106 protein-coding genes, 2 tRNA genes and 1 pseudogene (1 of these 109 running past the window's edge) are annotated in these 112,019 nt (G+C 72.1%); 37 read left to right on the plus strand and 72 right to left on the minus strand.

Annotated features, from left to right (window positions below):
* Positions 1-124: 124 nt before the first annotated feature.
* The 6 genes from ACXR8F_RS00005 to smc all read right to left on the minus strand — a co-directional run bounded on the left by ACXR8F_RS00005 (position 125) and on the right by smc (position 9,815).
* A complete protein-coding gene (locus ACXR8F_RS00005) occupies positions 125-2,488 on the minus strand; it encodes a [protein-PII] uridylyltransferase (RefSeq protein ID WP_045191662.1) in 2,364 nt (787 codons plus the stop codon).
* Between the two features lie 98 nt (positions 2,489-2,586).
* Positions 2,587-2,925, minus strand: a complete 339-nt coding sequence (locus ACXR8F_RS00010) for a P-II family nitrogen regulator (RefSeq protein ID WP_030146673.1) — start codon at positions 2,923-2,925, stop codon at positions 2,587-2,589.
* The gene (locus ACXR8F_RS00015; protein ID WP_045191661.1) at positions 2,922-4,334 is read right to left on the minus strand and encodes an ammonium transporter; all 1,413 of its coding nucleotides are present in this window, start codon (positions 4,332-4,334) and stop codon (positions 2,922-2,924) included. Before ACXR8F_RS00015 ends, ACXR8F_RS00010 begins: the two co-directional genes overlap by 4 nt.
* A 198-nt stretch (positions 4,335-4,532) precedes the next feature.
* Positions 4,533-5,756: a signal recognition particle-docking protein FtsY gene (gene ftsY, locus ACXR8F_RS00020; RefSeq protein WP_458798271.1), complete on the minus strand. Its 1,224-nt coding sequence runs from the start codon at positions 5,754-5,756 to the stop codon at positions 4,533-4,535.
* A gap of 156 nt (positions 5,757-5,912) precedes the next feature.
* The gene (locus tag ACXR8F_RS00025; protein WP_458798272.1) at positions 5,913-6,098 is read right to left on the minus strand and encodes a hypothetical protein; all 186 of its coding nucleotides are present in this window, start codon (positions 6,096-6,098) and stop codon (positions 5,913-5,915) included.
* Between the two features lie 138 nt (positions 6,099-6,236).
* A complete protein-coding gene (smc, locus tag ACXR8F_RS00030; protein ID WP_458798273.1) occupies positions 6,237-9,815 on the minus strand; it encodes a chromosome segregation protein SMC in 3,579 nt (1,192 codons plus the stop codon).
* 118 nt (positions 9,816-9,933) lie between these two features.
* On the opposite strand from smc, the gene ACXR8F_RS00035 reads away from it, so the two are divergent.
* Positions 9,934-10,581 carry an MSMEG_1061 family FMN-dependent PPOX-type flavoprotein gene (locus ACXR8F_RS00035; protein WP_458798274.1) on the plus strand — a complete coding sequence of 216 codons (648 nt, stop codon included), beginning with the start codon at positions 9,934-9,936 and terminating at the stop codon, positions 10,579-10,581.
* Positions 10,582-10,599: 18 nt separating this feature from the next.
* On the opposite strand, the gene ACXR8F_RS00040 is transcribed toward ACXR8F_RS00035, so the two are convergent.
* The gene (locus ACXR8F_RS00040) at positions 10,600-10,902 is read right to left on the minus strand and encodes a chorismate mutase (RefSeq protein WP_045191656.1); all 303 of its coding nucleotides are present in this window, start codon (positions 10,900-10,902) and stop codon (positions 10,600-10,602) included.
* Positions 10,903-10,921: 19 nt separating this feature from the next.
* Entirely contained in the window at positions 10,922-11,299 is a 378-nt protein-coding gene (locus tag ACXR8F_RS00045; RefSeq protein ID WP_458798275.1) for an acylphosphatase, read from the minus strand.
* 13 nt (positions 11,300-11,312) lie between these two features.
* Between ACXR8F_RS00045 and ACXR8F_RS00050 the strand changes: the two genes are divergently transcribed.
* Complete coding sequence (locus ACXR8F_RS00050) at positions 11,313-13,385, plus strand: acyltransferase family protein (protein ID WP_458798276.1); 2,073 nt, start codon at positions 11,313-11,315, stop codon at positions 13,383-13,385.
* Positions 13,386-13,421: 36 nt separating this feature from the next.
* Here ACXR8F_RS00050 and ACXR8F_RS00055 read toward each other — a convergent pair whose 3' ends face one another.
* The 5 genes from ACXR8F_RS00055 to ACXR8F_RS00075 all read right to left on the minus strand — a co-directional run bounded on the left by ACXR8F_RS00055 (position 13,422) and on the right by ACXR8F_RS00075 (position 19,793).
* The gene (locus ACXR8F_RS00055; protein WP_458798277.1) at positions 13,422-15,131 is read right to left on the minus strand and encodes a DUF5671 domain-containing protein; all 1,710 of its coding nucleotides are present in this window, start codon (positions 15,129-15,131) and stop codon (positions 13,422-13,424) included.
* 1 nt (position 15,132) lies between these two features.
* Complete coding sequence (locus ACXR8F_RS00060; protein WP_458798278.1) at positions 15,133-15,588, minus strand: hypothetical protein; 456 nt, start codon at positions 15,586-15,588, stop codon at positions 15,133-15,135.
* Positions 15,589-15,652: 64 nt separating this feature from the next.
* Positions 15,653-16,543 (minus strand): MOSC domain-containing protein, encoded by an 891-nt coding sequence (locus ACXR8F_RS00065; protein ID WP_458798279.1) that lies wholly within the window; start codon positions 16,541-16,543, stop codon positions 15,653-15,655.
* Positions 16,521-18,446: a M3 family metallopeptidase gene (locus tag ACXR8F_RS00070; RefSeq protein ID WP_458798280.1), complete on the minus strand. Its 1,926-nt coding sequence runs from the start codon at positions 18,444-18,446 to the stop codon at positions 16,521-16,523. The genes ACXR8F_RS00065 and ACXR8F_RS00070 overlap by 23 nt, the downstream gene beginning before the upstream one ends.
* 42 nt (positions 18,447-18,488) lie before the next feature.
* The gene (locus ACXR8F_RS00075; protein ID WP_458798281.1) at positions 18,489-19,793 is read right to left on the minus strand and encodes a hydroxyacid-oxoacid transhydrogenase; all 1,305 of its coding nucleotides are present in this window, start codon (positions 19,791-19,793) and stop codon (positions 18,489-18,491) included.
* Positions 19,794-19,816: 23 nt separating this feature from the next.
* On the opposite strand from ACXR8F_RS00075, the gene ACXR8F_RS00080 reads away from it, so the two are divergent.
* Genes ACXR8F_RS00080 through ACXR8F_RS00090 form a run of 3 tightly spaced genes read left to right on the plus strand, consistent with a single transcriptional unit; the run spans position 19,817 to position 23,240 of the window.
* Positions 19,817-21,079, plus strand: a complete 1,263-nt coding sequence (locus ACXR8F_RS00080; RefSeq protein ID WP_458798282.1) for an NAD(P)/FAD-dependent oxidoreductase — start codon at positions 19,817-19,819, stop codon at positions 21,077-21,079.
* 60 nt (positions 21,080-21,139) lie between these two features.
* Positions 21,140-22,897, plus strand: coding sequence for a sodium:solute symporter family protein (locus ACXR8F_RS00085; protein ID WP_458798283.1), 1,758 nt, complete (start codon positions 21,140-21,142; stop codon positions 22,895-22,897).
* A 13-nt stretch (positions 22,898-22,910) separates the two neighbouring features.
* Complete coding sequence (locus ACXR8F_RS00090) at positions 22,911-23,240, plus strand: hypothetical protein (protein ID WP_458798284.1); 330 nt, start codon at positions 22,911-22,913, stop codon at positions 23,238-23,240.
* 76 nt (positions 23,241-23,316) lie between these two features.
* Here ACXR8F_RS00090 and mutM read toward each other — a convergent pair whose 3' ends face one another.
* From mutM to ACXR8F_RS00130, 8 genes are all read right to left on the minus strand, one after another.
* The gene (gene mutM, locus ACXR8F_RS00095) at positions 23,317-24,177 is read right to left on the minus strand and encodes a bifunctional DNA-formamidopyrimidine glycosylase/DNA-(apurinic or apyrimidinic site) lyase (RefSeq protein WP_045191647.1); all 861 of its coding nucleotides are present in this window, start codon (positions 24,175-24,177) and stop codon (positions 23,317-23,319) included.
* Between the two features lie 7 nt (positions 24,178-24,184).
* Positions 24,185-24,955 carry a ribonuclease III gene (gene rnc / locus ACXR8F_RS00100; protein ID WP_045191646.1) on the minus strand — a complete coding sequence of 257 codons (771 nt, stop codon included), beginning with the start codon at positions 24,953-24,955 and terminating at the stop codon, positions 24,185-24,187.
* Positions 24,956-25,004: 49 nt separating this feature from the next.
* On the minus strand, positions 25,005-25,199 hold the full coding sequence (gene rpmF, locus ACXR8F_RS00105) for a 50S ribosomal protein L32 (protein ID WP_045191645.1): 195 nt from the start codon (positions 25,197-25,199) through the stop codon (positions 25,005-25,007).
* A 1-nt stretch (position 25,200) separates the two neighbouring features.
* On the minus strand, positions 25,201-25,776 hold the full coding sequence (locus ACXR8F_RS00110; RefSeq protein WP_458798285.1) for a YceD family protein: 576 nt from the start codon (positions 25,774-25,776) through the stop codon (positions 25,201-25,203).
* A gap of 89 nt (positions 25,777-25,865) precedes the next feature.
* Complete coding sequence (gene coaD / locus ACXR8F_RS00115) at positions 25,866-26,354, minus strand: pantetheine-phosphate adenylyltransferase (RefSeq protein ID WP_458798286.1); 489 nt, start codon at positions 26,352-26,354, stop codon at positions 25,866-25,868.
* Between the two features lie 37 nt (positions 26,355-26,391).
* On the minus strand, positions 26,392-26,973 hold the full coding sequence (gene rsmD / locus ACXR8F_RS00120; protein WP_045191642.1) for a 16S rRNA (guanine(966)-N(2))-methyltransferase RsmD: 582 nt from the start codon (positions 26,971-26,973) through the stop codon (positions 26,392-26,394).
* Position 26,974: 1 nt separating this feature from the next.
* The gene (locus ACXR8F_RS00125) at positions 26,975-29,221 is read right to left on the minus strand and encodes an ATP-dependent DNA helicase RecG (RefSeq protein ID WP_458798287.1); all 2,247 of its coding nucleotides are present in this window, start codon (positions 29,219-29,221) and stop codon (positions 26,975-26,977) included.
* Positions 29,222-29,225: 4 nt separating this feature from the next.
* Positions 29,226-30,995 (minus strand): DAK2 domain-containing protein, encoded by a 1,770-nt coding sequence (locus tag ACXR8F_RS00130; protein WP_458798288.1) that lies wholly within the window; start codon positions 30,993-30,995, stop codon positions 29,226-29,228.
* Between the two features lie 84 nt (positions 30,996-31,079).
* On the opposite strand from ACXR8F_RS00130, the gene ACXR8F_RS00135 reads away from it, so the two are divergent.
* Both ACXR8F_RS00135 and rpmB read left to right on the plus strand, forming a co-directional pair.
* The gene (locus tag ACXR8F_RS00135) at positions 31,080-31,865 is read left to right on the plus strand and encodes a fructosamine kinase family protein (protein ID WP_458798289.1); all 786 of its coding nucleotides are present in this window, start codon (positions 31,080-31,082) and stop codon (positions 31,863-31,865) included.
* 154 nt (positions 31,866-32,019) lie between these two features.
* Positions 32,020-32,208, plus strand: a complete 189-nt coding sequence (gene rpmB / locus ACXR8F_RS00140; RefSeq protein WP_020142801.1) for a 50S ribosomal protein L28 — start codon at positions 32,020-32,022, stop codon at positions 32,206-32,208.
* A gap of 205 nt (positions 32,209-32,413) precedes the next feature.
* Here rpmB and thiL read toward each other — a convergent pair whose 3' ends face one another.
* A complete protein-coding gene (thiL, locus tag ACXR8F_RS00145; RefSeq protein ID WP_458798816.1) occupies positions 32,414-33,382 on the minus strand; it encodes a thiamine-phosphate kinase in 969 nt (322 codons plus the stop codon).
* Between the two features lie 216 nt (positions 33,383-33,598).
* Between thiL and ACXR8F_RS00150 the strand changes: the two genes are divergently transcribed.
* Positions 33,599-33,832 (plus strand): Lrp/AsnC family transcriptional regulator, encoded by a 234-nt coding sequence (locus tag ACXR8F_RS00150; RefSeq protein ID WP_030146698.1) that lies wholly within the window; start codon positions 33,599-33,601, stop codon positions 33,830-33,832.
* Between the two features lie 58 nt (positions 33,833-33,890).
* Complete coding sequence (locus ACXR8F_RS00155) at positions 33,891-34,286, plus strand: DUF3515 family protein (RefSeq protein WP_458798290.1); 396 nt, start codon at positions 33,891-33,893, stop codon at positions 34,284-34,286.
* 141 nt (positions 34,287-34,427) lie between these two features.
* Here the strand turns inward: ACXR8F_RS00155 and ACXR8F_RS00160 are convergent, their stop codons facing one another.
* Positions 34,428-35,564, minus strand: coding sequence for a D-alanine--D-alanine ligase family protein (locus ACXR8F_RS00160; RefSeq protein WP_045191638.1), 1,137 nt, complete (start codon positions 35,562-35,564; stop codon positions 34,428-34,430).
* 49 nt (positions 35,565-35,613) lie between these two features.
* Here ACXR8F_RS00160 and ACXR8F_RS00165 point away from each other — a divergent pair, with 49 nt between their 5' ends.
* Complete coding sequence (locus ACXR8F_RS00165; RefSeq protein ID WP_458798291.1) at positions 35,614-36,699, plus strand: trans-sulfuration enzyme family protein; 1,086 nt, start codon at positions 35,614-35,616, stop codon at positions 36,697-36,699.
* 29 nt (positions 36,700-36,728) lie between these two features.
* A complete protein-coding gene (locus ACXR8F_RS00170; RefSeq protein ID WP_458798292.1) occupies positions 36,729-37,082 on the plus strand; it encodes a VOC family protein in 354 nt (117 codons plus the stop codon).
* Positions 37,083-37,123: 41 nt separating this feature from the next.
* On the opposite strand, the gene ACXR8F_RS00175 is transcribed toward ACXR8F_RS00170, so the two are convergent.
* Complete coding sequence (locus ACXR8F_RS00175) at positions 37,124-38,122, minus strand: NAD(P)H-dependent glycerol-3-phosphate dehydrogenase (protein ID WP_045191634.1); 999 nt, start codon at positions 38,120-38,122, stop codon at positions 37,124-37,126.
* The gene (locus ACXR8F_RS00180) at positions 38,119-38,925 is read right to left on the minus strand and encodes a lysophospholipid acyltransferase family protein (protein WP_458798293.1); all 807 of its coding nucleotides are present in this window, start codon (positions 38,923-38,925) and stop codon (positions 38,119-38,121) included. The genes ACXR8F_RS00175 and ACXR8F_RS00180 overlap by 4 nt, the downstream gene beginning before the upstream one ends.
* A gap of 114 nt (positions 38,926-39,039) precedes the next feature.
* Here ACXR8F_RS00180 and cofC point away from each other — a divergent pair, with 114 nt between their 5' ends.
* Positions 39,040-39,930 (plus strand): 2-phospho-L-lactate guanylyltransferase, encoded by an 891-nt coding sequence (gene cofC, locus ACXR8F_RS00185; RefSeq protein ID WP_458798294.1) that lies wholly within the window; start codon positions 39,040-39,042, stop codon positions 39,928-39,930.
* 7 nt (positions 39,931-39,937) lie between these two features.
* Here the strand turns inward: cofC and ACXR8F_RS00190 are convergent, their stop codons facing one another.
* From ACXR8F_RS00190 to leuC, 5 genes are all read right to left on the minus strand, one after another.
* On the minus strand, positions 39,938-40,381 hold the full coding sequence (locus ACXR8F_RS00190) for a DUF4082 domain-containing protein (protein WP_458798295.1): 444 nt from the start codon (positions 40,379-40,381) through the stop codon (positions 39,938-39,940).
* A gap of 31 nt (positions 40,382-40,412) precedes the next feature.
* Positions 40,413-40,610 (minus strand): N,N-dimethylformamidase beta subunit family domain-containing protein, encoded by a 198-nt coding sequence (locus ACXR8F_RS00195; RefSeq protein WP_458798296.1) that lies wholly within the window; start codon positions 40,608-40,610, stop codon positions 40,413-40,415.
* A gap of 331 nt (positions 40,611-40,941) precedes the next feature.
* Positions 40,942-41,703, minus strand: coding sequence for an HU family DNA-binding protein (locus ACXR8F_RS00200; RefSeq protein WP_458798297.1), 762 nt, complete (start codon positions 41,701-41,703; stop codon positions 40,942-40,944).
* 287 nt (positions 41,704-41,990) lie between these two features.
* Positions 41,991-42,584 (minus strand): 3-isopropylmalate dehydratase small subunit, encoded by a 594-nt coding sequence (leuD, locus tag ACXR8F_RS00205; RefSeq protein ID WP_045191630.1) that lies wholly within the window; start codon positions 42,582-42,584, stop codon positions 41,991-41,993.
* 3 nt (positions 42,585-42,587) lie between these two features.
* On the minus strand, positions 42,588-44,030 hold the full coding sequence (gene leuC / locus ACXR8F_RS00210) for a 3-isopropylmalate dehydratase large subunit (protein WP_458798298.1): 1,443 nt from the start codon (positions 44,028-44,030) through the stop codon (positions 42,588-42,590).
* Positions 44,031-44,184: 154 nt separating this feature from the next.
* Between leuC and ACXR8F_RS00215 the strand changes: the two genes are divergently transcribed.
* From ACXR8F_RS00215 to fgd, 3 genes are all read left to right on the plus strand, one after another.
* Positions 44,185-44,937, plus strand: a complete 753-nt coding sequence (locus ACXR8F_RS00215) for an IclR family transcriptional regulator (protein WP_045191628.1) — start codon at positions 44,185-44,187, stop codon at positions 44,935-44,937.
* 222 nt (positions 44,938-45,159) lie between these two features.
* A complete protein-coding gene (locus tag ACXR8F_RS00220) occupies positions 45,160-46,149 on the plus strand; it encodes a L,D-transpeptidase family protein (protein ID WP_458798299.1) in 990 nt (329 codons plus the stop codon).
* Between the two features lie 78 nt (positions 46,150-46,227).
* Positions 46,228-47,235, plus strand: a complete 1,008-nt coding sequence (gene fgd / locus ACXR8F_RS00225; protein ID WP_045191627.1) for a glucose-6-phosphate dehydrogenase (coenzyme-F420) — start codon at positions 46,228-46,230, stop codon at positions 47,233-47,235.
* Between the two features lie 4 nt (positions 47,236-47,239).
* Here fgd and ACXR8F_RS00230 read toward each other — a convergent pair whose 3' ends face one another.
* Entirely contained in the window at positions 47,240-47,746 is a 507-nt protein-coding gene (locus ACXR8F_RS00230) for a DUF4188 domain-containing protein (protein WP_458798300.1), read from the minus strand.
* Between the two features lie 72 nt (positions 47,747-47,818).
* On the opposite strand from ACXR8F_RS00230, the gene ACXR8F_RS00235 reads away from it, so the two are divergent.
* Positions 47,819-48,448 (plus strand): MerR family transcriptional regulator, encoded by a 630-nt coding sequence (locus tag ACXR8F_RS00235; protein ID WP_458798301.1) that lies wholly within the window; start codon positions 47,819-47,821, stop codon positions 48,446-48,448.
* 71 nt (positions 48,449-48,519) lie between these two features.
* Here the strand turns inward: ACXR8F_RS00235 and ACXR8F_RS00240 are convergent.
* From ACXR8F_RS00240 to ACXR8F_RS00275, 8 genes are all read right to left on the minus strand, one after another.
* A tRNA-Glu gene (locus ACXR8F_RS00240) sits at positions 48,520-48,592 on the minus strand.
* Positions 48,593-48,683: 91 nt separating this feature from the next.
* A tRNA-Gln gene (locus tag ACXR8F_RS00245) sits at positions 48,684-48,755 on the minus strand.
* Positions 48,756-48,812: 57 nt separating this feature from the next.
* The gene (locus ACXR8F_RS00250) at positions 48,813-49,565 is read right to left on the minus strand and encodes an HAD family hydrolase (protein WP_458798302.1); all 753 of its coding nucleotides are present in this window, start codon (positions 49,563-49,565) and stop codon (positions 48,813-48,815) included.
* A complete protein-coding gene (locus ACXR8F_RS00255) occupies positions 49,562-50,221 on the minus strand; it encodes a GNAT family N-acetyltransferase (RefSeq protein ID WP_052677362.1) in 660 nt (219 codons plus the stop codon). Before ACXR8F_RS00255 ends, ACXR8F_RS00250 begins: the two co-directional genes overlap by 4 nt.
* A 20-nt stretch (positions 50,222-50,241) precedes the next feature.
* Complete coding sequence (gene gltX, locus ACXR8F_RS00260; RefSeq protein ID WP_458798817.1) at positions 50,242-51,681, minus strand: glutamate--tRNA ligase; 1,440 nt, start codon at positions 51,679-51,681, stop codon at positions 50,242-50,244.
* A 235-nt stretch (positions 51,682-51,916) separates the two neighbouring features.
* Positions 51,917-52,696 carry a fumarylacetoacetate hydrolase family protein gene (locus tag ACXR8F_RS00265; RefSeq protein WP_045191760.1) on the minus strand — a complete coding sequence of 260 codons (780 nt, stop codon included), beginning with the start codon at positions 52,694-52,696 and terminating at the stop codon, positions 51,917-51,919.
* A gap of 67 nt (positions 52,697-52,763) precedes the next feature.
* Positions 52,764-54,308: a phospholipase D family protein gene (locus ACXR8F_RS00270; protein WP_458798303.1), complete on the minus strand. Its 1,545-nt coding sequence runs from the start codon at positions 54,306-54,308 to the stop codon at positions 52,764-52,766.
* A gap of 36 nt (positions 54,309-54,344) precedes the next feature.
* Positions 54,345-55,820 carry a SagB/ThcOx family dehydrogenase gene (locus ACXR8F_RS00275; protein WP_458798304.1) on the minus strand — a complete coding sequence of 492 codons (1,476 nt, stop codon included), beginning with the start codon at positions 55,818-55,820 and terminating at the stop codon, positions 54,345-54,347.
* Between the two features lie 67 nt (positions 55,821-55,887).
* On the opposite strand from ACXR8F_RS00275, the gene ACXR8F_RS00280 reads away from it, so the two are divergent.
* Positions 55,888-56,772 carry a 3-methyladenine DNA glycosylase gene (locus tag ACXR8F_RS00280; protein WP_458798305.1) on the plus strand — a complete coding sequence of 295 codons (885 nt, stop codon included), beginning with the start codon at positions 55,888-55,890 and terminating at the stop codon, positions 56,770-56,772.
* A gap of 237 nt (positions 56,773-57,009) precedes the next feature.
* Here ACXR8F_RS00280 and ACXR8F_RS00285 read toward each other — a convergent pair whose 3' ends face one another.
* Positions 57,010-57,564, minus strand: a complete 555-nt coding sequence (locus ACXR8F_RS00285; RefSeq protein ID WP_458798306.1) for a TetR family transcriptional regulator — start codon at positions 57,562-57,564, stop codon at positions 57,010-57,012.
* A 123-nt stretch (positions 57,565-57,687) separates the two neighbouring features.
* Between ACXR8F_RS00285 and bioB the strand changes: the two genes are divergently transcribed.
* The 4 genes and pseudogenes from bioB to bioD all read left to right on the plus strand — a co-directional run bounded on the left by bioB (position 57,688) and on the right by bioD (position 62,101).
* Complete coding sequence (bioB, locus tag ACXR8F_RS00290) at positions 57,688-58,755, plus strand: biotin synthase BioB (protein ID WP_458798307.1); 1,068 nt, start codon at positions 57,688-57,690, stop codon at positions 58,753-58,755.
* A pseudogene (bioA, locus tag ACXR8F_RS00295) lies at positions 58,748-60,085 on the plus strand (adenosylmethionine--8-amino-7-oxononanoate transaminase); the annotation flags it as partial. The gene bioB and the pseudogene bioA, both read left to right, overlap by 8 nt.
* Entirely contained in the window at positions 60,085-61,386 is a 1,302-nt protein-coding gene (locus tag ACXR8F_RS00300; protein WP_458798308.1) for an 8-amino-7-oxononanoate synthase, read from the plus strand. The pseudogene bioA and the gene ACXR8F_RS00300, both read left to right, overlap by 1 nt.
* Complete coding sequence (gene bioD, locus ACXR8F_RS00305; protein ID WP_045191616.1) at positions 61,379-62,101, plus strand: dethiobiotin synthase; 723 nt, start codon at positions 61,379-61,381, stop codon at positions 62,099-62,101. Before ACXR8F_RS00300 ends, bioD begins: the two co-directional genes overlap by 8 nt.
* Here bioD and cimA read toward each other — a convergent pair.
* The 12 genes from cimA to ACXR8F_RS00365 form a co-directional block, all read right to left on the minus strand.
* Positions 62,080-63,660: a citramalate synthase gene (cimA, locus tag ACXR8F_RS00310; RefSeq protein WP_458798309.1), complete on the minus strand. Its 1,581-nt coding sequence runs from the start codon at positions 63,658-63,660 to the stop codon at positions 62,080-62,082. The genes bioD and cimA overlap by 22 nt on opposite strands.
* A gap of 322 nt (positions 63,661-63,982) precedes the next feature.
* Positions 63,983-64,723: a gamma-glutamyl-gamma-aminobutyrate hydrolase family protein gene (locus ACXR8F_RS00315; RefSeq protein WP_458798310.1), complete on the minus strand. Its 741-nt coding sequence runs from the start codon at positions 64,721-64,723 to the stop codon at positions 63,983-63,985.
* A 10-nt stretch (positions 64,724-64,733) separates the two neighbouring features.
* Positions 64,734-65,501 (minus strand): 3-oxoacyl-ACP reductase, encoded by a 768-nt coding sequence (locus tag ACXR8F_RS00320; RefSeq protein ID WP_045191614.1) that lies wholly within the window; start codon positions 65,499-65,501, stop codon positions 64,734-64,736.
* 49 nt (positions 65,502-65,550) lie between these two features.
* Positions 65,551-66,924, minus strand: coding sequence for an aldehyde dehydrogenase family protein (locus ACXR8F_RS00325; RefSeq protein WP_458798311.1), 1,374 nt, complete (start codon positions 66,922-66,924; stop codon positions 65,551-65,553).
* Positions 66,921-68,288, minus strand: a complete 1,368-nt coding sequence (locus ACXR8F_RS00330) for a glutamine synthetase family protein (RefSeq protein WP_458798312.1) — start codon at positions 68,286-68,288, stop codon at positions 66,921-66,923. Before ACXR8F_RS00330 ends, ACXR8F_RS00325 begins: the two co-directional genes overlap by 4 nt.
* Positions 68,289-68,355: 67 nt before the next feature.
* The gene (locus ACXR8F_RS00335) at positions 68,356-69,099 is read right to left on the minus strand and encodes a FadR/GntR family transcriptional regulator (RefSeq protein WP_458798313.1); all 744 of its coding nucleotides are present in this window, start codon (positions 69,097-69,099) and stop codon (positions 68,356-68,358) included.
* Between the two features lies 1 nt (position 69,100).
* The gene (locus tag ACXR8F_RS00340) at positions 69,101-70,615 is read right to left on the minus strand and encodes an amino acid permease (protein WP_458798314.1); all 1,515 of its coding nucleotides are present in this window, start codon (positions 70,613-70,615) and stop codon (positions 69,101-69,103) included.
* Between the two features lie 138 nt (positions 70,616-70,753).
* Positions 70,754-70,978: an HAD family hydrolase gene (locus tag ACXR8F_RS00345; protein WP_458798818.1), complete on the minus strand. Its 225-nt coding sequence runs from the start codon at positions 70,976-70,978 to the stop codon at positions 70,754-70,756.
* Positions 70,891-71,583: an HAD family hydrolase gene (locus ACXR8F_RS00350; protein WP_458798315.1), complete on the minus strand. Its 693-nt coding sequence runs from the start codon at positions 71,581-71,583 to the stop codon at positions 70,891-70,893. Before ACXR8F_RS00350 ends, ACXR8F_RS00345 begins: the two co-directional genes overlap by 88 nt.
* A gap of 4 nt (positions 71,584-71,587) precedes the next feature.
* On the minus strand, positions 71,588-72,685 hold the full coding sequence (locus ACXR8F_RS00355; RefSeq protein ID WP_458798316.1) for a branched-chain amino acid aminotransferase: 1,098 nt from the start codon (positions 72,683-72,685) through the stop codon (positions 71,588-71,590).
* A gap of 268 nt (positions 72,686-72,953) precedes the next feature.
* On the minus strand, positions 72,954-74,018 hold the full coding sequence (locus tag ACXR8F_RS00360; protein WP_045191607.1) for a 3-isopropylmalate dehydrogenase: 1,065 nt from the start codon (positions 74,016-74,018) through the stop codon (positions 72,954-72,956).
* Positions 74,019-74,136: 118 nt separating this feature from the next.
* Positions 74,137-74,217 carry a 3-isopropylmalate dehydrogenase gene (locus ACXR8F_RS00365; RefSeq protein ID WP_081633825.1) on the minus strand — a complete coding sequence of 27 codons (81 nt, stop codon included), beginning with the start codon at positions 74,215-74,217 and terminating at the stop codon, positions 74,137-74,139.
* Between the two features lie 334 nt (positions 74,218-74,551).
* On the opposite strand from ACXR8F_RS00365, the gene ACXR8F_RS00370 reads away from it, so the two are divergent.
* Positions 74,552-75,907, plus strand: coding sequence for an AI-2E family transporter (locus ACXR8F_RS00370; protein WP_458798317.1), 1,356 nt, complete (start codon positions 74,552-74,554; stop codon positions 75,905-75,907).
* 13 nt (positions 75,908-75,920) lie between these two features.
* Here ACXR8F_RS00370 and ACXR8F_RS00375 read toward each other — a convergent pair whose 3' ends face one another.
* The 3 genes from ACXR8F_RS00375 to serA form a co-directional block, all read right to left on the minus strand.
* The gene (locus ACXR8F_RS00375) at positions 75,921-76,721 is read right to left on the minus strand and encodes an ABC transporter permease subunit (protein WP_045191606.1); all 801 of its coding nucleotides are present in this window, start codon (positions 76,719-76,721) and stop codon (positions 75,921-75,923) included.
* Positions 76,711-77,622, minus strand: coding sequence for an ABC transporter ATP-binding protein (locus tag ACXR8F_RS00380; RefSeq protein WP_458798318.1), 912 nt, complete (start codon positions 77,620-77,622; stop codon positions 76,711-76,713). The genes ACXR8F_RS00375 and ACXR8F_RS00380 overlap by 11 nt, the downstream gene beginning before the upstream one ends.
* Positions 77,623-77,709: 87 nt before the next feature.
* Positions 77,710-79,293, minus strand: coding sequence for a phosphoglycerate dehydrogenase (gene serA, locus ACXR8F_RS00385; protein WP_458798319.1), 1,584 nt, complete (start codon positions 79,291-79,293; stop codon positions 77,710-77,712).
* A 258-nt stretch (positions 79,294-79,551) separates the two neighbouring features.
* Here serA and ACXR8F_RS00390 point away from each other — a divergent pair, with 258 nt between their 5' ends.
* Positions 79,552-80,316, plus strand: a complete 765-nt coding sequence (locus ACXR8F_RS00390; RefSeq protein WP_458798320.1) for an SDR family oxidoreductase — start codon at positions 79,552-79,554, stop codon at positions 80,314-80,316.
* Positions 80,317-80,397: 81 nt separating this feature from the next.
* Here the strand turns inward: ACXR8F_RS00390 and ilvC are convergent, their stop codons facing one another.
* From ilvC to ACXR8F_RS00405, 3 genes are read right to left on the minus strand one after another with little or no spacing between them, the layout of a single operon-like run.
* Positions 80,398-81,426 carry a ketol-acid reductoisomerase gene (ilvC, locus tag ACXR8F_RS00395; RefSeq protein WP_045191602.1) on the minus strand — a complete coding sequence of 343 codons (1,029 nt, stop codon included), beginning with the start codon at positions 81,424-81,426 and terminating at the stop codon, positions 80,398-80,400.
* Positions 81,427-81,482: 56 nt separating this feature from the next.
* Positions 81,483-81,995 (minus strand): acetolactate synthase small subunit, encoded by a 513-nt coding sequence (gene ilvN, locus ACXR8F_RS00400; protein WP_458798321.1) that lies wholly within the window; start codon positions 81,993-81,995, stop codon positions 81,483-81,485.
* A gap of 2 nt (positions 81,996-81,997) precedes the next feature.
* Entirely contained in the window at positions 81,998-83,860 is a 1,863-nt protein-coding gene (locus ACXR8F_RS00405) for an acetolactate synthase large subunit (protein ID WP_458798322.1), read from the minus strand.
* A 345-nt stretch (positions 83,861-84,205) separates the two neighbouring features.
* Between ACXR8F_RS00405 and ACXR8F_RS00410 the strand changes: the two genes are divergently transcribed.
* The 3 genes from ACXR8F_RS00410 to ACXR8F_RS00420 are packed head-to-tail and all read left to right on the plus strand — an operon-like array spanning position 84,206 to position 86,307.
* A complete protein-coding gene (locus ACXR8F_RS00410; RefSeq protein WP_458798323.1) occupies positions 84,206-84,880 on the plus strand; it encodes a GNAT family N-acetyltransferase in 675 nt (224 codons plus the stop codon).
* Entirely contained in the window at positions 84,877-85,854 is a 978-nt protein-coding gene (locus ACXR8F_RS00415) for a GNAT family N-acetyltransferase (RefSeq protein WP_458798324.1), read from the plus strand. Before ACXR8F_RS00410 ends, ACXR8F_RS00415 begins: the two co-directional genes overlap by 4 nt.
* A 12-nt stretch (positions 85,855-85,866) precedes the next feature.
* Positions 85,867-86,307 carry an SRPBCC family protein gene (locus tag ACXR8F_RS00420; RefSeq protein ID WP_045191597.1) on the plus strand — a complete coding sequence of 147 codons (441 nt, stop codon included), beginning with the start codon at positions 85,867-85,869 and terminating at the stop codon, positions 86,305-86,307.
* Here ACXR8F_RS00420 and ACXR8F_RS00425 read toward each other — a convergent pair.
* Complete coding sequence (locus ACXR8F_RS00425; RefSeq protein ID WP_045191596.1) at positions 86,304-87,128, minus strand: phytanoyl-CoA dioxygenase family protein; 825 nt, start codon at positions 87,126-87,128, stop codon at positions 86,304-86,306. The two genes, ACXR8F_RS00420 and ACXR8F_RS00425, sit on opposite strands and share 4 nt — an antisense overlap.
* Positions 87,129-87,254: 126 nt before the next feature.
* On the opposite strand from ACXR8F_RS00425, the gene ACXR8F_RS00430 reads away from it, so the two are divergent.
* Positions 87,255-88,163: a helix-turn-helix transcriptional regulator gene (locus tag ACXR8F_RS00430; protein ID WP_458798325.1), complete on the plus strand. Its 909-nt coding sequence runs from the start codon at positions 87,255-87,257 to the stop codon at positions 88,161-88,163.
* A gap of 85 nt (positions 88,164-88,248) precedes the next feature.
* Here the strand turns inward: ACXR8F_RS00430 and ilvD are convergent, their stop codons facing one another.
* From ilvD to ACXR8F_RS00450, 4 genes are all read right to left on the minus strand, one after another.
* Positions 88,249-89,949 (minus strand): dihydroxy-acid dehydratase, encoded by a 1,701-nt coding sequence (gene ilvD, locus ACXR8F_RS00435; RefSeq protein WP_458798326.1) that lies wholly within the window; start codon positions 89,947-89,949, stop codon positions 88,249-88,251.
* Positions 89,950-90,019: 70 nt separating this feature from the next.
* Complete coding sequence (locus tag ACXR8F_RS00440; RefSeq protein ID WP_045191594.1) at positions 90,020-90,553, minus strand: SixA phosphatase family protein; 534 nt, start codon at positions 90,551-90,553, stop codon at positions 90,020-90,022.
* A gap of 95 nt (positions 90,554-90,648) precedes the next feature.
* Positions 90,649-92,712, minus strand: a complete 2,064-nt coding sequence (locus tag ACXR8F_RS00445; RefSeq protein ID WP_458798327.1) for a YhgE/Pip family protein — start codon at positions 92,710-92,712, stop codon at positions 90,649-90,651.
* 47 nt (positions 92,713-92,759) lie between these two features.
* Positions 92,760-93,434: a hypothetical protein gene (locus ACXR8F_RS00450; RefSeq protein ID WP_458798328.1), complete on the minus strand. Its 675-nt coding sequence runs from the start codon at positions 93,432-93,434 to the stop codon at positions 92,760-92,762.
* 92 nt (positions 93,435-93,526) lie between these two features.
* Between ACXR8F_RS00450 and ACXR8F_RS00455 the strand changes: the two genes are divergently transcribed.
* From ACXR8F_RS00455 to lepB, 4 genes are all read left to right on the plus strand, one after another.
* Complete coding sequence (locus tag ACXR8F_RS00455) at positions 93,527-94,156, plus strand: TetR/AcrR family transcriptional regulator (protein WP_458798329.1); 630 nt, start codon at positions 93,527-93,529, stop codon at positions 94,154-94,156.
* 357 nt (positions 94,157-94,513) lie between these two features.
* Positions 94,514-96,088, plus strand: coding sequence for a multicopper oxidase family protein (locus ACXR8F_RS00460; protein WP_458798330.1), 1,575 nt, complete (start codon positions 94,514-94,516; stop codon positions 96,086-96,088).
* An 11-nt stretch (positions 96,089-96,099) separates the two neighbouring features.
* On the plus strand, positions 96,100-96,717 hold the full coding sequence (locus ACXR8F_RS00465) for a hypothetical protein (protein WP_458798331.1): 618 nt from the start codon (positions 96,100-96,102) through the stop codon (positions 96,715-96,717).
* Positions 96,718-96,851: 134 nt separating this feature from the next.
* The gene (lepB, locus tag ACXR8F_RS00470; RefSeq protein ID WP_458798819.1) at positions 96,852-97,376 is read left to right on the plus strand and encodes a signal peptidase I; all 525 of its coding nucleotides are present in this window, start codon (positions 96,852-96,854) and stop codon (positions 97,374-97,376) included.
* A gap of 54 nt (positions 97,377-97,430) precedes the next feature.
* Here the strand turns inward: lepB and ACXR8F_RS00475 are convergent, their stop codons facing one another.
* Positions 97,431-98,543 (minus strand): AfsR/SARP family transcriptional regulator, encoded by a 1,113-nt coding sequence (locus ACXR8F_RS00475; RefSeq protein WP_458798332.1) that lies wholly within the window; start codon positions 98,541-98,543, stop codon positions 97,431-97,433.
* 204 nt (positions 98,544-98,747) lie between these two features.
* On the opposite strand from ACXR8F_RS00475, the gene ACXR8F_RS00480 reads away from it, so the two are divergent.
* Both ACXR8F_RS00480 and ACXR8F_RS00485 read left to right on the plus strand, forming a co-directional pair.
* Positions 98,748-99,401, plus strand: coding sequence for a response regulator (locus ACXR8F_RS00480; RefSeq protein ID WP_045188537.1), 654 nt, complete (start codon positions 98,748-98,750; stop codon positions 99,399-99,401).
* A 3-nt stretch (positions 99,402-99,404) separates the two neighbouring features.
* Positions 99,405-100,853 (plus strand): sensor histidine kinase, encoded by a 1,449-nt coding sequence (locus ACXR8F_RS00485; RefSeq protein ID WP_458798333.1) that lies wholly within the window; start codon positions 99,405-99,407, stop codon positions 100,851-100,853.
* 12 nt (positions 100,854-100,865) lie between these two features.
* Here the strand turns inward: ACXR8F_RS00485 and ACXR8F_RS00490 are convergent, their stop codons facing one another.
* From ACXR8F_RS00490 to ACXR8F_RS00500, 3 genes are all read right to left on the minus strand, one after another.
* Entirely contained in the window at positions 100,866-101,162 is a 297-nt protein-coding gene (locus ACXR8F_RS00490; RefSeq protein WP_045188536.1) for a MoaD/ThiS family protein, read from the minus strand.
* A 17-nt stretch (positions 101,163-101,179) separates the two neighbouring features.
* Positions 101,180-102,262, minus strand: a complete 1,083-nt coding sequence (locus ACXR8F_RS00495; protein WP_458798334.1) for a WD40/YVTN/BNR-like repeat-containing protein — start codon at positions 102,260-102,262, stop codon at positions 101,180-101,182.
* 67 nt (positions 102,263-102,329) lie between these two features.
* Positions 102,330-103,283, minus strand: coding sequence for a 2-hydroxyacid dehydrogenase (locus ACXR8F_RS00500; protein WP_458798335.1), 954 nt, complete (start codon positions 103,281-103,283; stop codon positions 102,330-102,332).
* A gap of 112 nt (positions 103,284-103,395) precedes the next feature.
* Between ACXR8F_RS00500 and ACXR8F_RS00505 the strand changes: the two genes are divergently transcribed.
* The 3 genes from ACXR8F_RS00505 (at position 103,396) to ACXR8F_RS00515 (ending at position 106,138) form a co-directional block, all read left to right on the plus strand.
* Positions 103,396-104,055 carry an MOSC domain-containing protein gene (locus ACXR8F_RS00505; RefSeq protein ID WP_458798336.1) on the plus strand — a complete coding sequence of 220 codons (660 nt, stop codon included), beginning with the start codon at positions 103,396-103,398 and terminating at the stop codon, positions 104,053-104,055.
* Positions 104,056-104,094: 39 nt separating this feature from the next.
* Positions 104,095-105,327: a PQQ-dependent sugar dehydrogenase gene (locus ACXR8F_RS00510; RefSeq protein ID WP_458798337.1), complete on the plus strand. Its 1,233-nt coding sequence runs from the start codon at positions 104,095-104,097 to the stop codon at positions 105,325-105,327.
* Positions 105,328-105,433: 106 nt separating this feature from the next.
* Complete coding sequence (locus ACXR8F_RS00515) at positions 105,434-106,138, plus strand: DUF937 domain-containing protein (protein ID WP_458798338.1); 705 nt, start codon at positions 105,434-105,436, stop codon at positions 106,136-106,138.
* Positions 106,139-106,200: 62 nt separating this feature from the next.
* Here ACXR8F_RS00515 and gatB read toward each other — a convergent pair whose 3' ends face one another.
* The 3 genes from gatB to gatC all read right to left on the minus strand — a co-directional run bounded on the left by gatB (position 106,201) and on the right by gatC (position 109,703).
* Complete coding sequence (gene gatB / locus ACXR8F_RS00520) at positions 106,201-107,748, minus strand: Asp-tRNA(Asn)/Glu-tRNA(Gln) amidotransferase subunit GatB (RefSeq protein WP_458798339.1); 1,548 nt, start codon at positions 107,746-107,748, stop codon at positions 106,201-106,203.
* Between the two features lies 1 nt (position 107,749).
* On the minus strand, positions 107,750-109,279 hold the full coding sequence (gatA, locus tag ACXR8F_RS00525) for an Asp-tRNA(Asn)/Glu-tRNA(Gln) amidotransferase subunit GatA (protein ID WP_458798820.1): 1,530 nt from the start codon (positions 109,277-109,279) through the stop codon (positions 107,750-107,752).
* A gap of 127 nt (positions 109,280-109,406) precedes the next feature.
* A complete protein-coding gene (gene gatC / locus ACXR8F_RS00530) occupies positions 109,407-109,703 on the minus strand; it encodes an Asp-tRNA(Asn)/Glu-tRNA(Gln) amidotransferase subunit GatC (protein ID WP_045188526.1) in 297 nt (98 codons plus the stop codon).
* A gap of 146 nt (positions 109,704-109,849) precedes the next feature.
* Here gatC and ACXR8F_RS00535 point away from each other — a divergent pair, with 146 nt between their 5' ends.
* Positions 109,850-110,458 carry a hypothetical protein gene (locus ACXR8F_RS00535; protein WP_458798340.1) on the plus strand — a complete coding sequence of 203 codons (609 nt, stop codon included), beginning with the start codon at positions 109,850-109,852 and terminating at the stop codon, positions 110,456-110,458.
* 56 nt (positions 110,459-110,514) lie between these two features.
* Here the strand turns inward: ACXR8F_RS00535 and ACXR8F_RS00540 are convergent, their stop codons facing one another.
* Positions 110,515-111,534 (minus strand): branched-chain amino acid ABC transporter permease, encoded by a 1,020-nt coding sequence (locus ACXR8F_RS00540; RefSeq protein ID WP_458798341.1) that lies wholly within the window; start codon positions 111,532-111,534, stop codon positions 110,515-110,517.
* Positions 111,531-112,019 carry the 3' portion of a branched-chain amino acid ABC transporter permease gene (locus ACXR8F_RS00545; protein ID WP_458798342.1) on the minus strand. Its footprint extends 381 nt past the window's final position, so 489 of the gene's 870 nt are visible here — the last part of the coding sequence; the start codon falls outside the window, past its right edge — the gene reads right to left on this strand; it ends in the stop codon at positions 111,531-111,533. Before ACXR8F_RS00545 ends, ACXR8F_RS00540 begins: the two co-directional genes overlap by 4 nt.

Raw genomic sequence — 112,019 nt, forward strand, 5'->3', positions numbered from 1 at the left:
GCGACTCTCAGTCAGGCCGTCCCCGAAAGCAGGGCGGCTCGCTCAGCCCGGCAGTGACTCGACGACACCGGTAGTGCGACAAGAACTCTGCCCTTGTCACACCCCACGGTCCACCAGTGAGAGCTCAGGCGCCGTCGCAGGTGTCGATGATCATCGCGACCGCCTGCGCGGCCCGGGCCGGGGCGAGCTGCCCGCCCCCGAACTCTGTGACGTAGAAGGTGTCGAGCGTCTGGCCGGCATACGTCGCGATGTGCGCCGACCGCACCGACAGCGAGGCCCTGGCGAGCGTGATGCCGATGTCCTGCAGCAGGCCCGTGCGGTCGGTGGCTCGCACCTCGATGACGGTGGCGGTGTCGGACGCGCTGCTGATCACCATCGCCCGTGTCGAGTCGACCGACCCCGACCCGGGGCTGCGGACCCCGGCAGACCGGCGCCGCTGCAGCTTGCCGAGCGGCGAGCGGTCACCGCTCGCGACGCGGGTCAGGTCGCGTGAGATGACGGTCGGCAGCGGCGTCTCGCCACCCGGCGAGTCGACCCACCACTCGTTGACGGCGAGACCGTCGACGGTTCGGACGATGGCCGAGCGCACGACGAAGCCGTGCGCGGCGAGCAGGCCCGCGGTGTCGGCGAACAGGCCGGCGCGGTCGCGGTCGATGATGTCGATGCGGTGGGCCCCGCCGAGCGAGGTCACCGTCACGTAGGGCTCTCCCGACGCGACCCGGTCGAGCGCGTCGTCGGAGAGCTGCAAGGTCTCGATCGGTTCCACGACGAGGGGTCCCTCCGTCTCTGCCTGGGCGGTGAGCGCCGTCCGGCAGGCCTCGTAGAGACGCTGGACGAGCCCGGCCCGCCAGTCGCTCCAGGCCTTCGGGCCGGCTGCTGACGCGTCCGCCTCGGTGAGGGCGCGAAGGAGGTCGAGCGTCGTCGCCGACCCGTCGACGGCGGCCGAGAGGGCGGCGATGGTCGCCGGGTCCTCGGGGTCGCGGCGGGTGGCCAGCTCGACGAGGGTCAGGTGCTCGCGCACGAGCCGGACCACGGTGCGGCGGTCGGCCTCGGCGACGCCGATGCGCTGCAGCACGTCGTCGGCCAGGTCGGCACCGGTGGCGGAGTGGTCCTGCGCGCCGGGCACCTTGCCGATGTCGTGGAGCACCGCGGCGAGCATGAGCAGGTCGGGCCTCGAGACGTCGCGCACCATGCCGCTCGCGGCGACGACGGTCTCGATGAGGTGGCGGTCGACCGTGTGCCGGTGGACGGCGTTGCGCTGAGGGCGGCTTCGCACCGCCTTCCATTCGGGGATCCACCGCTCGACGACGCCCGCGAGGTCGAGCCCCTCCCAGACGGTGACGAGGCCGGGGCCGGCGGCGAGGAGGTCGGCGAAGAGGTTGCGCGCGACCTCGGGCCACGGCTCGGGCATCGGGGGCGCCTGTGCCGCCAGGTTCTTCAGCGTGGTCGGCGACAGCGGTATGCCGCCCCGGGCCGCGACGACGGCGGCGCGCAGCGGGATGATCGGGTCCGACGCGAGGTCGGCCGACGGCCCGAGCACCGCCTCTCCGTCGTGCCGGTAGAGGCCGTAGCCGAGCGGGGCCAGCTGCGGGCGCCGGGGACCGACCCGCAGCGTCCTGGCGCGCTGGGACTGCATGGCCCGGCGGAGGGTGCCGTCGACGGCATACGCAATGGTGCGGGCGGACGTCGAGAGATCGGTGAGCAGGTCGTCGGCGTCGGTGTAGCCGAGCAGGGCGGCACACGCGTCCTGGTCGTCGCGGGTCAGCCGGTCGCGGCCGCGGCCCGTGACGACGTGGATCGCGTCGCGCACGTCGAGGATGCGTTCGTACGCCTCGTCGACCTCGCCGTGCGGACGGTCGGTCAGCCACGCCGCGGTCAGCGCGCGGAGCACCGACATGTCGCGCAGGCCGCCGTGCGCCTCCTTGAGGTCGGGCTCGATGAGGTGGGCGAGGTCGCCCTGGCGCGCGTGCCGCTGGATGACCGACTCCTGCATCTCGCCGAGCCGGGTGCGGGCGTTGGCCCGCCAGTCGTGCGCGACGGTGGAGCGGGCGGCGTTCACGACGTCGGCGTCACCCGCGACGTGCGTGAGGTCGAGCAGACCGACCGCGGCGGAGAGGTCGTCGGAGGCGACGGCACGGCAGTCGGCCACGGTGCGGACGCTGTGGTCCAGCCGGACCCCGGCGTCCCAGATCGGGTACCAGAGCTTGTCGGCGAAGGCACCGACCTCCTTGCCCGACAGGCCCCGCGGGTGGTGCACGAGGACGAGGTCGTAGTCGCTGAGCGGCCCCCCGTCGCCGCGCGCGAGCGAGCCGACGGCAGCGAGGGCCACGCCCTCGTGCCGTCGGCCGGCGCACGCCTCGCGCCACAGCTCCTGGAGCCAGCCGAAGCCGAACTCGGCGAGCGCCCGGCGCCGGGTCTGGCCGGCGCCGGGCGTCGCGAAGGTGCGGGTGCCGGCGAGGTCCAGACGTCGGGTGGTCACATCCGTCATGTCAGGTCTCGCCGTCCCCTCGAGTTGCGTGTGTACGTGTCGTGCTGGTCGTGCAGGTGGCGCGCGGTGGTGCAGGTGGTGCGCGGTGGCCCGACACCTCAGAGGGCGTCGACACCACGCTCGCCGGTGCGGACCCGCACCACCTCGTCGACCGGGACGGCCCAGATCTTGCCGTCGCCGATGCGGCCGGTCTGGGCCGCCTTGAGGATGACTTCCAGGACGTCGGACGAGTCGACGTCGTCGACCAGGACCTCGAGGCGCACCTTCGGCACGAAGTCGACGGTGTACTCGGCGCCGCGGTAGACCTCGCTGTGGCCGCGCTGGCGGCCGTAGCCGCTGGCCTCGCTGATGGTCATGCCGGCCACCCCGAAGGCCTCGAGGGCCTCCTTCACCTCGTCGAGCTGGTGGGGCTTGATGATGGCGGTGATGAGCTTCATGCGTTGGCTCCTTCGACCTGCGAAGCGGTGCTGATGGCGGGACGGGTGGTGCGGCCCCCGGAGGCGGGGAAGCCACCGATCTCGTACCCGGACTCGGCGTGGACGGCCTGGTCGATGCCCTCGGACTCGGCGTCGTCGGAGATCCTCCAGCCGAGCGTGGCCTTCAGGGCCACCGCGATGACGTAGGTCAGCACGAACGAGAGGACGAGGGAGATGACGGCGATGAGGACCTGCAGCACGGTCTGCTGCCAGCCGCCGCCGTAGAAGAGGCCGGTCTTCGTGGCGAGCAGGCCGGCACCGACGGTGCCCCAGAGGCCGGCGACGAGGTGGACGCCGACGACGTCGAGCGAGTCGTCGTAGCCGAACTTGTACTTGAGGCCGACGGCCAGGGCCGAGAGGCCACCGGCGACGACACCGAGGATGATCGAGCCGACGGGCGACAGGGCGCCACAGGCCGGGGTGATGGCGACGAGACCGGCGACGACACCGGACGCCGCGCCCAGCGAGGTCGCGTGGCCGTCACGGATCTTCTCCACGACGAGCCAGCCGATGGCCGCGGCGCAGGTGGCGACGGTCGTGTTGAGCCACACGGACGAGGCGACGCCGTCGGCCGCGAGCTCCGAGCCGGCGTTGAAGCCGAACCAGCCGAACCACAGCAGGCCGGCACCGATCATGACGAGCGGCAGGTTGTGCGGACGCATCGCGACCTTGCCGAAGCCGAGGCGCTTGCCGACGACGAGCGCGAGGGCCAGGCCCGCCGCACCGGCGTTGATGTGCACGACCGTGCCACCGGCGAAGTCGATCGGCAGGACGCTCGCGAGACCGTCGGTGACGCCGAAGAGCTTGGCCGACAGGCCACCCTCGGCACCCGAGAGCAGGCCGCCGCCCCACACCATGTGGGCGATCGGGAAGTAGACGACGGTGACCCAGATGACGGCGAAGGTGATCCAGGTGCCGAACTTGACGCGGTCGGCGATGGCGCCGCTGATGAGGGCGACGGTGATGACCGCGAACGTGAGCTGGAAGCCCGCGTAGATGTACTCGGGGATGAAGACTCCGACTCCGAACGGGTCGATGAGCCTCGCGCCGTCCTCACCGGCCAGCTGGCTGAGCCCGAAGAGGTGGAACGGGTTCGCGAAGATGCCCGCGATGTCGCTGCCGCCGTCCTGCAGGTTGCCGAACGACATCGAGTAGCCCCACAGCACGTAGACGATGCCGACGACGGCCATGGCGCCGAAGCTCATCATCATCATGTTGAGGACGGACTTGCTCCGGGTCATGCCGCCGTAGAAGAGGGCGAGTCCGGGCGTCATCAGGAGGACCATCGAGGACGCGATGAGCATGAATGCGGTCGCGGCCTCGTTGATCACTGGTGGTTCTGCCGCGAAGGGCATCAGTGCTGTTGTCATGCGAGGAGTCTGGAGACGGGCCGTTTCACGGGCGCGCTCCGTTTGTTACAGCCGTGTCAACAACACCCGAGCGGTGTTAGCGGATGGTTTCCCGCCACACGGGCGTCCACATCGTGGATGGCATGACCGACCAGCGGACATGCCAAGAGCACGTAGGCCGCCGGGTCGGCCTACGTGCTCTGGCTGGGCGTGCTCCCGCTACATGACGATGGCGTCGACGAAGGCCTCAGGGTCGAAGGGGGCGAGGTCGTCGGGGCCCTCCCCCAGGCCGACCAGCTTGACCGGCACGCCGAGCTGGCGCTGGACCGCGATGACGATGCCGCCCTTCGCGGTGCCGTCGAGCTTGGTGAGCACGATGCCCGTGACGTCGACGGCCTCGGAGAAGACCTTGGCCTGCTGCAGGCCGTTCTGGCCGGTCGTCGCGTCGAGGACGAGCAGCACCTCGTCGATCTCGCTCTGCTTCTCGATGACGCGTTTGACCTTGCCGAGCTCGTCCATCAGGCCGACCTTGTTGTGGAGGCGACCGGCCGTGTCGATGATGACGACGTCGACCTCCTCCTCGATGCCGGCCTTGACGGCGTCGAAGGCGACGGCGGCGGGGTCGGCGCCGTCCTTGTCGGACCGGACGGTGGGCACGCCCACCCGGGCGCCCCAGGTCTCGAGCTGGTCGGCGGCCGCGGCCCGGAAGGTGTCGGCCGCGCCGAGGATCACCTCGCGGTCCTCCGCCACGAGCACGCGCGCGAGCTTGCCCACCGTCGTCGTCTTGCCGGTGCCGTTGACACCGACGACGAGGATCACGGCCGGCCGGTCGCCGACCCGGCTGCTGGCGATGCGGCGGTCCATGTCGGGCTGGACGAGGGCGAGGAGCTCGTCGCGCAGCCAGCCGCGGACCGTGGCCTCGTCGGTGGTGCCGTCGACCTTGACCTTGGTGCGCAGGGAGTCGACGAGCTGGGTCGTGGCCTCGACCCCGAGGTCGGAGCCGATGAGGGTGTCCTCGACCTCTTCCCACGTCTCCTCGTCGAGGCGGCCGCGCGACAGCAGGGCGAGCAGTCCCTGCCCGATCGAGGAGTTGGAGCGGGCGAGGCGAGCCCGGAGCCGCTGCAACCGGCCGCGCGCGGACTCGGGCCGCTCGACGGCCGGCTCGGGCGGCGCCGGGGGCGCGGTCGGCGCCTCCGGAGCCACCGTCTCGGGAGCCGGGGCCGGGGCGCCTGCCGACGCAGGTGGCGCGACGGTGTCGGTCGAGTCGGTGGGTGGTCTGCGGTCGAGGTCCTCGGCAGGCAGGCCCGGCGCAGCAGGTGGCGCCTCCCGCTCGACGGTGCGGCCGGCGCGACCCCGCACGAGGTTGACGCCGTAGGCGACCGCTCCCGCGAGGATGACGACGCCGATGATGACGAAGATCAAGACTGTGTCCACGTCAGCCATCCAACCATCAGGGACGAGCGGGCTGCTCCGGCGAGCGCGGGCGCGCGGCCTGTCGGACGCGCCCCGCCGGACGGAGGCTGTGCGTCACCGCTGACCGGACGCCGACCGCGGCGAGCTGAGCGAGCGGGCGCGGGGCCCTCCCTCGAGGGTCCGTCGCTACGGCATACGGGCGTCGGTGCGGCGGACCACGCCGCCTGCGCGCCGGCGGGCGTCCTCGGCGATGGCCTCTCCCTTGGCGGTGAGGACGTCGCGACCGCCCCGATGGGCCGGCACCGCGACGACGCCGACGACGGCCACGGCCAGCACGGTGACGACGAGCATCGAGATGACCAGGAAGACCATGTGACAAGAGTGACGCATGAGGCCCGTGTGATGCAAATAGCACAGTGTGACGATTTGGCAACCCGAAACGCGCTGGGTCGGGGCGCGGGCGATGGCCGACCCGCCCCGTTGCGGTCGGCCCTGCCGTATGCCGCCGGGTCAGGCCGGCCGGTCGGCCACGTCGCGCAGGCGCTGCGAGACGACCGTCGTGACGCCGTCGCCGCGCATGCTGACGCCGTAGAGGGCGTCGGCGATCTCCATCGTCTTCTTCTGGTGCGTGATGACGATGAGCTGGGAGCTGTCGCGCAGCTCCTCGAAGAGCGTGATGAGGCGGCCCAGGTTGGCATCGTCGAGGGCGGCCTCGACCTCGTCCATGATGTAGAAGGGCGAGGGGCGCGCCTTGAAGATCGACACGAGCAGGGCCACCGCGACGAGCGAGCGCTCTCCACCCGAGAGCAGCGAGAGCCGCTTGATCTTCTTGCCCGGCGGGCGGGCCTCGACCTCGAGACCGGTGGTCAGCATGTTCGACGGGTCGGTGAGGACGAGACGCCCCTCACCGCCGGGGAAGAGCCGCTGGAAGACGCGCTCGAACTGCACCGCGGTGTCCTCGAACGCCTCGGCGAAGACGCGCTCGACGCGCTCGTCGACCTCCTTGACGATGTCGAGCAGGTCGCGCTTGGAGTTCTTGAGGTCCTCGAGCTGCTCGGTGAGGAACTTGTGTCGCTCCTCGAGGGCCGAGAACTCCTCCAGCGCAAGGGGGTTGATCCGGCCCAGGGCATTGAGCTTGCGCTCGGCCTGCCGCAGCCGCTTCTCCTGCGCATCGCGCACGAACGGGACGGGGTCGGGCTGCGGCGCGTCGGGGTCGGCATCGGGATCGGGCACGATCGGCACGAGCTGGTGCGGCCCGAACTCCTCGACGAGGTCGGACGGTGCGATGCCGAGCTCCTCGACCGCCTTGGTCTGCAGCTGCTCGATGCGCAGGCGCTGCTGCGTGCGGGCGACCTCGTCGCGGTGCACGGTGTCGGTCAGCTCGCGCAGCTCGGCCTGCAGCACGCCGATGTCGCGGCGGACCACGGCGAGCTCGGCGTCGCGCTCGGTGCGCTCGGCCTCGCCTGCGGCGCGGGCGCGGCCGGCCTCGTCGGCCGACTCGGCGAGGAGCCTATGGGCCCACTCGGCGGCGGTGCGCACGGCTCCGGCGACGGCCGCCTCGCGCTGGCGCCGGGCGCGCTTCTCGGCGAGGCGCTCCCGGGCCTGCTCCTCGTGCAGGGCGCCGCGCTCGAGCGCGTCGGCGCGGTCCTTGAGCGCGCGAGCACGCTCCTCGCGGGTGCGCAGCGCGAGCCGCAGCTCGGTCTCGGCGGCGCGGGACTCGCGGGCGACGGCCTCGAGCCGGTCGCGCTCGTCGGTGGACGGCTCGTCGACGAAGTCGCCCTCGCCGCTCGCCGCCTCGAGACGCTCGGTCAGCTCTGCGTGCTCGGCCTGGTCGGCCTCGAGCGCCGCGGTCGCGTCGGCGATGGCCTTCTCGGTGCGCTCGACCTCGGCTCGCGCTGCTCGCAGGGTCTGCCCCAGCGAGCCGAGCTTCTCGGCGATGGCCGCCATGCGGGCGTCGCTCTCGTTGAGCCGCTCCAGCGCGGCCTCCACGGCATCGGCCAGCTCGGCACGGGTCGACTCGGCGCCGGCAACCCGGAACCGGGCCTCCTCGCCCTCGCGCGTGGCGCGGGCCATGGCGTCCTTGGCCTCGTCGAGGGCGGCCTGCAGCTCGATGAGGCTCGGCGCGGCGTTGCTGCCACCGCGCACGGCCCCGGGGGCATAGACGTCGCCGACGCGGGTGACGGCGGTGACGCCGCGGTGGGTGCGCACGACCTCGCGGGCGGTGGCGCCGTCGGGCACGAGGGCGACGCGCTCGAGCACCTGGTCGAGGGCGGGACGCACGGAGGCGGGGCACTCGACGACGTCGCGAGCCCACCGGGAGCCGCCGGGGAGCGTCGGCCAGCCGGAGTGGTCGACTGCACCGGCCGACTCGGCGACGAGCAGGCTCGCCCGGCCGTGGTCGCCCTCGCGCAGCGACTCGAGCGCAGCGGCAGCCGCGCCGAGGGAGCCGACGGCGAGCGCCTCGGCGGCCGAGCCGAGGGCAGCGGCGACGGCGTTCTCGAGGCCGGCCTCGACGGTGACGAGCGAGGCGACGGAGCCGAGGATCTCGTGGCCGTCGTCGGCAGCTGCGAGCAGGGCGGCCGCGCCGTCCTTGCGGCTGAGGCTGAGGCCGAGGGCCTCGACCCGCGCGGCAGCGGTGGTGCGGGCCCGCTCGGCGGTGGCCTCGGCCTCCTTCCAGCGGGCCAGCTCGGCCTCGGCCGCATCGAGGCGCGCGGCGGCCTCCTCGTAGGCGGTGTCGAGACCCTCCTCGCCCTCCTCGTCCTGGGCGACACCGGCCTCGAGGCGCGAGAACTCGCGCTCGGCCTCGGCGGCCCGGGCCTGGGCCGCCTCGATGGTGCTGCGCAGGCGACCGACCTCGGCCTCGCGGGCCTCGATGCGGGACGCCTTGGCGCCCACCTGACCGCCCAGCTTGGCGAGTCCCTCGCGGCGGTCGGCCGCGGCCCGGGCCTCACGCTGCAGTCGCGTGGTCTCCTCGGCGTAGCCGCGCTCGGCGTCCGCCCGACTGGCGACGGCGTCCTCGAGTGCGGCCTGGGCCTCGGCGATCTCCTCGAGCAGGAACGCCTCCTGCTCGCGCACCTCGGCGGCCTGGGCTCGCAGCTGCTCCGGGTCGCGGCTCTGGCCGGACTGCTCGGGCTCGTCGTCCTCGCTGAGCAGGCGTACGCGTTCGGCCGCGAGCGAGCGCGTGGAGGCCATCCGCTCCACCAGGCGCCCGAGGGCGACGTACTCGTCCTGCGCCCGGGTGAGCGCGGGACGGGCCGCCTCGGCCGCCTCCTCGAGCGAGCCGAGGCGCGTGGCGAGCTCTGCGATCGACTCCTCGACCTCTGCACGCCGCTCGATGAGGGCGGACTCGTCGGCGACCTCCTGCTCGAGGGTCGAGGTGAGCTGGACGAGGTCGTCGGCGAGCAGGCGCAGGCGGGCGTCGCGGGCGTCGGTCTGGATGACGGCGGCCTTGCGGGCCGTCTCGGCCTGGCGGCCGAGCGGACCGAGCTGGCGCCGGATCTCACCCGTGAGGTCGTGCACGCGGGTGAGGTTGGCCTCCATCGTCTCGAGCTTGCGGAGGGCGCGCTCCTTGCGCTTGCGGTGCTTGAGCACACCGGCGGCCTCCTCGATGAAGCCGCGGCGCTCCTCGGGGGTGGCCCGCAGCACCGTGTCGAGCTGGCCCTGGCCGACGATGACGTGCATCTCGCGGCCGATGCCGCTGTCGGAGAGCAGCTCCTGCACGTCGAGCAGGCGGCAGGGGGTGCCGTTGATGGCGTACTCGGACCCGCCGTTGCGGAACATCGTGCGGGCGATCGTCACCTCGGTGTAGTCGATCGGCAGCGCACCGTCGGTGTTGTCGATGGTGAGCGCGACCTCGGCGCGGCCGAGCGGGGCCCGGCCCGACGTGCCGGCGAAGATGACGTCCTCCATCTTGCCGCCGCGCAGCGACTTGGCGCCCTGCTCCCCCATCACCCACGCGAGCGCGTCGACGACGTTGCTCTTGCCGGAGCCGTTCGGGCCGACGATGCACGTGATGCCGGGCTCGAGGCGCAGGTGGGTCGCCGATGCGAAGGACTTGAAGCCCTTCAGGGTGAGGCTCTTGACGTACACGAACGTGGGGTTCCTTCGGTGTCCTGCGGCGACGATCCCGGTCAGCGTACTAGCCGGGACGCCCGACCCCCGGGAGGCGAGCGGCGTGAGGAGGGGTCGGGCGGCATACCGTGGGCGGGTGAACGAGCACCAGGCCCCTGCCGACCCGCACACCGTGACCACGGCCGAGCGGCTGCTCGAGCTCTACCCGACTCCCCCTGCGCCGAACTCGCTCGCCAAGGAGTCCCCGGTGCTCACGCCCAGCCACGCCCGGATCATCGCGGCCTCGCCGTTCGTCGTCGTCTCGACGGTGGGCGACGGTGGCCTGGACCAGTCGCCACGCGGCGACCAGCCCGGGTTCGTCGTCGTGCGCGACGAGCACACCATCGTCATCCCCGACCGACGCGGCAACAACCGGCTCGACACCCTGCGCAACGTCGTCGTCGACCCTCGCGTGGGACTGCTGTTCCTCGTCCCGGGGCTGGGCGAGGAGCTGCGCGTCCGCGGCACCGCTGTGATCTCGACCGACCCCGTCGAGCTGGCCCGCCACGAGGTGAGGGGCCGACTCCCGGCGTCGGTCCTCGTCGTCACCGTGGAGCGCGTCTACTTCCAGTGCGCCCGGGCGGTCAAGCGAAGCCGTTTGTGGGACAACGAGTCCCGCGTCGACCCGAAGACGTTGCCCACGGCGGGCGACATGACCCGCGAGGCGGGCGGCTTCGCCTCCGACGAGGAGGCGGCGGCGTACGACAGAGCCCTCGACGCGCGGCAGGACGCGACGCTCTACTAGGTCGGCCCGCGCCCGGGATCACTCGTCGCCATTGGCGATGCGCTCGTGGTGGTGGATGACCTCGGCGATGATGAAGTTCAGGAACGACTCGGCGAAGACCGGGTCGAGCCCGGCGTCCTTGGCGAGCGCCCGGAGCCGCGCGATCTGCCGCTCCTCGCGGGCCGGGTCGGCCGCGGGCAGGTGGTGCTCCGCCTTGAGCTGGCCGACCTGCTGCGTGCACTTGAAGCGCTCGGCTAGCAGGTGGACGAGCGCAGCGTCGATGTTGTCGATGCTGCTGCGCAGCCGGGCGAGCTCGGCTGGGACCTCTGGCACGTCGCTCACGCCGGCCAGCCTAGGCGGGTCAACGCTCGACGAACCCGGAGGTTCCGTCCCTCGGAACGCCCTGCTGCACGACGACGGAGTCGACCCGGCCCGGGCGGCGTGTCGTCGAGGGGTCCTCGCGCAGCAGCGCCTCCAGTCGCTCGACCGCGGCGACGCTGCCCTGCGCGACCACCTCCACCCGCCCGTCGGCGGTGTTGCGGGCGTGACCGACGAGCCCGAGCTCGAGCGCGCGGGCGCGGGTCCACCATCGGAAGCCCACCCCCTGGACGCTCCCCCGCACGAACATCGTCACCCGCACCGTCTCGCTGCCCACGCAGACACGGTATGCCGCCTGCAGCGCGCTCGTGGACGTGCCGCGTGGCGCCGCGACGTCAGCCCCGTGCGTCACTATGCTCACGGCAGGCACGAAGGTGAGTCAGCTCACCGGGGCCCACGGAAGGAGCGACGTGACGGCGTCGGCGATTTCTCGGGCGGCTGGCACGAGTCAGACCGCCGACACGGCCAAGGGGGCGACCCCTTCCTCCGGGCGTGGCCGTCCCGCTCGTATCGAGGGCCTCGACGGCCTCCGCGCGCTCGCGATCGCAGGGGTGCTCGTCTACCACCTCAACGCCTCGTGGCTGCCGGGCGGCTTCCTCGGCGTCGACGTCTTCTTCGTCGTGTCGGGCTTCCTCATCACCACGCTCCTCGTGCGCGAGCACCACCGCACCGGCCGCATAGCGCTGGGGCAGTTCTGGGTGCGTCGCGCCCGGCGGCTGCTGCCGGCCCTGCTCCTCTGCGTCCTGACGAGCGTGCTCATCGCTCGGCTCGTCAGCCAGGACCTCCTCGTCGACGTCGGGCGGCAGATGGTCGGGGCGCTCACCTTCTCGACGAACTGGCTGGAGGTCACCGCAGGCACCAGCTACTTCGACCAGACCGCCCCCCAGCTGTTCATGAACTTCTGGTCCCTCGCCGTCGAGGAGCAGTTCTACCTCGCCTGGCCGCTGCTGACGCTGGGCCTGCTGGCGGTGTCGAGCCGCATCCGGGTGGGCGTGGCCCTCACCATCGGCGCGGCCTCGACCGTGCTCATGGCGTTGCTCTTCACGCCGGGCACCGACGCGACCCGCGTCTACTACGGCACCGACACGCACGTCATGGGCCTCATGGCCGGGGCCGCGCTCGCCTTCGCGTGGGCGAGCCCGCAGCTGGCGATGTGGGTGGCACCGTCGCGCTGGGGCCGCCCGGGCCGGTATGCCGTCCCGCTGGCCGGCGTCGTGCTGCTCGCGGAGATGGCCCTGCTCGACGAGCAGTCGTCGCTCGCCTTCCGCGGTGGCATCGCCGTCGCGACGGTGGCCACGGCCGTGGTCATGATGGGCGTCCTCGAGCGTCGGCCCGAAGGGGTCACCGCGCTCCAGCGGGTGGTGCGCCACCCGGTGGCGGGCTGGGTCGGGGCGCGGTCCTACTCCATCTACCTCTGGCACTGGCCGGTCATCCTCCTCGTCGCGCTCGACAACCCCTCGGCGCCCGGCACGATGTCGCACCTGCTGACGCGCGTCTGGTGCGTGCTCGTCACCCTGGCCCTCGCCGACCTCACCTACCGCTTCGTCGAGGCGCCCTTCCGAACGCTCGGCTTCCGCGGCGTCGCCTCCAGCCTGCGCGCGAGCGCGACCTCGCTGACGCGGCGCGGCAAGCAGGTCGTCGCCGGCGTCGCGGCAGGCGTGGCCGTGGTCACCGCCGTCGTCGTCATCACCGCTCCCGACATGAGCGAGACGGCACGGATGCTCGCGGCCAACGAGGCAGCCGCCGAGTCGGACGCCCAGTCGGACGCCCAGTCGGATGCCCGCTCGGGCACGCCGTCAGGTGCTCCCACCGGCTCCGACGGCGCGAAGGGTGTCGCTGCGAACCCGTCGGGCGCTGCCTCGGCCCCGGCACCGACGACGACCGGGTCGGCAGGTGCGGCGGGCGCCGTCACGGCGTCGTTCACGATGCCCACCGGACCCGAGATCGACGCGTACGGCGACTCCATCATGGTCGGCAGCCTGCAGGCGCTGCGCTACTACTTCCCGGGCATCCGCATCGACGCGAAGTCCAACCGCCGCTGGTCCGACGGCCTCACCGAGGTCACGGCCCGGGGGGACGGCAACCGTCGGGCCGTCATCCTCGCCTTCGGCACCAACGCCGGCGTCGACGCCGACGCCGTGAACAAGGTGCTCGACGCGCTGGGGCCCCGTCGGATGGTCGTCCTCGTCAACGTCATGGGGCCCTTCGCCCGCATCGACTCCGACAACGCCACTCTCGGGCTCGTCGCCCGCGGCCGCCCCAACGTCGTCGTCGCCGACTGGGCCGACGCGATCCGGGCGCATCCGGAGCAGGTCCAGTCCGACCGGGTGCACCCCACCATCAAGGGAGCCCACCTGTTCTCGAAGACGGTGCGGCAGGCGCTGGCCGACCTGTCGCAGCGCAGCACGGGCAAGAAGGTCGTGCTCCAGGAGCTCCCGATCCCCTGACGCGCACGAGCACCCGTCCGCGGGTGCCGTTGCGCGTCAGGGCAGCGAGACCGGGATCGTGTGCAGGTCACCGCGTTCGTCCGCGACGACGACCACGGCGGCATCCGGCAGGTCGTGCAGCGCCGCGTCCAGGGCCTCGACGGACCACGGCGCCGCCGCCATGTCGGTGCGCGCCATGAGGGTCGCGGTGCCGCCCGTGCGCTCGCGCAGGGCTCGCACCACGTCGGGATCGGCCGGCCCCACGAGGACGACCCGCCGAGGACCGTGCCGGCGCTCGGCGCGCACCACGCGGTCGTCGCGGTAGACCGTCCAGTGGTAGGCCGCCAGCAGCCCTGCCGTCACGAGCAGGGCGATCGGGTAGCGCACCGCCTGGAGGGTCTGCGGGCCGAGGGTGCCGGCGAACCCGTCCTGCAGGGCGCCGGCGACGCCGGCGAGCAGCGCACCGACCGCCACCACGCCGGCGACGCCGAAGAGCAGCAGGACGTAGACGCGACGGCTGCTCGACCGGCGCTCCCCCACCGGGTCGCTCACCACCGCGCGCTGCACACGGTGCCAGAACACCCACCAGACCGGGCCGCCCACCGCGAGAAGGGTGGCGGCCGCGATGACGGTGTCGAGCGGCCTGCCGCCGCCCACGAGCGGCACGTCGGCGCCGGCGAGGCCCTCGATGCCGGCGACGACCATCACCACGAGCCCGACGGAGGCGGCGAGGAGCCCCACTCCGGCGAGCAGGTAGTCGTAGGCGCGGCGCACCTCGGTGCGTCCCGTCTGGCCGCTGACGCGTACGACGCCGCGGTGGTGGACCCAGACCAGCCCGCCGACGACGACGGCCCCGAGCCCGACGGGCAGCGCAGCGAGCTCACCCGGCGCCGAGGCCGCGTCCGCTCCCCGGACCAGCCACACGACGAGCCGGTCGAGAGCCACGCTCGCGCCGACGACTGCAGTGAGCAGGCCGCCCGCGACACCGACGAGCAGCACGTAGGCGTGCCACAGGGTCAGCCGCTGGAGGCCACGCACCCGCAGCACCCAGCACACGAGCCACACGGGCAGGCCTGCCACCAGCGTCGCGGCACCGGCCTGCAGCAGCGACGGCTGCCCGGGGTCGGCCACCTCGGAGATCTGGAGGGCCCGGGAGAGGAGGCCGCCGAGGAGCATGACCGCGCCGGCCGCCGAGACCGCGAGCCCGATGGTCGCGCCGAGGAATCCGGCCCGTGTGAGCACACCCGCCCCGACGAGGCGGCGTTCGACCCACTGGTGGGTGAGCCACACGGTGCCCCAGACGAGGATCTCCGCGAAGTGCGAGCCGCTGTCGAACGGGACGTCCAACGCCCACGCGACCGTGGACTGCAGCGCCGTCACCGTCAGCACGAGGGGCACGACCGAGGCAGCGGTCAGGTACAGGGCGAGCCCCCGCGACGTGGCCTCGGCGTCGTCACCTCTGACGCGGCTCCTCGTCCACGCGGCCAGCACCACGAACAGCGGCACTCCGACGACGGCGAACGCCGTCTGCTGCGCCAACAGGTCGTCGAGGAAGTCCGTCTCCGTCCTGACGTCGACGACGCGGGAGAGCAGCCCCGCGACGCCGTCCCCCGCCACCATGAGCAGCCCGAAGAGCACCACGTAGGTGAAGAAGCGGCGGATCGACGAGCCTTCCGTGATGCGGGGTGCGTCGTGGGACAGCGCCCGTCGACCGCCCAGCACAGCGACGACGAGGACGATGATCGCGATGGCGAGCGGGACGAGCATGTCAGCCTCCTGAGGTGCAGTTGACGAGCGGCCACGGCATGCCGGTGAGACGCCAGACACCGCCCACGGTGCGAAGCTCGAAGAGCCGACGGCCGCCGTCAGGCGACCCGAAGGGGTCGAGCGCGCCTCCCCCGAACGAGAGGTCGACCTCCACGGTCGCCGTGGAGCCGGCGGTGCTGGCGCTGACGAGGTCGGCCCGGACGTCGACGTCGCCGCCGCCGAAGCCGAGGTTCTCCGGCACGAGGTCCGACGGCGCGCACTCTCCGTCCGGGTCGATCCAGCGCCCGGCCTCCGCGAGGCGACCGTCCACGACGGCCCGCAGGTACGTCTGCACCGCGGCGACCGGTCCACCGGCGGTCACGGACGAGGCCTCCCGACGCGACGCGACGACTCCCGAGGTCGTCGCCAAGGCCACGATCAGGACGACGGCACCACCAAGGACTCGGTCAGTCCTCATACCTCCAGTCTCAGGGGGTGCGGGGCGGCGCGCCGGCCGTTGGGGTGTGAGTTGCGACTCCCCCTCATCGGCCCGGGACGACCTCGTCGCCGACGCTGATCGTCGCGTCGCGCGCCAGCGGCAGCACGGGCGCGAGTCGGATGCCGAACCACGTCGCGCCCTCCCACCTGCGGTGCCGGGCGAGGGTCCGGATCGGCTCCTTGGAGGTGCGCAGGTCAGCGCGGTCGATCGTCGTCATGACGCACCGGTCGCACACCATCGTCGCCCGGAACGGCACGTCACCGATGCGCACCGAGCGCCAGCCGTCCTCGGCGAACGGCTCGCCGCCCGCGACGACGACGTTGGGCCGCCACCGGTCCTGACCGAGCGCCGCGGCCGGCTCCTCGCCACGTTCCAGCGCGGTCTCGAGCAGCCAGTCGTTGAGACGCGCCAGGGACGGCTCGGTGGTCACGTGCAGCGGCGCCGCGTCCGAGAGCGAGTTGCGGTCGCCGACTTGGCCGCCCATGTCGGGCCGGACCGGCCGGTGAGTCCCGTCGTCCTGCCAGACGAGGCGCAGCGGCCGGCCGACGCGCTCGGACAGCCACGCGTCCGCCTCGGCGCCGGCCGGGCGTGCCCGGTCCTGCCCCGTGAAGGACACCGCCACCGGCGTGGCGTCACGGGGCGGCTCGACGTCGAGCGTCGCAGCGCCCGCAGCGTCCCCGGTGCGCCCGGCGCCCGGGTCCAGCAGCCGTATGCCGCCGCCGTCCCTCGGCTCCGCGCGCAGCCCGAGCAGGGCGTGCTCCTCCCGGGCCGTCACCTTCGTCCCGGCCGGGTCGACGACGGCCCAGCGCCGGTCTCCGCGCAGCCCGACCTCCTCCACGCGCGCCTCGGCGACGTCGACGCCGGCCAGCGACTTGACGGGGTAGGTCGTCAGGGCCGCGACGGTCAGGCGGTCACTCGGCGAGCCAGGCGGCATACGCGTCGAAGGTGTAGGGGCGCCCGAGGAAGTCCTCGACGAGGTCGGCGGCGTCACGCCGGCCACCCTGCGCGAGCACCTTGTCGCGGTAGGCGCCGGCGACCTCGGGGTCGAAGAGGTCACCCCGGTCGAAGGCGGAGAACATGTCCTTGGCGATGACGAGCGACCACATGTACGTGTAGTACGCGGAGCTGTAGCCGTCGAGGTGCCCGAAGTGGCACTGCATGTGCGTGCCCGGCAGGTACGGGAAGACGGAGTAGCGGGCCATCAGCTCGCGCAGCCGCGCCGTGAGGTCGTCGGTCTGGTTGACGTGGAAGTCGTAGGACAGGGCGGCGTAGAACATCTGGGTGCGCGCGTCGTAGCCCTTGCCGAAGTCGTCGGCCCGGCGCATCGCCTCGACGAGGTCGGCGGGGATGGTCTCGCCCTCGGCGTTGCGCGCGAAGGTCGCGAGCACGTCGGCGTCCCAGGCCCACTCCTCGAGCATCTGGCTCGGGGCCTCGACGAAGTCCCACTCCGTGGCCACCCCGGAGAAGCGCACCCAGTCCGTGCGCCCCGCCAGCACGTGGTGGACGAGGTGGCCGAACTCGTGGAAGAGGGTAACGACCTCGTCGTGCTCCATCAGGCCGCGGTTGAAGTTGCAGACGAGCACGCCCTCGGCCAGCTGGGTGCCGTTGACGCCGCGAGCGAGGTCGAACTGTGCCGCGTGCTTGTACTTGCCGTCGCGCGGGTGCAGGTCGAGGTGGATGCGCCCGATGCGCTCGCCCCGGAAGGAGACGTCGTAGGTCGCGACCTCCTCGTGCCAGGTGCGGGCGTCCTCGCGGGACACGGGGGTCCAGTCGAGGCCGAAGAGGCGACCGGTGACGTCGAGCAGGCCCTGGCGCACGGCCTCGAAGGAGAAGTACGTGCGCACCCGCTGCGCGTCGACGGCCAGCTGCTCCTTGCGCACGAGCTCGGCGTAGTAGGCGGTGTCGGCGCCGTCGATGTCGGTGGCCCCGGGCCGGTCCTGCCGCAGGCGCTCCAGGAGCACGGCCTTGTCGCGCTCGGCGCTGGCCGTCGACAGCTCGGTGATGCGGTCGATGAACTCGCCGATCGCCTTGCCGTTGCCGATCATCTTGACCTCGGCGTCGTAGTCGGCCCACGACTCGTAGCCGAGCAGCCCGGCGTGCTCGCGACGCACCGCGAAGAGGTCCTGGAGCACGCGGTCGTTGTCGGGCCACGCGATCGTCAGGAACTCGGTGACGAGCTCACGGCGTGCGTCGGCGTCGTGCGCAAAGGTGCGGAAGGGCACGACGTCGGGGTAGTCGGTGGTGACGGTGACGAGGCCGTCCTCGCCCGCCGGGTGCGCCTCGACCCAGTCGGCCGGCATGCCGGCGAGGCGGTCGGGCGTCACCGTGATGCTGCGGACGTTCTCGCGGATGTTCTTGCTGAACTCCTGGCTCAGCAGGATGGCGCGCTCGCTCAGCTCGCGCAGGCGGTCACGCGTCGCCTCGTCGCGATCGACGCCCGAGCGGCGGAAGTCGCGCAGGGTGCGCTCGAGCACCCGCGAGGCGTCGGCGTCGAGGCCGCTGCCGTCGAGCCCGGCGAAGACCGCATACAGCTCGGTGTCGAGGCCGAGGTCGGTGTCGAGCTTCTGCACCTGCTGCGCCACGGACTCGGCACGGTCGCGCACCTGCTTGTCGGGGTGCACCTCGGAGAAGAGCGAACCCACCGAGCCGGCGTTGGAGAGGGCCGTCTGTGCGTCGTTCCAGACACGGAGCACCTCGAGCGGCTCCTTCGGCGGCGCGGTGCGCAGCCCGTCCACCAGGGATCGGGCCAGCGCGAGCTGTTGCTCGCCGCGGGCGCCGACCCAGTCCAGCCAGTCGGACTCGAGGGGCAGTGGCAGGTGCGTGGGCTCGGTCGTCACAGACGGCACTGTATGCCGCCGCGACCTGCCCGTGCCGCAAGCTCAGTCCCAGAGCTGCAGCGACCTGCCGATGATGCCGCCGAGCGCGTCCGCGTCGACGTCGCGGGGCGCCGTCGCGAGCAGGCGCTGCTGGCGCAGCGCACCCTCCACGAGGTCGGAGACGTCAGCCTCGCCGTAGCCCACGGCCGACAGCCCGTTGGGCATGCCGATGTCGCGCATCAGGTCGGCGAGCACGCCCGGCAGCACGTCACGCGGCTCCGCCGTTCGCCGGCTCGACCCCGCGGCGCCCTCCGGGTCGAGCAGCCGCGCGGCCGCGAGGTGCCGCTCAGGGTCGGCCTCGAACGTCCAGCGGAACGCCTCGGGAGCGGTGAGCGCGACGGCCATTCCGTGCGGGACCATCGGCTCGTCGGTCGGGTAGCCCTCGGGATGGAAGTCGCGCACGCGGCCGGCCACGGGGTACGCGTTGGCGTGCGGCACGTGCACGCCGGCGTTGCCGAAGCCGAGCCCGGCGAACGTCGCCGCGAGCGCCATGTCCCCGCGCGCGGCCTCGTCGGAACCGTCGCGCACGGCGCGACGGAACGCCTTGGCCAGCAACGACATCGAGCGTTCGGCCCAGAGGTCCGAGATGGGGTTGCTGCCGCAGTAGGGCACCCGCTCCGCTGGCTGCTTGCGCTCGTAGCTCGTGTAGGGCCGGGCGGTCCAGCTCTCGAGGGCGTGGCAGAGGATGTCCATCCCCGCGCTGGCCGTCACCCCGGCCGGCTGGCTCGCGGTGAGCCTCGGGTCGACGACGGCGAGCACCGGGCGCAGGCGCACGTGGCTGATGCCGGTCTTCACCTTGAGGTCGAGCACGTCGAGGACGCAGATGGTGGTGCTCTCGGCGCCAGTGCCCGTGGTCGTCGGCACGGCGACCAGCGGAGCGAGCGGACGGCTCGGCGCCCGTCCGGCCCCGACCGGCACATTGACATAGTCCATGAGGTCACCGCCGTTGGTCAGCAGCAGGTCGACGGCCTTCGCCGTGTCGATCGACGACCCGCCCCCGACGGCGACGAAACCGTCGAACGGGCCGTCGGCCCGGGCCCGCTCGATCGCGCTCGCCAGGCTGGCGTCGGTGGGCTCGACGTGCGCGGAGTCGTGCACGACGGCCTCGAGCCCGCTCGCGCGGATCCCCTCGGCGACGCGGTCCGGCCAGCCCGTCGCCAGCACCCCGACGTCGGTGACGACCAGCACGCGGGTCGCCCCGAGCGCGCCCAGGTCGTGGCCGATCTCGTCGGCGGCGCCCGGTCCGAACTTGAGCTGCGGGGCGCCGTAGGTGAAGACGGTCTCGGGGTGCTCTGGCGACCAGGTCATGCGTGCCACCCTAGGCTGGCGCCATGGCAGCCGGCCCCGTCCTCGTCGTCGGCGCAGGTCAGGCCGGCATCTCGCTCGTCATCGCCCTGCGCGAGCTGGGCGACACCTCCCCCGTCGTGCTCGTCGGTGACGAGCCGGAGACGCCGTACGAGCGGCCCCCGCTCTCGAAGGGCTACCTACGCGGCGAGCACGACCGCGCCTCGCTCCACTTCCGCGACCCCGCCTGGTTCGCCGAGCAGGGCATCGACCTCGTGACCGGCGACGCGGTCGCCACCATCGAGCGGGACGCCTCCGGGGGCCACGCCGTGACGGCCTCCGGTCGTCGCCTCGACTTCTCCCGGCTGGCGCTGACCACCGGTGCCACGAATCGTCGACTGCCGGTCGACGGTGCGGACCTCGACGGCGTCCACTCGGTGCGCACGCTCGCCGACGCCGACCGCCTGGCGCCGGAGCTGCGCGGCGCCGAGCGCCTCGTCGTCGTGGGCGGCGGCTTCATCGGCCTCGAGGTCGCAGCCGGCGCACGAGCCCTCGGCGCATCCGTGGCCGTCGTCGAGGCCACCGAACGGCTGCTCGGCCGTGCCGCCACGACGGTCCTGTCGGACTTCGTCCGCGAGGCCCACGAGCGGCGCGGAACCCGGATCCTCCTCGACGCCACGGTGACCCGCCTGACCGGACGACACCGCGTCACCGGGGTGGAGCTGGCCGACGGCTCGAAGCTCCCTGCCGACGTCGTCGTGGTCGGCATCGGCGCACTGCCACGCACCGACCTGGCCGACCAGCTGGGCCTCGACGTCGGACCGCTCGGCATCGTCGTCGACGAGCACGCACGCACCTCCGACGGGTTGTCTGTGGCGGCCGGCGACTGCGCCGTCGGTCCGAACCCCTACGGCAGAGGCGCCCCCGGACCCACGCGGCTCGAGAGCGTCCCCCACGCGACGGACCAGGCGCGCGCCGCGGCCGCGACGCTGGCAGGCCACCCGGCGGCATACGCCACCGTGCCGTGGTTCTGGAGCGACCAGGCGGACCTGCGCCTGCAGATGGCCGGGCTCCCCCACGGCGCCGACCACGTCGTCGTGCGCGGCGACGTTGCGGCAGAACGGTTCTCGGTGCTCAGCTATCGCCACGGCCTGCTGCTCGCAGTCGAGTCGGTCGGGAGCAGCGGTGACTATCTGGCCGTGAAGCGGGCGCTCGAGAAGGGTATGACCATCGAGGCAGCCGCGGCTGCGGACCTCGCTGTGCCGCTCAAACGGCTCATCACGCCTGCGCAGGACACCCCACCGTCGTGACACGCCGGGGCCGACGGCCTGCGATAGCGTGAAATGTCGCCCAACGAAGGGACTGATCGCATGCAAGCAATGGCCGGTGCGCCCGCCGCGGACACCCTCATCAGCGCCAACGCCGTCGACTACCTGATCATCGCTCTCTACTTCGTCTTCGTCCTGGGCATCGGGGTGATGGCCAGGCGGGCGGTGTCCGACTCGATCGACTTCTTCCTCTCCGGCCGCTCGCTGCCGGCCTGGGTCACCGGCCTCGCCTTCATCTCGGCGAACCTCGGCGCCGTGGAGATCATGGGCATGTCGGCCAACGGCGCCGAGCTCGGCATCTCCACCGTGCACTACTTCTGGGTCGGCGCCATCCCCGCCATGCTCTTCCTCGGCGTGGTGATGATGCCCTTCTACTACGGCTCGAAGGTGCGCTCGGTCCCCGAGTTCATGTTCCGGCGCTTCGGCACCGGGGCGCACCTCGTCAACGCGCTCAGCTTCGCGCTCGCGCAGCTGCTCATCGCCGGCGTCAACCTCTACCTGCTCGGTTCGATCGTGCACGCGCTGCTCGGCTGGCCGCTCTGGGTGGCGCTGCTCGTCGCCGCCGCGATCGTCCTGTCGTACATCACGCTCGGCGGGCTGTCGGCCGCGATCTACAACGAGGTGCTTCAGTTCTTCGTCATCGTCGCCGCGCTGCTGCCGCTCACCCTGATCGGCCTGCACCGCGTCGGCGGCTACCAGGGCCTCAAGGACAAGATCACCGAGTTCGCCGGCTCCGCACCGGCCTCGGCCGCCGTCCCGCCGGCCGACCAGCAGCTGCAGTCCTGGCCGGGCGAGGCCCTCTCGGGCTTCACCTCGCCGTTCTGGTCGGTCGTCGGCATCGTCTTCGGCCTCGGCTTCGTCCTGTCCTTCGGCTACTGGACGACGAACTTCGTCGAGGTCCAGCGCGCCATGGCCTCGAACTCGATCTCCGCGGCGCGCAAGACCCCGATCATCGGCTCGTTCCCGAAGATGTTCGTGCCCTTCATCGTCATCCTCCCGGGCATGATCGCCGCGGTGCTCGTCAAGGAGATCGGCGAGCTCAAGGCGGGTGGCACGCCACCGGGCGGGGCGTCCGGCGAGGGCGTCAAGTACAACGACTCGCTGCTGCTGCTCATGCGTGACGTGCTGCCGAACGGACTGCTCGGCGTGGCGATCGCCGGCCTGCTCGCCGCCTTCATGGCCGGCATGGCCGCGAACATCTCCGCGTTCAACACCGTCTTCAGCTACGACCTGTGGCAGCGCTACATCCGCAAGGACCACAGCGACGACTACTACCTGCGCATCGGCCGCCTGGCCACCGTGGGTGCCACGGTCATCGCGATCTTCACCGCCATCGTCGCGAGCTCGTTCAGCAACGTCATGGACTACCTCCAGACGCTCTTCGGCTTCTTCAACGCGCCTCTCTTCGCCACGTTCATCCTCGGCATGTTCTGGAAGCGCATGACGCCGACCGCCGGCTGGGTCGGCCTCTCGGCCGGCACGCTGTCCGCGGTGGTCGTCGCGTTCCTCAGCAAGGACGCTTTCGGCAGCGTCAGCCGCGGCGTCATCCCGCTCGAGGGCCAGGGGGCCGCGTTCGTGGCGGCCTCCGCGGCCTTCGTCGTCGACATCGTGCTGAGCGTGGTCGTGTCCCTCGTGACACAGCCCAAGCCGGTGTCGGAGCTGCGCGGCCTCGTGTACTCCGAGACGCCCAGGAAGGACCTCGTCGACCCGATGGAGCACCGTCTGCCGTGGTACCGGCGCACGCTCCCCCTGGCCGGCATCTCGCTGGTCCTCGTCACCATCCTCAACTTCTTGTTCTGACAGGAGCAGCGACATGAGCCAGCACGAGATCGACGCGCCTGCCCCCGACGCCGCAAGAAGCGGGCGGCACACCGCAGGAGCCTTCGACATCCGCAACTTCATCGGCGCCCTGCTCGGCCTCTACGGGGTGATCCTCACCCTGATGGGCCTGCTCGGCGACAAGGCGCTGGACAAGACGGGCGGGGTGAACGCCAACCTGTATGCCGGCATCGGCCTGCTCGTCGTCAGCGCCGTGTTCATCGTGTGGGCGCGCCTCAAGCCCATCGTCGTCCCGGACGACGTCGAGCCGGTGCAGGACGACCCCACCCGCCCCGCACCCAAGCGCCGTCCCGGGGGTCACTGAGCGGCCACTGCGCGGCCTGCGCCGCGCGAGCCACCATCACGCCGAGACCCGTCGGGCCCGTCCGCCGCACCTGCCGTCAGGACGGGCTTCGGCGTCTCGGGCGTGGCTGGCAGACCGGGCACGAGAACGACGAGCGGTTCATGAACTGCTCGCGCCGCATGATCGTGCCGCACCGGTCGCAGGGCGTGCCCGCCCGGCCGTACGCGTGCAGCGACCGGTCGAAGTAGCCGCTCGCCCCGTTGACGTTGACGTAGAGCGAGTCGAAGCTCGTGCCGCCCTGCCCGAGCGCCTCGGACATGACCTCGCGGGCGTGGTCGAGCACCCGCGAGAGCGTGGGTTTCGTCAGCGCGGAGCAGAGACGCTCGCCGTGCACCTTGGCCCGCCACAGCGCCTCGTCGGCGTAGATGTTGCCGATGCCGGAGACGAGGGACTGGTCGAGCAGCGCCCGCTTGACGGCGCTGTCGCGCTGCTTCATCCGGCGCACGACGGCGGCCTGGTCGTAGGCGGCCTCGAAGGGGTCGGGCGCGATGTGCGCCACCGACTCGGGGATGCCGTCGGGGAGCAGCGGCGAGAGCGCGAGCCCGCCGAAGGTGCGCTGGTCGACGAAGCGCAGCTGGGGACCGTCGTCGGCGAAGTCGAACCGGGCGTGGCAGTGCTTCTCGAGCGGAGCGTCAGCCGGCTCCACGAGCATCTGCCCGCTCATGCCGAGGTGGACGATGAGCGCGTCCTCGCCGTCGAGGGCGAGCCAGAGGTACTTGCCGCGGCGCGAGGCCGCCGTGACCGTCACGTCGTGGAGGCGGGCGGCGAGGTCGTCGGGGCCGGCGTCGTGGCGCCGCGCCACCCGGACCCCGGTGATGCGGGCACGCGTGACGTGGCGTCCGACGACGTGGTCCTCGAGGCCGCGCCGGACGACCTCGACCTCGGGGAGCTCGGGCACGCGCGGCTCAGGACGCGGTCGGGCCCGTGGCCTGCGACGCCGGAGCGGACGACTGCGCGCCGCCGTCGAGGGCGGTGCGCCGGCCGTCGAGCGTGTGCCAGGCCTGCTTGGCGGCCTTCTGCTCGGCCTCCTTCTTGGAGCGGCCGCGGCCCTCACCGAGAACCTCCTCGCCGACGACGACGCGGGCGTGGAACTCCTTCTCGTGGTCGGGTCCCTGCTCGCCGACGCGGTACTCGGGTGACCCGAGCGCGGCGCCGGCCGCCATCTCCTGCAGGCTCGTCTTCCAGTCGAGGCCCGCACCGAGGGTCGCGGCCTCCTCGATGAGCGGGTCGAAGTGGTGGTGCACGAAGCGCGCTGCGTCGTCGATGTCGGTCGACAGGAAGACCGTGCCGATAAGGGCCTCGAGCGTGTCGGCCAGGATCGAGGCCTTGTCGCGACCGCCGGTCGCCTCCTCACCCTTGCCGAGCATGACGTACTCGCCGAGGTGGAAGGTGCGGGCGACGTCCGCGAGGGCGCGCATGTTGACGACCGCCGCGCGCAGCTTGGCCAGCTGGCCCTCGGCGAGGTCGGGGTGCTCGCGGTAGAGGGTCTCGGTGACGACGACGCCGAGCACCGAGTCGCCGAGAAACTCGAGGCGCTCGTTGTTCGGCAGGCCGCCGTTCTCGTACGCGTACGAGCGGTGCGTCAGGGCACGCAGCAGCAGCGGCTCGTCGATGTCCTGTCCGACCACCTCTCGGAGGTGGGCGATCAGAGCATCGACGGGCCGCTGCGGCACCATCGGAACATCCCCAGACCCAAGGCCGTTCACGGGGCTGCTCACGGGGTGCTCAGGCCTGGTGCTCGGTGCGCTCGGCGACGGCGTAGTGACGGCCCTTGTAGGTGCCGCACGAGGGGCACGCGATGTGCGGCTGGGCAGCCGCACCGCACTGGGGGCACGTGGTCAGCGTGGTCGGCGTTGCCTTCCAGTTCGCGCGACGCGAACGGGTGTTGGAGCGCGACATCTTCCGCTTCGGGACAGCCACGTCAGTTCCTCTTCTCTTGCGGGTCGTCCGCCAGCAGTCCGCTGAGGGACGACCACCTCGGGTCGATCACTTCATGATGATGGTCCGGGTCCTCCGCAAGGTGCATCCCACACTCGGGACACAACCCCGGGCAGTCCTGCCGGCACACCGGTTGGAACGGCAGCGTCGGCACGACAGCGTCCCGGAGCACGGGCTCGAGGTCGATGAGGTCACCGACCAGCTCGTGCACCTCGTCCTCGTCCGAGTCGGCTCCCACCTCGTGGTGGTGTGCCGCCCGGTCGGCGTAGGCGAACAGCTCCTGGAAGGTCCCGTCGACATCGAGCTCGACAGGATCCAGGCACCGCACGCAGGCGCCGGTCGCCGTGGCGTCGACCGAACCCGTGACGAGGACCCCTTCGACGACGGACTCCAGCCGCACCTCGACCCGGACCGGCTCGCCGGCCTTGATCGAGATGACGTCGGTTCCGAGGTCTTCGGGCAACGTCACCGTGCGCGAGAGCTCCTGCATCGTTCCCGGTCGCCTGTTGAGCTCCCTGGTGTCGAGCACCAGAGGAGAACGGGGATCGGGACGGTCCATGGCTCCTGCGCACAGTAGTGGGTTCGGCCCGCGCCAAGACGGACGTGGACCGACCTCCAAGGCTACTAGAGCGGCGGCGTGCGCCCAAATCAGCCCAGACGCTCCCGCAGGGCGGCCAGCACGGGGTCGGGCACCATGCCGGTCACGTCGCCGCCGTAGCGCACGACCTCCTTGATGAGCGAGCTGGAGACGTGCTGGAGCGTGGGGTCGGCGGCGATGAAGAGGGTCTCGACGCCCGTCAGGTGGTGGTTCATGTGGGCCATCGGCAGCTCGTAGGCGAAGTCCGTGCCGCCGCGTAGGCCCTTGACCATGCTGGCGGCGCCCACCTCGCGGCAGACGTCGACGACGAGGGTGCCCGCCCACGCCCCCACCTGCACGTTGGGCAGGTGGCCGAGCGACTGCTCGATGAGGACCGTGCGCTCTCCGACGCTGAAGGTGCCCTGCTTGCTCGGGTTGTGCAGGATCGCGACGACGACCTCGTCGAAGAGCCGGCTGGCTCGCGTCACCACGTCGACGTGGCCGTTGGTGATGGGGTCGTAGGACCCGGGGCAGACACAGCGGCGCGCTTCGCTCGTCACGCACCCAACCTACCGTCGCCGTACGCCGTGGGTGGCGTCATGCCACGACATCGGCGGGCGGCGGCTCGGCGAACCACACGGCCGTCTCGCCGTAGCGCTTCTCGCCCGAGAGCTCGAGACCCTCGGGCCAGCTGGGCTGGGGCGACCGCGACGACCGCTCGACGACGACGAAGGCGTCGGGAGCCAGCCACTGCCGCTCGACGAGGGCCTCGAGCACGGCCGCGAGCGCCTCCTCCGTCACGTCGTAGGGCGGGTCGAGCAGCACGAGGTCCATGCGCACGCCGCCCGGCGGCCCGGCGGCGAGGGCGCGCTCGACGGTCTCGGCGAGCAGCCGCACCCCCTCGTGGCCGACGACCCCGATGTTGGCCCTGATGACCTTCGCGGCCGCCTTGTGCGACTCGACGAGCAGCACGAGCCGCGCCCCGCGGCTGGCGGCCTCGAGCCCGAGCGCACCCGAGCCGGCGTAGAGGTCGAGCACGTTCGTGCCCTCGAGCAGGCCGCGGTGCTCGAGGCGGCTGAAGAGCGCCTCGCGCACGCGGTCGGAGGTGGGGCGGGTCGACGAGCCCGGAGGAGTCTGCAGGCGCCGACCCCCGGCGGCGCCGCTGATGATGCGCGTCACGTCAGCCTCGCTCGAGCCATGCGGCCTGCTCCTCGTCGAGGCGCATGGCGACGGCCGCCGCGAGCGCCGGGTGGGCCCGCAGGCCGGGATCGTCGGCGACGAGGGCGAAGGCGTCCTCGCGGGCGTCGGCGATGATCTGCTCGTCCTCCAGGCGTCCGAGGCGGAGGTGGCGCACCGAGCTGCCGCGGCCGCTCTGCCGTGCGCCGAGCACGTCGCCCTCGCGGCGCAGCAGCAGGTCGGCACGGGCGAGCTCGAAGCCGTCGGTGGTCGCGGCCACCTGGTCGAGACGCTCGACGGCTCGCTCCCCCGGATCGCGGGTCATCAGCAGGCACAGGCCGGGCACCGCGCCTCGGCCGACGCGGCCGCGCAGCTGGTGCAGCTGCGAGATGCCGAACCGGTCGGCGTCGACGACGACCATGACCGACGCGTTGGGCACGTCGACACCGACCTCGATGACGGTGGTCGCGACGAGCACGTCGATGTCGCCGGCCGCGAAGGCGCGCATCGTGGCGTCCTTGGCATCGGGGTCGAGCCGCCCGTGCAGCACCCCGAGCCGCACGCCCGCGAGCGCCGGGGTGGCCTGCAGGGTGCTGAGCATCGCGTAGACGCCGGTGAGCTCGCGCTCGGGCGCTCCGCCCTCGTCGTCGCCGCTCTCGTCGGTGTCCCAGTCGTCCCAGCCGGCGTCCTCGTCGGAGGTGTCGGTGCCACCCGTCGTGCCGGCCTCGTCGTCGACGTCGCCGATGCGCGGGCAGACGACGTACGCCTGGTGTCCCTGCGCGACCTCCTCGGCCACTCGCTGCCACGTGCGGTCGACCCAGCCCGGCTTGTCGGCGTCGACGACGTGCGTCGTGATCGGCGACCTGCCCTTCGGCAGCTCGCGCAGCGTCGAGGTCTCCATGTCGCCGAAGACGGTCATCGCGACGGTGCGCGGGATCGGGGTCGCCGTCATGACGAGCACGTGCGGGGGTCGCAGGCCCTTCTCGCGCAGGGCGTCGCGCTGCTCGACGCCGAAGCGGTGCTGCTCGTCGACGACGACCAGCGCGAGGTCGGCGAACTGGACGTGCTTCTGGATGAGCGCGTGGGTGCCGACGACGATGCCGGCCTCGCCGGACGCGGCGGCCAACAGGGCCTTGCGGCGGGCTGCAGCGCCCTGGCTGCCCGTGAGCAGGGCGACGGTCGTGCCGTGCTCCGCACCGCCGAGCATCCCGCCGAGGGCGAGCTCGCCCAGCATCGACGTGATGGACCGGTGGTGCTGGGCGGCGAGCACCTCGGTGGGCGCGAGCAGGGCAGCCTGGCCGCCCGCGTCGATCGCCGCCAGCATCGCCCGCAGCGCCACGATCGTCTTGCCCGACCCGACCTCGCCCTGCAGCAGGCGGTGCATCGGCCGCTCGGACGCCAGCTCGGACGCCAGCACCTCGCCGACCTCGCGCTGGCCGGCGGTCAGCTCGAACGGCAGCCGGTCGTCGAAGGCGGCGAGCAGGCCGCCGGGCCGCGGCAGGCGGGGCGTGGCCAGCTCGGTCTCCGCCGCCTTGCGCCGCTGGGCGAGGATGGTCTGGAGCACGAACGCCTCGTCGTACTTGAGGCGGTCGAGGCCACGCGAAGGCTTGTCGTCGAGCGAGGGCCGGTGGACGAGCTCGAGCGCGACGGCGCGGTCCAGCAGGCCGCGCGCCACGCGTACGCCCTCGGGAACGGGCTCGCGCACGCGGTCGACGGAGTCGAGTGCCTGGGCGACGAGGCGGCGCAGCTTGAGGGAGTTGAGCTTGCCGGTCGTGGAGTAGACGGGCACGCGGTGTGTGGCGTACCACTCGACGGTCGCCTCGCCCTGCTCGTCGTCGTCGAAGAGCTCGTACTCCGGGTGGGTCAGCTGCAGCCGCCTGCCGTACGCCCCGATCTGCCCCACGAAGAGCCCGCGCACACCGGGGAGCAGCTTCTTGTCGTGTCCGTAGGCGCTGAAGAAGGTCACGTCGAGCTCGTTGCCGTGGTCGTCACCGATGACGACGGTCAGCATCTTGCCCCGGCGGTTGCGCATGGGCCGCGTCGTGGCCTTGCGCACCTCGGCGACGACGAGGACGTCCTCGCCGACGTGCAGGGACGAGAGGTCGGTGAGCTGGCCGGGGCGCACGTAGCGGCGGGGCACGAACTCGAACAGGTCGCCGACGCTCTGCAGGCCCTTGGTCCTGGCGAGCTGGGCGGCGTCGGGCTTGGAGAGCAGCTTGGTGAGCGGGGAGTCCTCGGTGAGCGCGGGCACGGCGTCACTCCACCCCGAGCAGCACGGAGTAGACCGCCTGCCCGCCGTCGATGAGCGACACCTCGATGCCGTGGTGCGCCGTCCGGGCCTCGGCGGTGACCGCCTCGAGCAGGCCGTCCGGCGCGTCGGCGCCGGCCACGACGGTGACGAGCTCGCCGCCGCTGGCTAGCAGCCGGTGCACGACCTCGCGGGCCACGACGAGCTCGTCGGCGCCCACGATGACGACGTCGCCGTCGACGACCCCGAGCACGTCGCCCGCCTCGCACGGGCCGCCGCTCGTGAGGGCGGCACGGTTGGCGAGGGTGACGGCCCCGTGCCGGGTCGCCGACGCGGCGGCCTGCATCGCGAGAACGTTGGCGCCGGCGGCGGCGGACGGCTCGAAGACCGCGAGGGCGGCGATGCCCTGGACGGCGGTGCGGACGTGCACGAGGTGGGCCTCGATGCCCTCGTCGGCGACCGCCCGCACGGCGGCTGCGGCCGCCAGCAGCGTGTCGCCGTCGTTCGGCAGCACGACGACCCCGGAGGCCCCGCGCTCGTGCTGCTCGCGGATGGCATCGATGAGTCCGCCGGTCGAGGCCCGGCGGCCGGGACCCGAGCGCACGACGACGGCCCCTGCCTCTTCGAAGAGCGCCTCGAGCCCGTCGCCCGCCGCGCAGGCCACGATGGCTGTTCCGACGCGCGGTCGAACCCCGGACGGCTCGGTGCGACTCTGGCGGCCGGCATGGGCTGCGAGCGCGTGGTCGCCGGTCAGGCTCGTGATGCGCACACGGTGCGGGCGACCGGCCTCGATGCCGGCCTCGACCGCGGCGCCCGCGTCGTCGACGTGGGCGTGCACGTTCCATTCCCCGTCGCCGCCCACGACGAGAACGGAGTCGCCGAGCTCGACGAGCCGGGCCCGCAGGACGTCGACGGCGGCGTCGTCGGAGTCGCGCAGGAGGTACATGACCTCGAAGGCGGGGACGGCCTCGCTGTCGTCGTGCGCGGGCGGCCGGGCGGCACTCAGGGCGGCACTCGGCGCGTCGGGCCGCAGCCTCGACCGGCGCTCCGCACCGTCGTGGTCGGTGTGGGCGCGCTGGCCGGCGCAGACCCGCTCGAGGCACTCGAGCAGCACGACGAGCCCGGCTCCGCCAGCGTCGACGACACCCGCGCGGGCCAGCACCTCGAGCTGCTCGGGCGTGTGGTCGAGGGCCTCTTGCGCGGCTTCGAGGGCCGCCTTCGCGACGGCGTGGACACCGACGGCGTGGACACCGACGGCCTCGCCACCGAGCCCCACTCCGCCTCCGTCGGGTCCCGGCCCCGAGACCGTCGACGTGGCCGCCTCAGCCATGGCACCGGCCACCGTCAGGATGGTGCCCTCCTTGGGGTCGGTGACGGCCTGCCGGGCGCGCGCCTCGGCGTGCCGCAGACCCTCGGCGAGCGACGCGGCGTCGATCTCGGGCGACCCGGCGCAACCCTCGGCCAGCCCTCGCGCGAGCTGGCTGAGGATGACCCCGGAGTTGCCCCGGGCCGTCCACAGCAGGTGCTTGGCGAACACGGCGAGCAGCTCGTCGGCCGCCGACACCTCGGCGGTGGCGAGCGTGCGCTCCACGGCTCCGTCGAAGGTGAGGTAGAGGTTCGTGCCGGTATCGCCGTCGGGCACCGGGAACACGTTGAGGGCGTCGATCTCGGCACGCCGGGCGGCGAAGAGGGAGCGGGTCAGGACGGCCCACCGACGGACCGCCACGAGGTCGAGCACGGTGAGCGGGCCGTCAGGCGGCGGCGCGTCGCCGGGCATCGGACCTCCTGCTCGTGCTGCGAATCGGCTCGTCGATGCTCGGCAGGCTAGCGCCTCCCCCGGACGGTCGCATGCACGGCTACGTTGGGCGCTGTGTCGAGCGCCTCCCACGCCCACCACCGCAAGTCGTGGCCCGCTGCCCCGCCCGGCTTCTACGAGGTCGAGGCGGCCGGGCTGCGCTGGCTGGCGGAGGCCGAGCCCCTCGGCGGCGCGCGGGTGGTCCACGTCCGCGACGTCGCCGCCGACCACATCGACCTGGCCCGGCTGCACCCGGCCGGTCCGAGCGCCGAGGTCGCCGAGGCGCTCGGACGCGGCCTGGCCGTGACCCACGGGACGGGCGCGCCGGCCTTCGGGTCGCCACCTCGCGGGTGGAGCGGCGACGCCTGGATCGGCCGCCAGGTGCAGTCGAACGAGCCGACGCCCACGTGGGGCCTGTTCTACGCGGAGCAGCGGGTGCGTCCGTACGTCCGGCGCGCTGTGGACCGGGGCCACCTCGACCCGTCCGGGGCGCGCGTGGTCGACCGGGTCTGCGACCGGCTGGCGGCCGGCGACTACGACGACGACCGCCCCCCGGCCCGGATCCACGGCGACCTGTGGTCGGGCAACGTCGTGTTCACCGCCGAGGCGGCCGTCCTCATCGACCCGGCCGCGCACGGCGGGCACGGCCTGACCGACCTGGCCATGCTCGTCCTCTTCGGCTGCCCCGGGCTCGACCGCATCGGGTCCGCCTACGAGGAGGTCGCCGGCCTCGATCCCGGCTGGCGCGAGCTGATCGAGCTGCACCAGCTCCACCCGCTGGCGACGCACGCGTCGTCGCACGGCTCCGCGTATGCCGCCCAGCTCGTCGACACGGCACGGCTCTTCGCGTGAGGCGGGTCGGCCGTTTTGTCGTCCGAGCGAGTCGTCGGCTACTCTTTACCGGTTCCCCCCGTGCACTTCGGGGTGACGCGCGCCCTCGCGTGCGTCGGCCCCTCACCGGTGGTGGAGCTAGCACTTCGTCAACATCGAATTTCAGGAGATACCCGTGGCTGCCAACTGCGACGTCTGCGGCAAGGGACCGAGCTTCGGTCACAACATCTCGCACTCGCACCGCCGCACCAAGCGCCGCTGGAACCCCAACATCCAGCGCGTTCGGACGCTGGTGGACGGTGTGACGCCGAAGCGACTCAACGTCTGCACCTCCTGCCTCAAGGCGGGCAAGGTCGTTCGCTGAACGTCCCTCACCAAACGCTGAAGGCCGGCCCCCTCGGGGGCCGGCCTTTTTCGTGCCCTCTCCCGCCACGGGGCGCCGCTGGGTCGAGCTGATATTCGAGGTGATGGTCGAGGTGATGGTCGAGGTGATGGTCGAGGTGATACCTCACGACCCGGCGCGACGGCATACCTCGACGGGTGTGACCGAGCAAGGTGGCGCAGATGGCTCAGGCGTCGCGGAAGTGGTCCCAGCCGGTGTGACCCACGGTGCGGCCGTCGACGAGGATTCCCGCGCGCTCCCCCTCACGGGGCGCCCTGACACCGCCGATGGCGCGCCACCCGTCGGGCAGTGCACCGGTGGGGAACGTGGCGAGCAGCGAGTGCTCCTCGCCGCCCGCGAGCACGCAGTCGAGCGCGGCCTGGGCACCGAGGGCGGCGGTGAGGGCTGCGACGTCGGGGGCGAGCGCCGCGCCGGAGACGTCGATGACGACGCCGCTGGCTCGCGCGATGCGGCCACCGTCGCGCAGGAGGCCGTCGCTGACGTCGAGCATCGAGCTCGCGCCCGCGGCGGCGGCTCGGGGACCCGCGTCGAGGGGCGGCTGGGGCCGGCGCTGGTGGGCCACCGCCTCGGGCAGGCGGTCGGCGGCGTCGGCGCGCAGCAGCCGGAGGCCGGCGTCGGCGAGCCCCAGGGAGCCGCAGACCGCGAGCACGTCGCCGTCACGAGCCCCGGACCTCAGCACCGGCTCTCCGTCGAGCCGTCCGAGGGCCGTGACCGAGACCATGACGACGCCGGCCGGGGCCGACGACAAGTCGCCCCCGAGCACGGCGACGCCGGCCTCCGCGCACGCGTCGGCGAGACCCGAGACGTGGTCGAGCACCCACTCGAGCGACAGCTCGGGGTCGGCGACGAGCGTCATGAGCACGCCGGTGGGGTGGCCGCCCATCGCGGCGATGTCGGCGAGGTTCTGGGCGATGACCTTGTGGCCGACGTCGGCGCCCGACGACCACGCGTCGAGCCAGTCGCGGCCCAGCACGACGGTGTCGGTGGTGGCGATCGTGCGCTCGGACGTGCGCAGCACGGCGGCGTCGTCGCCCGGCGCGACGAGCAGCTCGTCGGTTGCTCGGAAGGTCGGCAGGATCCGCCCCAGCAGCTCGTCCTCGTCGAGGGAGCGCAGCGGCGTACCGCCCGTCATCATCGGCCCGCGCTCTGACCGCTGCCCGTTCGGCACGGATCACACAACCTTTCGGTGGGACGGCCGTTCGAGGGCCCGGTTTCCATGGGACGCGAGGCCCCATGGCAAGGTAGCGTCAGGGCACGGTCGCAGTCACACTGAGGCCTGCCGTTCAGCTCGGCCGTGCCCGGCGTCATGCCGTTGCGGCCGTCCAACGATCGACACACAGTGAGGTGACACGTGGTCCAGGCGTACATCCTGATTCAGACCGAGGTCGGCAAGGCCGCGAGCGTGGCGGAGCAGATCGCCGGCATCTCGGGCGTGACCCTCGCCGAGGACGTCACCGGCCCCTACGACGTCATCGCCCGCGTCGAGGCGTCCAACGTCGACGACCTCGGGCGGCTCGTCATCGCCAAGCTCCAGGACGTCCCCGGCATCACGCGCACGCTCACCTGCACGGTCGTGCACGTGTGAGGCCGGTCCTCTGACCAGACGTCTGTCCACGACGGCGGCGCTCATCGGCGCCGCCGTCGTGCTGTCCGCCTGCAACCGGGCGCCCGAGGTCGCCCTCGCTGCGCAGGCGTCCGCGCCGGTGTGCGCGTCGGCGAGGTGGCCCTCCGACGTCAGCGGCCACGGGCGGGTGGCGACGCAGCCCGACGACGGCTCGGTCGCTGCCTGGGGCGACCCGGCGATCATCGCCCGCTGCGGGCTCGACTCGCTCTCCCCCACGACCGAGGACTGCGTGACCGTCGACGGCGTCGACTGGGTGGTGCGACCGCTCAGCGACGGGTCGGCGGCCACGACCTACGGGCGCGACCCGGCGATCGAGGTGCTCGCGCCGGGGACGTACGGCGCGGTGCCGCTCCTGCTGCCCGCCTTCACGGCCGTCGCCAGGTCCCTCCCCGAGACCGGCCGCCACTGCACCTGACGGCGTATTCCGTCGGAAAGTGGGCACTCGACGCCGACCTGCCCCCCTCCCAGTCGAGTGCTCAGTTCCTGACGTCTCCTGACGTAGGAAAGTGGGCACTCGACTGGACCTGCCGGTCGAGTGCCCAGTTTTCGAGGGGTCTCAGCGCAGACCGGTGCGCCGCTCCAGCGCGAGGGACAGGAGCTCGTCGATGAGGTCGGGGTAGTCGAGGCCCGAGGCCGCCCACATCCGCGGGTACATCGACGTCGGCGTGAAGCCGGGCATCGTGTTGATCTCGTTGATGATGACGCGGCCGTCGTCGGTGTAGAAGCAGTCGACGCGTGCCAGGCCCTCGCAACCGAGCGCCTCGAAGGCCTCGGCCGCCAGCCGCTGCACCTCCTTGGCGACCTCCTCCGGCACGTCGGCCGGGCAGCTGAGGTCGACGTCGGCCTCGGCGAGGTACTTGGCTTCGAAGTCGTAGAAGGCATGGTTGTCGTGGACCTGGATCTCGCCGACGTCCGACGTGCGGGGCCCCGAGGTACCGTGCCCCTCGAGGACCGCGCACTCGATCTCGCGGCCCTTGATGCCGGCCTCGACGATGACCTTGGGGTCGTGCTCGCGGGCCACCTCGATGGCCGCCTCGAGGCCCGCGGGATCGTCGACCCGGGTGATGCCCATCGACGAGCCGGCCCGGGCGGGCTTGACGAAGAGTGGGTAGGCCAGGCCGGCGCAGGCGTCCATGGCGGCCGCCTTGTCGGAGCGCCAGGCACGGTCGGTGACGACGGCATAGGGCCCGACCGGGAGGCCGTGACCCGCGAAGACCACCTTCATGTAGTGCTTGTCCATGCCGGCGGCGGAGGCGAAGACGCCCGAACCGACGTAGCGCACGTCGGAGAGGTCGAGGAAGCCCTGGAGCGTGCCGTCCTCGCCGAACGGGCCGTGCAGCAGCGGGAAGACGACGTCGACCTGACCGAGCTCGCGCGGCGGCTGGCCCGACTCGAGCACCGTGAGCGACGTCTCGCGTGTCGACAGCGGCAGCACGACGTGGGCAGGGCTCGCCTCGACCTCGGGCGTGCGGCCGGCGGTCAGCTCGAAGCGGCCCGGGTCGTCGGCGGCCAGGACCCACTGGCCGTCGCGCGAGATGCCGATCGGCACGACGTCGTACTTGCTGCGGTCGATGGCGCGCAGCACGCCGGCTGCGGTCGCGCAGGAGACGGCGTGCTCGGAGGAGCGACCTCCGAAGACGATGGCGACGCGGGGGCGGCTCGGCTGCTCGGGCTGGGGCTGGTCCGTGGTCATCAGACGAGACTCTATCCCGACGCCCGGGGGCCGCTCGTACGCTGAACGGGTGGCCAGCCAAGCGGATCCGCAGCACCTGCACGTCGAGACCTTCGTCGTCGCCTCGGGGCGGCCCGAGCGCTCCCCCGGCTCGTCGGCGAACGTGCCGGTCGAGCTGACGTCGACGTATGCCGCCGACGGTGAGGTCAACTACGCCCGCTCCGGCAACCCGACGTGGAACGCCTTCGAAGTGGCCCTCGGCGGTCTCGAGGGGGGCCACGCGCTCGTGCACGCGTCGGGCATGGGCGCCATCTCCGCCGCCCTCTCGCTGCTGCCTGCCGGTGGCACCGTCGTGGCCCCCGACACCACCTACAACGGCACCGGCGACCTGCTCGTCGCGCACGAGAAGGCCGGTGGGTCCGTCGTCCGCGTGCACGCCACCGACACCGCCGGTTTCCTCGCCGCGCTCGAGTCGGCCGACCTGCTGTGGCTCGAGTCGCCCACCAACCCGCTCATGGACGTCACCGAGCTCGACGTCGTGCTCGGTCGGGCGCGAGAGCTCGGCGTGACGAGCGTCGTCGACAACACCCTCTCGACCCCGCTGCTGTGCCGGCCCCTCTCGCTCGGCGCCGACGTCGTCGTGCACTCGGTGACGAAGTACCTCTCGGGACACAGCGACGTCGTGCTCGGGGCGACCGTCGTCGCCGACACGGAGCCGGGCCGTGCCATCGGCGAGCGCCTCTTCCGGCACCGCACGCTGCACGGCGCGATCGCCGGCCCGATGGAGGTCTTCCTCGCCCTCCGCGGCCTGCGCACCCTCTCGGTCCGGTTCGAGCGGGCGAGCGCCAGCGCGGCCGAGCTCGCCCGACGCCTCGCCGACCACCCGGGCGTCGAGCGCGTGCGCTACCCCGGGGTCGGGGCGATCCTGTCGGTCGACGTCGCGGGCGACGCCGACGCCGCCGAGCGCGTGTGCAGCGCGACGCGGCTGTGGCTGCACTCGACGAGCCTCGGCGGCGTCGAGTCGCAGGTCGAGCGACGCCGCCGCCACCCCTCGGAGTCCGAGCAGGTGCCGGCCAACCTGCTGCGCCTCTCGGTCGGCATCGAGCACGTCGACGACCTGTGGGCCGACCTCGACCAGGCGCTGCGCGCCGTCTGACGCCCTCGCGCCCTGCGAGGATGGAGGGCATGGAACGTGTGCTGGGCATCGGCGGCTGGTTCGTGCGGGCGAAGGACCCGGCGGCCCTGGGCGAGTGGTACCGCGACTGCATCGGGCTCGACCTGGACCAGCACGGGCTCTGGCAGCAGCAGGCCGGCCCGACCGTCTTCGCCGCCTTCGAGTCCGACACCGACTACTTCGGCTCGCGCGGGCAGCAGACCATGCTCAACTTCCGGGTGCGCGACCTCGACGCGATGCTCGCCCAGCTGCGGGCGCGGGGCGCCGCCGTCGAGGAAGAGACCCAGGACATGGACGGGGTGGGCCGCTTCGGCTGGGTCACCGACCCCGAGGGCAACCGCATCGAGCTCTGGCAGCCGAGCTGAGGGTCGCCGAGCCGACGACGGTGGAGGCCGACACAGGATCGTCAGTGCTTCTCGGCCTTGAGGTCGCGGGACATGAGGCGCGGCCCGACCTCGCTCGCCGAGTGGCCGTCACGGATCACCGCGACCACCTGCTCGCAGATGGGCATGACGACGTCGTGCTGCTCGGCGAGCGTGAGGATCGACTGGCAGGACTTGACGCCCTCGGTCGTCGTGCGCAGCTCGGCGGTGGCCTCGTCGACGGTCATGCCGCGCCCGAGCCGCACGCCGAAGGAGTGGTTGCGTGACAGCGGTGACATGCACGTGGCGATGAGGTCGCCGACGCCGGCGAGTCCCATGAAGGTCTGCGGGTGGGCGCCGAGCGCGAGACCCAGGCGGGTCGTCTCGGCCAGGCCTCGCGTGATGATCGTCGCCTTGGTGTTGTCGCCGAAGCCCATCCCCTCGGCCATGCCCGACGCGAGGGCGACGACGTTCTTCGTGGCGCCGCACACCTCGGCGCCGATGACGTCGGTGTCGGTGTAGGGCCGGAAGTACGGCGTGGCGCAGGCGCTCGCCACCCGCTCTGCGGTCTCCATGTCGGTGCAGGCCACGACGCCGGCGGCGGGCTGGCGGCGGGCGATCTCGGGTGCGAGGTTGGGGCCCGACACGACCACGACCCGGCGCGCCTCGACGTCGGCCGCCTCCGCGATGACCTCGCTCATGCGCAGCGTCGTGCCGAGCTCGACGCCCTTCATGAGCGAGACCACGGGCGCGCCGGACGGGATGGACGCGCCCCAGTCCGACAGGTTCGCGCGCAGGGTCTGCGAGGGGACGGCCAGCACGACGACGTCGCCCCGCTCGAGCGCCTCGCCCGGGTCGGTGGTGGCTCGCACGGTCTTCGGCAACGCGAGCTCGGGCAGGTAGGCCTCGTTGCGCCCGCGGTTGATGGCGTCGGCCACCTCGGTGCGCCGGGCCCACATCGTCACGTCGCAGCCGGCATCCGCGAGGATCGCCCCGAAGGCGGTGCCCCAGTTGCCGCTGCCCATGACGGCGACGCGCGTCACTGCGCCACCCCGTCGCCGTGGTGGCGCCCGTGCTTCTTGTGCCGCCCGATCTCGTGGTGCTTCATGGGGTCGCCGATCTCGGGCACCCCGTGCTGGCGCGGGTCGAAACGCTCCGTCGGCCGCTTCTCGCCACGGATCTCCTCGAGCAGCTCGGTGATGCGGTCCATGAGCCGGTCGGTCGCCTCGCGCAGCACCTTGGTGTCGATGGGCCGGTCGTAGAGGTCCGACAGGTCGACGGGGGGTCCGGCATACATGTGCATGGTCTTCCGGGGGAAGAGCGACGGGCGGTGGCCGTAGGGCGAGAGGATCTCCTGGGCGCCCCACTGCGCCACGGGGATCAGCGGGCAGCGCGTCTCGAGGGCGACCCGGGCAGCGCCGGTCTTGCCCCGCATCGGCCACAGGTCGGGGTCGCGGGTGATGGTGCCCTCGGGGAAGATGCCGAGCGGCTTGCCCGCCCGCACGCCCTCGACGGCGGCCCGGTAGGCGCCCGCGGCGGCGGCGGAGTTGCGGTAGACGGGAATCTGGCCGCTCTTCTTCAGCAGCCACCCCACGACGGGGATGGTGAAGAGGCTGTCCTTGCCGAGGAAGTACGCCTCGCGCCCGCTGTCGAACATGAAGTGGGCGAAGACGAGCGGGTCGGCGTACGAGATGTGGTTGGGCGAGACGACGAACCCTCCCTCGGCGGGGAGGTTCTCGAGCCCCTTCCAGTCGCGCTTCGTGAGGCCCATGAGGAGTGGCCGGAGCAGGAGCGCCGCGAGCCGGTAGGCCCAGGGCAGCCGCCGCTTGCGTGGGCCGGCAGTCACGATGTCACGTCCTCCTCGTCGTGCGCACGCCGGTCGACGTGGCAGGGCTTCATCTTGTCCACCTCGCGGCGCGGTGTCGAGCAGCGCGACGGCGAGTGGGACGATATCGCCAGCATGACGACCTCCCCGAACGCGCTCCCCGAGTCCGGACCGTCCCGGCGACGGCCGGTGGCCTCAGGCGACTGGGTCGTCGTCGTGCCCGTCAAGGACACCCGCCACGGGAAGTCCCGCCTGGCCCGCGCCGTGGGTTCCGACCGGGCAGCGCTCAGCGGCGCCATCGCCCACGACACCCTCACCGCCGTCGTCGAGGCGGTCGGTCCCCGCTGCGTGGTGCTCGTGACCGGCGATGAGGCCCTGTCCCTCGCGTGGGCCGCGCGGGGCGTCACCGTCGTCGGCGACCCCGGCAGCGGCCTCAACGACGCGGTCTCCGCAGGTATGCGGCACGCCGAGTCGGGCGCGCGGGTGGCGGCCCTCCTCGGCGACCTCCCGGCCCTCGACGCGCGGTCGCTGCGGACGGCGCTCGAGCGGGCGTCCACGGTGGGCGAGTCCTTCGTGCCCGACGGCGACGGCACCGGCACGGTGCTGCGCTGCGGTCGTGGCTTCACGCCGCGGTTCGGGCCCGACAGCGCGTCCCGTCATGCCGCCGACGGTGCCGTGCGCCTCGACCTGGCGCTCCCCCGCCTGCGCACCGACGTCGACGACGCACGCAGCCTGGCCCGCGCGCGCCGCCTGGGGCTGGGGCGGGCGACACGGTCGGTCCTCGAGGACCGGGCGTCTGGTTGGATCAGGAGCATGCAGGCCACCGTCCACCGCTTCGACCCCGACACGCACACCGGCAGCGTCCTGCGTGACGACGGCGTGGAGCTGTCGTTCGAGGCGCCCGCCTTCGAGTCGAGCGGGCTGCGGCTGCTGCGCACCGGCCAGCGGCTCACCGTCGACGTCGTCGACGACGTCGTCGTCTCGCTGCGCATCGTCGGCGTCGGAGCCGGGCAGCCCATCCGCTGAGGCGGCGTCACTCGAACATGACGTCCACGTAGTAGTTGGAAGCGTTGCTGCTCTGGGTCGGCATGCCCGGCTGGCTGCCGTAGAGGTAGAGGCCGTTCCGGGCGCTCGTCGTGCTGGCCGGGGCCGTGACCGGACCACGGGTGAACGACGACGTGAAGAACGAGGTCGTGACGGAGTACCTGCCCCGCGGTGCGTGGTAGGAGACGACGTATGCCGTGCCAGCACTGACGGGCACGGGCTCGGCCAGGGTGACGCTCTGCCAGCCCGACGCCGACTCGTTGACGGCGACCCCCGCACCGATCCGCTCGCCGTTGGCGTTCCACACGCTGACCTCAGGGCCCCCGGTGTTGAGCGACCCCTTGTAGAGCTTCACCCCGACCACCTTGCCGTCGCGGCTGGGACGGAACCGCATCCACGTCGGAGAACTGTCTGGCGTCGGGTGTCTCCTCATAGCAGGTCATGGTGCGTCCGGGGTCCCGCTCTCATCGACGCTCTCCTCCCGGCGGTGCCGCCAGAAGATCTCGTTGCCGCTGAAAGGCGAGGTTCACACCGCCGTCGCGGGCGGGCTCGACGTTGCCCCGCTGCGCCTTCGTCCAGTACTCGTCGTGCCCCACGGTGACGAAGGCGGAGTGCCGCTCGAGCACGTCGGGCCGCAGGGCCGCGGCCGGCGGTGCGAGCACGAGGACCATGGTGCGCACCGGCGAGCCGGTCGTCCCGGACCCAGCGCCGGTGCCGGTCTGCAGGGGCCGCGGGCGGCGGCGTCTGCCCGCAAGCACAGAGGAGCAACAGCGCCCCAACCGTCCCGAGCCTTCGTGTCGCCCCCATGGCCCTTCGAGCGTCCTTCACCTCCAGTACACGCCCTGAAGCGGGCCTCGCCCGCGGACTCGGGCAGGGTGCGCCCAAGGTCACCCGGGCGCGAACGCGAGAGGGCCCGACCGGTGTCCGGTCGGGCCCTCTCGCGCTGCCTCGTGCTGGCGCGTGGCCGTCAGGGCGTGTCGGCGGCCACGGCGGTCAGCGTGAGGCGGTCTTGCGCGCCGTGGTCTTGCGGGCGGTCGCGGCCTTGGTCGTCGTCTTCTTCGCGGCGGTCCTGGCGGGAGCGGCCTTGGTCGCGGTCTTCTTGGCCGCGGCCTTGGTGGTGGCCTTCGTGGCGGTGGCGCGCTTCGCCGGGGCGGCCTTGGTGGCAGCGGCCTTCGTCGTGGTCTTCTTGGCGGCCGCCTTGGCCGGCGCGGCCTTGGTGGTCGTCTTGCGAGCCGTCGTCGTCTTCGCCGTGGTGGCCCTGGATGCGGTGGCGGCCTTGGTCGCGGTGGCGCGCTTCGCCGGGGCGGCCTTGGTGGCAGCGGCCTTCGTCGTGGTCTTCTTGGCGGCCGCCTTGGCGGGGGCGGCCTTGGTGGCAGCCTTCTTCGTGGTCGTCTTCTTGGCGGCCGTCCGGCCGGTCGCGGCCGCAGCGGAGGACCCGGCCGAGGCGCGCGTGGCGGCCGACTCGGTCTTGGAGAGCTTCTTGGCGCCGGACACGACCTCCTTGAAGTTCGTGCCCGACCGGAACTTGGGAACGCGGGTCTTCTTGATCTTCACCGTCGCCCCCGTCTTGGGGTTGCGGCCGGTGCGCGCGGCGCGGTCGGCCCGCTCGAAGGTGCCGAAGCCGGTGATGCCGACCTTGCCGCCCTTGGCCACCTCGCGGATGACGACGTCGAGGAAGGCCTCCAGCGCATCGGAGGCGACCTTCTTGCTGCCGAGCTTCGTCTCGAGCGCGTCGATCAGTTCTGCCTTGTTCACGTCTTCCCCTCCAGAGGACTGTCGGTGTCAGGCGACCCGACGATGTGCGTCCGGAACCGGTCCGGCTACCTCCTGACGTTAGGACGACTCGGCAGGCCGCGTCCATCACCAAATGGTGGGTTTTTCGTTGTGTCGCAAGGAGTTTGACGCCTTCTTCGGCTCTCGGCGGGGCCGCCGACGCACTTTCGCCCCTCGACCCCCTGAGGACATGAGAAAGCGGATCCCGCTGTGTTGCAACGGAATCCGCATCCTCTACTGCCCTCGGCGGCAGCCCCGCAGGGGGCGACTCAGACCGGGGTGGTCACCGGCTTGTGGCCGGGCCGTCGTGACTCGAAATCGGTGACGAGATCCTCGTGTCGGAGGGTCAGCCCGATGTCGTCGAGCCCCTCGAGGAGCCGCCAGCGGGTGTAGTCGTCGATCTCGAAGGGTGCGACGATCTCACCGGCGCTCACGGTGCGCCCGACGAGGTCGACGGTGATCTCGGCGCCGGGGTTGTTCTCGAGATGCTTCCAGATGAGCTCGACATCGTCCTGCGCGACGATCGCCGTGAGCAGACCCTGCTTGCCGCTGTTGCCGCGGAAGATGTCGGCGAAGCGCGAGCTGATGACGACCCGGAAGCCGTAGTTCATCAGCGCCCAGACGGCGTGCTCGCGGCTCGAACCCGTGCCGAAGTCGGGGCCGGCCACGAGGACCGAGCCACCGGCGTACACCGGGTTGTTGAGGACGAAGGACTCGTCCTTGCGCCAGGCGGCGAACAGGCCGTCCTCGAAGCCGGTGCGCGTGACGCGCTTGAGGTACTCGGCCGGGATGATCTGGTCGGTGTCGACGTTGCTGCGGCGCAGCGGCACGCCGATGCCCGTGTGGGTCTCGAACTTCTCCATGGCTCAGGCCTCTCCGGTCGTCGCGGATGCCAGCGGGGCGTGGCCCCCCGCGGTCTGCAGGTCGGCGGGGCTCGAGAGCGTGCCGAGCACGGCGGTGGCCGCCGCGACCAGGGGGCTCACGAGGTGGGTGCGGCCGCCCTTGCCCTGCCGGCCCTCGAAGTTGCGGTTGGAGGTGGACGCGCTGCGCTCGCCCGGGGCCAGGGTGTCGGGGTTCATGCCGAGGCACATCGAGCACCCGGGGAGGCGCCACTCGGCGCCGGCGTCGGTGAAGACCTTGTCGAGGCCCTCGGACTCGGCCTGCAGGCGCACCTTGGCGGAGCCGGGCACGACGAGCATGCGGACGCCGTCGGCGACCCGGTGGCCCTGGACGACGGCCGCGGCGGCGCGGAGGTCCTCGATGCGACCGTTGGTGCACGAGCCGACGAAGACCGTGTCGACCTTGATGTCGCGCAGCGGGGTGCCGGGCTCGAGACCCATGTAGGTGAGCGCGTTGGCCGCGGCGACGCGGTCGCTCTCGTCGGCGAACGACTCGGGGTCGGGAACCGACTCGGACAGGGGCAGGCCCTGACCCGGGTTGGTGCCCCACGTGACGAACGGCGTGAGCCGCGCCGCGTCGAGCTCGACCTCGGCGTCGAAGACGGCGTCGTCGTCGCTGCGCAGCGCCGTCCAGTCGGCGACCGCGGCGTCCCAGTCGGCGCCCGTCGGAGCGTGCGGACGGCCCTTCAGGTAGTCGAAGGTCGTCTGGTCGGGGGCGATCATGCCGGCACGCGCGCCGGCCTCGATCGACATGTTGCACACCGTCATCCGGGCCTCCATCGACAGGGCCTCGATGGCCTCGCCGCGGTACTCGATGACGTAGCCCTGGCCGCCGCCCGTGCCGATCTTCGCGATGACGGCGAGCACGACGTCCTTGGCGGTGACGCCCTCGGGCAGGGCGCCCCGCACGTTGACGGCGAGGGTCTTGAACGGCTTGAGCGGCAGCGTCTGCGTGGCGAGCACGTGCTCGACCTCGGAGGTGCCGATGCCGAAGGCGAGCGCCCCGAACGCGCCGTGGGTGGAGGTGTGGCTGTCGCCGCAGACGACGGTCATCCCCGGCTGGGTCAGCCCGAGCTGGGGGCCGACGACGTGCACGATGCCCTGGTCGGCGTCGCCCATCGGGTAGAGGCGCACGCCGAACTCGTCGCAGTTGCGGCGGAGGGTCTCGACCTGGACCTTCGAGACGGGGTCGGTGATCGGGCCCGGCGTCGTCGGGACGTTGTGGTCCTCGGTGGCGAGCGTCAGGTCGGGCCGGCGCACCGGGCGACCGGCCAGCCGGAGGCCGTCGAAGGCCTGCGGGCTGGTGACCTCGTGGAGGAGGTGGAGGTCGATGTAGAGGAGGTCGGGCTCCCCCTCGGCGCGACGGACGACGTGTGCGTCCCAGACCTTCTCGGCCAGTGTGCCTGCCATGACTGCCTCTGACTTCCCTCCGCGACGACGACTTGCTGGTGCCGAGCGCGTGCGCCATCGAGGACCTGGTCGCGACATCGCTCTTCGGCAAGACTGATCCTTTTCTGGGTCCAACGGATTGACGTCTCAGTGCCTGAGACGTCAATATCAGTGCATGGACAACTCTTCAGGGGTCGGTGTTCTCGACAAGGCCGCCACGGTGCTCGGCGCCCTCGAGGCGGGCCCTGCCACCCTCGCCCAGCTCGTCGGAGCCACCGGACTCGCGCGTCCCACGGCCCACCGTCTGGCCGTGGCGCTCGAGCACCACCGTCTCGTCTCGCGCGACATGCAGGGGCGCTTCGTGCTCGGCCCGCGACTGGGCGAGCTCGCCTCGGCGGCCGGCGAGGACCGCCTGCTCGCCGCGGCCGGGCCCGTGCTCGGCGCGCTGCGCGACCACACCAACGAGAGCGCGCAGCTCTTCCGCCGCCAGGGCGACCAGCGCATCTGCGTCGCGGCCGCCGAGCGACCCGTGGGCCTGCGCGACTCGATTCCCGTCGGCGCGACCCTCTCGATGCTCGCCGGCTCCGCCGCGCAGGTGCTGCTCGCGTGGGAGGAGCCCGACCGGCTCCACCGCGGGCTGCAGGGCGCGGCCTTCACGGCCACCGCGCTCTCGGGCGTCCGCCGCCGCGGGTGGGCCCAGAGCGTCGCCGAGCGTGAGGCCGGCGTCGCCTCGGTGTCGGCCCCCGTACGCGGCCCCTCGGGTCGCGTGGTCGCGGCCGTGTCGATCTCGGGGCCCATCGAGCGCCTGTCGCGCCAGCCCGGTCGCCTGCACGCCGCGACGGTGGTCGCCGGCGCCAACAAGCTCACCGAGGTGCTGCGCCGCCACCACGCGATGCAGCAGCAGCAACAGCAGCAGCAGAACGCCTGACCCCCTGGTCCGGGTGCGGCCCGGGTCCGCGCCTGCACCGTTCCACCACGCCGCGCCGCGCATCGGCAGCCGGTGGAGGCGGGCATTGCGCAACAGATCGGTCACGATCCGTATCACAGCCTCCTGTCGGACAACCTTTCGGGGGGTGCTCGCGTCACCCTCTGTGCAGTGCAACGACGCACGGCACGTCGCATGACGAACCATGCTGAACAAGGGGTCACGATGCAGGCAGCCAGCTCACCAGTCCGTTCCACAGGCGGACTGCGCCACGTCCTCGCGCTGACGGGCGCCCTCGCGCTCCTCGCCGGGTCGGCAGCGTGCACGCCGGGCGCGACGCCCGACGCGGCTGCGACCCACGTCGGCCAGACCGTCAGCCCGACGACCGAGACCCCGTCCCAGACACCGTCCGAGACCCCCTCAGAGACCCCATCGGAGACACCGTCGCAGTCGCCGAGCCCCACCCCGTCGGCCGTCCCCACCACCGGGGCCCCCACACCGGCGTCCAAGCCGACGCCGAAGCCCACACCGAAGCCCACACCGAAGCCGGAGCCCGCCCCGGTCGTGATGCTGCGTGTCGGCGATACCGGTCCGAAGGTGCGCTCGCTCCAGGCGCGACTGCGCCAGATCGGCTGGTTCGCGGGCGACGTCAACGACCGCTACGGCTCGAAGACGACGGAGGCCGTCCGCGGCTTCCAGGCCAAGCGTGGGTTCGACGCGACGGGCGAGCTCGACGAGCGCACCTGGGACAAGCTCGTCTCGATGAGCCGACGCCCGACGGCCGACGAGCTGGCGAACGTGAAGCCCACGCCGGCGGAGCCCAAGCCCGGCAGCATCTCCTGGGACGTCGACGAGCGCTGCATGACCGGCCGCGTCATGTGCGTCAGCAAGTCGACGCGACGCCTGACGTGGGTCGTCGACGGGGTGCCGCAGTACGGGTTCGACGTGCGTTTCGGCAGCGACGAGCTGCCCACCCGCGAAGGCGTCTTCTCCGTCTACAAGAAGAAGGTCGACGTCATCTCGAACCTCTACCACACGCCGATGCCCTACTCGATGTTCTTCTCCGGGGGCCAGGCGGTGCACTACTCGTCGAACTTCGCACGCCTCGGCTACTCCGGTGCCTCGCACGGCTGCGTCAACGTGCGCAACAAGCCGCGGCTGGTCCAGCTGTACAACGAGGTGCGCATCGGCGACAAGGTCGTCGTCCACTGGTGACGGCGCTGGTCGCCGGTGCCTCAGCAGGCCGCCGTAGGCTGGCGAGGTCCACTCCCCCAGGGCCCCAGAGGAGTCAGCGTGCTCAAGGTCGGTTGGAAGGCGTCAGCGGAGCAGTTCGGTCCCCGTGACCTCGTCACGTATGCCGCACGGGCCGAGGAGGTCGGCCTCGACTCGGTCTTCATCTCCGACCACTTCCAGCCGTGGCGTCACCAGGACGGTCACGCGCCGTTCGCGATGTCGTGGCTGGCTGCCGCGGGTGAGCGCACCGAGCGCATCCAGCTCGGCACGTCGGTGATGACCCCGACGTTCCGCTACAACCCGGCCGTCGTCGCCCAGGCGTTCGGCACGCTGGGCGCGCTCAACCCCGGCCGCATCGTGCTCGGCATCGGCACCGGCGAGGCGCTCAACGAGGTGGCGGTCGGCGCTGCCGGCTCGCCGTGGCCCGAGTTCAAGGAGCGCTTCGCCCGGCTGCGCGAGGCCGTGACCCTCATGCGCCGGCTCTGGACCGAGGAGCGCGTCGAGTTCGAGGGCGAGTACTACCGCACGCACGCCGCCACCGTCTACGACCGCCCCGAGCAGCCGATCCCCGTCTACGTCGCCGCGGGCGGCCCGCTCGTCGCCCGGTATGCCGGCCGGTCGGGTGACGGGTTCATCTGCACTTCCGGCAAGGGCCGCGAGCTCTACGAGGACAAGCTGCTCCCCGCCGTCGACGAGGGCCTCGCGAAGTCGGGGCGCACCCGCGACGACATCGACAAGATGATCGAGATCAAGCTCTCCTACGACCGCGATGCCGACCAGGCACTGCACAACGTGCGGTTCTGGGCGCCGCTGTCGCTCAGCGCCGAGCAGAAGCACGGCGTCGACGACCCGGTCGAGATGGAGCGTCTCGCCGACGAGCTCTCGGACGAGGAGATCGCCAAGCGCTGGATCGTCACGAGCGACCCGCAGGAGGCCGTCGACGCCGTGCGGCAGTACGTCGACTGGGGTTTCGACCACGTCGTCTTCCACGCGCCGGGCCACGACCAGGGCCGCTTCCTCGAGCAGTTCTCGGCCGACGTGCTGCCGGGGCTGCGCGAGCTCGGCTGAGCGGTCAGCTCGCAGCCGCGCGGCGCGTCAGCCGGGCGTGGCTGCGGCGTGCCCGCTGGTCGGTCGTGCCGAAGGCCTTGCCCAGGCCTGTGGGCGGCATCGCGACGTAGAGGCTCTCGTGCGCCCCGGCAGGGACGGCATACGTCTCGTGCCAGATGCCGACCGCGCCCGTGGCCTTGCGGCTGCGCCGGTAGAAGGCGGTCCAGGCGGGGCGGTGCAGTCGCTCGGGGTCGTTGGCGTAGGCGTAGATCGACTGTGCGTCGCGCCAGTACTGCACGACCGTGGGACCGCCGGAGCCGATGAGGGTGCGCGCCTCGAGGAAGCCGAGGTCGGGCCCGTCTCCGCGCGCCGCCGCGGCCTTGGCCCGGTAGAGCTCGGCGATCATGCCGGGCATGGCGCCGAGGACCGGCAGCCACAGGTCCGGACGCCAGGGCTGGTTGACCCGCATGCCGATGAGGAAGACGGCCAGGTCGCCGTCGTGGGTGTGGGTGGAGTGCGCGAAGCCGGTCATGACTCGCCTTTCGGATAGTGGGACTATCTAAATTTGGAGAGTCATACTATCCAATGTCAAGGAGGTTGTTCAGTGCGCATCTCAGAGCTGTCCGAACGCAGCGGGGTCACCATCCCCACCCTCAAGTACTACCTGCGCGAAGGCCTGCTGCACCCAGGGGAGCTGCAGGGCGCCACCCGGGCGACCTACGACGACTCCCACCTCGAGCGCGTGCGCCTCGTGCGCACGCTCGTCGACGTGGGCCGACTCTCCATCGAACGCGTGCGCGAGGTGGTGCGCGCCATCGACGCCCCGCCTGCAGGCCGGCACCAGCTGCTGGGCGCAGCCCACGAGGCGCTGCGCCCGCACCCTGCGAGCGGCGGGCCGGCGCCGGAGGCACTGGAGCGGCTGGCGGCCCTCGACCTACCCGAGTGCGCACACTCCCCCGCCAGCCTGCAGCTCGCCGAGGCGCTGACCGCGGCAGCGGCCGCGGGCTGGAGCGTCGAGCCCGAGACGCTCGCTCGGTGGCTGGAGGCGATGCGTGCGGTGGCGGAGACCGACGTCGTCGCGGAGCTCGGCGAGGTGCCGCCCGGCGAGGCACTGCGCTACGCGATCGTCGGCAACGTGCTGACCGACCCCGTGCTGCTGGCGCTGCGTCGCGTGGCGCAGGAGGCCGTCAGCGCCGAGCGCTTCGGCACCGGCCCGACCCGCTCGCCCGGGTGACGGGCCCCGCAACGCAGAAGACCCCGGTCCGTGTGGACCGGGGTCTTCCTCTTGCTCTCTCGAGCATCACGTAGCCCCGACGGGATTCGAACCCGCGCTACCGCCTTGAGAGGGCGGCGTGCTAGGCCGCTACACAACGGGGCCGTGAGCGGTGCCGAGCGGACTCGGCACGAGAAGAAACCTTACCGTGTGGTTTGGATTTCTCCGAATCGGCTCTCCCGGGGGAGAACCAGAGCTGGGGTACCAGGACTCGAACCTAGAATGACGGAACCAGAAACCGTAGTGTTGCCAATTACACCATACCCCAAGGGGTTTCGCTCCGCGCCTGCCTTTCGGTCGGTACGGGGTGAACCGAATGGGAATACTACCGGTCCGTGAGCGGTGGCCCAAATCGGCGGTCGATCGCTGCTGCGAGCTCGTCCAGACGACGCACGGACGCCACCTCCTTGGTGGTGCCGCGACCGGCCCGGTCGAGCCAGACGGCGCGCAGCCCGGCCGCCTCGGCACCCAGGACGTCCCACTCGAGGCTGTCGCCCACGCACACGACGCGAGCCGGCTCGACACCCACGAGACGGCACGCCTCGACGTAGACGCGGGGGTCGGGCTTGCCGAAGCCCAGGGTGTCGGTCGTGACGACCACGTCGAACCGCTCCACGAGGTCGAGGGCCTCGAGCTTGACCCGGGTCGGGGACAGCGCGGAGTTGGTGAGCAGGGCCACGGGCAGGCCGACGCGGTCGACAGCGTCGAGGAGCGCGGGCACGTCGGGGAAGAGGCGCTGGGCGCTGCGGAAGGCCGGGGCGTACGCGTCCTCGAACGAGCGGTGAGCGTCGGACGGGACGTCGAGGTCGAACGCTGTCGCCACCTCGGCCAGACGGCCGGCTCTCATGTCGTCGAACGCCACGTCGCCGGAGGCGTAGCGCGGGAACCACCGCTCGGGGTCGTCGTAGTAGCGCTGGGCCATCGCCCGGTGGTCGTCGGGACGGTGCGGCCAGATCGCGGCCGCCGCCTCGGTGCCCGCGACGACCATCGCCTCCCTGGTGTCGACGATCGTGTCGTCGACGTCGAGCAGGACCGCCTCGACGCCTTCGAGCACGGCCCCGAGACGGGTCCGGCTCACGAGGGCTCCTCCGTCAGTCCGAACAGCGGGAGCGCGGGCGTCACGCCGTCGACGACGACGTCGTGGGACAGGCCGGAGGCCGTCCACGCCGCGGCCTCCAGGCGAACGTGCTGCAGGGTCTCCCCCGAGTGCTCGAGCACCGACCGGTGCGTGTCGCGGTAGCCGAGCGCCCGCGAGACACCGAGCGAGCCGCCGTTGCCGACGACGGCGGAGCTGATGGCCGCGACGGCGCCCAGGTGCCCGAAGGCGAGCGCCAGCACCGCTGCCCGCATCTGCTTGCCGAGCCCCCTGCCGCGCACGGGCGCGACCAGCCAGCTGGCCGAGTCCACCGTGCGCTCGGACGTCCAGTCGGGACCCTCGAGCCACTGCGCCCCGACCACCTCCCCACCCGAGCGGGCGACGAACGGCAGCGCCCAGTCGTCCGGCGACCACATGCCGAGCGCGCGCCAGTAGCCCTGGGCGAGGACGGCACGGCGGTTCGCGGGCTCGTCGAGACCGGCATACCTCGTCGCGTGCGGGTTGAGCTCGAGGTCGGCCGGCATGACCCGGGCCAGCACGGGCAGGTCGGCCTCGGTCATGACCCGGAGGTCGAGGTCGGCCGTGCGCAGCCGTATGCCGTGCAGGGCCCAGACGCCCGCGATGCCGTTGTCGTCCACGTCGGGTCCCGGCCGCACCCTCAGAGCGAGTCGCGCAGCGACCGCAGACGGCTGAGCGTCGACGTCTTGCCGAGGATCTCCATGGACTCGAAGAGCGGCGGCGAGATGCGCTGACCCGACACGGCCGTGCGCAGGGGGCCGAAGGCGAAGCGCGGCTTGATGCCGAGACCGTCGACGATCGCGGTGCGCAGCGCCTCCTCGATGGTCGCGGCGTTCCAGGCGCTGCCGGTGCCGAGGACGCCGGGACCGTGGTCGTCGATGTCGCCGAGCACGCGCAGGGCCGCGTCGAGCACGTCGCCCGCGTCGTCCTTGAGCTGCGCGCGAGCGTCGTCGTGGATCTCGAGCTGGTCGTCGCCCACGAAGAACGGGCCGACCAGCGCCGGCGCCTCGGTGAGGAGGGCCATGCGGGTCTGGATCAGCTCGGCGACGGCCTTGAGTCGCGCGAGCTCGCCGAGCGACTGCGTCTCGCCGAGGATGCCGGCACCGACGAGGTAGGGCAGCAGCCGGCTGGCGAACTCGCCGGTCTCGAGCTGGCGGATGTAGACGCCGTTGAGCCACTCGAGCTTCTTGAGGTCGAAGATCGGGCCGATCGGGTTGACCTTCGCCCAGTCGAACGTGCGGCTGAACTCCTCGAACGTGAAGACCTCGACGTCCTTGCCCTCGGCGTCCTGCTGCGGCGGGTAGGCAAGCAGGGCAAGGAAGTTCACGAGCGCCTCGGGGAGGTAGCCCTGCTCGCGGAACCATGTCAGGCGGGCAGCCGGGTTCTTGCGCTTGGAGATCTTGGACTTGTCGGTGTTGCGCAGCAGCGGCATGTGCGCGAACTTCGGCGGCTCGAGCCCGAGCCAGCGGTAGAGCAGGATGTGCTTCGGCGTCGAGCTGATCCACTCCTCGCCGCGCACGACGTGGGTGATGCCCATCTCGTGGTCGTCGACGACGACGGCCATGTGGTACGTGGGGAACCCGTCGGCCTTGAGGATGACCTGGTCGTCGGGCCGCGGCGCCGACACCTTGCCGCGGATGACGTCGTCGAAGACGAGTGGCACGTCGTCGGGCACGAGCATGCGCACGACGGGGGTCTCGGTGAAGCCGGGCAGCGCGGCACGTTCCTCGCGGGTCTTGCCGACGCAGAGGCGGTCGTAGCCGGTGGGCTGCTTCGTCTTCTGCTGGATCTCGCGCATCTGGTCGAGGCGCTCCTTGGAGCACCAGCAGTGGTAGGCGTGCCCGTCCGCGATGAGCCGGTCGACGTACGGGCGGTACGTGTCGAGTCGCTCGCTCTGGCGGTACGGCGCGAAGGGGCCGCCGATGTCGGGGCCCTCGTCCCAGTGCAGCCCGAGCCAGGCGAGGGTGTCGTAGAGCTGCGCCTCGGAGTCCTCGCGGAAGCGGGCCCGGTCGGTGTCCTCGACCCGCAGCACGAACTGGCCACCCTGCTGGCGCGTGTACGCGAGGTTGAAGAGCGACATGTACGCCGTGCCGACGTGGGGGTCGCCGGTCGGGCTCGGCGCCACGCGGGTGCGCACCGGGCCGCTGCCGTCGGACGTGCTGCGGCGGGACTGCCCTCCCCCGCGCACCTCGACCTGCGCGTCACCCGAGGCGGTCCCGGGGAGTGGAGTGGACGGCATACCTGCTGTGTTGTCGCTCATGGTGCGAACAGCCTAGTGGCCGTCGCGAGCGCAGCCGTGCGGGTGCGCCCCGCGGTCAGCGCCTGACGAAGGTGTTGGTCAGCGAGCCGATGCCGCCGATCTCGACCGTCACCTGCTGGCCGGCCTCGACGAGGCCCACACCGGCCGGGGTCCCGGTCAGGATGACGTCACCCGGCAGCAGCGTGAAGGCCGCGGAGGCGTACTCGATGATCGTGGCGATGCCGTGGATCATGTCGGCAGTCGTGCCGTCCTGCTTCACCTCGCCGTCGAGCGTCGTGCGGATCGAGAGGTCGGCCGCGTCGAGCTCGGTCTCGACCCACGGACCGAGCGGGCAGCTCGTGTCGAAGCCCTTGGCACGCGCCCACTGGCCGTCGGTGCGCTGCCAGTCGCGCGCCGTGACGTCGTTGGCGATGGTGTAGCCGTAGATGCACTCCGCGGCGTTCTCGGCCTTGACACCCTTGGTGATCGTCTTGATGACGACGGCGAGCTCGCCCTCGTAGGAGACCTCGTCGCTGCCCGCAGGCAGGACCACGGGGTCGAAGGGACCCACGACCGCGGTGTTCGGCTTGAAGAACATCATCGGCTCGGCCGGGGCCTCGCCGCCCATCTCCTTGGCGTGGTCGGCGTAGTTCTTGCCGATGGCCACGATCTTGGAGCGCGGGATGACGGGGGCGAGCAGCCGCACGTCGGCGAGCATGACCGGGCCCTGCCCGCTCGGCTGCAGCCCGACATAGAGGGGGTCACCGGCGAGCGGGGTGATCACCTCGCTGCCGGGGTCGCCCTGGACGATGCCGTATGCCGGGTCGTCCCCGGTCGTGTACCTCGCGATGCGCACGGGACCCACCCTAGCCACAGGGCGGTCCGGGCCCGGCCCGTCGTCCGTGGGCGCACGGCGCGCCGGGTCAGAAGGTGCGCCGCAGCCGCAGGCCGAGCGGTCGTCCGTCGGGGTCGTAGACGAGCCGGTAGAGCGGGTCGGCCCACACCCGGGTGAGCCGGCTCTGCTCGGGGTCGTCGAGCGGGCGCAGCCGACCGGGCGGGCGGTCGTCCGCCGTCGCGTGCCCCGCGCCCTTGCGCCAGGACGCCAGCGCGTCGGCGCTCGCGGCGTACGCGTCGAAGTGGTCCTCGAGGGACAGCTCGCCGTCGGTGTCGAGGTGCTCACGGGCGAGCGCCTGCCGCAGCCCGCGGGCGAAGCCCCGGTGCACGACTGCGGCCGACAGCTCGGAGTCGTGCGTCCACGAGCGCCGGTTGAAGTTGTCGGACCCCACCGTGACCCACTCGTCGTCCACGACGCAGACCTTCGCGTGGACGTAGACCGGGGTGCCGGCCCGGTTCTCGATGCCGTAGACGCCGACCCGACCGGGAGCCGCGGCGTGCAGCTCGTCGAGCAGCCTGGCCCGGCTGACGAGGTTCGGCGCCCGGCTCACCGCGCCGTCCTGGTCGGGCTGGTGCGGAAGCACGGCGACCAGGCGCAGGTCGGGGGCGCGCCGCATCGTGGCGACGAGGAGCGCGCACACCTCGGCGGACCACAGGTACTGGTCCTCGATGTAGATGAGGCGCCGGGCGTTGGCGAACGCCTTGGTGTAGCCCCGGGCGACGCTCCTCTCCCCCAGGGGCGCGAACGGGTAGCCGCCGAGCCGCCGACCGTAGGTGCGCAACAGCTGCACCGGGTGGTCGCCCGTCGGGGCGGGGTCGGGCAGCTGCGGGGGCAGGGCGCGGCGACGCGGACGGTCACCACGCACGGCGTCGAGGGCCTTGCGGATCGGCGAGCGGGTCAGGGCCTGCGGGTCCTCCCACCGTTCGCGGAAGACCGTCTCGACGTCGCCGACCACCGGCCCCGTCAGCGCCAGCTGCACGTCGTGCCAGGGGGGTCGGGCCCCGTAGACCGCCGCCATCGGCTGCGGCTGCGGGTCGCCCGCGTGCTCGGCGTCGTCGCGCCGGCTGTGGCACAGGTCGATGCCGCCGAGGAAGGCGATGTCGAGCCCGGGCCGGCCCGGGTGGCGCAGCACGACGAACTTCTGGTGGTGCGAGCCGCCGGTGCGCACCCGCATGTCGAGGTAGCACTCGCCGCCGGCCGCGTCGATGTCCTCGCCCAGGTGGCGGTTCTCGTCTGCCGAGAAGGCGAGCCGGTCCCAGTGGGAGCGCCAGACGAGCCCGCGCACGTCCACCCCACGGCGGGCGGCGTCGGCGAAGAGACGGGCGACCTCGCTGCCGGGCTCTCCGGTCAGCCGCTCGTCGGGGTCGCCGCGCCAGTCGACGAAGAGGAGCAGGTCGCCCGCGCGCATCGCCGACACCCGTTCGGTGAGCGCCGCGAAGTACGTCGTGCCGTGCACGAGCGGCGTCACCGAGTTGCCCTCGCTCCAGGCGCGTCCGTCGGCATGGCGGGCGTCGAGGCGCGTCCAGGGGTTGCCGCGCTCCGCGGCGGAGAGGTACCAGTCGTCGGCGACCACGGACCGAGCGTATGCCGGAGCGTCGCGCCGGACGGGTCAGCGGGGCCAGACGATCGTGACGTCCGCGGGCGAGCCGGGTGCGCCGCTGCGTCGCGTGCGGTACTCCGGCACCCCGACGCACGTCCACAGCAGGCCGGCAACGTCCTCGCCGAGCAGGCCCTGGAGGTCGGAGTCGCGGAAGGTCATCCCCGACGCGGCCGCACCCAACGCGTACGCCATGAGGTGCAGCCGACCCTCCACGAGCCCGGCGAGCAGCTGGACGTCGCGGTAGTCGTGGTCGTCGAGGTCGGCGAGACGCGTGCCGCTCATGGCGACGAACGCGGCGTCGTGGGCCAGGCCCTGCTCCAGGGCGGCGCCGAAGAGCTCGTCGCGTAGCTGCTGCTCCCCGAGCGGGCGCACCGGGGCATCGACGTCCGGCCACCGGGCCACCCCGGTCGGCACGCCCTCGACCCCGCTCAGCCCCACCCAGTGCGGGACCTCGATGCCACGCAGGGACGCGTTCATCGCGTCGTGGAGCACGTCGCGCGAGAGGGTGCGGTCGGCGTGCAGTCGCCGGATCGAGCCCTTGCTCGCGACGACGGCGTCGACGGGCGGTCCCGGGTCGCGGCTCGTCAGGGCGACCGGCGCCCCTCGCCCGAGCTCGGCACCGAGCCCGTCGCGCTCCCCCGCCCGCTGGGCCGCCGTCACGAGCGGGAACTCGAGACCGTCGGCGTCGTGGTGCCCTCCGAGCGCGTCGCCGGTGGGGTGGATGCCCGGCGTGCCGGGGCCCAGGGCGACGAGCGCGACCGGGAACTCCCGGGTGCCATCCGCACCGACGAGCGCGGCGACCTCGCGGTCGGCGAAGGTGGTGAACAGGTGGGCGGGCACACCGGCGCCGTCGGCCAGCGCGAGCAGCTGGGCAAGCATCGTGCCGGCATCCCAGTAGACGTGCCGGAAGCCGCGCTCGCGGTAGCGCCACCCGGTGCGCCAGGGGATGCCGGTGACGACGACCGTGGGGGCGTCCCCGGTCGGCGGCGGTCCGACTGTCACGAGGGCGTGGGCCTCGGGGTCGTACCAGTACGTCCCCGGGGCGACGTCGTCGGCGAGGACGTCGCGGTCGACTCCTCGCGGCACCGCCACGTAGAGCTCCAGCGGGAAGCGCGCACCGGCGGATCCGGCCGCGCGGAAGAGGACGACTCCGCCGTCGGGCCTCGTCGTTCGACGGGTCACCCCGGCTGACAGGAACAGCAGGCGGGCCAGGCCGGCGAGATCGAGGCGGCTCGTCCGCACGTCCGCGCTGCCGGCGAGCACCGCGGTGGCGGGCGCCGTGGCGGCAGGCAGCTCCTGCGGGAGCAGCGTGCGCTGAAGGTCCTCGTCGTAGACCTTGTACCAGGCCGGCCGTCGCGAGAGGTCGTTCGGCACGAGGTCCTGCACGAGGCGGTCGTCGTCGGGCACCTCGGTCCACTCCCGCTCGTGCGAGTAGGAGGTCAGCCGGTGCAGCAGGTGGGTGGGCCGTTCGGCGTCCGGAGCCATGGGCACATCCTGCTATGGCTCGTCACCTCGCGCGGGGTTGTCGCGCCTCATCGCCTACCCTCGTGGGGTGCAGGTGCTGGGTCAGCAGGAGTGGCGAGAGCGCACCGCGGCCCACGAGGCGAGGGTCGCGGCGGCGACCGCGCGCCATCTGGAGCGCCGTCGTGACCAGCGCAAGCACCCCGTCGAGGACTTCCTCTTCACGTACTACTCGTTCAAGCCGGCCCAGCTCCGACGGTGGCACCCCGGCGCGGGCGTCGCCCTCGCCGCGGGCGCGGAGGCGCCGCACCGCGACTGGCGGTTCTACGTCGCGGACGGCGACACGGTGCAGGTGGACGTCGACGCGTTCGTGGCGGCTCGCGGCGACACCGTGCGCTTCGTCCGCGAGCTGCTGCTGCGGACGGCCGCAAGGCCGGGACGCTTCGGCTGCTTCGGGCTGCACGAGTGGGCCATGGTCTACCGGACGGACCCGACGGACGTGCGTCACTCGGGGTGGCCGCTCCGGCTCGGCACCGAGGGCACCGACGCCGTCGTCGAGCGCCACCAGGTCGCCTGCTCGCACTTCGACGCGTACCGCTTCTTCACCCCGGACGCCGCGCCGCGCAACGCGCTCCGTCCGACCCGCGAGAGCCAGGCGGACCTCGAGCAGCCGGGATGCCTGCACGCCGGCATGGACCTCTACAAGTGGGCCCACAAGCTCGTCCCCGCCGTCTCGAGCGACCTCGTCATGGACTGCTTCGAGCTGGCTCGCGACATCCGCTCGCTCGACATGCGCGCGGCGCCCTACGACCTGCGCGAGCTCGGCTACGAACCGGTGCGCATCGAGACGCCCGAGGGCAAGGCGCAGTACGCGGCGGAGCAGCGAGCCTTCTCGGTGCGGGGGCAGGCCCTGCGCTCGCGCCTCGTCGAGGCGATCGACGGCGCCCTGCCGCGAGAGCGTGCGGCTGTGCCCTGACGCGCGGCGGGCGTCGGGAACCGAGCACTCGACGGGGGCGAAACGTCGGAAACCGGACGCTCGCTCGGTGAGGGTGGGCGGAGGGCTCACGAGTTTTTCGATTCGGCACGTATCACCGCCGGGATGCGCCACTCTGATGGGTGTCGGCGAAGGTCCACGGCACGCGCGCCGGCGATATCCACCCCTCGGGGGTGGTGCTGGGCGGGGCCTGGGCCGTCCAGCACTTCGCGCATCGCGTCAGGCCGAGCGCAGGCCGCGCAGGATGACGGCGAGCCCCACCTCGAAGGCCTTCGCCTCCGAGGTGCTGTCGGGCGTCGGCAGCTCCGGGTCGACCTGCGACGCGAGGGCCCGATTCTGTTGCGCCGCCACCGAACCGAGGATGTGGTGGACCACGAGCGCGGCCACGTCGTCACGTTCCGACGCCGTCGCGCCGGCGTCCTGGACGAGCCGCGCGAGGTCGCGCAGCGCGCGCGTGGCACCCGGCTCCACGGCATGCGCCAGCCCCACGACGTCGGCAGCGTCGGGCACCTGCACCAGCGCCTCCCGGAGGGCCACGGCCAGACCGGTCAGGGCCTCGGCGGCGGGCCGGTCGCCCGACGGCGTGGGGATCTCGGCGAGGAGCACGTCGGCCACCTCGACGAGCAGCTCCTGCTTGTTGGCGACGTGCCAGTACAGGGCGCCCGGCGCGACGCCCAGCTCGCGGGCCAGCCGCCGCATCGTGAGGTCGCCGAGGCCGTAGCGGCGCAGCAGGTCGACGGCCGCACCGACCACCTGCTCGCGGCTGAGCGCCATCCGGTCCCCCGTCCTCGGCAGGCGGGCCAGGCACGGACCCGCGTTGACAGCCGAGCCTAGCGACTCGGCATACTGAACACCGTTCAAGTTGAACACCGTTCAACGCCGTGCGCAAGGAGCCCCATGACCCGCCGTTACGACGACCTCGCCGACGCCGTGCTGGCCGGCACCCCTGCCACCGCCGACGACGCCCTCGACGTCCTGCGCGCGAGCGACGACGAGCTCGTCTCCCTCGTGGCTGCAGCGGCACGCCTGCGCCGCAAGCACTTCGGCAACACGGTGAAGGTGAACTACCTCGTCAACCTCAAGTCTGGGCTCTGCCCAGAGGACTGCCACTACTGCTCGCAGCGTCTCGGCTCACAGGCCGACATCCTCAAGTACACGTGGCTGAAGCCCGACGAGGCCATCGAGCAGGCGGCTGCCGGACTGCGGGGCGGAGCGACGCGCATCTGCATGGTCTCGAGCGGCCGCGGCCCCACCGACCGCGACGTCGACCGGGTGGCCGGCATGGTCGGTGCCCTGAAGCAGGAGCACCCGGACGTGGAGGTCTGCGCGTGCCTCGGCCTGCTCAAGGAAGGCCAGGCCGAGCGCCTGCGCGCGGCCGGGGTCGACGCGTACAACCACAACATCAACACCGCCGAGTCGCACCACGACGACATCGTCACGAGCCACACGTACGCCGACCGCGTGGACACCGTGACGAAGGCCAAGGACGCCGGACTCTCGCCGTGCTCCGGCCTCATCGCGGGGCTCGGCGAGAGCGACGAGCAGCTCGTCGAGGCGCTCTTCGCGCTGCGCGACCTCGGCTCGGACTCGATCCCGGTCAACTTCCTCATGCCGTTCGACGGCACACCCCTCGAGGGCACGTGGGAGCTGACGCCCGGACGGTGCCTGCGCATCCTCGCGATGGCGCGGTTCGTCTGCCCCGACAAGGAGATCCGCGTCGCCGGTGGCCGCGAGATGCACCTGCGCTCGCTCCAGGGCCTCGCGCTCCACGTCGCGAACTCGATCTTCCTGGGCGACTACCTCACCTCCGAGGGACAGGCCGCCGAGGCCGACCTCGAGCTCATCCGCGACCACGGGTTCGTCGTCCTGGGCGCGGGCCCCACGGACGCGGCGCCCGCCGAGGCGACCCACGATCCCGCCAAGCGCCGGCGCGGCGCCGGCACGGACGTCCCCGCCAATGCCTGAGCCCGTCGGCTCCCCTCTCGCGGCACGCGACCGCGGGCTCGTCTGGCACCCCTATGCCCCGCTCGACGGCCCCGAGCCGTATGCCGTGGAGCGGGCCTCCGGCGTGCACCTGACCCTCACCGCCCCGGACGGCGAGACGTTCGAGGCCGTCGATGCCATGGCGTCGTGGTGGTGCGCGGTCCACGGCTATCGTCACCCGGCCCTCGACGCCGCCGCCCACGAGCAGCTCGACCGCTTCAGCCACGTCATGTTCGGTGGCCTGACCCACGAACCGGCCGTCACCCTCGCCGAGCGGTTGACCGCGGTGGCCCCCGGCCCGATGGCGCACGTCTTCTACGCCGACTCCGGCTCGGTGTCGGTCGAGGTCGCCCTCAAGCTGGCGCTGCAGTACCAGGCGGCACAAGGCCGCCCGGGGCGGCAGCGGTTCCTCACCGTGCGCGGCGGCTACCACGGCGACACCTTCGCCGCCATGAGCGTGTGCGACCCGGTCGACGGCATGCACTCCGCCTTCCCCGGCGCCCTGGCCCGCCAGCTCTTCGCCCCCAGACCACCGGCCGCACGTCTGGTCGTGACCGACGACGGCGAGGAGCGCTGGGCGACGGATGACCTCGCTCTCGAGGCGTGGGTCGCCGAGGTCCGGGCGCTGGCCACGGCGCACTCCGACGAGCTGGCCGCGATCATCGTCGAACCGGTGCTCCAGGGCGCCGGAGGGATGCACGTCTACCACCCCGACTGCCTGCGCGCGCTGCGACGCGTGGCCGACGAGCACGGGCTCCTCCTCGTCGTCGACGAGATCGCGACCGGCTTCGGCCGCACGGGCCGGCTGTTCGCGTCCGAGTGGGCCGGCATCTCGCCTGACGTCATCTGCGTCGGTAAGGCCCTGACTGGCGGATACCTCACTCTCGCAGCGGTGCTCACGACCCGAGCGGTGGGTGACGCGATCACCCGCTCGGCGTTCAGGGCTCTGCTGCACGGGCCCACCTTCATGGCCAACCCGCTGGCCTGCGCCGTCGCCAATGCGTCCTTGTCGCTCGTGGAGCAGGGCTGGAAGGACGACGTCCCCCGGGTCGGCCGCCTGCTCCAGGAGCACCTCCTGCCCGCAGCGGACCTCCCGGCGGTGGCGGACGTGCGCACGCTCGGCGCCGTCGGCGTCGTCCAGCTCGGGTCCGCGGTCGACGTGACGGCCGTGACCCGGGCCGCCCTGCGCCGCGGGGTGTGGCTGCGGCCCTTCCGCGACCTCGTCTACACGATGCCGCCGTACGTCTGCAGCGACGACGACGTGCGCACCATCGGCGACGCCATCGTGGGTGCGGTCTGGGAGGTGCACGGGTGAGCGGGCTCTGGGACTCGTGGCTGCGCGAGCGGGCGGCCCTGCGCGCCGAGCGCGGCACCGAACGGTTCGACCCGGTGCTCCGTCTCGGCGGACGAGGTGCCGCGACGCGCGACGCCCTCGACCTCGCCTCCAACGACTACCTCGGCCTGTCCCGTGACGACAGGGTCGTGGCCGCCGCCCACGACGCGCTGGACCGCTACGGGACGTCGGCGACGGCGAGCCGCCTCGTCACCGGAACGCTGCCCGTGCACCGCGACCTGGAGGCGGCGCTGTGCCGTCTCACGGGGCATCCGAGCGCCCTCGCCTTCTCGACCGGGTATGCCGCCAACCTCGGCGTGCTGACGGCGCTGAGCGGGCGCGGGTCGGAGATCCTGCTCGACGCGCACGCCCACGCCTCCCTGCACGACGCCGCCCGGATGTCGCGCGTCGCCCACGCGACCTTCGCCCACAACGACCCCTCCGACCTCGACCGCGAGCTCGGGGCGCGACCGGGTCGACGAGTCGTCGTCGCCGTCGAGTCGATCTACTCGGTGCTCGGCGACGCCGCCCCGCTGCCCGCACTCCTCGAGGTGTGCCGGCGCCACGACGCCCTGCTCGTCGTCGACGAGGCGCACGGCATCGGGGTCGCCGGCGAGGGACGGGGCCTCGTGCACGAGCTCGGCCTGGTCGGGGCGGACGACCTCGTCGTCACCCTCACCCTCTCGAAGGCCCTCGGTTCGCAGGGCGGCGCCGTGCTCGGCTCGACGACGGTGCGCAACCACCTGGTCAACACCGCGCGGCCCTTCATCTTCGACACCGGTCTGGCACCCGCGGCGGCTGCTGCAGCCGCGGCGGCCGCCGACGTCGTCCTGGACGACCCCTCCCTCGCGGCGACCGTGCGCGCGAACGCCCGGGTCATCGCGACCGTCTGTGGCATCGCCCAAGCCGCCGGCGCCGTGCAGTCGCTGCCGATGCCGTCGCCGGACGCCGCGGTCGCGGCCTGCCTCGACCTGCGCGCGCAGGGCGTGCTCGTCGGCTGCTTCCGGCCACCGAGCGTGCCGGACGGCGTGTCCCGGCTGCGGGTCACCGCGCGGGCCGACCTCACCGGTGACGACCTGCTCCAGGCAGCCCGGCTCGTCGCCCGCGCCGCACGTGCCCACGCGGAGCGGGGCGACGACGAGGCCGTGGAGGGGCCACGGGCGGGGGACGCTCCCTCCCCCGTCCGTGGCCTCCCCACGGTCGCTGCGGTCGAGGGCGCGCAGGATCCCGCGTCGTCCTCGCCCCTCACCCAGATCCCACCCCACGACACCGATGGCTGAGCCGCGGCTGCCGGGGGTCGTCGTCGTCACGGGCACCGACACGGACGTGGGCAAGACGGTCGTCACTGCCGCGCTCGTCGCGACCCTGGTCGCGGCGGGACTGGCTGTCGCGGCCTACAAGCCGACGCAGACCGGCGTGGCGCCCGGCGAGACCGGCGACATGGGCGAGGTCGAGCGGCTCACGGGCGCCCTCACCGCGGAGGGAACCAGGCTGATCGCCCCCATGGCCCCTCGTCCCGCGGCTCAGTTGGAGGGACGCACGCTGCCGTCGCTCACCCACCACCTCGAAGCCATCGACCACCTCTCCGCCCGGCACGACGTGGTGGTCGTCGAGGGAGCCGGTGGTCTCCTGGTCGAGCTGACCGCTGAGGGCCAGACCTTGGCCGACCTCGCCGCCGCGCTCCCCGACAGCGGCACGGTGCTCGTGGCCCGAAGTGCGCTGGGCACCCTCAACCACACCATGCTCACGCGAGAAGCACTGTCTCACAGAGGCATCCGACTGCTCGGGGTCGTCATCGGCTCATGGCCGACCGACCCAGACGTCATCGAGACGACGAACCGCGACTACTTCGCAGCCCTTCCCGAGGGACTCCTCGGGACGGTGCCGCAGGGTGCTCCCGCGCTGTCGCCGGAAGCCTTCCGCACCGAGGCGCCCCTCTGGCTGCCCGGCGTCGCGGTGGCGACGGGTGCGTCTCAGCGGCGCGGCACGCCCTGACGCAGGAGGCCGTGCACGATGCCGTCGGTGAGGGCCCGCCACGACGCCGCCAGGATCGAGCCCGCGACCCCGATGGTGTCCCACGACGTCTCGCCGTCGGAGGTCTCGATGAGGACACGCGTCACGGCGTCGGTGCCGTGCGACGCGTCGAGGATGCGCACCTTGAAGTCGATGAGCTCGATCTTCTCGATCTCGGGGTAGGCGCGGCTCAGGGCCTCACGCAGCGCGTGGTCGAGCGCGTTGACCGGGCCGTTGCCCTCGCCGGTGGCGATGAGCCGCGAGCCGTCGGCGCGCAGCTTGACGGTCGCCTCGGATGTCGCGTCGCCCTCTCCCGACGAGTCGGTGATGACGCGCCACGACTCGACCTCGAAGTAGTCGGTGCAGCCGGGCTCGAGCGCCTCGCGGAGCATCAGCTCGACCGTCGCGTCGGCGGCGTCGAAGGTCCATCCACGCAGCTCGAGGTCCTTGACCTCGGCGAGCACCTTCGCCACGACGTCGGGCCGGTCGGACAGGTCGAGGCCGGCCTCGCGTGCCTTGAGCTCGATGCTCGCCCGTCCGGCCATGTCGGAGACCAGGGTGCGCATGCCGTTGCCGACGAGAGCGGGGTCCATGTGCTGGTAGAGGTCGGGGTCGACCTTGAGCGCGCTCGCGTGCAGGCCGGCCTTGTGGGCGAAGGCGCTGGCGCCGACGTAGGGCTGGCGGCTGTAGGCGGGGACGTTCGTGACCTCGCTGATGGCGTGGGCGATGTGCATGGCCCGCCGGAACGAGTCGACCTCCATCGCGTCGAGCCCGAGCTTGAACTGCAGGTTGGCGGCGACGGTCACGAGGTCGGCGTTACCGGTGCGCTCGCCGTAGCCGTTGACCGTGCCCTGCACGTGCGTGGCGCCGGCGCGGACGGCGGCCACGGAGTTGGCGGCCGCGCAGCCGGTGTCGTTGTGGCAGTGCGCCCCGATGCGTGCACCGGTGGCGGCGATGACGTCGGCGACGACCTCCTCGACCTGGTGCGGGAGCATGCCGCCGTTGGTGTCGCAGAGCACGACGACCTCGGCCCCGGCCTCGTGCGCGGTGCGGACGACCGAGAGCGCGTAGTCACGGTCGAGGTGCCAGCCGTCGAAGAAGTGCTCGCAGTCGAGGAAGACCCGGCGGCCCTTCCCGACGAGGTGGGACACGGTGTCGCGCACCATCTCGAGGTTCTCCTCGAGCGTGGCCCTCAGGGCGCGCTCGACGTGACCCGTGTGCGACTTCGCGACGAGGCACACGACCGACGCGCCCGAGTCGACGAGAGCCTGCACGAGGGGGTCCTCCGCGGCGGCCCCGCCGGCCTTCCGGGTGGCCCCGAAGGCGGCGAGGGTCGCGCGGCGGAGATGGAGCTCCTGTCGGGCCCGATCGAAGAACTCCGTGTCCTTCGGGTTCGCACCCGGCCAGCCGCCCTCGATGAAGTCCACCCCGAGGTCGTCGAGCAGTCCGGCGATGGCCAGCTTGTCCGACACCGAGAGGTTGAGACCTTCCTGCTGGGCGCCGTCGCGCAGGGTGGTGTCGTAAACGTGCAGGGCATCCATGACCTTCATTGTCCTTGATCCAGGGGGCGGGTCCATGTGGCCGCTCGGTCCTCGGTCCCATTCATCTGTGCCGCTCGGCCCGGTGTGGCTCTGCAGCGGTCTCCGTGGCTCGTGGCCGGGAAACAAAAAGACCCCCCGGGGACGGGAGGTCTGCGCGACGAGAGGTGTTCTCGTCGCGCTAGCTGATAATGAGCGTGCTCGTGGCAAGCCGGGAAGCGGTCACGGGATCAGGGTGGCAGGGCGGCTCGTCGTGCGAAACCACGGGTCCGCCATGTGGGACCGGGCGTCCGCCGCCGAGCCGAAGCCCGCCACCACGCGAACCTCAGCTGCGGCCAGTTCCCCGCCCGGCGGCATACGCCCTCGCTGCGGCGACGAGCGCGTGGAAGAGGCGGGGGTCGTCACCGACCTCCGGGTGCCACTGCACGGCCACGCGGAACGCCGCCTCGGGGTCCTCCATCGCCTCGAGAGTGCCGTCGTCGGCCCACGCCGACGGCTCGTAGCCGGGGTGGGTCAGCACCGACTGGTGGTGGTAGCTCGGCACCTCGGCACCGTCGCCGATGATGCCGGCCAGCCGGGTGCCGGGAACGGTCCTCACGTGGTGGCTGCCGTAGGTCGCCGGCGCGGGCGAGTGCCGGTCGTGCCCCACCCGGTCGGGCAGGTGCTGCTCGAGCACTCCCCCGCTCGCCACCGCCATCACCTGCATGCCGCGGCAGATGCCGAGCAACGGCACGTCGAGTGCGGCCGTCGCGTGGGCGAGGGCGAGCTCGGTCGTGTCGCGGTCGGGCCGTGACGCCTGCACCGACGCGTGGCGCTCGTCGGCGTAGAGCTCGGGGGCCACGTCGACCCCACCGGCGAGGATCACCCCGTCGAGACGGGCGAGCAGCTCGCGGGCGACACCGTCGTCGGCGTCGGGTCGCGGCGGCACCACGACCGCGATGCCGCCGGCGTCCTCGACGTGGCCGACGTAGCGGTAGGGCACGAGGGCCCCCGGCACGTCGACCCAGCGACCCCACGACGCCCGCTCGACGTAGGCGGTGATGCCGATGACCGGACGTGCGTCCACGACGACCTCCTCAGAGCGGGGTGACGTACGCGCCGGAGATGCCGCCGTCGACGAGGAACGTCGAGGCCGTGATGAAGCTCGACTCGTCGGAGGCGAGGAAGAGCACGGCGTTGGCCATCTCCTCCGGCTCGCCGAATCGACCCATGGGCACGTGGACGAGTCGCCGGGCCGCGCGCTCCTCGTCCTTGGCGAAGAGCTCCTGGAGCAGCGGGGTGTTGACCGGCCCCGGGCACAGCGCGTTGACGCGCACGCCCTCGCGCGCGAACTGCACGCCGAGCTCACGGCTCATCGACAGCACGCCACCCTTGCTGGCGCTGTAGGAGATCTGCGACGTGGCCGCGCCCATGACGGCGACGAACGAGGCCGTGTTGATGATCGAGCCCGATCTCTGCTCGAGCATGTAGGGCAGGGCGGCCTTGCAGCACAGGTAGACCGACGTGAGGTTGACCTCCTGGACCTTGCGCCACGCGTCGAGGTCGGTGTCGAGGATCGAGTCGTCCTCGGGCGGGCTGATGCCGGCGTTGTTGAAGGCGATGTCGACCGAGCCGTAGGTCTCCTTGGCGGTGCGGAACAGCGCGTCGACATCGTCCTTGCTCACGACGTCGACGCGCACGAACCTGCCGCCGACCTCGTCGGCGACGCGTGGCCCGTTCACCTCGTCGAGGTCGCCGATGACCACCTTGGCGCCCTCCTCGGCGAACCGCCGCACCGTGGCCAGACCGATGCCGGAGCACCCGCCCGTGATGACCGCGACCTTGCCGTCGAGCCTGCCTGCCATGAGTCCTCTTTCCTTGCCGTCCAATGGTTTTCAGGTGTATGCGGATCGGTCAGTCCGTCGAGATGAAGACGTTCTTGACGTCGGTGAACGCCTCGAGGGCGTCCGGCCCCAGCTCGCGGCCGATGCCGCTCTGCTTGAAGCCTCCGAACGGCGTCGAGTAGCGCACGCTGCTGTGCGAGTTCACCGACAGGTTGCCGGCCTCGACGCCGCGCGCGACGCGCAGACCGCGCCCGAGGTCGCGGGTCCAGATGGAGCCCGAGAGGCCGTATGCCGTGTCGTTGGCCTTGGCGACCGCGTCGGCCTCGTCGTCGAACGGGAGCACGGCGACGACCGGACCGAAGACTTCCTCCTGCCACACGGGGTCGCTCGTCGACCGAGGCAGCACCACGGTCGGCGCGTACCAGTAGCCGGCCCCCTCCGGGGCGCTCCCGCGGAAGGCCACGTCGACGCCGTCGGCGGCACCCTCGACGTAGGCGCTGACCCGGTCGTGCTGGTCGGCGCTGATGAGCGGGCCCATCTCGGCGGCTTCGTCGCGCGGGTCGGTCACGACGACGCCGCGCACCGCGGTCTCGAAGTGCTCCATGAAGCGGTCGAAGGCGCTGCGCTCGACGAGGATGCGGCTGCGGGCGCAGCAGTCCTGCCCGGCGTTGTCGAAGACGGCATACGGGGCGCGGGCGGCAGCGAGCTCGAGGTCGGAGTCGGCGAAGACGATGTTGGCGCTCTTGCCGCCCAGCTCGAGGGTGACCCGTTTGACCTGGTCGGCGGCCCCGCGCATGATCCGCTGGCCCACCGCCGTCGAACCGGTGAAGCAGACCTTGCGCACGACCGGATGCGTGACGAACCGCTCGCCGACGACCGACCCCTTGCCCGGCACGACCGTGAAGACCCCCTCGGGGATGCCTGCCTCGAGGGCCAGCTCGCCGAGCCGCATCGCGGTGAGCGGGGTGAGCTCGGCCGGCTTGAGCACCACCGTGTTGCCGGCGGCGAGCGCCGGCGCGAAACCCCAGCCCGCGATGGGCATCGGGAAGTTCCACGGCACGATGATGCCGACGACACCGAGCGGCTCACGGAAGGTGACGTCGATGCCGCCGGCCACCGGGATCTGGCGGCCGAAGTTCCGCTCGGGTGCGGCCGAGTAGTAGGCGAGCACGTCGCGCACGTTGCCGGCCTCCCACCGCGCGTTGCCGATCGTGTGCCCGGCGTTCTCGACCTCGAGCCGAGCGAGCTCCTCCTGGTGCTCGCCGACGAGGTCGGAGAAGCGGCGCAGCAGCAGCCCACGGTCGGCCGGCGCGACGGCCCGCCAGCCCTCGCTCGCCGCCGAGGCCCGGGCGAGCGCCGCATTCGTCTCCTCCACGGTGGCGAGCTCGACGCTGCGGACGAGCTGCTCGGTGGCCGGGTTGATGACGTCGTGCGTGGTGGTCACAGTCGCTCGAATCCTCTCCTGCGCTCCCAGTCGGTGACGGCGGCGTTGAAGGCCGTGATCTCGACGTCGGCTGCGTTGACGTAGTGGTCGACGACCTCGTCGCCGAAGGCCGCCCGCGCGACCGCCGATCCGGCGAGCAGGTCGCGCGCCTCCTGCAGCGTCGAGGGCACGTGGGGCTTGTCGGACGTGTAGGCGTTGCCCTCGAGGGCGGGCTCGAGCTCGAGCTCCTGCTCGATACCGTGCAGCCCTCCCGCGAGCATGGCGGCGACGGCGAGGTACGGGTTGAGGTCGCCGCCACCCACGCGGTTCTCCACGCGCAGGGCCGGGCCGTGGCCGACGACGCGCAGGGCGCACGTGCGGTTGTCACGCCCCCAGGCGACGGCCGTGGGCGCGAAGCTTGCGGAGGCAAAACGCTTGTAGGAGTTGATGTTCGGCGCGTAGAAGTAGGTGAGCTCGCGCTGGGTGGCCAGGATGCCTGCGAGGAAATGCTCGAACATCACACTGTGGCCGTGCTCGCGCTCGTCGTCGGCGAAGACGGTCTCGCCGTCGAGCCCGCGCAGCGACAGGTGGATGTGGCAGGAGCTGCCCTCGCGCTGGTCGAACTTGGCCATGAAGGTGATCGACTGCCCGTGGTGGCCGGCGATCTCCTTGGCCGCGTTGCGGTAGACCACGTGGTTGTCGCAGGTGCGGACGGCCTCGTCGAAGAGGAAGCCGATCTCGTGCTGCCCGTAGTTGCACTCACCCTTCGCGCTCTCGACGACCGCCCCGGCGGCATACATCTCGTTGCGGATCTCGCGCAGCAGCGGCTCGACGCGGTCACCGCCGAGGATCGAGTAGTCGACGTTGTAGCGGTTGGCCGGGGTGAGACCCGTGTAGCCGGCGTCCCAGGCCTGCTCGTAGGACTCCTGGAACACGATGAACTCGAGCTCGGTGCCGCAGTGGGCCGCCATCCCCATGGCTGCAGCGCGCTCGACCTGGGCCTTGAGCACCGACCGCGGCGACTGCACCACCGGGCCGCTGCCGTCGAGCCAGGTGAGGTCGCACTGCACCGTCGCGGAGTGCGGTGTGCCCGGGGTGCGGCGGAGGGTGTCGAGGTCGAGGTCGAAGAACATGTCGCCGTAGCCGCGCTCCCACGAGGAGATGGCGTAGCCGTCGACGGTGTTCATGTCGACGTCGACGGCGAGCAGGTAGTTGCAGCCCTCGGTGCCGTCCTCGAGCACGTGGTCGAGGAAGTAGTGCCCGTGCAGGCGCTTGCCCTGCAACCGGCCCTGCATGTCGGTGAAGGCCACGACGACCGTGTCGATCGTGCCGTCCTCGATCTCCGACCGGAGCTCGTCGAGGGTGAACCTCGGTGGTGCGCCCATGCTGTCGCCTCTCCTGCTGTCCGAAGTGTGCGTGAAACCGCTGTCGTTCCGTACCCGCTCGTGCCTGCTACCCGATGAGGCCCCGCAGGAGTGCCGACGTCGCGTCGCAGTGCTCCTCCATCACGGCGCGGGCCCGGTCCGAGTCGCCCGTGAGGATGGCGTGGACGACGCGGTCGTGCTGGTCGTTGGAGTGCTCGATGTTGCGCCGGAGCACCGGGATCGCCATGAGCATCTCGTGGATCGCGGCCTGCGACCTCGTGACGGCGTCCACGAGGAGCGGCGAGCCGGACAGGGTGGCGATCGCGAGGTGGAGCCGCGAGTCGGCGACCCGGTGCGCTGCAGGGTCCTCCGCCTCGCCGACGGCCCGGAGGCTGTCGGTGAGCCACGCCCGCTGGTCGGCCGCGAGCGTACGAGTCGCCGCCAGCCAGGCGGCTCCCGGCTCGACCACGCGACGGAAGTCCAGCGCGTCTGCCATGGCGGCGGGGCTGCGCACGAACGACCGCGCGGTCGAGGGAGGCGGCTCCGCGGCATACGTCACCCGCGTGCCACCCCCTCGTCCGCGCCGCGTCGTGACCAGGCCGGACTCGCGGAGGGCGGCGATGGCCTCGCGCAGCGTGTTGCGTCCGATGCCGAGCCGCTCGGCGAGCTCGCGCTCGGGCGGGAGCTGCTCGCCGTCGGCGAGCACGCCGAGGCGGATCGCGCGGGCCAGCTGCTCGACGGCGTGCTCGAACGCGTTGCCGGCCGCCGGCCTCAGCACCGCCTCCGGCCACGCCGCGAGCCCGGCTGACGACTCTCCACCGACCGGCTCCATGTCAGCCGAAGATCTCCGCCGCCGGCTTGGTGTCGTGGCCACCGGGGACGTCGCGCATGAAGTGCTTGCGCCCGCCGACGAACCACGTCACCGTCGAGAACACGAGCACCGCGACGACCGCCACCGGCGCGTAGTTGAACGTGCTCACCGTGATCGGGCTCGCGGGCGGCAGCATGAAGAGCACGACGATGAACGCCACCCACACCACCGAGATCCAGCCGATCGGCGCGCTCCACCGGCCGAGGTTCCACCGGCCCGGGGTGAAGTCCGGGTTGGTGCGCCGGAGGAAGACGGGCACGACGTACGCGATGTAGAGGCCGATGACGGCGATCGAGGTGACGGCGAGGTAGGCGGTCGTCGAGACGAGCGCCGGTGACGCGAGGACGACGGAGCACACGACGCACAGCCAGATCGAGTTCGTCGGCGTGCCCGTGCGCGGGTTGACCTGCGCCCACAGACGAGAGCCGGGGAGCGCGTTGTCGCGGGAGAACGCGTACGACATGCGCGAGTTGGCGGTCACCGAGGCCATCCCGCAGAAGAACTGGGCGACGGCGCAGATGAAGAGCAGGAAGATGCCGAGCGAGCGACCCGCCGCGTCGATGAAGATCTGGGCCGGGGGCAGGCCGATGTCGGTCGTGAGCGCGCCCTCGTAGTCCTGGATGGCGGCGGTGACCGCGACGAGCAGCACCCAGCCGGCGAGGATCGAGACCCACACGCTGCGCACGATGCCCTTGGGCGCCTCGACCGACGCGTTCTTCGTCTCCTCGGCGACGTGGGCCGACGCGTCGAAGCCGGTGTAGGTGTACTGCGCCATGAGCAGGCCGATGAGGAAGGCGTAGAACGGCGCTCCCCAGCCGGTGCGGTTCTCGAAGTGGGTGAACGTCCACGAGAGGTCCTGGTGCTTGTCGGGCACGATGACGAGCACGCCGACGATGATGGCGACACCGGCGAGGTGCCACCACGCGCTGACGTTGGACAGGAGCTTGACCAGGTTGACGCCGAACGTGTTGAGCAGGCCGTGGAGCACGATGATGACGAGGAAGGCGACGAAGGTGGAGCCGGCCGTCACCTGCAGGTCGAACACGAGGCTGAGCAGGGCCATCCACGTCACGGCGGCTCCGTAGTCGATGGCAGCCGTGACCGCCACCTCGCCGAGGAAGTTGAACCAGCCGACGTACCAGGCCCAGACGCGCTTGTTGCGGCGCGCGAGACGGCCCGCCCAGAAGTAGAGGCCGCCCGCCGTCGGGTAGACCGAGCAGACCTCGGCCATCGCGAGCGCCACGCAGAGGACGAAGGCGCCGACGAGTGGCCAGCCGATGGAGATGGCGATCGGGCCGCCGGCGTTCATCGCGATGAGGTAGCTGGTGATGCAGCCCGCGAGGATGGAGATGATCGAGAAGGAGACGGCGAAGTTCGAGAAGCCCGACATGCCGCGGTGGAGCTCCTGCTTGTAGCCGAGCGCAGCGAGGGCCGCCTCGTCGTCGTGCTCGTGCCCCTTGGAGGTGTCGACAGCCATGCGCACTACCTCTCAAAACATCATGCGGCGGACCTTTGTCGCCGCTGCGAGTGATGCCTCGCATCCAATACCCGCGCAGGGAAGGCCGTCAATGGTTCCCCACAGAACCTTTACGACGGATTCCGAAGGTCGAGATCGTCAGCCGGGTCGGCCGATGGCCCGCTCCAGCGTCACGGCCACACCGTCGTCGTCGTTGCCGGGGCAGGTGCGGTCGGCGGCCTCGAGCAGGGTCGGGTGCGCGTTGGCCACGGCCCACCCGACGCCCGCCCACCTGATCATCGGCAGGTCGTTGGGCATGTCACCGAAGGCCCAGACGTCGGCGGCCCCGATGCCGAGCCGGGTCGCCCACCGCTCGAGCGCGATCGCCTTGGTGACGCCGGGGCGTTGATCTCGGCGAGCCCGAACGCGCCGGAGAAGTGCAGGTGGCCGCGGTCGCCGACGACCTCCTCGACGGTGGAGAGGAACTCCTCGAGCGGCACCTCGTCGGTGACGGCCAGGAGCTTGCCCACCGGCTCGGCCGCGATCCCGGCGAGGGGACCGTGGGCAGCGCCGGGATCGCGGGTGTCGTCGTGCGGGTCGGGGTAGCCGGGTCCCAGGTAGGGGCCGCTCGCCCGCTCGGCGAGGAAGGCGACCGACGGCAGCGCCGCGCTGAGGTCGGTCACGATCGACTCCACCGCGCCGGCCTGGAAGCAGTGCGTCTCGAGCAGGCGCCGGCCGGCCACCTCGTAGACGAACGCCCCGTTGCCGCAGATCGCGACGCCGCGCGGGCCGACGACGTGCTCGAGGTCGTGCAGCCACCGCGGCGGACGCGCGGTGACGAGCACCGTCTCGATGCCGGCCTCGTCGGCGGCCGCCCACACCGCCCGGGTGCGCTCCGACACCGAGCCGTCGGAGCGCAGCAGGGTTCCGTCGAGGTCGGTCGCGACGAGGCGCGGCCGCGACGGCGCTGGGTCCCCCGCCGCGCCCACCGGGTCAGACGAGACGGGTGAGCCAGCCGTGGGCGTCCTCGGCACGGCCGTACTGGATGTCGAGGAGCTTGCTGCGGATCGCCTCGGCGTAGCGGTCCTCGTGACCGTCGCGGCGGTGGTCGACCGACCCGCCGTCCCAGCGCAGCTCGCCCACCGGGGTGACGACGGCGGCGGTGCCGCACGCGAAGATCTCGACGATGTCGCCGCTGGCCGCGCCCTCCTTCCACTCCTCGATGGGGATGCGGCGCTCCTCGGGCTCGAGGTCGAGCTCCTTGGCGATCTCGAGGATGGAGCTGCGGGTGACGCCCTCGAGGATCGTGCCCGTGAGCTCCGGGGTGATGATGCGCCCGTCCTTCGTCACGAGGAACAGGTTCATCCCGCCGAGCTCCTCGATGTACGTGTGCGTCGAGGAGTCGAGGAAGACGGCCTGGTCGCAGCCGTGGTCGATGCCCTCGAGCTGCCCGGCGAGCGAGCTCGCGTAGTTGCCACCGCACTTCGCCGCGCCCGTGCCGCCCTCGCCGGCGCGGGCGTAGTCGGTCGAGATCCACAGGGTGACCGGCTTGAGGCCGCCCGAGAAGTACGCGCCGGCGGGCGAGGCGATGACGGAGTAGGTGACCTGCTGGGCCGGCCGCACGCCGAGGAACGCCTCGGAGGCGAACATGAAGGGGCGCAGGTAGAGGCTCTTCTCCCCCGCGTCGCCGGCGGGCACCCAGGCCTGGTCGACGGAGACGAGCTGCCGCAGCGACTCGATGAAGTCGGCCTCGGGCAGCACGGGGAGTGCGAGGCGGCGGGCCGAGCGGGCGAACCGCGCGGCGTTGGCCTCGGGGCGGAAGGTCCAGATCGAGCCGTCCGCGTGGCGGTAGGCCTTCATGCCCTCGAAGATCTCCTGGGCGTAGTGGAGCACCGCCGCCGCGGGGTCGAGCTGGAAGGGGCCGTAGGGCCTGACCTGCGCGTCGGCCCAGCCGCCGTCGGCGGTCCAGGTGGCGACGACCATGTGGTCGGTGAACGTCTTGCCGAAGCCGGGGTTCTCGAGGATCTCGGCGATGCGCTCGGGCGAGGTGGCGTCGTCGCGGCGCGTCACCTCGAAGGACAGCTGGGACATGACAAACCTCCATGGAGCGAAATCAGCGGTGATCCGACGTCAGGCTATCGCCCACATCGTGAGATGACACAGCCGCCCCGGACGCCGCACCGGACGGCGTCCGGGCGTGTCCTCCGCGGGTTTCGGTCGCGTACGCAGGGCACGCCGCGCGTGCGGGCCGGCCGCCCGCGTACGGGGCAGTCGGCCGCGTACGGGGCAGTCACCGCGTACGCGGCATGGACCCGCGTGCGAGCAGCGGGTCAGCCGGGCGTATGCCGGGTCGTGCGCGTCAGAGACGACCGACCACGGCGTCGCCGACGGCGGCGGTGCTGCGTACGACATCCCCACGGTCCGCGAGGTCCGCGGCCACGGCGGCGTCGACGCGCGCGGCCTCGGCGTCGAGCCCGAGGTGGGCGAGCAGCATGCCGACCGAGAGGATCGCGGCGGTGGGGTCGGCCTTGGACTGGCCGGCGATGTCGGGGGCCGAGCCGTGCACCGGCTCGAACATGCTCGGGGTCGTGCGGGCCGGGTTGATGTTGCCCGATGCGGCGAGTCCGATGCCGCCGGCGATCGCAGCGGCGATGTCGGTGAGGATGTCGCCGAAGAGGTTGTCGGTGACGATGACGTCGAACCGGCCGGGGTCGGTGGCCATGAAGATCGTCGCGGCGTCGACGTGCTGGTATGCCGTCTCGACCTCGGGGAACTCGACACCGACCTCCTCGACCGTGCGGCGCCACAGGTGGCCGGCATGGGTGAGGACGTTGTGCTTGTGCACGAGGGTCAGGTGCTTGCGCGGCCGGGCCTGGGCGCGCGCGAAGGCGTCGCGGACGACGCGCTCGACGCCGAAGCGGGTGTTGACGCTGACCTCGGTCGCGATCTCTGCGGGAGTGCCGACTCGCAGGGCCCCGCCGTTGCCGACGTAGGGACCCTCGGTGCCCTCGCGCACGACGACGAAGTCGATGCCGTCGGGGGCGACGCGGGCGACGTCGAGCGGGCTGGCCACTCCGGGGAAGAGCTTGGCCGGGCGCAGGTTGACGTAGTGGTCGAGGGCGAACCGCAGCGGGAGCAGCACGCCGCGCTCGAGCACACCGCTCGGGACCGTCGGGTCGCCGATGGCGCCGAGGAGGATCGCGTCGTGCCCGCGCAGCTCCTCGAGCACCGAGTCGGGCAGCGTCTCGCCGGTGGCGTGCCATCGGCGGGCGCCGAGGTCGTAGTCCGTCGTCGCGAACTTCGGACCACCCGAGCCGGTGACGGCGTCGAGCACCTTCAGGCCCTCGGCGACGACCTCGGGACCGATGCCGTCACCGCCGATCACGGCGATCGAGTAGGCGTCCTTGACCTGCATCTCTCCCATGCCGTCAGCGTAGAACCCGTCTTGTGATGTGGAACGTGCGTCTCATTCTCTGGTCGCACGGCGAAGGCCCCCGCCCAACTGGGGCGGGGGCCTTCGACGTCCGGCGCGAGACCGGAGATCAGTCCTCGGTGTGGCCCTGGTCGCGCAGGTCCATGGACTCCTGCAGTGCCTGACGGGCTGCCTTGGCGTCTTCGCTCATGGTGATCACGTCTTTCGAGTTGCCTTGCTGTTGGTGGTCTCAGGTGGCTCCAGCCCGGGTGGGCGAACCAAGTCAGCACGAGGGTGCGCGGGATCTCCGCGGCGAGGTGCTGACTACCTGGACTCGCCGCGGCGGGGAATAAGTACGACCTGCCGCGTCATGCAATTCACGGTACGCCGGGCTACCCACGGGTAAAGGGGGTTTCCACAAGATGAGACGCGGTGTCCACCATTCGTGCGGACGGCTGGGCGCCGCGTGTCGCGGGTCACGCCGACGTCGGCATGCAGGCCGCGACCTCCCCCGCTTGCCGCGCGAGGGACCGTAGGCTCGCCGCGTGAGCGCCCACCAGCCCGACTCGCACGCCGCCGCCCCGAACGAGCCGCACGTTCACCACGCCGCTGCGCACGACGCACACGACCGGCACGACGCGCACGACCGGCACGACGCGCACGACCGGCACGACGCGCACGACCGGCACGGCCGCCACGCGGTCCCGGGGGTGCCGTTCGACGACGAGGCACGATGGATCGCCGTGACCCCGGGCAATGCGCGGCGCGTCACGATCATCGTCCTCAGCGCGGTGGTCCTGCTGTCGATCGCGACCTGGGCCTTCCACGCGCTGGCGAGCTTCCTCTTCCTGCTCCTGCTCGCGTGGCTCGTCTCCATCGCCATGGAGCCGGTCGTGCTCTGGCTCGCGTCCCGGGGCATGAAGCGCGGGCTGGCGACCGGGCTCACGATGCTCGGCGTGCTGCTGCTCTTCGCCGCGCTCGCCGAGCTCTTCGGGCAGGTCTTCGTCTCGCAGGTGTCGGAGCTCGGCACCCAGCTGCCGGGCGCCGTGACCTCGGCCATCAACTGGGTCAACTCGACGTTCGGCACGACGTTCGACCTCGACCAGGTGCGCCAGGCCCTGAACCTCACGCCCGACAAGCTCGGGGAGCTCGCGGGCCGCTACGGCGGCGGCATCGTCGGCATCTTCGGCTCGCTGTTCACCTTCCTCTTCGACAGCCTGACGATCCTCGTCTTCGCCTACTACCTCTCCGCCGACAGTCCGCGGCTGCGCCAGACCATCGGCTCGTGGCTGCCCCAGCGCTACCAGCGCGTCTTCATCACGGTGTGGACCATCTCGGTCGAGAAGACCGGCGGCTACGTGGTCTCGAAGCTGGTCCTGGCCGCGCTCTCCGCCGTCTTCCACGCCTCGTTCTTCTGGGTCATCGACGTGCCGTTCTGGCTGCCCCTCGGCGTCTTCGCCGGCATCGTCGGACAGTTCATCCCGACGATCGGCACCTACATCGGCGTCGCGCTCCCCGCCCTCTTCGCCGTGCTCGACAAGCCCATCAACGCCGTGTGGATCGCGGTCTTCGCCACCATCTACCAGCAGCTCGAGAACTACGTCTTCACACCGCGCATCAGCCGCCGGACGATGGACGTCCACCCCGCCGTGGCGCTGGGCTCGGTGATCGCGGGGGCTGCCCTCTTCGGTGCCATCGGCGCCCTCATCGGCATCCCGATCGCCGCGGTGGCCCTCGCGATCATCGACACCTTCAGCAGACGACACGACCTCGTCCCCGAGCTCGCCGAGCTCGACACGTCGGACGACGAGCCGGATGACGACGAACCCGGCGACGAACCCGGCGACGAACCCGACGGTGCCGGACCCGGCGGTCACGACCCGGGGCGCAGGTCCGCCTGAAGGAAAGCATTGCTCACGAGGCCACGTCACGCCGGTCGAACGCCACCGCCGCGACGACGACGAGCACGACGACCGTCGCGACGGCCACCCCGACCGAGACCCACGAGACGCCCTGCCGCAGGGGGTCGTGGGCGGCGTACTGGTAGAAGGGCGACAGCTTCTGCAGCGGCCGCAGCCAGTCGACGAGACCGCCGAGCCCGTTGACGACGTAGCCGACGACCGCGAGGAGCACCGGGACCGCGCGGCTCAGGGCGAGCCGGCCGGTCCCGGCGCCCACCGCGAGCGCCAGGGCGCCGAAGACGAGACCCAGCAGGGCGAGGTGGAGCATCGCCGCGGCGACGTGCCCCACCGGCAGGTCGAGGTCCACGAGAGCCCCCTCGGCGACGAGCGCCACCCCGAGCAGCGCGCAGAGCCCGACGGTGCCGACCACCATGGCGATCGCCTTGTCGACGACGATCCGCGTCCGCGGGGTGGGAGTGCCGAGGAGCAGGTCGAGGGTGCCCCGGTCCTCCTCGCCGGCCACGGCGGACGAGCCGGCGGCGACGGCATACAGGAGCACGAGCAGCGGACCCATGAACGAGAGCAGCTCGATCTGGATGTAGCCGACGGGCGTCGACATGTCGGCACCTGACATCGCGAAGAGGTTGCGGAGCGCCTCGGGCATCTGGTCGAGGAAGTCCTGCATCGAGGGCTGGCGCCGGATGCTCGGCCAGAGGGCGACGTACATCGCCACCACGAGCAGGACCCCCGCGCACCACGCAGGGTACGAACGCCGTTGGTCGTACAGGGTCTTGCGGAGCACGTCATGCAGCATCCGGACCTCCTGCGGCCGCGTAGTACGCGAGGAAGGTCTCCTCCAGCTCGGCCTCGGTGCACGTGAGGTCGACGACCGGGTGACGGGCGACCAGCTTGAGCAGCGGGTCGAGGGCGGACTGCGGTGCGTCGCAGCGCAGCACGCCGTCCTCGAGGCGGACGTCACGCACCCCGGGCAGCGCCTCGAACTGCTCGACTCGGACGGGGCCCTCGAGCTGGGCCTCGACGTGGTGAAGGGACTTGGCACGCAGCGCGTCCAGCTCCTCCACTGCCACGACCCGACCTGCGCTCAGCACGCCGATCCGGGTCGCGACGCGCTGCACCTCGCTGAGCACGTGGGAGCTGAGCAGCACCGTGCCTCCCCGCGCCGAGTGTTCCGCGAGCAGGGCATGGAACTCCCGCTGGACCAAGGGGTCCAGGCCGCTGGACGGCTCGTCGAGGACCAGCAGCTCGGGTTGGCCCATGAGGGCGAGCACCAGGGCCAGCTTCTGGCGGTTGCCCCGTGACAGCTCACGAGTGGGTCGGCGCAGGTCGAGGTCGAGCCGCTCCGCGAGCTTCGTCGCGACGGAGGGCCGTCCGAGCCCCCGCAGGTTCCCGAGGTAGTCGACGTGGTCCCGTCCGCTCAGGCGGGGGTAGAGGGCCACGTCCCCGGGCACGTAGCCGACCCTGCGGTGCACCTCGTCGCGGCGTCGCCACGCATCGAGCCCGAGGACCTCGACTCGTCCGGTGCTGCAGCGGGTCAGGCCCATGAGCAGGCGGAGGGTGGTCGTCTTGCCTGCGCCGTTCGGTCCGAGGTAGCCGAAGACCTCGCCCTCGAGCACGTCGAGGTCGACGCCGCGCAGCGCCTCGGTGTCACCGAAGCGCTTGGTGACGCCCTCACAGCCAACGACCGGCGGCCCCATGTCTCGACCGTCCCAGTCGGGCCGCTCGCCCGGCAGGGCCGAAAGACCTCACCCGCAAGACCTCACCTCGGTGCGGGTGGAGGCACGTCAGTCCTGCAGGTCGACGACCGAGAACGTCTTGGCCTCCACCACGTCGGACAGCTCGGCCGCCAGCGATGGGGGCACGGCGCTGTCGACGTTGAGGACACCGATCGCGCGGTCGTGCTGGCGCGAGACCTGCATGCCACCGATGTTGATGTCGGCGTCGCCGAGGATGCGACCGATGTTGCCGATGACGCCGGGCCGGTCGGAGTACTCGAAGACGAGCATGTGCTCGGTGAGCGGCACCTCGAGGTCGTAGCCGTTGACGCCGACGAGCTTCTCCACCATCTTCGGGCCGGTGAGAGTGCCGGAGACCGAGACGACGGTGCCGTCGGCGAGCGTGCCGCGCAGGGTCGTGACGTTGCGGAAGTCCCCCGAGTCGGGGTCGGTCACGAGGCGCACCACGCATCCCCGCTGCTCGGCGAACACCGGGGCGTTGACATAGGTCACGGGGTCCTCGACGACGTCGGTGAACAGGCCCTTGAGCGCGACCAGCTTCCACACGCTGACGTCGTGCTCGGTGATCTCGCCGCGCACGTCGACGTCGAGCTGGGTCGGGACGCTGCCCGCGACCGCGGTGAACATCCGCCCGAGCTTCTCGACGAGCGGGATGCCGGGGCGCACCTCCTCGGCGATGAAGCCGCTGCTCACGTTGACGGCGTCCGGCACGAGCTCGCCGCCGAGCGCCAGGCGCACCGACCGCGCGACCGCGATGCCGGCCTTCTCCTGGGCCTCCTCGGTCGAGGCCCCCAGGTGGGGCGTGACGACGACCGACTCGTGCTCGAACAGCGGCGACTCGGTGGTCGGCTCGGTGGCGAAGACGTCGATGCCGGCACCCGCGACGCGCCCCTCGGCGATGGCACGGGCGAGGGCGGCCTCGTCGACGATGCCGCCGCGGGCGGCGTTGACGATGCGCACCGTCGGCTTGACCTTCGCCAGCGCCTCCTCGCCGATGAGGCCCAGGGTCTCGGGCGTCTTGGGCAGGTGGATCGTGATGAAGTCGGACTGGGCCAGCAGCTCGTCGAGGCCGACGAGGTGGGCCCCGAGCTGCCCGGCCTTCGCCGGTGATGCGTAGGGGTCGTAGGCCACGATCCTCATGCCGAAACCCTTGAGCCGCTCGGCCACGAGGGCCCCGATACGGCCGAGGCCGACGACGCCGACGGTCTTGTCGAGCAGCTCGACGCCGGAGTACTTGCTGCGCTTCCAGGCGCCGGCCTTGAGCGACTGGTTCGCCGGGGCGATGTTGCGGGCGGTGGCGAGGAGCAGGCCCACCGCCAGCTCGGCGGCCGAGGTGATGTTCGAGGTCGGCGCGTTGACGACCATGACGCCGGCCCGCGTCGCCGCCGGTACGTCCACGTTGTCGAGGCCGACCCCCGCGCGGGCGATGACCTTGAGCCGCCTGGCAGCAGCGATGGCCTCGGCGTCCATCCTCGTCGCCGAGCGGATCAGGACGGCGTCGACGTCGACGAGGGCAGGGAGCAGCGCGTCGCGGTCGGCCCCGTCGACCGAACGCACCTCGAAGTCGGGGCCCAGGGCCTCGATCGTCGCCGGCGACAGCTCTTCTGCGATGAGGACAACGGGCTTGCTCACAGGAGGTTCCCTTTCCGAGGCGGAGCGGCGGGGGTGCCATGGAGGGCAAGGGCCGGGTCCGTCGTCGTCGCGGGCCGTCGCGGGCCGTCTACGGCACCGCGGCGTGCCGTCGGCGAGTCTAGGGGCTGGCGTGTCGCAAATCACGGACCGTAACCACAATGTGAACGACGCCGTGGCCACCGTCGCACGTCTTGGCCACTGGACGCCCGGTCCCGTATGCCGGGACGCCGGCCACGCGCGCGGGCTACCGTGGGTGCCGTGCGAGTCGTCGTGACGGGTGGAGCGGGAGACCTCGGAGCCCGTGTCGTGGAGCAGGTCCGCCGGCGGGGCCACGAGGCCGTGCCCGTGAGCCGCCGCACCGGCGTCGACCTCAGCAGCGGGGCGGGGCTCGACGCGGCGCTCCGGGGAGCCGACGTCGTCGTGCACTGCGCCGACGACACCTCGGCGGGTGATGCCGTGACGGTCTACGGAACCCGGCGCCTCGCGGAGGCCGCTGCGGCGGGCGGACTGCACCTCGTGCACATCTCGATCGTCGGCATCGACGAGGTCCCGATGCGCTACTACCAGCGCAAGCTCCGGGCAGAGCAGGCCATCGCTGCCGCCGGAGGACCCGCCACCGTGCTGCGAGCGACCCAGTTCCACTCTCTCGCAGCGTTCTTCGCGCGGGTGCTGACGTTCGGGCCCGTCGCGCTCACCTTCGGGGACCTGGCCTTCCAGCCGGTCGACACCGACCACGTGGCCACACGCCTGACCGACCTGGCCCTCGGCGCCCGCCCTCCGGCATACGCGCGTGCGGGCGACCTGGCGGGTCCCGACGTCCTCACGGTCGGGGAGCTCGCAACGCTCGTGCGCGCCCACCGCGGCGCGTCGGCGCCCCGAGTCGTCCACCTGCCCGCGGTGGGACCGGTGCTGAAGGCGATGGCGCGCGGCCGCAACCTGCCGGCGGCATCGGCCGCTCAGACGGGTGGGCGCTCCTTCGCGGCCTGGCTCGCCGAGCAGCCTGCCAGGCTCACCGGGCGCTGAGCGCCCTCCGCGCCCCCACGCACGGCGACGGCCGGCCACCCCACGAACGGGTGACCGACCGCCGAGCCGTGCGGGTGAGGGTCAGCGCGCGGCCGAGCCCTCCGTGTAGTCCGAGTCGGTCTGCTTGACCCATGCCATCAGCTTGCGCAGCTCGCGACCGGTGGCCTCGATGGGGTGCTGGGCGCCCTTCTCGCGCAGGGCCTTGAACTCCGGGGCGCCGGCGTCCTGGTCGTCGATGAAGCGCTTGGCGAACGCGCCGTTCTGGATGTCGCCCAGGACGGCCTTCATGTTCTCCTTGACGTGCGGGTCGATGACGCGCGGCCCCGACACGTAGTCGCCGTACTCGGCAGTGTCGGACACCGACCAGCGCTGCTTCGCGATGCCGCCCTCGATCATGAGGTCGACGATGAGCTTGAGCTCGTGCAGGCACTCGAAGTAGGCGACCTCGGGCTGGTAGCCGGCCTCGACGAGGGTCTCGAAGCCGTACATGACGAGCTGGCTCGCGCCGCCGCAGAGCACCGCCTGCTCGCCGAACAGGTCGGTCTCGGTCTCCTCGGTGAACGTCGTCTTGATGCCGCCGGCGCGCAGGCCGCCGATCGCCTTGCCGTAGGCCTTGGCGAGGTCCCACGCGGTGCCGGACGCATCCTGCTCAACGGCGAGGAGCACGGGCACCCCACGGCCGTCGGCGAACTCGCGGCGCACGATGTGACCGGGCCCCTTGGGGGCCACCATGAGCACGTCGGCGTCGGCCTCGGGCTTGATGTAGCCGAAGCGGATGTTGAAGCCGTGCCCGAAGAGCAGGGCGGCGCCGTCCTTGAGGTTCGGCTGGATGTCGTTCGCGTACACGGTCCGCTGCACCTGGTCGGGCGTGAGGATGACGACGAGGTCGGCCTCCTTGACGGCGTCGGCGACCGAGGACACGGCGAGTCCCTCGGCCTCGGCCTTCGCCCTGCTCTTGCTGCCCTCGGCGAGGCCGACGCGCACGTCGACCCCGGAGTCGCGAAGGTTGAGCGCGTGGGCGTGGCCCTGGCTGCCGTAGCCGATGACGGCGACCTTCTTGCCCTGGATGATCGACAGGTCGGCGTCGTCGTCGTAGAACATCTCGGCCATGGTGGCCTTCTCCTTCTGCTGGGTGTGCGGTGCGGTGTGCTGGTGGGTCTGGGGGGTCAGGCGCTGCGCAGGCTGCGGTCGGTGATCGAGCGCGAGCCGCGTCCGACGGCGACCATGCCCGACTGGACGAGCTCCTTGATGCCGAACGGCTCGAGGACGTCGAGCAGGGCGCGGAGCTTGTCGGAGTTGCCGGTCGCCTCGACGACGACGGCGTCGGTGGTCACGTCCACGACCTTGGCCTTGAACAGCTGGATCGTGTCGATGACCTGGCTGCGGGTCGCCGCGTCGGCGCGGACCTTGACGAGGACGATCTCGCGCTGGACCGACGCGTGCGGGTCGAGCTCGACGACCTTGAGCACCTCGATCAGCTTGTTGAGCTGCTTCGTCACCTGCTCGAGGGCGGCTCCCTCGACCTCGACGACGACCGTGATGCGCGAGATCTCGGGCAGCTCGGTGGGGCCGACCGCGAGCGAGTTGATGTTGAAGCCCCGGCGCGAGAAGAGCGCCGCCACGCGGGTCAGGACGCCCGGCTTGTCCTCGACGAGCACCGACAGGGTGTGCTTGCTCATGCTCAGTCCTCCCGCTCCCAGACCGGCGCCTCGTGGCGGGCGGCCTGGATCATGTCGTTGCTGACGCCCGCCGGGACCATGGGCCACACCATGGCGTCGCGGTGGACGATGAAGTCGATGACGACCGGTCGGTCGTTGGTCTCGAGCGCCTGCTTGATGACGGCGTCGACCTCCTCGGGCGTCTCGGCGCGCAGGCCGAGGCAGCCGTAGGCGTCCGCGAGCTTGACGAAGTCGGGCACCCGCTGCTCGGTCGGCTGCAGGTTGGTGTTGGAGTAGCGCTCGTTGTAGAAGAGCGTCTGCCACTGCCGCACCATGCCGAGCGAGCTGTTGTTGATGATCGCGACCTTGATCGGGATGTTGTTGACGACGCAGGTGGCGAGCTCCTGGTTGGTCATCTGGAAGCAGCCGTCGCCGTCGATGGCCCAGACGGTGCGCTCGGGCTCGGCGACCTTGGCGCCCATGGCCGCCGGCACCGAGAAGCCCATGGTCCCGAGGCCTCCCGAGTTGATCCACGCGTTGGGGCGCTCGTACTGCACGAACTGCGCGGCCCACATCTGGTGCTGCCCGACCCCCGCGACGTAGGTCGCCTCGGGCCCGGAGAGCGCACCGATGCGCTCGATCACGTACTGCGGCGAGAGGGTGCCGTCCTCGCTCTCGGTCCACCCGAGCGGGAAGGTCGCCTTCCACTCGGCGACGCGCTCGCGCCAGGCCGTGTAGTCCCACGAGCCGCTCTCGGCGGTGGCGCGGTCGAGGGTGACCTGCTCGATGAGGTCCTTGATGACCTCGCCGGCGTCGCCCACGATCGGCACATCGGCGACCCGGTTCTTCGAGATCTCGGCGGGGTCGATGTCGGCATGGATCACCTTGGCGTCAGGGGCGAAGGTCGACAGCTGACCGGTCACCCGGTCGTCGAAGCGCGCGCCCAGCGCGATGATCAGGTCGGACTTCTGCAGACCGGTCACGGCGGCGACGGTGCCGTGCATGCCGGGCATGCCGAGGTTGAGCGGGTTGCTGTCGGGCACCGTGCCACGCGCCATGAGCGTCGTGACGACCGGGATCTGCGTCAGCTCGACGAGCCGGCGCAGCGCCTCGCTGGCGCCCGAGCGCACGACGCCGCCACCGACGTAGAGGACCGGCCGCTTGGCGGCCGCCATGAGACGGGACGCCTCGCGGATCTGCTTGCCGTGCGGGCGCAGCACGGGCCGGTAGCCGGGCAGGTCGATCTGCGGGGGCCAGCTGAATGTCGTGCGGGACTGGAGCGCGTCCTTGCTGATGTCGACGAGCACGGGGCCCGGACGGCCGGTGCTCGCGACGTGGAAGGCCTCCGCGATCGCCTGCGGGATCTTCGCGGGGTCGGTGACGAGATAGTTGTGCTTGGTGATCGGCATCGTGATGCCGCGGATGTCGGCCTCCTGGAACGCGTCGGTGCCGATGGCGGCGCTCGCGACCTGACCGGTGATCGCGACGACCGGGACGGAGTCCATGTGGGCGTCGGCGAGCGGCGTCACGAGGTTGGTCGCACCGGGACCGGACGTCGCCATGCAGACACCGACCTTGCCGGTGGCCGCCGCGTAGCCCTCGGCCGCGTGACCGGCGCCCTGCTCGTGGCGCACGAGGATGTGCCGGACCTTCTTCGAGTCGAGCATCGGGTCGTAGGCCGGGAGGATCGCACCGCCCGGGATGCCGAAGACCGTGTCGCAGCCGATGGCCTCGAGGGAGAGTACGAGCGCCTGTGCCCCGGTGACCTCGAGAGCCTGGACGGCCGCCGGTGCCGGCTCGACCGGCTTGCCGTCGGCGGCGGGTCGGGGACGGGCCAGGGAGGCCACGTCAGCGGGCGAGGGCGCCTGCTTGGTCGTGTCGCTCACGATCTCTTCCTTGTCTCGAGCACTCGTCGTCCTGCGGATGTCCTGCTGTCTCGGGCTGACTCCAGCCACAAAAAAACCCTTCGGTCCCGTGGGGGGACGGAAGGGGGCGCGCTGACCGGTGGGGCTGGTCGGCGCGCTAGGGAAGTACGAGGAGTCGGGCCACGTGACAACCGTCCTACGCGGCCCCAGTGGTGTCAATCGACGGTCACCCGCGTCTCAGGATGTGGCATCGTGATCTCACCCACTGTCAGTCGCGCACGCGCCGACTCTTCGTTGCACCACCGCGCGCCGCCACGACCGAAAGTCGGTTGTCGCGCCAGGACCCGCGTCGCGACACTGGCCCGCATGACCAGCACCGTCGACGACCACTTCCCCGCCCTCGCCGTACGCGTCGTCGCCGGAGCGATCGAGCTGCGCGGGATCGGCGACGACGACCTCGCGGCCCTGGCCGACCTCGCCGCACGTGGCATCCACCCGGCCGACCGGATGCCCTTCTACCACCCCTGGACGGACGCTGAGCCCGAGGTACTGCGCACCCGGTTCGTCCAGTACCACTGGCGCTGCCGGGCCGACTTCTCCCCCGAGCGGTGGGAGCTCAACCTCGGCGTCTGGCACGAGGGGACGCTCGTGGGCACGCAGGGCATCTCGGCCCGTGACTACGTCGTGACCTGCACGGCCGAGACCGGGTCATGGCTCGGCCTCGAGCACCAGGGCAAGGGCATCGGCACCGCGATGCGCCAGGCGATCTGCGCCTTCGCCGTCGACCACCTCGGGGCGGAGGAGATCACCTCCGGCGCCTTCACCGACAACCCCGCGTCGCTCGCGGTCAGCCGCAAGGTCGGCTACCGCCCCAATGGGCTCACGCGGCTCCAGCGCCGCGACGGCGAGCTCGCCGTGAACCAACGGCTCGTCCTGCGCCCCGACGACCTCGTCCGTGGCGACCATCCCATCACCGTCGAGGGCGTGCCGGCCCTGCGCCGCCTCCTCGGCCTCGACGCGCCCGACAAGGAGACGGCATGACCACCCCTGCGCCCACCGCCACGAGCAACGCCCCCGTCCCGCTCGTGCTGCCCAGCGGATCGGACGGGCTGACCGTGCGGCCGCTCGGGCAGAACGACGCCGCCGCGGTCGCCACCCTGATGGGGGCCTGCGAGCAGCACGACGTCGGAGAGGTCCTCATCGAGGAGGCCGACATCGTCGGCGACTGGCAGCGCCCCGCCTTCGACCTCGCCACCCAGACCGTCGGCGTGCTCGACGGCGACCGCCTCGTCGCGTACGCAGAGGTCTACAAGGCGCGCTGGGCGCACGGTGCCGTCGACCCGGCATACCGCGGCCGTGGCATCGGGACCGCGCTTTCGCGCTGGACCCGGGCCGTCGGCGCACGCGAGGGCGGCACCGTCGTCGGGCAGCCCGCGCCCGGGGACTCCGCAGGCGAGCGGCTCTTCGCCGCCCTCGGCTACCGCAACCTCTGGACGTCGTGGGTGCTCGAGATGCCCGCCGGGCAGACGATCGAGGCGCAGCCGACACCCGAGGCGTACGCGATCCGCGAGCCGCGCGACCAGGGCGACCTCGAGGCCGCATGGACGGTGAACGAGGACGCCTTCCTCGAGTGGTCCGACCGCGAGCGCTCGAGCTTCGAGGAGTGGGCCGCCACGGTCGTCAACCGTCCGGGCTACGAGCCGTGGCAGCTGCGCCTCATGGTCGATCCGGCCGGCGAAGTCGTCGGCATGGCGTTCGTCATCGTGTCCAACGGCTGCGCGTACGTCGACAAGCTCGCCGTCCGCCGCGACCAGCGCGGCCGCGGCCTCGCGCGGGCCCTGCTCGTCGACGCCTTCGAGGTCGGGCGCGCGCACGGCGGTGACCGGTCCGAGCTGTCGACCGACTCACGCACCGGGGCGCTCGGGCTCTACGAGAAGGTCGGCATGCAGGTGACCTCCGTGTGGCGGCACTGGGCGGCCGACGTCGTCGCCGGGTCCGACCCGGCCCAGGTCTGAGGAGGGGTGGCGGTGGAGCAGCACATCACGTTCGACGTCGCCGCGCCGGCAAGCCGCGTCTGGGAGATCCTGAGCGACCCCGAGCGCTGGCCCGAGTGGACGTCATCGGTGCGTAGCGTCAGGCTCGACGGCGGGGCCCTGAAGATCGGGGCGAAGGCCACCATCGACCAGCCACGCATCCCGACGGTGCCGTGGACGGTCACGTCGCTGTCGCCCGGACGGTCGTTCACGTGGGAGTCCGGTGGGCGCGCCGCGCACACCGTGGCACACCACGTCGTCGAACCGCTGGGCGCCGACGGGTGCCGGGTGACGCTGTCGGTGACCCAGTCGGGCGTCGTGGGGTCGGTCGTCGGACGGCTCTACCGGGGTCTGACCGACCGCTACCTCGCGATGGAGGCGGCCGGGCTCACGGGGCGGGCCGAGTCCGGCTGGCAGCCGCCACCGGCCGGCTAGCCGACGTCACCCACCACAGGGTTGGTCGGTGAAGCCGCGGTGTCTCCCGGCGCGAGGCCGGGGAGCCACGACGTGAGGTCGTTCTCCTGGGCGCCGTTCGCGGGCTCGAGCACCGGGAGGCCATCGGCGAACCAGATCACCGTCATCACCTCGCGCATCTCGCTCGAGGTGTTGCCGAGCGCCTTGTGCACCGTCCAGCCGGAGTGGAACGACGCGTCGCCGGCACGCATGGCCACGGGCTCGTCGACGGCGAGGCCCCGCCGCGGCACGAGCCGGTCGAAGTGGTGCTCGGACGCGTCGGAGATGCCGATGTCGCTGAGCGGACCGTCGACGTGGCTCCCCCGCGCGAACGCCAGCCCGCCGTGCGCCGGTGTGATGTCGACGAGCGGCATCCACATCGTCAGGCACCTCGACCCGTCGAGCGGCCAGTACATCGCGTCCTGGTGCCACGGCGTGCGGCCGCCGCCGGGCTCCTTGAAGAGGGCCTGGTCGTGGTAGAGCCGCACCCGCGGCACGCCGAGCAGCCGCGCCGCGACGTCGGCGAAGCGCGGCGCCAGGACGAACCTGGCCACGTCGGGGTCGTGGCGCCAGAGGTTCATCACCTGAAGGAACGCCATCCCGTAGCTGTCGCGCTCGGCGAGCGGACGCGACTCGGTGCCGAGCCGCTCCACCGCCGAGGCGATCGGCCGCCGGTACGCCGCGGCCTCCTCGGCGCTCGCCACTCCCGAGAGCCGGACGAAGCCGTCCGCGCGGAAGGCGGCCACGTGGTCCTGGGTCACGGGGTATGCCGTGGCGAGCGCGGGAACTGTGTCGATGGTCATCGGGAGGGCCGCCTTCGTGGATCGTGAACGACCGGAGGGGTCGTCGGTTCTGCCACTTCACCAGACCCGCGGAGAGACCACCCCGGACGTCGTGGTTTCAGGGGTACGTTCTGGTTTGATGACGTGATGGACAGCAAGCGTGCGCCGGTCGGCGCCACGCCGACGGCGCGGCCTGCCGATCCCCTCCCGCCCGGGCGTCTCGGCCGCGTGCTGGTGGCGGCGCGCATCGTCGCGGGCCGGGGCCTCGCTCCCGGCACGACTCGGCGACACCCGACCTGGGGGCTCACCTTCCTCACCGCCGGTGCCGGCCGCTACCGCGATGCGCACCACGACGAGCCCCTGGCCGCAGGCTCGCTCGTCGTCGTCCATCCCGGGCACCCGCACTGGTACGGCGCCGACCGTGGCGGCTGGGACGAGCACTTCGTCGTCTTCGAGGGGCCTGTGTTCGACCTGGCCGCGAGCCGCGGCGCCCTCTCCCCCGGGCAGCCGCTCGTGCACGGTCTGCCGGTGCGCCGGTGGGCGCCACGGTTCGCGGCCTTCGACCGGCCGCGGCCACGCACGCCCGACGGCACCGACGCCGAGGCGGTCGCGCTGCTCGCGGCCCTGCTCGAGGCACGCGACACCTCGACCCGTGCCTCCGACCGCGGCACGCGCGGGGCGTCCCCATCGGGTGCCGGCTGGCTCGCACGCTCGACCGATCTGCTCGAGGGGGACCTGACCGAGCCGCTCGACCTGCGTGCCGTGGCGGCCGAGGTCGGGATGCCGTACGAGACGTGGCGTCGCCGGTTCCGGGCCGAGACCGGCACGAGTCCGTGGGCGCACCGGTCGGCCCGCCGGCTCGACGCCGCGACCGACCTGCTCGTGCACACCGGGCTCGGGGTGCGCGACATCGCGGCGGCAACCGGTTTCAGCGACGAGCGGCACCTCATCCGGCGCTTCCGAGAGGCGACAGGACAGACCCCCCGCGCCTACCGGGACGCCGACAAGGCCGCTTCCGCGGACCGACGGACCGCTACCAACGCTCCCGCGCTGTAGCGCCCGCGCTCACCGTTCGCCGGAGACGGCGGTCGTGGCGGTCCGTCGGTTCGCCGCGGCGCTCGGGCACACGGCATACGCCCGCTCAGCCGCAGACGGCCCCGCCGCTCGCGCTGCCGACGAGCTTGCGATACTTCGCGAGCACGCCGCGGGTGTACTTCGGCTCCGGGTGGGTGACGCCCTCGGCACGACGGCGCGCCATCTCGTCGTCGTCGACGAGCAGGTCGAGCGAGCCGCTCGCCACGTCGAGGCGGATCGTGTCGCCGTCGCGCACGAAGGCGATCGGCCCCTCGTCGACGGCCTCGGGAGCCACGTGCCCGACGCAGAGGCCGGTGGTGCCGCCGGAGAAGCGGCCGTCGGTGAGGAGCAGGACGTCCTTGCCCAGCCCGGCGCCCTTGATGGCACCCGTGACGGCGAGCATCTCGCGCATGCCGGGCCCGCCCTTCGGTCCCTCGTAGCGGATGACGACGACCTCGTTCTTCTTCAGCGAACCGTCCTCGACGGCGTCCATCGCGGCGCGCTCGCCGTCGAAGACGCGTGCGGTGCCCTCGAAGACCGACTCGTCGAAGCCGGCCGACTTCACGACCGCACCCTCGGGCGCGAGCGAACCGGTGAGGATCGTCAGGCCACCCGTCTTGTGGATCGGGGTCGCCATCTCGCGGATAACACGGCCGTCGATGTGGGGCGGGTTGAGCTCCTCGAGGTTCTCGGCCATGGTCTTGCCGGTCACCGTGAGGCAGTCGCCGTCGAGCAGGCCGGCCTCGAGCAGCGTCTTCATGACGACGGGGATGCCGCCGATGTGGTCGATGTCCTTCATGACGAAGCTGCCGAAGGGCTTGACGTCGGCCAGGTGCGGCACCTTGGCGCCGATGCGACGGAAGTCCTCGATCGTGAGGTCCACCTCGGCCTCGTGGGCGATGGCGAGCAGGTGGAGCACGGCGTTCGTCGAGCCGCCGAACGCCATGACGACGGCGATGGCGTTCTCGAAGGCCGGCTTGGTCATGATGTCGCGCGCGGTGATGCCGCGGCGGAGCAGCTCGACGACGGCCTCACCCGACTTGCGGGCGTACATGTCGCGGCGGCGGTCGGTGGCGGGCGGCGCGGCCGAGCCCGGGATCGACATGCCGATCGCCTCGGCCACGGCGGCCATGGTGTTGGCCGTGTAGAAGCCGCCGCACGCGCCCTCACCCGGGCAGATGGCGCGCTCGATCGCGTCGACGTCCTCGCGCGACATGAGGCCGGCGTTGCACGCCCCGACGGCCTCGAAGGCGTCGATGATCGTGACCTCCTTCTCGGTGCCGTCGCTCAGCTTGGCGACGCCGGGGAGGATCGTGCCGGCATACAGGAAGACCGATGCGAGGTCGAGGCGCGCGGCCGCCATGAGCATGCCGGGCAGGGACTTGTCGCAACCGGCGAGCAGGACTGAGCCGTCGAGCCGCTCGGCGTTCATGACGGTCTCGACCGAGTCGGCGATGATCTCGCGCGACACGAGGCTGAAGTGCATGCCCTCGTGGCCCATGGAGATGCCGTCGGACACCGAGATGGTGCCGAACTCGAGGGGATAGCCCCCACCGGCGTGCACGCCGTCCTTGACGGCCTTGGCCAGCCGGTCGAGCGACAGGTTGCACGGGGTGATCTCGTTCCACGAGCTCGCGACACCGATCTGTGGCTTGGCGAAGTCGTCGTCGCCGAGGCCTACCGCCCTGAGCATCCCCCGTGCCGCGGTCTTCTCGAGACCGTCGGTGACGTCGCGGCTGCGGGGCTTGATGTCAGGCGTCTGCGTCATGCCAGCAGCATAGGACCGTGTCCGCTGGGTGGACACCGCATCTCACAGCCTGATCGTCGGCGGCGAACGCTCAGTCGTCGTGCCCACGGCTGACGTGGAAGCGCGTCAGGGCGCACGAGCCGAAGTCGATGTCGGCCCACTCGCCGGCATACCGGAGGACCGCCATGCCGCTCGTCACGAAACCCTCGCCGAGGGCGTCGTGGGCCTCGCGCGACCCCTCTCCGTCGGTGAGCAGGCTGGTCAGCTGCGCCATCGTCGGGTTGTGCCCGACGACCAGCACCGTCGTCGTCTCACCGGCGTCCTCGCGCACCGTCTCGAGGGTCTGCTCGGAGCCGCCGAGGTAGACGCTGCGGCGGTACTCGACGAACTCGGTGTGGGCGCCGCCGTGGCAGGCCTCCTCCCACGTCTGCCGGGTGCGCTGCGCGGTGGAGCAGATGACGAGGTCGGGCACGAGCCCCTGCTCGTGCAGCCACCGGCCGGCGGCCTTGGCGTCGCGGCGACCCCGCGCCGCGAGCTCGCGGTCGTGGTCGGCCTTGCCGAGCCCCTCCTCGGCCTTGGCGTGGCGCATGAGGATGAGGGTCTTCTCTCTCGAGGCGCTGCTCATACGTCTAGAGCATGCTCCGCGTCGGCCCGCTTGTCAGCCCGGAGGGCGGGGGCCGGCCGCAGCGGTCCTGCTGCGACCAGGCTGCCGCGGAGGCGTCAGAGCGCGAGCTCCGGCTTGATCCGCTTGGGCGTCCACACCCGCGACCGCCGCGCCGCGACGGTCGACACCAGCAGGGCCCCGACGAGGTATGCCGTGAGCACGCCCACCGCCCCGAGCACCGGCGCGAGGTCGGCGCCGTAGAGCAGTCGGCGCAGGCCGTCGACGGCGTAGCTCATCGGCACGACGTGGTGGACCGCCTGCAGGGGGGCGGGCAACGTCTGCCACGGGAACGTGCCGCCGGCGCTGACGAGCTGGACGACCATGAACACGAGGCCGAGGAACTTGCCCACCGCCCCGAACCTCGACGCGAGCGCGTGCAGGATCGCCACGAACGTCATCGAGGTGAAGCAGAGGAAGAGGAACGCGAGGACCGGGTGCGCGATCCGGATGTCGACCCCGCGGCCCACGACGAGCACCAGGGCAGCAGCCTGGACGATCCCCACCACCGCCGGCGCGAGCCAGCCCCCGAGCGCGGTGCGGAACGAGCGCTGGCTCGTGGCGAGTGCGCGCTGGGACAGGGGACGCACGAAGAGGAAGAGCACGTAGGCGCCGATCCAGAGGGCGAGGCTCATGAAGAGCGGCGCCAGCCCTGCCCCGTACGACCCCGCCGACGACAGGGAGTCGGTGGCCACCCCGACCGGGTTGCCGATGGTCTGCGCCATCGCCTTGCGCTGCGCCTCGGACGGGTCGGGCACGGCGTCGCGGCCCTTGACCAGGCCGGCGTGCAGGTCGGTCGTGCCCTTGGCCAGCGAGTCGAGGCCGGACGCCAGCGACCCTGCACCCCGCGCGAGCGCGTCCGCGCCGGTGGCGGCGGACGTCGCGCCGGACACGAGCCGGCCGGCGCCGGCGTCGAGCCGGTCGAGCCCGGTCGCCAGGGCAGCCGCCCCGTCCCGCACCTTGACCGCGCCCGTGTGGGCCTGCGCGATGCCGTCCGCGAGCGCCGGCGTGGCGTTCGCGAGCGCCCGAGCCCCGGTGGCCACCTGGTCGGCCCCCTTCGACAGGCGCGTCAGGTCGCCCGAGGCCGACTGGATGGTGGCGTCTGCGTTGTCCACGTAGCCGTCGACGAGGTCGAGGCGTGACTCGACGACGGCCAGCTGCGCGTCGGTCAGTCCCTGCGCCCTCAGGGCGGCGACCAGACCGGCGCGGTCGGCGGCGACGCGGCTCTTGAGCTGGGTGGAGGCGGCGGCCGCCTTCGCCCCGTAGCCGGCGATCGTGCGGTTGCCGGCCGCGACCTGCTCGGCACCGTCGGCGAGACGGTCGGTCTGTGCGGGGAGGTCTGCGGTCCTGGACTGCAGGGTGCCGAGGCCGGAGGCGAGGCGTGCTGAGCCGGTCTGCAGCTCGTGGGCGCCCGAGGCCGCGCGGCCGAGGCCGGCGTCGAGGGTGCGGGCACCGGTCGCGAGCTGCTCGAGCCCTGTCGCGAGAGAGCCCGCGCCGGAAGCCAGCTGGTGGGCTCCGTCGTCAGCCTTGGCCGCACCGGCGCGGAGCTTCTCCGATCCGTCCACGGCCTTCGCGAGCTCGTCGTGCACGTCGCTGAAGCCCAGTAGCAGCCGGCTCGCCGCGGTCTGGCTCACCTCGCCGGCGACGCTGGCGGTCACCTGCTTGATGACCTGGCCGCCGATCATCGAGGTCATGTAGTTGTTGGCGTCGTTCGTCTCGAGCAGCAGGGTCGCCTGACGTGGCGTGAACTCCGCCGTCGACGCGAGGTCCGCGGAGAAGGTCTTCGGGAGGATGACGGCGAACGCGTACGTGCCGTCGTCCACGCCGTTCATCGCCTCGTCGCGCGGCACCCGGTGCCAGTCGAAGCTCTTCGACTCGACGAGGTGGTCGGCCACCTCGCCGCCGACCTGGAGCTTCTCCCCCGTGCGGAGGGTGGTGCCGGCATCGTCGCTGACGACGGCGGCAGGCACCTGCGGGAAGGCGCCGTAGGGGTCGTGGTTCGCGTAGAGGTACAGGCCGCCGTAGAGGGTCGGGACGAGGACGAGGGCCGCGAGGGCAAGACGTGCGAGGCGCGAGGCGGTGAGGCGGCGCAGCTCAGCGAGCGCGAGGCGGACGGGGTTCATGCGGGCACTCCGTCGGTGGTGGGGTCGGTCGTGGGTTCAGTCGTGGGTTAAGTCGTGGGTTCGACGACGGGTTCGGTGGCGGGTTCGGTGGCGGGCTCGGTGGCCTCGGGAGGGAGCCGGGTCGACCGGGACAGCGCCGAGGCGGTCGCCGGTGCGCAGAGCGCGACCACGGTGAGACCACGGTCGGCGACCGACTGGGCCGCCTCGAACCACTCGCGCGGCTCGCCACCGTGCCGGTCGGGACCGGTGAGCACGATGACGCGAACCTGCGGGTGCCACGAGCCGAGCTCGAGCAGCAGGCGGGTGCGCAGGCCCGTGGGCAGGCTCTCCCAACGCCGCGATGCCAGGTCGCTGACACCACGGTCGCCGAGGAAGGCTGCGACGTCCCTGCGCGACGACGGCCGCTCGGCGAGGGCCAGCTCCTCCGCGACGACGGCGCGGAGGGAGAAGGAGTCCTCCGGCGCGGTCACGTCGGGCACGTCGACGAGTCGCGTGCGCAGCTGCAGCTGCGCCCGGTCGGTGGAGCCACCGATCGACACGGAGCCGGTGAGCAGGTCGACTCGTCCGCCGATCGCGAGGGCCAGCGCGACCTGGCCGACGCCGGGGTCGATGCCGACGACCGTGACCGCTCCCGCGGGGGCCGAGAACCCGATCCCCGACACGAACGGCTCGTGCGTGCCTCGGACCGACACGTCGTGTGCGACCACCTGGCGCTCGTTCACCTGACCATCCTCCGACGGGACCATCCCGCTTTTCGATACAAGTATGCATCCAATACATGTCCGTATTCAATTCGAGGGCGTATCGTGGTCCTATGCCAACCCTGAGGTCCCGCGAACCAGCCACTCCCCCGATCACCGCCCGCCGCCAGGCGACCCGTGACCGGGTGCTCGCGGCGGCGAGCGAGGTCTTCGCGGAACGCGGCTTCCACGGCGCGAGCGTCGAGGACATCTGCGAGCGGGCCGGCTTCACCCGAGGGGCCTTCTACTCCAACTTCTCCTCCAAGGACGACCTCGTGCTCGAGCTGTCCCGCCGGCACTCCGAGGCTCTCGCCGAGCGCATCCGCGCAGCCAGCAAGCAGGAGCATGCAACGGCTGACGAGGTGCTGAAGGCTGTCTTCGCAGCCCTCGCCGACGACACCCGCAGCAAGGAGCAGTGGCTGGTCCTCACCACGGAGTTCACCCTCCACGCGATCCGCGAACCGGTGGCCCGCCGCGCCTGGGCCGCGCAGCAGCGACGGGTGCGCGACGAGCTGGTGGCCGTCGTCGACGAGGCGGTGGCCCGGCAGGGGCTGACGCTGCCCATGCCCACCGATGTCTTCGTCCGGGCCGCGATCGCGCTCGCGCAGGGCTCCATGACGCAGCGCCTCGTCGAGCCCCGTTCGCTCACCGTGGGAGAGCTCGAGCGGACCGTGCTACCCGTGCTGCTCGGCGTCGACACCTGAGCGGGGACGCACCCCCGCGCCGCGACGCCCCAGTGGCGGGCGCCCACTCGGGACGCCCGCCTCTCCTGGGGGATCAGGTCACAGTGTTGCTTCTCACCATCGAGGTGGAGATCCCGCCGGGGACGGTCGGCGACGCACGGGGTCGGCGCCGAGCCGCTTGAAGGAAGTCTCCTCACCCTGACCGGGTGCAGTCCCACTGTCGGGGGTGATCCTTGCGAAAACCTTGGACTCGAGCGCCTTGCCCCATACACCCCCAGATGTCCGAATTGCCCTGCCTCACAGCCGGATTCATCCAAGGTATCAACAAGGTCGCTGGGTTCCTCTTGAGTAGGAAAGGACATGATCAAGGGAGGAACCATGTCTTTGTCTCGCCGAGACCTCATGAAGCTGGGCGTCGTCGGGGGCGCCGCCCTGGCGCTGCCTCTGGAGCGCACGGTGAGTGCCAAGTCCAGCCCTCAGGGCCGCCTCGCCAGCAGCCGGCTGCCCCGGCCGTTCACGATGCAGTTCCGGACGCCGCCGGTGCTGCGGCCCTACCGCACGGACGCCACCACCGACTTCTACAAGGTCTACATGAAGCCGCTCCAGGCCGAGGTGGTCCCGGGCCTGCAGACGCCGCTGTGGGGCTACAACGGACTCGTTCCCGGACCGACCGTCAAGGTCGCGCAGGGCCGGCGCACCGTGATGCGCCAGGTCAACAACCTGCCGGGCAAGCACCCGGTGCTGAGCTACACGCCGTGGACATCCGTGCACCTGCACGGCTCTCCGTCGCTGCCGCAGTACGACGGCTACGCGAGCGACATCACCAACCCGGGCCAGTACAAGGACTACGTGTACCCGAACACCCAGACGGGTCGCACCCTGTGGTACCACGACCACGGGCTGCACCACACGGCCGAGAACGTGCTCATGGGCCTCGCCGCCCAGTACCAGCTCGTCGACCCGCTGGAGCAGGCCCTGCCGATCCCCAAGGGCGAGTTCGACGTGCCGCTGCTGGTCAGTGACGCGATGTTCGCGAGCGACGGCTCGCTCTACTTCGACAACCACAGCGAGTCGGGGATGTTCGGCGACGTCGTCCTGGTCAACGGGGTGCCGTGGCCCGTGATGAAGGTCAAGCGGCGCAAGTACCGCTTCCGCATCCTCAACGCGTCCATCTCGCGCTCGTACCAGTGGTCGCTCGACTCCGGGGATCCCATGACGGTCATCGCGACGGACGCGGGACTGATGCCGCAGCCGCAGACGGTGCAGCGCTTCCGCCACGGCGCGGCCGAGCGCTACGAGGTCGTGATCGACTTCGGCAAGATGCCGGTGGGCCGTCGCGTCGTGCTGCGCAACACCAGCCCGAAGAACAACATCGACTACGCCAACACCAACAAGGTGATGGCCTTCGACGTCGTCGCCGACGACTTCGACCGCGCGGACAACGCCGTTCCCGACGCCCTGAACCCGACCAACCCCGCCATGCTCCTCACGGCGGCCGACGCGGTGCGCACGCGCCGCCTCGACCTCAAGCGCAAGCACGGGATGTGGACCATCAACGGGCACACCTGGGACGACGTCGTGAAGAGCAAGTTCTCCCTCGTCGAGGCCAGCCCGCGCGAGGGAGACGTCGAGATCTGGGAGATCCGCAACTCCTCGGGCGGCTGGTTCCACCCGGTTCACATCCACCTCATCGACTTCCGCATCCTCGACCGCAACGGCAAGCCGCCGATGCCGCACGAGCTCGGCCCGAAGGACGTCGTCTACGTGGGTGAGAACGAGACGGTGCGGGTCGTGGCTCGCTTCGAGGGCCGCGGCAAGTACATGATCCACTGCCACAACCTCGTCCACGAGGACCACGACATGATGAGCCAGTTCGAGGTGCTGGCCGACCACGACGTGAGCGACCCGATGAGCGATCCATGCAAGTCGCTCCCTGAGATCGACGACGTCTGAGGGGCGGCGACATGTCGACCACGGCACTGCCGTCGAGCTCGTCGCCCGGCACCGACACGGCTGCGGACGCCGTGTCCACGGGGCCGGCACTCGCGGCACAGGCGCGGGCCGCGGGGGCGCTCAGCTGCATCGCTGCGCTCGTGCACCTCGCTGTGGCGCCCGAGCACTTCGCCGAGTGGGCGCCGGCCGGCGTCTTCCTCATCGTCGTCGCGGCAGGTCAGCTGTGGCTGGCGCAGGCCCTCTGGCGGGGGCTCAGCGCACGGCTCGTCCCGGCCGCGGTGCTCCTCACGGCGGGCCTCGTGGGGCTCTACGTCGCGTCGCGCACCATCGGCCTGCCGGTCCACCCGGACACCGCGGGCCAGGGGCTCGGGCTGGGCTGGAGCCACCACGGCGGGTCGCAGGTGCCCGGCGGGCACGGCAACGGCATGCCGATCGTGCCGGGCTCCGGCGCAGAGGCGGCCGTCGAGACCGTCGGGACGCTCGACCTTCTGTGCGTCGTCGCCGAGCTGGGGGCCCTGGCCCTGCTCGTCGGGATGCTGCCGGTCCGCCAGCGTCGGTCGGTCGGCAACCTCCTCCTCGCCGTGGGTCTCTGCGGCTGGGTCGTCTGGGGCCTGGTGCGCTTCACGTGAGCCGACAGGCGCCGGACCGGGCAGGGGCGGCACCCGAGCGCAGCTCCCCTGTCCTCGGGTCCGCCTCCGTCCCCGGAGCGCTCGCACCACCTCCGGCGCGGCGCGCGACGTTCCGGCGTCGGGCGCTGGCGTTCGTGGGACTCGTGGCTGTCCCGGCCGCCACGCTCACGTGGGTGGTGCAGCCCGTCCGGGTCACCTCCGACTCGATGAGCCCGACCCTGACGCCGGGCCAGCAGGTGCTCCTGCTCAAGCAGCCCTGGGCAGGGACGGTCGCGCGCGGCGACGTCGTGGTACTCGACGGCGACCGGTGGTCGGAGCGCGCCGCGGCAGCCGCGGCGAGCGGCGGTGTCGTCGGGCTGTCCCCCGACCGTGTCGACGCCGCGGTCCGCACCGTCCGGGACACGTCCTTGGTCAAGCGGGTCGTCGGGGTCGGTGGCGACACCGTCGAGCTCGACGACGGTGCTCTCGTCGTCAACGGCACACGCGTCGTGGAGCCGTTCGTCGACCTCGAGTCGGTCGACGGCGTGTGGTTCGGACCGGTGACGGTGCCCTCCGACGCGGTGTTCGTGCTCGGTGACGCCCGGGCGACCTCCGTCGACTCTCGCGACCTGGGCGCGGTCGCACTCGACGCCGTGGAGGGTCGCGTCGTCGGCCCGTAGCGGCCCGCAGGCGGTCCTCCGGCGGGCGCGCCCCGTCAACCGGGCGGCCGGTGGTCAACCGGTGGCCGCGGCGACGGGGACACCGTGGGACCCGTGGGACGGCACCGCCGCGCGCTGACGGGCATCGGCCGCGCGGACCAGGGCCAACAGCCGGCTGCAGTCCTCCTTCAGGGAGGCCGGGACCACCGGTCCGGCGCTGCGCGCCCCGCCCGCACCGCCCGTACCGTCCGCGCCGTGCTCACCACCTCCCGGGGACGCCGACCCGGAGGCCGAGTCGTCGAGGACGTGGTGCAGGCGCACCACCGCGGCGACGAGGTCACGCAACCGGTCGTCCTGCTCCGAGGTCGCCGCCAGCAACCGCCGGAACACCGCCCGCAACCGCGGACCCGGGTCACACCCCAGCTCGGCCGCGAACACCGTGCGACACGTCTCGTACTCCCGCACCGCGTCCGTGTGCTCACCCCGACGCTCCAACGTCTCCAGCAGCACCAGCCACGCCGACTCCAGCAACCGGTCCCGCCCGATCGCCGCCCGCGCCCACACCTGCGCGTGCCCCAGGTCACCGGCCTCCAACGCCGCCCGCGCCCCGTCCGCCAACGCCCGCAGCACCCGCGCCTCGTGCGCCTGCACCGCCTCCTGCAACCACGGCAGGTCCGCCTCGTCCGGCAGCAACGGCCGCGCCACCAACGCCAACGCCTGCGCGTACACCCCCACCGCCGCCGCCCCCAACAGCTCCTGCGCCCGCGCCACCAACCGCGCGAACTCGATCACGTCCACCGTCAACCCCTGCGCCCGCGCCGCGACGTCCCACCGGTACCCGCCCGGCACCGTCACGATCGGCGCCACCCGGGCACCCGCACCCCCAGCGCCCTCAGCACCCCCAGCGCCCTCGGCGCTTTCGACACCCGGGGCCCCGGCCAGCCGCTTGCGCAGCAGGCTCACGTACGCCTCCAACGTGCCCAACGCCCCCGCCGGAGGCGTGTCCCCCCACAGGTACTCGATGATCCGACCCTTCGAGACCGGGTCGCCGCCCTCGAGCAGGAGCGCCAGCAACACGTGCCGCGCCTTCGCACCCCCCAGGTCCCGCGGACCCAACGCTCCCGGCCCGTGCCCCACCACGAGCCCGCCACACAACCGCACCACCGGTACGCCGACGACATCCTTCATCTCTGATCCCCCCATAGCTGATCCCCGGGCAGCTCCCCTGCCTGCCATGGTGCGTCGCGACGGGCTCGGGCGGATCTCCCATGCACGGGTGGGACGACCCCCAGTATTTGGGACCGTTTTCCGTCGCGGGCGCACGAGTGCCGTGATACTGAAGGCCAGGGGGAGTGCCGGGGGGGCGCGGGGCCCCCGCGAGGGGGTTTCTCGATGACGTCTGATGTCCTGCGGGTCCTGGTGGTGGACGACCACCGGACCCTGGCCGACGCGCTGTGCCTCGCGATCTCCGCGGAGCCCCGCATGGAGTGTGTCGGCACGGCCCACGGGGCCCGTGAGGCGACGGCCCTTGTGGCCACCGCGTCTCCCGACGTCGTCGTCATGGACGTCAGGCTCGACGACGGCGACGGCGTCGACGTGACGAGGACCATCACGTCCGACCGGCCCGAGACGCGTGTCGTGGTGCTGACCGCGCACGTCGACGAGTCCCTGCTGACCAGGGCAGCGGAGGCAGGCGCCTGCGCGGTGCTGCCCAAAGGGGGTCCGCTGACCGAGCTGATGGAGTCCCTGCGCACCGCGCCGCGCGACGGCTTCGCGGTGCACCCGGTGCTGCTGCGCACGCTCATCGGCGCATCCGCCGCCCCGCGGGCCACGCCCGACCTGCTGACCGCTCGCGAGCGGGAGGTGCTCACCCTGCTGGCCGAGGGACGCGACCCCACGACCATCGCGCGAACACTCGGCATCTCGGTGCTGACGTGCCGCGGCTACATCAAGAGCCTCCTCGTGAAGCTCGACGCCCACAGCCAGCTCGAAGCCGTGATGATCGCCTTGCGCCGCAGGCTCATCCAGCTCCCGAACGAGGACTGAGCCATGCCAGTGAAGACACCGCCGACGACGACCTCCGACACCACTGCCGTCGTGCCGCCGAGACCCGCCGGCACGTCACCCGCACAGCTCGACGTCCCACAACCGGGACGCTCGAAGGTCGTGCGCGACTCGGTCGTCCGGTTCCTGCTGTGGAGCCTCGCAGTCCTGGGCCTCGTCGCGGCCGGCACCTTGCTGCTGTCGACCCCCCTGGCCGAGCGACTGTCCGTCCGCGAGGCGACCACGAGGAGCGTCGCGTACGCCAAGTCCGTCGTGGCGCCCCTCGTCGACGACAAGGTGCTCACCGGGGACACCGTCGCCACGCGCGACCTCGTCCGGCTCATGCGCACCCGCATGGCCGACGGGTCGATCGCGCACATGAAGATCTGGACGGCGAGCGGGCGGGTGCTGTGGAGCGACGAGCCGGAGGTGACCGGCAGGACGTTCGAGCTGGAAGAGGACGTGGCCACCCTGTTCGGCACCAACGACGCCACGGGTGAGGTCTCGCCGCTCGACAAGCCCGAGAACGTCTCGGAGCAGTCTGCCCAGGAGCTGATCGAGGTGTACGTGGGCTTCAGGGCCGACAACGGGACGCCCCTCGTCTTCGAGGCGTACTGGCCGACGGAACGCATCCGCCAGGACGTCAGCGACATCCGCTGGCAGTTCACGCTGCTCGGACTCGGGGCGCTGCTGCTGCTGGCCCTCGCCCTGCTCCCCCTCGCCCTGTCGCTGGCCAGGCGTGTCGACCGTGGCCTCGCCGAGCGGGAGGCGATCATGGCGCAGGCGCTCTCTGCGTCGGACCTCGAGAGGCGACGGTTGTCCCAGGACCTCCACGACGGGATCGTCCAGGACATCGTCGCCCTCGGCTACGCCCTGCCGACCGTGGCGGCGGCACTGCCGCGTGAGGCCACCGCGGCGCGCGCCCTACTCGAGCAGGTCCACACCGACGTCGCCCGCGGCGTCTCGGGCGTGCGCGAGCTGCTGACCGACGTCTACCCGGCCGACCTCGAGCACGGTGGGCTGGAGCCCGCCATCCAGGACCTCGCCGAGCGACAGCGGCGGCACGGCACGGACGTCGTCGTGGCGGTCGACTCCCGGCTCGGCGAGCCGCTGGGCGTCGCACAGCTGACCTACCGCATCGTGCGGGAGGCCCTGAGGAACGTGGCCAAGCACGCACGTGCGACCGAGGTGGAGGTGACGGCTGAGGTCGTGCACGAGGCCGCGGTCGTCGAGGTCCGCGACGACGGGGTCGGACTGGGCGCAGGGACGGAGATGTCGTCCGGCGGCACGGGCGGGCCCGACGGGCTGCCCGGCGGCGAGGGGCACCTCGGCCTACGGCTGCTGCGCGACACTCTCCGCACCTTCGGTGGCGACGTGACGATCAGCGAACGATCGGGGGGTGGCACCGTGCTGCGCGCGACCTTCCCGCTGGCGCTGCGGGTCTCGTCGCGCTGACCGTCGCGGCGCTCAGCCGCCGGACACGGCGTTGATGATGTGGACCCTGGCGCCGGCAGGAACCTGCGCGGCGACGCCGTCGCCGCGCGTGGCGTCCTCACCGTTGACGAAGACCTTGACGTGCCGGCGGATCTGACCCCGCTCGTCACGCACCTTGCCGTCGAGGATGCGGTGCTCGGAGAACGCGCGGTCGAGCAGCTCGGCGACGGTCTGGCCGTCACCGGGCGACTCGACCTCGATCTCGGCGACGCCCCCCACGAGGTCGCGGAGCATGCCCGGCAGGATGACGCGGACGGGAGCAGACGGCATACGAGAACCCCTGTGCCTCAGTCGAGCTGGGCCGCGCGGACCACGAGGACGTCGGGCAGCTGCGTGGCGATGCGATGGAAGGTCTCACCCTCGTCGACCGACGCGAACACGTCGCCGTTGCGGGTGCCGAGGTAGACGCCGACCGGGTCGGCGGAGTCGAGGGACGCGGCGTCGCGGAGCACGCACGTGAAGCTCTCGGACGGCAGGCCCTGCGCCTGCATGCGCCAGTGGGCGCCGCCGTCGTCGGAACGCTGCACCTGCAGCTGGGCGCCGGGCGGGATGCGCTCGCCGTCGTCGGCGACGGGGATGTTCCACACGACGCCGGGTCGCCTCGGGTGGGCCAGGATGGTGAACCCGAAGTCGGTGGGCAGCCCGTCGGCGATGGACTGCCAAGAAGCCCCATTGTCGTCGGAGCGGTAGACGCCCTTGTGGTTCTGGGCGTAGAGCGCGCCGTCGGCCGCACCGCGCGCCACCTTGTGCACGCACTGGCCGTACTCGGGGTACTCGTCGTCGGGCATGAAGTAGGCCCGGATGCCCGGGTTCGACGGCGCCCACGTCTCGCCGGAGTCACTCGAGCGGTAGACACCGCCCGCGCTCATCGCGACGAGGAGGTTCTCGGGGTGGCCGGCCTCGGGAACGATCGTGTGCACCGCTCCCCCACCGAAGCCGGGCTCCCACTTTGGGCGGTGCGGGTGGTCCCACAGGCCCCGGACCAGCTCGTAGTGCTCGCCCCGGTCGGTGCTGCGGAAGAGGGCGTGCGGCTCGACGCCGGCCCAGACGACGTCGGCGTCGTTCGGGTCGGGGGTCAGCTGCCACACCCGCTCGAGCGCGGTGTCGGTGTCGCTCGGGAAGGCGAGGGCGCGCTCGGCGCTCTCGGTCCAGGTGCGACCGCCGTCGGTCGAGGCCTGGACGGTCGGCCCCCAGTGCCACGACTTCACCCCGGCGAGCACCGTCGAGCGCCCCTCTCGCGTGTCGACGGCGACGGAGGCGACCTCGCTCATGAGGAAGTGCGGACCCTCGAGGGCCCACTCGGTGCGGTCGCTGCTGCGGGCGACCCACAGGCCCTTGCGGGTGCCGATGGCGACGATGGTCTCGGTCATGTTGACAGTGTCCACTAAGGGTCTGACAGCGACAAGGGCTCGTCGCCCTGTCGGTGTCGAGGTGGGCTCAGCCCCTTGCGGAACCGCCCGTCGCGACCGCGTTCACGAGGGGACCGCCTGCCAGCATCGCCTCGACCTGACGGCGCACGAGGGCCTTGGCCCGGGGGCGCATGGCCTGCGTCGCCCCGCCGATGTGCGGCGTGATGAGCACGCCGGGAGTCGTCCAGAGAGCGTGGTCGGCGGGCAGCGGCTCGGGGTCGGTCACGTCGAGCGCCGCCCTCAGTCGCTCCGACGCGCACTCGGCCATGAGCGCGTCCGTGTCGACGACGGGCCCGCGGGCCACGTTGACGAGGACCGCGCCGTCCGGCATACGCCCGAGCATGTCGGCGTCGAACAGCCCGCGCGTCGCCTCGCTCAGGGGCACGATGACGACCACCACCTCGTGGTGCGGCAGCAGATCGGGCAGCTCGTCGATGCCGTGCACGTGCGGGACGAGGTCGTCGCCGTCACGCGCGCGAGAGGCGACGGCGGTCAGCGCCACCTCGAAGGGCGCGAAGCGGCGCGCCACCGCGCGCCCGATCTGGCCGTAGCCGACGACGAGCACGCGACTGTCGGCCAGGGCGGACCGCAGGATGAGGGGCTCCCAGGTCGAGCCGGCCTGCGACACGACGAACTTCGGGATCTCACGGACGGACGCGAGCGTCAGGGCCAGGGCGAGCTCGGCCGTCGACGCGTCGTGCACGCCCGCGGCGTTGCACAGCGTGACCCCCTCCGGCACCTCTGGGAGGAACTGCTCGTAGCCGGCGCTCTGCAGCTGCACGACCTCGAGCGCGTCGAGGCCGACGGCGACGTCCGCGAGACGCAGCCTCGTCATGTACGGCATGACCGCGAGCCGGATCTCCGCACCTCGTGGGTGCGGCTCGGACATGTCCCAGACGACCGTGTCGACGCCGTCGAGGTCGGCGAGCGCCTCGGCGTACTCGATCTCGGGCACGGACACGACGAGCGGGGCTGCAGCCATGCGGCCACGCTAGATGACACGATCGCGGCCGACCCCACCCGTCCACGCGACCGGCCGCGAGCACCGCCGGCGGGACGGACCGCGCCGGACCGCGCCGACTAGGCTCGCGCGGGTGAACACGCCCCACGTCCTGTCTCTCAACTCGGGTCGTCGCACGCGTCCGCCGGGTGGCGGCGCCCCCACCGCGATCGACAAGCAGCCGGTCGACTCCTTCGAGGTGCGCGACCCGGGGCCCAAGCACGGCGGTCTCGGCAGCGGCGTGGTGGGCGACGAGATCGGCAAGCCGCAGCACCACGGCGGGGCGCTCCAAGCCGTCTACGCGTACGCCCGCGAGGACCTCGACCACTGGGAGCGTGAGCTCGGGCGCCCCATCGCCCCAGGCGGTTTCGGCGAGAACGTGACCACGGTCGGGGTCGACGCCACGCACGCGCTCGTCGGCGAGCTGTGGCGGATCGACGACGTGGTGCTGCGGGTGGAGGTGCCTCGCATCCCCTGCGCCACCTTCGCCGCCCACATGGGGGTCCCCCGCTGGGTGCGCCGCTTCGCGGACGAGGGCCGCACCGGCGCCTACCTGTCGGTGGTGACGCCCGGGACCGTGCGCGCGGGTGCCGCCATCACGGTCGAGCGACCGGACCACGACGTCGACCTGCTGCTGCTGTTCCGGGGACTCATGGGAGACCTCGGCGCGGCCCGCCGGGTCCTCGACGCGGGAGTCGCCCACGCCGAGGTGAACGAGGAGCTCGCCGCGATCCTCGCGCGACGCGGAGGCTGACCATGGTGGCCATCGGCCGCCATTGGGACACAATGAGGTATGCCGCATCGTTCCCGTTGGATCAGCCGTGCCCTCGCGGGGGGTTTCGTCGTGGCGCTCGGCGCCACGGCGTGCACGAGCTCGACCCCGGAAGCGCCGTCCACGAGCGCCGGCTCGTCGACGGCCGGCACCAGTTCCACGTCGGCCACGAGCACGGCGGTCGGCACCAGCACGGCCGTCCCGCCGAGCACGGCGAGCCCGACCGCCTCGACCACCACCCCGTCGAAGACCACCACGACCCGGGCGACGCCCCCGCCCGTCCAGCCGGCCGGACCCGTCACCCTGCTCCGCGGCCTCGACATCGCCTGGTCGGTGGCCGTCCTGCCCGACGGCAGCGCCCTCGTCAGTGAGCGCAACACCGGGCGGGTGCACCACGTGCCCAAGCCCGGCACCGGGGGCAGGTCCACCGTCGTCGGACGGCTCCCCATCTTCCGCACCGAGGGCGAGGGCGGCCTCCTCGGCCTCGCGGTGGCCGCCGACTTCGCGAGCGACCCGGTGGTGTACGCGTACTACACGACCAACAGCGACAACCGCATCGCGGCGGTGGAGTGGCGAGACGGCCGACTGGGCGAGCCGGAGGTCATCTTCTCCGGCATCCCGAGCGGGCGCCGCCACAACGGCGGGCGCATCGCCTTCGGTCCCGACGGCTACCTCTACGTCGGCACGGGCGAGGCCGGCGACACGGGGCTCTCGCAGAACCTCGACTCGCTCGGCGGCAAGATCCTGCGCATCACCAAGGAGGGAGAGCCTGCTCCGGGCAACCCCTTCGGCGGATCTCCGGTCTGGTCCTACGGCCACCGCAACGTCCAGGGCCTCGCGTGGGACAGCCGGAAACGCCTGTGGGCCAGCGAGTTCGGGCAGAACACCTGGGACGAGCTGAACCTCATCGAGGCCGGCAAGAACTACGGCTGGCCGGAGGTCGAGGGGCGGGAGGGCAACTCCGACTTCGTCGACCCCGTGGCGCAGTGGCCGACCGACGAGATGTCGCCGAGCGGCATCGCCGTCGGCCCTGACGGGGCGGTGTACATGGCTGCCCTGCGTGGCGAGTCCGTCTGGCGCGTGCCGGTCAACGCCGACGGCACGGCCGGCACGGCGACCCGGCACCTGAACCGCACCTACGGCCGCATCCGCGACATCCACTTCGTCGGCAACCGCGTGTGGATCACGACGAGCAACAACAACCGCGCCGACCGCCTCGTCTCGCTGCCGCTCTCCGCCGTGGGCGCCCGCTGACGTCCCGCGAGATACGGACGCCCGCGGGCTGCCGGTGACCGTCCCGCATGGCTAGCCTGACGGGCAGGACCCGCAGCGGCGCGGGCCGCGACGAGGAGGGCCACCCATGGGTTCGTACGACGAGATCCTCGACCAGGTTCCGGTCGACCAGCTGGCCGGCCAGCTGGGAGTCGGGAGCGACGAGGTGCGCAGGGCCGCCGAGAGCGCCCTGCCCGCACTGCTCGGCGGGCTGCACGCCAACGCCTCCGACCCGGCGGCAGCCGACTCGCTGATGGCTGCGCTCTCCGACCACCAGGACCCGGTCACGGGCCTCGACGACGTCGACGAGCAGGACGGGCGTGCCATCGTCGGCAACATCTTCGGCGACAACACCGACCAGGTCGTCAGCCAGCTCGGCGGCCTCGGGGGGACCTCGGGGGGCATCGTCCAGAAGCTGCTGCCGATCCTCGCCCCGATCGTGCTGTCGTGGCTGGCCGGGAAGGTCGGGCAGGGTGGTGGGCTCGGTGGCGGGCTCGGCGGCGTGCTCGGTGGCGGTGCGCCCTCGGCCCCGAGCGGGGGCGGCGCCACGGATGACGGGCCGCTCTTCCCCGGAGGCGCGGGAGCGGGCAGCGGGCCGGTGCAGGCGCCGGGCAGCGCGACGCCGACGGGCAGCGCCTCGACAGGCGACTCCTCATCCGGGTCGAACCCGCTGCAGGACATCCTCGGCCAGGTGCTCGGCGGCGGTTCAGGCGGTGGGGCCGGGGCGTCGGGCGGAGCCGGCGACATCCTCGGTGGTCTGCTGGGCGGCCTCCTCGGAGGCGGTAAGCGCTAGCTGGCCCCCACCCACCCCTTCAGCCGTCGAGAGGTCGAAGTCTGCGGCCCCCGACACGTCGGTTACTGGAGCTTGGCGAGGATGAGCTCGCGGGCCTTGCCGGCGTCGGCCTGGCCCTTCATCTCCTTCATCACCTGGCCGATGAGCGCACCGGCGGCCTGCACCTTGCCGTCGCGGATCTTCGCCGCGACGTCGGGGTTGGCCTCAATGACCTTGTCGACGGCGGCCTCGAGGGCGCCGTCGTCCTGGACGAGCTCGAGCCCGCGCGCGTCGGCCACGGCAGTCGGGGTGCCCTCACCGGCGAGCACGCCGTCGAGCACCTGGCGCGCCATCGAGTCGTTGAGGCGCCCGGACACGACGAGCCCGTCGAGCTCGGCGATGTGCGCCGGCGTGAGGCCGAGCCCGGCGGCATACGTGACGATGTCCTGGGCCTCGGCGTTGGCGCGACGCGAGGGCTCACCGAGCCACCACTTCTTCGCGGCACCGGCACTCGCACCCGCGGCCACCGTCTGCTCGATGAGCTCGACGGCACCGGCGTTCACGACGTCGCGCATCTCGAGATCGCTGTAGCCCCAGTCGGACTGGAGACGCTTGCGACGGGCGGCCGGGTTCTCGGGGAGCGTGCCGCGCAGCGCCTCGACCCGCTCGCGGGTCGGGGCGACCGGAACGAGGTCGGGCTCGGGGAAGTAGCGGTAGTCCTCGGCGTCGGACTTGACGCGGCCCGACGTCGTGATGCCGGTGTCCTCGTGCCAGTGACGCGTCTCCTGGAGGATCGAGCCGCCGCCGTCGAGGATCGCGGCGTGGCGCGAGATCTCGTAGCGGACGGCCCGCTCGACCGAGCGGAGCGAGTTGACGTTCTTCGTCTCGGTGCGGGTGCCGAGCGGCACCGCGAGCTGCTCGGGCGACGTCGGGTCGCCGGCCTTGGCGCGCAGCGACACGTTGGCGTCGCAGCGCATCGAGCCCTGCTCCATCTTCACGTCGCTGACGTCGAGCGCGCGCAGCAGGTCGCGCAGCGCCGAGACGTACGCCTTCGCGACCTCGGGTGCCCGCTCCCCCGCGCCGGTCATCGGCTTGGTGACGATCTCGATGAGCGGGATCCCCGCGCGGTTGTAGTCGACGAGCGAGTGGTCGGCGCCGTGGATGCGGCCGGTCGCACCGCCGATGTGGAGCGACTTGCCGGTGTCCTCCTCCATGTGGGCGCGCTCGATCTCGACGCGGTAGACGGTGCCGTCCTCGAGCTCGACGTCGAGGTGCCCGTTGTAGGCGATCGGCTCGTCGTACTGCGACGTCTGGAAGTTCTTCGGCATGTCCGGGTAGAAGTAGTTCTTCCGGGCGAAGCGGCACCACTCGGCGATCTCGCAGTTGAGCGCGAGGCCGATGCGGATGGCCGACTCGACGGCCTTCTCGTTGACGACCGGCAGCGCGCCGGGCAGGCCGAGGCAGACCGGGCAGACCTGCGAGTTGGGCTCGGCGCCGAACTCGGTGGGGCAGCCGCAGAACATCTTCGTCGCGGTGTGCAGCTCGACGTGCACCTCGAGACCCATGACGGGGTCGAACTTCGCCATGGCCTCGTCGTAGTCCATGACGGCGTCGGCGGTGGCCGTGCTCATGTCAGGCTCCCTTCACAGCAGCGGCATCGCCCAGCGCGGGCGCGCGGTCGAGGATCGGACCGCCCCAGCGGTCGACGAGGGCGGCCTCGAGGGCGGCGCCCACCGAGTAGAGCCGCTCGTCCTTCGTCGCGGGGGCAAGGATCTGGATGCCGGCAGGCAGGCCGTCCTCGTCGGCGAGGCCGGACGGGATCGACATGCCCGGCACCCCGGCGAGGTTGGCCGGGATGGTGGCGATGTCGTTGAGGTACATGGCCATCGGGTCCTCGAGCTTGTCGCCGAGCTTGAAGGCCGTGGTGGGGGCGGTCGGGCTGACGAGCACGTCGACCCGTCCGTACGCGTTGTCGAAGTCCTGCGCGATGAGCGCGCGCACCTTCTGCGCCGAGCCGTAGTAGGCGTCGTAGTAGCCGGAGCTGAGGGCGTACGTGCCGAGGATGATGCGGCGCTTGACCTCGGGGCCGAAGCCGGCGTCGCGGGTTGCGGCCATGACCTGCTCGGCGCTCGGGTCGTCGACGCCCTCGGGGAGCACCCGCAGGCCGTAGCGCATCGCGTCGAACTTCGCGAGGTTGCTCGAGGCCTCGCTCGGCAGGATGAGGTAGTAGGCCGCGAGGGCGTACTCGAAGTTGGGGCAGCTGACCTCGACGACCTCGGCCCCGAGCTCCTGGAGGAGGGCCACGGACTCGTCGAAGCGGGCGCGGACGCCGGGCTGGTAGCCCTCGCCGCCGAGCTCCTTGACGACGCCGATGCGCATGCCCTTGACGTCGGCGGCGCGGGCGGCCTCGACGACGGGCGGCACGGGTGCGTCGATCGAGGTCGAGTCCATGGGGTCGTGCCCGCCCATGACGGCGTGCAGCAGTGCGGTGTCGAGCACCGTGCGCCCGCACGGGCCGGCCTGGTCGAGCGAGCTGGCGAGGGCGACGAGACCATAGCGGGAGACGCCGCCGTAGGTCGGCTTGGTGCCGACGGTCGCGGTCACCGCGGCGGGCTGGCGGATCGAGCCGCCGGTGTCGGTGCCGGTGGCGAGCGGCGCCTGGAACGAGGCGAGCACCGAGCTCGAGCCACCGCCCGACCCGCCGGGGATGCGCTCGAGGTCCCACGGGTTGCGCGAGGGGCCGTACGCGGAGTGCTCGGTCGAGCTGCCCATGGCGAACTCGTCCATGTTCGTCTTGCCGAGGATCGGCAGGCCGGCCTCGCGCAGCTTCGTGACGACGGTCGCGTCGTAGGGCGGGACCCACCCCTCGAGCATCTTGCTGCCGCACGTGGTCGGCACGCCCTTCGTCGTCATGACGTCCTTGACGGCGATGGGCACGCCCGCCAGCGCGCCGAGGCTCTCGCCGGCCCTGCGGCGCTCGTCGACAGCCCGGGCCTGCGCGATGGCACCCTCGGTGTCGACGTGGAGGTAGGAGTGCACCTGGCCGTCGACCGCGGCGATGCGGTCGAGGTGCGCCTGCGTCACCTCGACCGAGGAGACGGTGCCGGCGGCGAGGGCGTCGGCGAGTGCCGAGGCAGTGGCCCGGGTGAGGTCGGTTGGCAGGTCGGTCACGTCAGTGCCTTCGTGTTCGGTTCTGCTGCAGGGGGTTTCGTGGTGCCCACGAGAGGGCGTATGCCGCGGGGCTCGGCCCGGCGGCATACGCGGGCGTCGCGGGACGGCTGGTGAGGGGTCAGTCCTCGTCGAGGATGCGCGGCACGGAGAAGCGCTGCTGCTCGGCCTCGGGGGCGCCGGCGAGTGCGGCCTCGGCACCGAGGGTCGGGCGCACGACGTCGGGGCGGGTGACGTTGGTCAGCGGCATGGGGTGCGACATCGGGGCCACACCGTCGGTCGGGGCCTGCTGGACCTTGGCCACCGACTCGAGGATGACTCCGAGCTCACCCACCATGCGGTCGAGCTCGGCGTCGGAGAGCTCGATGCGGGCGAGGCCGGCCAGGTGGGCTACGTCGTCGCGGGACAGGGAGGACATGCGGGCCAGTCTATGGGTCACGCACACCGGCCTCGAACCGGTGTCCGGACGCCTCCCGAGCACGAAATCGCGGCCCGGGCCGTGTCCTGCAGGGGGTCTGGCTCGTTGAGCCGCGAGAGCCACGAACAGCCAAGGAGAACCCCTCGATGACGAGCACGGCCAGCAGCACCTCCTCGAGCCCGGCGGACCGCACGCCCGGCGCTGACCCGAGCGCCGCCACCACCGCGCGCGAGCACGACCCCGGCGACGCCACCGTGACCGAGCAGCCGGTGACGCCCCGGTTCACCGACCGAGCAGCCGCCCGGGCGGCGCAGGAGGCGCAGGCGTCGCAGGCGTCGCCGACGACGGGGTCCGCCAGCACCGCGTCGACCGTCGCCGCCCACCCTGCCAGGGTGCGCCGCTCCCCCGACCTCAGAGCGGGCGCCCGCCGTGCCGCCACCCTCACGAAGACGGGCGTCAACCGGCTGCGCACGCTGCTCGGCGAGATCGTGTGGGTCGTCTGCCTGCTGGCCGCCGCCGCCCTGCTGGTCGGGGCGGCTCTCGTCGTGCTCGAGGCCAACACGGGCAACGCCCTGGTTGCTGGCGTCCTCAAGGCTGCCGACTGGGCCGACCTCGGCGTCTTCAGCCGGACCGCGGGCATCAAGCAGTTCACGGGCGAGAACGCCCTGGTCAAGAACACCTTCGTCAACTGGGGCCTCGGCGCGGTCGCCTGGCTCGTCGTCGGCCGCGTGGCGCGCCGTTTCCTGACCCCCTGAGCACATGGTCGGAGGTGCTCTCCGGGTGAACCACCGGGAGCACCTCGAACCTGACGTCAGTCTCGGGCGCGCTTGCGGCGGTCGAGGACGTACCTGCGCAGCACGTTGCGGCCGGTGCCCCAGATGCCGTGGCGGAAGAGCAGCACGATGAGCACGAAGATCGAGCCCGTGATGAGGCCGATCCCCTCGAAGCCGGAGCTGGCGAGGAAGTCCTCGAGCGTCACGACGACGCCGGCACCGACGAGTCCGCCCCAGAGGGTGCCGATGCCGCCGAGCACGGTGACGAGCACGACCTTGCCCGACGTCGTCCACATCAGCTCCTGCAGCGACGCGAACTGGTGGCTGATCGCGAAGACCCCACCGGCCAACCCCGCGAGACCGGCTGAGATGACGAACGCCTTGATCTTGAACCGCTCCACGTCGTAGCCGAGCGCGCGGGCGCGGGCCGGGTTGTCGCGTACGGCCGTGAGCACGCGGCCGAACGGCGAGTTGACGACCCTCCAGGCGATGAAGATGCCGACGAGGATCATCGCGGCACCGACGTAGTAGAAGTAGAACGAGTCCTCCTCCACCAGCTCGATGCCGAAGAAGCTGCGCGGGATGCCCTGCAGGCCGTTCTCGCCGCCGGTGAGGTCGCGGGCCTGGTTGGCGATGAAGTAGAGCATCTGCGCGAACGCCAGCGTCACCATCGCGAAGTAGATGCCCGTGCGGCGCACCGAGAGGTAGCCGATGGGCCACGCGATGAGCATCGCGAACACGGCGCCGCCGAGGACCGCGACCGGGAACGGGACGCCCCAGTGCGTGGCGATGAGGCCGGTGCAGTAGGCCGACCCGCCCCAGAACGCCGCGTGCCCGAAGCTCAGCAGCCCGGTGAACCCGAGCAGCAGGTCGACGCTGATCGCGAAGAGCCCCCAGCAGAGGATGTCCATCGCGACGGGTGGGTAGATCCAGTACGGCAGCAGCACGAGGACCGCGAGGCCACCGAGCAGCATGAGGTAGCGCAGCGGGTTGCGACGCGACAGGATCGAGGGCTGGGCCAGGTCGACGTCGACCTTGGCGGTCATCTGCTCGCTCATGCGACCTCCTCCCGTCCGAAGAGCCCGGAGGGCCGGACGAGGACCACGAGCGCCATCAGCACGAAGATGACGATCTGGGCGTACGTGGGGGCGTAGGCGATGCCGTAGGCCTCGACGAGTCCGACGAGGAACCCTGCGACCACCGCACCGAGGATGCTGCCGAGGCCGCCGATGACGACGACCGCGAACAGGATGATGATGAAGTTGCTGCCCATCTCGGCCGTGATGGCCCGGGTGGGCGCGGCCAGCACGCCGGCGAGCCCGGCGAGCGCGATGCCGAAGCCGAAGACCGGGGTGACCCAGCGGCCCACGTTGATGCCGAGCGCGCGGGTGCGCTCGGGCGCCTCCGTCGAGGCCCGCACGATCATGCCGATGCGGGTCTTCGTCAGCAGCAGCCCGACGGCCACGCAGACGACGACCGAGAAGAGGCACGCGAAGATCGCGTAGACCGAGAGGTTGACGCTGCCGACGCTGACCTGCCCACC

This window comes from Terrabacter sp. AAH1, from assembly GCF_054456855.1.

Excerpts from the sequence above, each read along its gene's own strand:
- ACXR8F_RS00005 (WP_045191662.1), bottom strand. The coding sequence starts at position 2,488 with ATGACGGATGTGACCACCCGACGTCTGGACCTCGCCGGCACCCGCACC.
- ACXR8F_RS00010 (WP_030146673.1), bottom strand. The coding sequence starts at position 2,925 with ATGAAGCTCATCACCGCCATCATCAAGCCCCACCAGCTCGACGAGGTG.
- ACXR8F_RS00015 (WP_045191661.1), bottom strand. The coding sequence starts at position 4,334 with ATGACAACAGCACTGATGCCCTTCGCGGCAGAACCACCAGTGATCAAC.
- ftsY (WP_458798271.1), bottom strand. The coding sequence starts at position 5,756 with ATGGCTGACGTGGACACAGTCTTGATCTTCGTCATCATCGGCGTCGTC.
- ACXR8F_RS00025 (WP_458798272.1), bottom strand. The coding sequence starts at position 6,098 with ATGGTCTTCCTGGTCATCTCGATGCTCGTCGTCACCGTGCTGGCCGTG.
- ACXR8F_RS00055 (WP_458798277.1), bottom strand. The coding sequence starts at position 15,131 with ATGCTCGTCCCGCTCGCCATCGCGATCATCGTCCTCGTCGTCGCTGTG.
- ACXR8F_RS00060 (WP_458798278.1), bottom strand. The coding sequence starts at position 15,588 with ATGAGGACTGACCGAGTCCTTGGTGGTGCCGTCGTCCTGATCGTGGCC.
- ACXR8F_RS00065 (WP_458798279.1), bottom strand. The coding sequence starts at position 16,543 with ATGCCGCCTGGCTCGCCGAGTGACCGCCTGACCGTCGCGGCCCTGACG.
- ACXR8F_RS00075 (WP_458798281.1), bottom strand. The coding sequence starts at position 19,793 with ATGACCTGGTCGCCAGAGCACCCCGAGACCGTCTTCACCTACGGCGCC.
- ACXR8F_RS00080 (WP_458798282.1), top strand. The coding sequence starts at position 19,817 with ATGGCAGCCGGCCCCGTCCTCGTCGTCGGCGCAGGTCAGGCCGGCATC.
- ACXR8F_RS00085 (WP_458798283.1), top strand. The coding sequence starts at position 21,140 with ATGCAAGCAATGGCCGGTGCGCCCGCCGCGGACACCCTCATCAGCGCC.
- ACXR8F_RS00090 (WP_458798284.1), top strand. The coding sequence starts at position 22,911 with ATGAGCCAGCACGAGATCGACGCGCCTGCCCCCGACGCCGCAAGAAGC.
- rnc (WP_045191646.1), bottom strand. The coding sequence starts at position 24,955 with ATGGTGCCGCAGCGGCCCGTCGATGCTCTGATCGCCCACCTCCGAGAG.
- ACXR8F_RS00110 (WP_458798285.1), bottom strand. The coding sequence starts at position 25,776 with ATGGACCGTCCCGATCCCCGTTCTCCTCTGGTGCTCGACACCAGGGAG.
- ACXR8F_RS00130 (WP_458798288.1), bottom strand. The coding sequence starts at position 30,995 with ATGCCCGGCGACGCGCCGCCGCCTGACGGCCCGCTCACCGTGCTCGAC.
- thiL (WP_458798816.1), bottom strand. The coding sequence starts at position 33,382 with ATGATGACGGGCGGTACGCCGCTGCGCTCCCTCGACGAGGACGAGCTG.
- ACXR8F_RS00160 (WP_045191638.1), bottom strand. The coding sequence starts at position 35,564 with ATGACCACGGACCAGCCCCAGCCCGAGCAGCCGAGCCGCCCCCGCGTC.
- ACXR8F_RS00170 (WP_458798292.1), top strand. The coding sequence starts at position 36,729 with ATGGAACGTGTGCTGGGCATCGGCGGCTGGTTCGTGCGGGCGAAGGAC.
- cofC (WP_458798294.1), top strand. The coding sequence starts at position 39,040 with ATGACGACCTCCCCGAACGCGCTCCCCGAGTCCGGACCGTCCCGGCGA.
- ACXR8F_RS00190 (WP_458798295.1), bottom strand. The coding sequence starts at position 40,381 with ATGAGGAGACACCCGACGCCAGACAGTTCTCCGACGTGGATGCGGTTC.
- leuD (WP_045191630.1), bottom strand. The coding sequence starts at position 42,584 with ATGGAGAAGTTCGAGACCCACACGGGCATCGGCGTGCCGCTGCGCCGC.
- leuC (WP_458798298.1), bottom strand. The coding sequence starts at position 44,030 with ATGGCAGGCACACTGGCCGAGAAGGTCTGGGACGCACACGTCGTCCGT.
- ACXR8F_RS00215 (WP_045191628.1), top strand. The coding sequence starts at position 44,185 with ATGGACAACTCTTCAGGGGTCGGTGTTCTCGACAAGGCCGCCACGGTG.
- ACXR8F_RS00220 (WP_458798299.1), top strand. The coding sequence starts at position 45,160 with ATGCAGGCAGCCAGCTCACCAGTCCGTTCCACAGGCGGACTGCGCCAC.
- ACXR8F_RS00230 (WP_458798300.1), bottom strand. The coding sequence starts at position 47,746 with ATGACCGGCTTCGCGCACTCCACCCACACCCACGACGGCGACCTGGCC.
- gltX (WP_458798817.1), bottom strand. The coding sequence starts at position 51,681 with ATGTCGCTCTTCAACCTCGCGTACACGCGCCAGCAGGGTGGCCAGTTC.
- ACXR8F_RS00275 (WP_458798304.1), bottom strand. The coding sequence starts at position 55,820 with ATGGCTCCGGACGCCGAACGGCCCACCCACCTGCTGCACCGGCTGACC.
- ACXR8F_RS00285 (WP_458798306.1), bottom strand. The coding sequence starts at position 57,564 with ATGGCGCTCAGCCGCGAGCAGGTGGTCGGTGCGGCCGTCGACCTGCTG.
- bioB (WP_458798307.1), top strand. The coding sequence starts at position 57,688 with ATGACCCGCCGTTACGACGACCTCGCCGACGCCGTGCTGGCCGGCACC.
- bioD (WP_045191616.1), top strand. The coding sequence starts at position 61,379 with ATGGCTGAGCCGCGGCTGCCGGGGGTCGTCGTCGTCACGGGCACCGAC.
- cimA (WP_458798309.1), bottom strand. The coding sequence starts at position 63,660 with ATGGATGCCCTGCACGTTTACGACACCACCCTGCGCGACGGCGCCCAG.
- ACXR8F_RS00320 (WP_045191614.1), bottom strand. The coding sequence starts at position 65,501 with ATGGCAGGCAGGCTCGACGGCAAGGTCGCGGTCATCACGGGCGGGTGC.
- ACXR8F_RS00330 (WP_458798312.1), bottom strand. The coding sequence starts at position 68,288 with ATGGGCGCACCACCGAGGTTCACCCTCGACGAGCTCCGGTCGGAGATC.
- ACXR8F_RS00335 (WP_458798313.1), bottom strand. The coding sequence starts at position 69,099 with ATGGAGCCGGTCGGTGGAGAGTCGTCAGCCGGGCTCGCGGCGTGGCCG.
- ACXR8F_RS00340 (WP_458798314.1), bottom strand. The coding sequence starts at position 70,615 with ATGGCTGTCGACACCTCCAAGGGGCACGAGCACGACGACGAGGCGGCC.
- ACXR8F_RS00355 (WP_458798316.1), bottom strand. The coding sequence starts at position 72,685 with ATGTCCCAGCTGTCCTTCGAGGTGACGCGCCGCGACGACGCCACCTCG.
- ACXR8F_RS00360 (WP_045191607.1), bottom strand. The coding sequence starts at position 74,018 with ATGGGAGAGATGCAGGTCAAGGACGCCTACTCGATCGCCGTGATCGGC.
- ACXR8F_RS00365 (WP_081633825.1), bottom strand. The coding sequence starts at position 74,217 with ATGAGCGAAGACGCCAAGGCAGCCCGTCAGGCACTGCAGGAGTCCATG.
- ACXR8F_RS00375 (WP_045191606.1), bottom strand. The coding sequence starts at position 76,721 with ATGCTGCATGACGTGCTCCGCAAGACCCTGTACGACCAACGGCGTTCG.
- ACXR8F_RS00380 (WP_458798318.1), bottom strand. The coding sequence starts at position 77,622 with ATGGGGCCGCCGGTCGTTGGCTGTGAGGGCGTCACCAAGCGCTTCGGT.
- ilvC (WP_045191602.1), bottom strand. The coding sequence starts at position 81,426 with ATGGCCGAGATGTTCTACGACGACGACGCCGACCTGTCGATCATCCAG.
- ilvN (WP_458798321.1), bottom strand. The coding sequence starts at position 81,995 with ATGAGCAAGCACACCCTGTCGGTGCTCGTCGAGGACAAGCCGGGCGTC.
- ACXR8F_RS00410 (WP_458798323.1), top strand. The coding sequence starts at position 84,206 with ATGACCAGCACCGTCGACGACCACTTCCCCGCCCTCGCCGTACGCGTC.
- ACXR8F_RS00415 (WP_458798324.1), top strand. The coding sequence starts at position 84,877 with ATGACCACCCCTGCGCCCACCGCCACGAGCAACGCCCCCGTCCCGCTC.
- ACXR8F_RS00425 (WP_045191596.1), bottom strand. The coding sequence starts at position 87,128 with ATGACCATCGACACAGTTCCCGCGCTCGCCACGGCATACCCCGTGACC.
- ACXR8F_RS00430 (WP_458798325.1), top strand. The coding sequence starts at position 87,255 with ATGGACAGCAAGCGTGCGCCGGTCGGCGCCACGCCGACGGCGCGGCCT.
- ilvD (WP_458798326.1), bottom strand. The coding sequence starts at position 89,949 with ATGACGCAGACGCCTGACATCAAGCCCCGCAGCCGCGACGTCACCGAC.
- ACXR8F_RS00440 (WP_045191594.1), bottom strand. The coding sequence starts at position 90,553 with ATGAGCAGCGCCTCGAGAGAGAAGACCCTCATCCTCATGCGCCACGCC.
- ACXR8F_RS00445 (WP_458798327.1), bottom strand. The coding sequence starts at position 92,712 with ATGAACCCCGTCCGCCTCGCGCTCGCTGAGCTGCGCCGCCTCACCGCC.
- ACXR8F_RS00455 (WP_458798329.1), top strand. The coding sequence starts at position 93,527 with ATGCCAACCCTGAGGTCCCGCGAACCAGCCACTCCCCCGATCACCGCC.
- ACXR8F_RS00460 (WP_458798330.1), top strand. The coding sequence starts at position 94,514 with ATGTCTTTGTCTCGCCGAGACCTCATGAAGCTGGGCGTCGTCGGGGGC.
- ACXR8F_RS00465 (WP_458798331.1), top strand. The coding sequence starts at position 96,100 with ATGTCGACCACGGCACTGCCGTCGAGCTCGTCGCCCGGCACCGACACG.
- ACXR8F_RS00475 (WP_458798332.1), bottom strand. The coding sequence starts at position 98,543 with ATGAAGGATGTCGTCGGCGTACCGGTGGTGCGGTTGTGTGGCGGGCTC.
- ACXR8F_RS00480 (WP_045188537.1), top strand. The coding sequence starts at position 98,748 with ATGACGTCTGATGTCCTGCGGGTCCTGGTGGTGGACGACCACCGGACC.
- ACXR8F_RS00485 (WP_458798333.1), top strand. The coding sequence starts at position 99,405 with ATGCCAGTGAAGACACCGCCGACGACGACCTCCGACACCACTGCCGTC.
- ACXR8F_RS00490 (WP_045188536.1), bottom strand. The coding sequence starts at position 101,162 with ATGCCGTCTGCTCCCGTCCGCGTCATCCTGCCGGGCATGCTCCGCGAC.
- ACXR8F_RS00495 (WP_458798334.1), bottom strand. The coding sequence starts at position 102,262 with ATGACCGAGACCATCGTCGCCATCGGCACCCGCAAGGGCCTGTGGGTC.
- ACXR8F_RS00500 (WP_458798335.1), bottom strand. The coding sequence starts at position 103,283 with ATGGCTGCAGCCCCGCTCGTCGTGTCCGTGCCCGAGATCGAGTACGCC.
- ACXR8F_RS00510 (WP_458798337.1), top strand. The coding sequence starts at position 104,095 with ATGCCGCATCGTTCCCGTTGGATCAGCCGTGCCCTCGCGGGGGGTTTC.
- ACXR8F_RS00515 (WP_458798338.1), top strand. The coding sequence starts at position 105,434 with ATGGGTTCGTACGACGAGATCCTCGACCAGGTTCCGGTCGACCAGCTG.
- gatB (WP_458798339.1), bottom strand. The coding sequence starts at position 107,748 with ATGAGCACGGCCACCGCCGACGCCGTCATGGACTACGACGAGGCCATG.
- gatC (WP_045188526.1), bottom strand. The coding sequence starts at position 109,703 with ATGTCCTCCCTGTCCCGCGACGACGTAGCCCACCTGGCCGGCCTCGCC.
- ACXR8F_RS00535 (WP_458798340.1), top strand. The coding sequence starts at position 109,850 with ATGACGAGCACGGCCAGCAGCACCTCCTCGAGCCCGGCGGACCGCACG.
- ACXR8F_RS00540 (WP_458798341.1), bottom strand. The coding sequence starts at position 111,534 with ATGAGCGAGCAGATGACCGCCAAGGTCGACGTCGACCTGGCCCAGCCC.